This is a genomic window from Yoonia sp. MH D7, assembly GCF_054439475.1.
The window spans coordinates 115,343-230,685 of the sequence record NZ_JBTJCF010000001.1 but is presented as its reverse complement, the minus strand read 5'-3'; the positions used below and the strand labels follow the sequence as shown (position 1 = coordinate 230,685).

At 54.7% G+C, this 115,343-nt stretch carries 98 protein-coding genes, 1 tRNA gene, 12 pseudogenes and 1 riboswitch (2 of these 112 running past the window's edge); of the genes and pseudogenes, 54 read left to right on the top strand and 57 right to left on the bottom strand.

All coding sequences use genetic code 11. The annotated features are described in order from the left end of the window. Together ACXLHR_RS01085 and ACXLHR_RS01080 are read left to right on the top strand one after the other, a co-directional pair. Positions 1-416 carry the end of a tetratricopeptide repeat protein gene (locus ACXLHR_RS01085; protein WP_458789700.1) on the top strand. It extends 1,273 nt beyond the left edge of the window, so 416 of the gene's 1,689 nt are visible here — the last part of the coding sequence; the start codon falls outside the window, past its left edge; it ends in the stop codon at positions 414-416. Beyond that, positions 413-1,270, top strand: a complete 858-nt coding sequence (locus ACXLHR_RS01080; protein WP_458789699.1) for a 4-(cytidine 5'-diphospho)-2-C-methyl-D-erythritol kinase — start codon at positions 413-415, stop codon at positions 1,268-1,270. The genes ACXLHR_RS01085 and ACXLHR_RS01080 overlap by 4 nt, the downstream gene beginning before the upstream one ends. Here the strand turns inward: ACXLHR_RS01080 and ACXLHR_RS01075 are convergent. Next, a complete protein-coding gene (locus ACXLHR_RS01075) occupies positions 1,267-2,265 on the bottom strand; it encodes a polyprenyl synthetase family protein (RefSeq protein ID WP_458789698.1) in 999 nt (332 codons plus the stop codon). The two genes, ACXLHR_RS01080 and ACXLHR_RS01075, sit on opposite strands and share 4 nt — an antisense overlap. A gap of 56 nt (positions 2,266-2,321) precedes the next feature. Between ACXLHR_RS01075 and ACXLHR_RS01070 the strand changes: the two genes are divergently transcribed. The 3 genes from ACXLHR_RS01070 to ACXLHR_RS01060 all read left to right on the top strand — a co-directional run bounded on the left by ACXLHR_RS01070 (position 2,322) and on the right by ACXLHR_RS01060 (position 3,554). After that, entirely contained in the window at positions 2,322-2,537 is a 216-nt protein-coding gene (locus ACXLHR_RS01070; RefSeq protein ID WP_458789697.1) for a putative signal transducing protein, read from the top strand. Then, the gene (locus tag ACXLHR_RS01065) at positions 2,538-3,269 is read left to right on the top strand and encodes a tRNA1(Val) (adenine(37)-N6)-methyltransferase (RefSeq protein ID WP_458789696.1); all 732 of its coding nucleotides are present in this window, start codon (positions 2,538-2,540) and stop codon (positions 3,267-3,269) included. Between the two features lie 120 nt (positions 3,270-3,389). Then, complete coding sequence (locus ACXLHR_RS01060; protein ID WP_458789695.1) at positions 3,390-3,554, top strand: YdcH family protein; 165 nt, start codon at positions 3,390-3,392, stop codon at positions 3,552-3,554. Between the two features lie 67 nt (positions 3,555-3,621). Here ACXLHR_RS01060 and phbB read toward each other — a convergent pair whose 3' ends face one another. The 3 genes from phbB to ACXLHR_RS01045 form a co-directional block, all read right to left on the bottom strand. Then, positions 3,622-4,347 carry an acetoacetyl-CoA reductase gene (gene phbB / locus ACXLHR_RS01055; RefSeq protein WP_458789694.1) on the bottom strand — a complete coding sequence of 242 codons (726 nt, stop codon included), beginning with the start codon at positions 4,345-4,347 and terminating at the stop codon, positions 3,622-3,624. An 87-nt stretch (positions 4,348-4,434) separates the two neighbouring features. Beyond that, a complete protein-coding gene (locus tag ACXLHR_RS01050) occupies positions 4,435-5,610 on the bottom strand; it encodes an acetyl-CoA C-acetyltransferase (RefSeq protein ID WP_458789693.1) in 1,176 nt (391 codons plus the stop codon). Positions 5,611-5,746: 136 nt separating this feature from the next. After that, entirely contained in the window at positions 5,747-6,556 is an 810-nt protein-coding gene (locus tag ACXLHR_RS01045; RefSeq protein ID WP_458789692.1) for an EAL domain-containing protein, read from the bottom strand. 114 nt (positions 6,557-6,670) lie between these two features. Here ACXLHR_RS01045 and ACXLHR_RS01040 point away from each other — a divergent pair. Next, positions 6,671-7,255 (top strand): annotated as a pseudogene (locus ACXLHR_RS01040) (DNA-3-methyladenine glycosylase I). Here the strand turns inward: ACXLHR_RS01040 and ACXLHR_RS01035 are convergent. The 12 genes from ACXLHR_RS01035 to ACXLHR_RS00980 all read right to left on the bottom strand — a co-directional run bounded on the left by ACXLHR_RS01035 (position 7,241) and on the right by ACXLHR_RS00980 (position 18,096). After that, entirely contained in the window at positions 7,241-7,678 is a 438-nt protein-coding gene (locus ACXLHR_RS01035) for a molybdenum cofactor biosynthesis protein MoaE (RefSeq protein ID WP_458789691.1), read from the bottom strand. The pseudogene ACXLHR_RS01040 and the gene ACXLHR_RS01035 sit on opposite strands and share 15 nt — an antisense overlap. Then, a complete protein-coding gene (gene moaD / locus ACXLHR_RS01030; RefSeq protein ID WP_458789690.1) occupies positions 7,678-7,923 on the bottom strand; it encodes a molybdopterin converting factor subunit 1 in 246 nt (81 codons plus the stop codon). Before moaD ends, ACXLHR_RS01035 begins: the two co-directional genes overlap by 1 nt. After that, on the bottom strand, positions 7,920-8,534 hold the full coding sequence (pgsA, locus tag ACXLHR_RS01025) for a CDP-diacylglycerol--glycerol-3-phosphate 3-phosphatidyltransferase (protein ID WP_458789689.1): 615 nt from the start codon (positions 8,532-8,534) through the stop codon (positions 7,920-7,922). The genes moaD and pgsA overlap by 4 nt, the downstream gene beginning before the upstream one ends. A 75-nt stretch (positions 8,535-8,609) precedes the next feature. Then, on the bottom strand, positions 8,610-10,481 hold the full coding sequence (gene uvrC, locus ACXLHR_RS01020) for an excinuclease ABC subunit UvrC (RefSeq protein WP_458789688.1): 1,872 nt from the start codon (positions 10,479-10,481) through the stop codon (positions 8,610-8,612). Positions 10,482-10,763: 282 nt separating this feature from the next. Then, entirely contained in the window at positions 10,764-11,540 is a 777-nt protein-coding gene (locus ACXLHR_RS01015; RefSeq protein ID WP_458789687.1) for an SDR family oxidoreductase, read from the bottom strand. Beyond that, positions 11,540-12,478 carry a calcium/sodium antiporter gene (locus ACXLHR_RS01010; RefSeq protein ID WP_458789686.1) on the bottom strand — a complete coding sequence of 313 codons (939 nt, stop codon included), beginning with the start codon at positions 12,476-12,478 and terminating at the stop codon, positions 11,540-11,542. The genes ACXLHR_RS01015 and ACXLHR_RS01010 overlap by 1 nt, the downstream gene beginning before the upstream one ends. 168 nt (positions 12,479-12,646) lie before the next feature. After that, a complete protein-coding gene (locus ACXLHR_RS01005; RefSeq protein WP_458789685.1) occupies positions 12,647-13,441 on the bottom strand; it encodes a S49 family peptidase in 795 nt (264 codons plus the stop codon). A gap of 39 nt (positions 13,442-13,480) precedes the next feature. Further along, a complete protein-coding gene (locus ACXLHR_RS01000; RefSeq protein WP_458789684.1) occupies positions 13,481-14,242 on the bottom strand; it encodes an ABC transporter permease in 762 nt (253 codons plus the stop codon). Next, the gene (locus ACXLHR_RS00995) at positions 14,239-15,165 is read right to left on the bottom strand and encodes an ABC transporter ATP-binding protein (RefSeq protein WP_458789683.1); all 927 of its coding nucleotides are present in this window, start codon (positions 15,163-15,165) and stop codon (positions 14,239-14,241) included. The genes ACXLHR_RS01000 and ACXLHR_RS00995 overlap by 4 nt, the downstream gene beginning before the upstream one ends. 73 nt (positions 15,166-15,238) lie before the next feature. Continuing rightward, a complete protein-coding gene (locus ACXLHR_RS00990; protein WP_458789682.1) occupies positions 15,239-16,210 on the bottom strand; it encodes a type I glyceraldehyde-3-phosphate dehydrogenase in 972 nt (323 codons plus the stop codon). Between the two features lie 124 nt (positions 16,211-16,334). Continuing rightward, positions 16,335-17,483 carry a lytic murein transglycosylase gene (locus ACXLHR_RS00985; protein ID WP_458789681.1) on the bottom strand — a complete coding sequence of 383 codons (1,149 nt, stop codon included), beginning with the start codon at positions 17,481-17,483 and terminating at the stop codon, positions 16,335-16,337. Positions 17,484-17,736: 253 nt separating this feature from the next. Continuing rightward, a complete protein-coding gene (locus ACXLHR_RS00980; RefSeq protein ID WP_458789680.1) occupies positions 17,737-18,096 on the bottom strand; it encodes a DUF7282 domain-containing protein in 360 nt (119 codons plus the stop codon). A gap of 364 nt (positions 18,097-18,460) precedes the next feature. On the opposite strand from ACXLHR_RS00980, the gene ACXLHR_RS00975 reads away from it, so the two are divergent. Together ACXLHR_RS00975 and ACXLHR_RS00970 are read left to right on the top strand one after the other, a co-directional pair. After that, the gene (locus ACXLHR_RS00975; RefSeq protein ID WP_458789679.1) at positions 18,461-19,036 is read left to right on the top strand and encodes a TRAP transporter small permease subunit; all 576 of its coding nucleotides are present in this window, start codon (positions 18,461-18,463) and stop codon (positions 19,034-19,036) included. Continuing rightward, positions 19,036-20,427 (top strand): TRAP transporter large permease, encoded by a 1,392-nt coding sequence (locus ACXLHR_RS00970; RefSeq protein ID WP_458789678.1) that lies wholly within the window; start codon positions 19,036-19,038, stop codon positions 20,425-20,427. The genes ACXLHR_RS00975 and ACXLHR_RS00970 overlap by 1 nt, the downstream gene beginning before the upstream one ends. A 53-nt stretch (positions 20,428-20,480) precedes the next feature. On the opposite strand, the gene ACXLHR_RS00965 is transcribed toward ACXLHR_RS00970, so the two are convergent. Both ACXLHR_RS00965 and ACXLHR_RS00960 read right to left on the bottom strand, forming a co-directional pair. Next, on the bottom strand, positions 20,481-21,575 hold the full coding sequence (locus ACXLHR_RS00965; protein WP_458789677.1) for a TRAP transporter substrate-binding protein: 1,095 nt from the start codon (positions 21,573-21,575) through the stop codon (positions 20,481-20,483). 470 nt (positions 21,576-22,045) lie between these two features. Beyond that, a complete protein-coding gene (locus ACXLHR_RS00960; RefSeq protein ID WP_458789676.1) occupies positions 22,046-22,849 on the bottom strand; it encodes an autotransporter family protein in 804 nt (267 codons plus the stop codon). On the opposite strand from ACXLHR_RS00960, the gene ACXLHR_RS00955 reads away from it, so the two are divergent. After that, on the top strand, positions 22,842-23,738 hold the full coding sequence (locus ACXLHR_RS00955; RefSeq protein WP_458789675.1) for a putative phage abortive infection protein: 897 nt from the start codon (positions 22,842-22,844) through the stop codon (positions 23,736-23,738). The genes ACXLHR_RS00960 and ACXLHR_RS00955 overlap by 8 nt on opposite strands. A gap of 282 nt (positions 23,739-24,020) precedes the next feature. Continuing rightward, positions 24,021-24,644, top strand: a complete 624-nt coding sequence (locus ACXLHR_RS00950; protein ID WP_458789674.1) for a hypothetical protein — start codon at positions 24,021-24,023, stop codon at positions 24,642-24,644. Positions 24,645-24,814: 170 nt separating this feature from the next. Here the strand turns inward: ACXLHR_RS00950 and ACXLHR_RS00945 are convergent, their stop codons facing one another. The 4 genes from ACXLHR_RS00945 to ACXLHR_RS00930 form a co-directional block, all read right to left on the bottom strand. Further along, positions 24,815-25,078 (bottom strand): hypothetical protein, encoded by a 264-nt coding sequence (locus tag ACXLHR_RS00945; protein ID WP_458789673.1) that lies wholly within the window; start codon positions 25,076-25,078, stop codon positions 24,815-24,817. A 204-nt stretch (positions 25,079-25,282) separates the two neighbouring features. Next, positions 25,283-25,708 (bottom strand): hypothetical protein, encoded by a 426-nt coding sequence (locus ACXLHR_RS00940; RefSeq protein WP_458789672.1) that lies wholly within the window; start codon positions 25,706-25,708, stop codon positions 25,283-25,285. A 208-nt stretch (positions 25,709-25,916) separates the two neighbouring features. Further along, a complete protein-coding gene (locus tag ACXLHR_RS00935) occupies positions 25,917-27,140 on the bottom strand; it encodes a plasmid recombination protein (protein WP_458789671.1) in 1,224 nt (407 codons plus the stop codon). A gap of 656 nt (positions 27,141-27,796) precedes the next feature. Continuing rightward, positions 27,797-28,926, bottom strand: a protein-coding gene (locus ACXLHR_RS00930; protein ID WP_458789670.1) for an IS3 family transposase whose coding sequence is annotated in 2 segments (ribosomal slippage) — positions 27,797-28,680 and positions 28,680-28,926 — 1,131 coding nt in all. Because the reading frame shifts where the segments join, the coding sequence is not laid out codon by codon here. Positions 28,927-28,995: 69 nt separating this feature from the next. Here ACXLHR_RS00930 and ACXLHR_RS00925 point away from each other — a divergent pair. Both ACXLHR_RS00925 and ACXLHR_RS00920 read left to right on the top strand, forming a co-directional pair. Next, positions 28,996-29,787 (top strand): helix-turn-helix domain-containing protein, encoded by a 792-nt coding sequence (locus ACXLHR_RS00925; RefSeq protein ID WP_458789669.1) that lies wholly within the window; start codon positions 28,996-28,998, stop codon positions 29,785-29,787. Positions 29,788-30,159: 372 nt separating this feature from the next. Then, positions 30,160-30,990 (top strand): GNAT family N-acetyltransferase, encoded by an 831-nt coding sequence (locus ACXLHR_RS00920; RefSeq protein ID WP_458789668.1) that lies wholly within the window; start codon positions 30,160-30,162, stop codon positions 30,988-30,990. 46 nt (positions 30,991-31,036) lie between these two features. Here the strand turns inward: ACXLHR_RS00920 and ACXLHR_RS00915 are convergent. Continuing rightward, positions 31,037-32,169 (bottom strand): IS3 family transposase gene (locus ACXLHR_RS00915; RefSeq protein ID WP_458789667.1). Its coding sequence is split into 2 segments (ribosomal slippage): positions 31,037-31,890 and positions 31,890-32,169, totalling 1,134 coding nucleotides; the frame shifts between segments, so codons are not numbered across the junction. Between the two features lie 20 nt (positions 32,170-32,189). On the opposite strand from ACXLHR_RS00915, the gene ACXLHR_RS00910 reads away from it, so the two are divergent. From ACXLHR_RS00910 to ACXLHR_RS00860, 11 genes and pseudogenes are all read left to right on the top strand, one after another. After that, positions 32,190-32,555 carry a hypothetical protein gene (locus ACXLHR_RS00910; RefSeq protein WP_458789666.1) on the top strand — a complete coding sequence of 122 codons (366 nt, stop codon included), beginning with the start codon at positions 32,190-32,192 and terminating at the stop codon, positions 32,553-32,555. A gap of 53 nt (positions 32,556-32,608) precedes the next feature. Then, positions 32,609-33,109: pseudogene (locus ACXLHR_RS00905) on the top strand (AAA family ATPase); the annotation flags it as partial. 265 nt (positions 33,110-33,374) lie between these two features. Further along, positions 33,375-33,941, top strand: coding sequence for a type II toxin-antitoxin system PemK/MazF family toxin (locus tag ACXLHR_RS00900; protein ID WP_458789665.1), 567 nt, complete (start codon positions 33,375-33,377; stop codon positions 33,939-33,941). Next, positions 33,938-34,381, top strand: coding sequence for a hypothetical protein (locus ACXLHR_RS00895; RefSeq protein ID WP_458789664.1), 444 nt, complete (start codon positions 33,938-33,940; stop codon positions 34,379-34,381). Before ACXLHR_RS00900 ends, ACXLHR_RS00895 begins: the two co-directional genes overlap by 4 nt. Before the next feature lie 341 nt (positions 34,382-34,722). Next, entirely contained in the window at positions 34,723-35,955 is a 1,233-nt protein-coding gene (locus ACXLHR_RS00890) for a tyrosine-type recombinase/integrase (RefSeq protein WP_458789663.1), read from the top strand. Next, positions 35,952-36,536 carry a hypothetical protein gene (locus tag ACXLHR_RS00885; RefSeq protein ID WP_458789662.1) on the top strand — a complete coding sequence of 195 codons (585 nt, stop codon included), beginning with the start codon at positions 35,952-35,954 and terminating at the stop codon, positions 36,534-36,536. Before ACXLHR_RS00890 ends, ACXLHR_RS00885 begins: the two co-directional genes overlap by 4 nt. An 84-nt stretch (positions 36,537-36,620) precedes the next feature. Then, positions 36,621-36,815 (top strand): helix-turn-helix transcriptional regulator, encoded by a 195-nt coding sequence (locus ACXLHR_RS00880; protein WP_458789661.1) that lies wholly within the window; start codon positions 36,621-36,623, stop codon positions 36,813-36,815. Between the two features lie 308 nt (positions 36,816-37,123). After that, on the top strand, positions 37,124-40,333 hold the full coding sequence (locus tag ACXLHR_RS00875; RefSeq protein ID WP_458789660.1) for a plasmid replication protein, CyRepA1 family: 3,210 nt from the start codon (positions 37,124-37,126) through the stop codon (positions 40,331-40,333). 473 nt (positions 40,334-40,806) lie between these two features. Continuing rightward, entirely contained in the window at positions 40,807-42,363 is a 1,557-nt protein-coding gene (locus ACXLHR_RS00870) for a type I restriction-modification system subunit M (protein ID WP_458789659.1), read from the top strand. Beyond that, positions 42,360-43,577 carry a restriction endonuclease subunit S gene (locus ACXLHR_RS00865; RefSeq protein ID WP_458789658.1) on the top strand — a complete coding sequence of 406 codons (1,218 nt, stop codon included), beginning with the start codon at positions 42,360-42,362 and terminating at the stop codon, positions 43,575-43,577. The genes ACXLHR_RS00870 and ACXLHR_RS00865 overlap by 4 nt, the downstream gene beginning before the upstream one ends. Before the next feature lie 12 nt (positions 43,578-43,589). After that, on the top strand, positions 43,590-46,466 hold the full coding sequence (locus ACXLHR_RS00860) for a type I restriction endonuclease subunit R (RefSeq protein WP_458789657.1): 2,877 nt from the start codon (positions 43,590-43,592) through the stop codon (positions 46,464-46,466). Positions 46,467-46,618: 152 nt separating this feature from the next. Here ACXLHR_RS00860 and ACXLHR_RS00855 read toward each other — a convergent pair. The 4 genes and pseudogenes from ACXLHR_RS00855 to ACXLHR_RS00840 all read right to left on the bottom strand — a co-directional run bounded on the left by ACXLHR_RS00855 (position 46,619) and on the right by ACXLHR_RS00840 (position 49,522). Continuing rightward, positions 46,619-46,708, bottom strand: a tRNA-Ser gene (locus ACXLHR_RS00855). Positions 46,709-46,913: 205 nt separating this feature from the next. Beyond that, positions 46,914-47,234, bottom strand: a complete 321-nt coding sequence (locus ACXLHR_RS00850; protein WP_458792438.1) for an AAA family ATPase — start codon at positions 47,232-47,234, stop codon at positions 46,914-46,916. Then, complete coding sequence (locus ACXLHR_RS00845) at positions 47,231-47,554, bottom strand: hypothetical protein (RefSeq protein WP_458789656.1); 324 nt, start codon at positions 47,552-47,554, stop codon at positions 47,231-47,233. The genes ACXLHR_RS00850 and ACXLHR_RS00845 overlap by 4 nt, the downstream gene beginning before the upstream one ends. Before the next feature lie 67 nt (positions 47,555-47,621). Further along, a pseudogene (locus tag ACXLHR_RS00840) lies at positions 47,622-49,522 on the bottom strand (heavy metal translocating P-type ATPase). 1,073 nt (positions 49,523-50,595) lie between these two features. Here ACXLHR_RS00840 and ACXLHR_RS00835 point away from each other — a divergent pair. Genes ACXLHR_RS00835 through ACXLHR_RS00815 form a run of 5 tightly spaced genes read left to right on the top strand, consistent with a single transcriptional unit; the run spans position 50,596 to position 54,737 of the window. After that, positions 50,596-51,597 carry a glycosyltransferase family 2 protein gene (locus ACXLHR_RS00835; protein WP_458789655.1) on the top strand — a complete coding sequence of 334 codons (1,002 nt, stop codon included), beginning with the start codon at positions 50,596-50,598 and terminating at the stop codon, positions 51,595-51,597. Beyond that, positions 51,594-53,114 carry a hypothetical protein gene (locus ACXLHR_RS00830; protein WP_458789654.1) on the top strand — a complete coding sequence of 507 codons (1,521 nt, stop codon included), beginning with the start codon at positions 51,594-51,596 and terminating at the stop codon, positions 53,112-53,114. Before ACXLHR_RS00835 ends, ACXLHR_RS00830 begins: the two co-directional genes overlap by 4 nt. 9 nt (positions 53,115-53,123) lie before the next feature. After that, entirely contained in the window at positions 53,124-53,858 is a 735-nt protein-coding gene (locus tag ACXLHR_RS00825) for an O-methyltransferase (RefSeq protein WP_458789653.1), read from the top strand. Further along, positions 53,851-54,609 carry a hypothetical protein gene (locus tag ACXLHR_RS00820; RefSeq protein ID WP_458789652.1) on the top strand — a complete coding sequence of 253 codons (759 nt, stop codon included), beginning with the start codon at positions 53,851-53,853 and terminating at the stop codon, positions 54,607-54,609. The genes ACXLHR_RS00825 and ACXLHR_RS00820 overlap by 8 nt, the downstream gene beginning before the upstream one ends. Next, on the top strand, positions 54,591-54,737 hold the full coding sequence (locus ACXLHR_RS00815) for a hypothetical protein (protein WP_458789651.1): 147 nt from the start codon (positions 54,591-54,593) through the stop codon (positions 54,735-54,737). The genes ACXLHR_RS00820 and ACXLHR_RS00815 overlap by 19 nt, the downstream gene beginning before the upstream one ends. 388 nt (positions 54,738-55,125) lie before the next feature. Here ACXLHR_RS00815 and ACXLHR_RS00810 read toward each other — a convergent pair whose 3' ends face one another. The 5 genes from ACXLHR_RS00810 to ACXLHR_RS00790 form a co-directional block, all read right to left on the bottom strand. After that, positions 55,126-55,359: a hypothetical protein gene (locus tag ACXLHR_RS00810; RefSeq protein WP_458789650.1), complete on the bottom strand. Its 234-nt coding sequence runs from the start codon at positions 55,357-55,359 to the stop codon at positions 55,126-55,128. 470 nt (positions 55,360-55,829) lie between these two features. Then, positions 55,830-56,966: a YHYH protein gene (locus ACXLHR_RS00805; protein ID WP_458789649.1), complete on the bottom strand. Its 1,137-nt coding sequence runs from the start codon at positions 56,964-56,966 to the stop codon at positions 55,830-55,832. A gap of 52 nt (positions 56,967-57,018) precedes the next feature. Next, positions 57,019-57,537: a hypothetical protein gene (locus ACXLHR_RS00800; protein ID WP_458789648.1), complete on the bottom strand. Its 519-nt coding sequence runs from the start codon at positions 57,535-57,537 to the stop codon at positions 57,019-57,021. Positions 57,538-57,548: 11 nt separating this feature from the next. Next, positions 57,549-58,553, bottom strand: coding sequence for a YHYH protein (locus ACXLHR_RS00795; protein ID WP_458789647.1), 1,005 nt, complete (start codon positions 58,551-58,553; stop codon positions 57,549-57,551). Between the two features lie 81 nt (positions 58,554-58,634). Beyond that, entirely contained in the window at positions 58,635-59,069 is a 435-nt protein-coding gene (locus ACXLHR_RS00790) for a MarR family winged helix-turn-helix transcriptional regulator (protein ID WP_458789646.1), read from the bottom strand. Between the two features lie 446 nt (positions 59,070-59,515). On the opposite strand from ACXLHR_RS00790, the pseudogene ACXLHR_RS00785 reads away from it, so the two are divergent. Beyond that, positions 59,516-59,692, top strand: a pseudogene (locus ACXLHR_RS00785) (IS3 family transposase); the annotation flags it as partial. Positions 59,693-60,086: 394 nt separating this feature from the next. On the opposite strand, the pseudogene ACXLHR_RS00780 reads toward ACXLHR_RS00785, so the two are convergent. Further along, positions 60,087-60,230: pseudogene (locus ACXLHR_RS00780) on the bottom strand (IS110 family transposase); the annotation flags it as partial. Positions 60,231-60,517: 287 nt separating this feature from the next. On the opposite strand from ACXLHR_RS00780, the pseudogene ACXLHR_RS00775 reads away from it, so the two are divergent. Both ACXLHR_RS00775 and ACXLHR_RS00770 read left to right on the top strand, forming a co-directional pair. Continuing rightward, positions 60,518-60,780, top strand: a pseudogene (locus ACXLHR_RS00775) (integrase core domain-containing protein); the annotation flags it as partial. A 24-nt stretch (positions 60,781-60,804) separates the two neighbouring features. Further along, positions 60,805-61,335 carry a peroxiredoxin-like family protein gene (locus ACXLHR_RS00770; RefSeq protein WP_458789645.1) on the top strand — a complete coding sequence of 177 codons (531 nt, stop codon included), beginning with the start codon at positions 60,805-60,807 and terminating at the stop codon, positions 61,333-61,335. 281 nt (positions 61,336-61,616) lie between these two features. Here the strand turns inward: ACXLHR_RS00770 and ACXLHR_RS00765 are convergent, their stop codons facing one another. Together ACXLHR_RS00765 and ACXLHR_RS00760 are read right to left on the bottom strand one after the other, a co-directional pair. Continuing rightward, positions 61,617-62,555 carry an IS110 family RNA-guided transposase gene (locus ACXLHR_RS00765; protein ID WP_458789636.1) on the bottom strand — a complete coding sequence of 313 codons (939 nt, stop codon included), beginning with the start codon at positions 62,553-62,555 and terminating at the stop codon, positions 61,617-61,619. 79 nt (positions 62,556-62,634) lie between these two features. Beyond that, positions 62,635-62,760 carry a hypothetical protein gene (locus tag ACXLHR_RS00760; RefSeq protein ID WP_458789644.1) on the bottom strand — a complete coding sequence of 42 codons (126 nt, stop codon included), beginning with the start codon at positions 62,758-62,760 and terminating at the stop codon, positions 62,635-62,637. Positions 62,761-63,055: 295 nt separating this feature from the next. Between ACXLHR_RS00760 and ACXLHR_RS00755 the strand changes: the two genes are divergently transcribed. The 5 genes from ACXLHR_RS00755 to ACXLHR_RS00735 all read left to right on the top strand — a co-directional run bounded on the left by ACXLHR_RS00755 (position 63,056) and on the right by ACXLHR_RS00735 (position 69,386). Beyond that, positions 63,056-63,223, top strand: coding sequence for a hypothetical protein (locus ACXLHR_RS00755; protein WP_458789643.1), 168 nt, complete (start codon positions 63,056-63,058; stop codon positions 63,221-63,223). 207 nt (positions 63,224-63,430) lie between these two features. Beyond that, entirely contained in the window at positions 63,431-64,030 is a 600-nt protein-coding gene (locus tag ACXLHR_RS00750; RefSeq protein ID WP_458789642.1) for an SOS response-associated peptidase family protein, read from the top strand. Next, positions 64,020-64,604, top strand: a complete 585-nt coding sequence (locus ACXLHR_RS00745; RefSeq protein WP_458789641.1) for an ImuA family protein — start codon at positions 64,020-64,022, stop codon at positions 64,602-64,604. The genes ACXLHR_RS00750 and ACXLHR_RS00745 overlap by 11 nt, the downstream gene beginning before the upstream one ends. After that, a complete protein-coding gene (locus ACXLHR_RS00740; protein ID WP_458789640.1) occupies positions 64,531-66,060 on the top strand; it encodes a Y-family DNA polymerase in 1,530 nt (509 codons plus the stop codon). Before ACXLHR_RS00745 ends, ACXLHR_RS00740 begins: the two co-directional genes overlap by 74 nt. Further along, positions 66,057-69,386, top strand: a complete 3,330-nt coding sequence (locus ACXLHR_RS00735; protein ID WP_458789639.1) for an error-prone DNA polymerase — start codon at positions 66,057-66,059, stop codon at positions 69,384-69,386. Before ACXLHR_RS00740 ends, ACXLHR_RS00735 begins: the two co-directional genes overlap by 4 nt. Before the next feature lie 187 nt (positions 69,387-69,573). Here the strand turns inward: ACXLHR_RS00735 and ACXLHR_RS00730 are convergent. The 3 genes and pseudogenes from ACXLHR_RS00730 to ACXLHR_RS00720 form a co-directional block, all read right to left on the bottom strand. Continuing rightward, positions 69,574-70,044: pseudogene (locus ACXLHR_RS00730) on the bottom strand (DDE-type integrase/transposase/recombinase); the annotation flags it as partial. Positions 70,045-70,493: 449 nt separating this feature from the next. Further along, on the bottom strand, positions 70,494-71,021 hold the full coding sequence (locus ACXLHR_RS00725) for an invasion associated locus B family protein (protein WP_458789638.1): 528 nt from the start codon (positions 71,019-71,021) through the stop codon (positions 70,494-70,496). 61 nt (positions 71,022-71,082) lie between these two features. Then, positions 71,083-82,695: a beta strand repeat-containing protein gene (locus ACXLHR_RS00720; RefSeq protein ID WP_458789637.1), complete on the bottom strand. Its 11,613-nt coding sequence runs from the start codon at positions 82,693-82,695 to the stop codon at positions 71,083-71,085. A 141-nt stretch (positions 82,696-82,836) separates the two neighbouring features. On the opposite strand from ACXLHR_RS00720, the pseudogene ACXLHR_RS00715 reads away from it, so the two are divergent. Both ACXLHR_RS00715 and ACXLHR_RS00710 read left to right on the top strand, forming a co-directional pair. Continuing rightward, positions 82,837-83,846, top strand: a pseudogene (locus ACXLHR_RS00715) (IS3 family transposase); the annotation flags it as partial. A gap of 203 nt (positions 83,847-84,049) precedes the next feature. Then, positions 84,050-84,988, top strand: coding sequence for an IS110 family RNA-guided transposase (locus ACXLHR_RS00710; RefSeq protein ID WP_458789636.1), 939 nt, complete (start codon positions 84,050-84,052; stop codon positions 84,986-84,988). Positions 84,989-85,135: 147 nt separating this feature from the next. Here ACXLHR_RS00710 and ACXLHR_RS00705 read toward each other — a convergent pair. The 7 genes and pseudogenes from ACXLHR_RS00705 to ACXLHR_RS00675 form a co-directional block, all read right to left on the bottom strand. Further along, positions 85,136-85,320 (bottom strand): annotated as a pseudogene (locus ACXLHR_RS00705) (IS3 family transposase); the annotation flags it as partial. A gap of 16 nt (positions 85,321-85,336) precedes the next feature. Continuing rightward, on the bottom strand, positions 85,337-86,389 hold the full coding sequence (locus ACXLHR_RS00700; RefSeq protein ID WP_458789635.1) for an IS110 family RNA-guided transposase: 1,053 nt from the start codon (positions 86,387-86,389) through the stop codon (positions 85,337-85,339). A 194-nt stretch (positions 86,390-86,583) separates the two neighbouring features. Continuing rightward, positions 86,584-86,943, bottom strand: a pseudogene (locus tag ACXLHR_RS00695) (IS3 family transposase); the annotation flags it as partial. A gap of 170 nt (positions 86,944-87,113) precedes the next feature. Further along, positions 87,114-87,383: pseudogene (locus tag ACXLHR_RS00690) on the bottom strand (DUF6152 family protein); the annotation flags it as partial. Between the two features lie 396 nt (positions 87,384-87,779). Beyond that, complete coding sequence (locus tag ACXLHR_RS00685) at positions 87,780-88,781, bottom strand: patatin-like phospholipase family protein (protein ID WP_458789634.1); 1,002 nt, start codon at positions 88,779-88,781, stop codon at positions 87,780-87,782. 181 nt (positions 88,782-88,962) lie between these two features. Continuing rightward, positions 88,963-89,274 (bottom strand): hypothetical protein, encoded by a 312-nt coding sequence (locus ACXLHR_RS00680; RefSeq protein ID WP_458789633.1) that lies wholly within the window; start codon positions 89,272-89,274, stop codon positions 88,963-88,965. A 476-nt stretch (positions 89,275-89,750) separates the two neighbouring features. Further along, positions 89,751-89,945 (bottom strand): glyoxalase superfamily protein, encoded by a 195-nt coding sequence (locus ACXLHR_RS00675; protein WP_458792437.1) that lies wholly within the window; start codon positions 89,943-89,945, stop codon positions 89,751-89,753. 527 nt (positions 89,946-90,472) lie between these two features. Next, positions 90,473-90,570: riboswitch (TPP riboswitch) on the top strand. Between the two features lie 65 nt (positions 90,571-90,635). Here ACXLHR_RS00675 and thiD point away from each other — a divergent pair. The 10 genes from thiD to ACXLHR_RS00625 are packed head-to-tail and all read left to right on the top strand — an operon-like array spanning position 90,636 to position 98,057. Beyond that, positions 90,636-91,439 (top strand): bifunctional hydroxymethylpyrimidine kinase/phosphomethylpyrimidine kinase, encoded by an 804-nt coding sequence (thiD, locus tag ACXLHR_RS00670; protein ID WP_458789632.1) that lies wholly within the window; start codon positions 90,636-90,638, stop codon positions 91,437-91,439. Next, on the top strand, positions 91,432-92,412 hold the full coding sequence (locus ACXLHR_RS00665; protein WP_458789631.1) for an FAD-dependent oxidoreductase: 981 nt from the start codon (positions 91,432-91,434) through the stop codon (positions 92,410-92,412). Before thiD ends, ACXLHR_RS00665 begins: the two co-directional genes overlap by 8 nt. Continuing rightward, the gene (gene thiS, locus ACXLHR_RS00660; protein ID WP_458789630.1) at positions 92,402-92,599 is read left to right on the top strand and encodes a sulfur carrier protein ThiS; all 198 of its coding nucleotides are present in this window, start codon (positions 92,402-92,404) and stop codon (positions 92,597-92,599) included. Before ACXLHR_RS00665 ends, thiS begins: the two co-directional genes overlap by 11 nt. 3 nt (positions 92,600-92,602) lie before the next feature. Continuing rightward, positions 92,603-93,364: a thiazole synthase gene (locus ACXLHR_RS00655; protein WP_458789629.1), complete on the top strand. Its 762-nt coding sequence runs from the start codon at positions 92,603-92,605 to the stop codon at positions 93,362-93,364. Next, positions 93,361-93,957, top strand: a complete 597-nt coding sequence (locus ACXLHR_RS00650; RefSeq protein ID WP_458789628.1) for a thiamine phosphate synthase — start codon at positions 93,361-93,363, stop codon at positions 93,955-93,957. The genes ACXLHR_RS00655 and ACXLHR_RS00650 overlap by 4 nt, the downstream gene beginning before the upstream one ends. Continuing rightward, positions 93,954-94,916 (top strand): ThiF family adenylyltransferase, encoded by a 963-nt coding sequence (locus tag ACXLHR_RS00645; protein ID WP_458789627.1) that lies wholly within the window; start codon positions 93,954-93,956, stop codon positions 94,914-94,916. The genes ACXLHR_RS00650 and ACXLHR_RS00645 overlap by 4 nt, the downstream gene beginning before the upstream one ends. A gap of 24 nt (positions 94,917-94,940) precedes the next feature. Continuing rightward, complete coding sequence (locus ACXLHR_RS00640) at positions 94,941-95,888, top strand: ABC transporter substrate-binding protein (RefSeq protein WP_458789626.1); 948 nt, start codon at positions 94,941-94,943, stop codon at positions 95,886-95,888. Further along, positions 95,885-96,568, top strand: a complete 684-nt coding sequence (locus ACXLHR_RS00635) for a TenA family protein (protein ID WP_458789625.1) — start codon at positions 95,885-95,887, stop codon at positions 96,566-96,568. The genes ACXLHR_RS00640 and ACXLHR_RS00635 overlap by 4 nt, the downstream gene beginning before the upstream one ends. Continuing rightward, on the top strand, positions 96,565-97,302 hold the full coding sequence (locus ACXLHR_RS00630; RefSeq protein ID WP_458789624.1) for an ABC transporter ATP-binding protein: 738 nt from the start codon (positions 96,565-96,567) through the stop codon (positions 97,300-97,302). The genes ACXLHR_RS00635 and ACXLHR_RS00630 overlap by 4 nt, the downstream gene beginning before the upstream one ends. Then, positions 97,302-98,057 (top strand): ABC transporter permease, encoded by a 756-nt coding sequence (locus tag ACXLHR_RS00625; RefSeq protein ID WP_458789623.1) that lies wholly within the window; start codon positions 97,302-97,304, stop codon positions 98,055-98,057. The genes ACXLHR_RS00630 and ACXLHR_RS00625 overlap by 1 nt, the downstream gene beginning before the upstream one ends. A 436-nt stretch (positions 98,058-98,493) precedes the next feature. Here the strand turns inward: ACXLHR_RS00625 and ACXLHR_RS00620 are convergent. The 9 genes and pseudogenes from ACXLHR_RS00620 to ACXLHR_RS00580 form a co-directional block, all read right to left on the bottom strand. Continuing rightward, positions 98,494-99,540: pseudogene (locus ACXLHR_RS00620) on the bottom strand (IS110 family RNA-guided transposase). Positions 99,541-99,746: 206 nt separating this feature from the next. After that, on the bottom strand, positions 99,747-99,998 hold the full coding sequence (locus ACXLHR_RS00615; protein ID WP_458789622.1) for a DUF202 domain-containing protein: 252 nt from the start codon (positions 99,996-99,998) through the stop codon (positions 99,747-99,749). Next, positions 99,995-102,595 (bottom strand): bifunctional lysylphosphatidylglycerol flippase/synthetase MprF, encoded by a 2,601-nt coding sequence (gene mprF, locus ACXLHR_RS00610; protein ID WP_458789621.1) that lies wholly within the window; start codon positions 102,593-102,595, stop codon positions 99,995-99,997. Before mprF ends, ACXLHR_RS00615 begins: the two co-directional genes overlap by 4 nt. Then, a complete protein-coding gene (locus ACXLHR_RS00605) occupies positions 102,582-103,154 on the bottom strand; it encodes a DUF1003 domain-containing protein (protein ID WP_458789620.1) in 573 nt (190 codons plus the stop codon). The genes mprF and ACXLHR_RS00605 overlap by 14 nt, the downstream gene beginning before the upstream one ends. A 366-nt stretch (positions 103,155-103,520) precedes the next feature. Continuing rightward, a complete protein-coding gene (locus ACXLHR_RS00600) occupies positions 103,521-104,666 on the bottom strand; it encodes an alpha-hydroxy-acid oxidizing protein (RefSeq protein ID WP_458789619.1) in 1,146 nt (381 codons plus the stop codon). A 172-nt stretch (positions 104,667-104,838) separates the two neighbouring features. Beyond that, positions 104,839-105,810, bottom strand: coding sequence for a TRAP transporter substrate-binding protein DctP (dctP, locus tag ACXLHR_RS00595; RefSeq protein WP_458789618.1), 972 nt, complete (start codon positions 105,808-105,810; stop codon positions 104,839-104,841). Between the two features lie 29 nt (positions 105,811-105,839). Further along, entirely contained in the window at positions 105,840-107,153 is a 1,314-nt protein-coding gene (locus ACXLHR_RS00590; RefSeq protein ID WP_458789617.1) for a TRAP transporter large permease, read from the bottom strand. After that, on the bottom strand, positions 107,150-107,620 hold the full coding sequence (locus ACXLHR_RS00585; RefSeq protein WP_458789616.1) for a TRAP transporter small permease: 471 nt from the start codon (positions 107,618-107,620) through the stop codon (positions 107,150-107,152). Before ACXLHR_RS00585 ends, ACXLHR_RS00590 begins: the two co-directional genes overlap by 4 nt. Before the next feature lie 193 nt (positions 107,621-107,813). Then, complete coding sequence (locus tag ACXLHR_RS00580) at positions 107,814-108,242, bottom strand: acyl-CoA thioesterase (RefSeq protein ID WP_458789615.1); 429 nt, start codon at positions 108,240-108,242, stop codon at positions 107,814-107,816. Positions 108,243-108,575: 333 nt separating this feature from the next. On the opposite strand from ACXLHR_RS00580, the gene ACXLHR_RS00575 reads away from it, so the two are divergent. From ACXLHR_RS00575 to ACXLHR_RS00550, 6 genes are all read left to right on the top strand, one after another. Next, on the top strand, positions 108,576-110,861 hold the full coding sequence (locus ACXLHR_RS00575) for a bifunctional salicylyl-CoA 5-hydroxylase/oxidoreductase (protein WP_458789614.1): 2,286 nt from the start codon (positions 108,576-108,578) through the stop codon (positions 110,859-110,861). Beyond that, on the top strand, positions 110,858-111,601 hold the full coding sequence (locus ACXLHR_RS00570) for an SDR family NAD(P)-dependent oxidoreductase (protein WP_458789613.1): 744 nt from the start codon (positions 110,858-110,860) through the stop codon (positions 111,599-111,601). The genes ACXLHR_RS00575 and ACXLHR_RS00570 overlap by 4 nt, the downstream gene beginning before the upstream one ends. After that, the gene (locus ACXLHR_RS00565) at positions 111,598-112,026 is read left to right on the top strand and encodes an acyl-CoA thioesterase (RefSeq protein WP_458789612.1); all 429 of its coding nucleotides are present in this window, start codon (positions 111,598-111,600) and stop codon (positions 112,024-112,026) included. The genes ACXLHR_RS00570 and ACXLHR_RS00565 overlap by 4 nt, the downstream gene beginning before the upstream one ends. Before the next feature lie 15 nt (positions 112,027-112,041). Continuing rightward, positions 112,042-112,455 carry a RidA family protein gene (locus ACXLHR_RS00560; protein ID WP_458789611.1) on the top strand — a complete coding sequence of 138 codons (414 nt, stop codon included), beginning with the start codon at positions 112,042-112,044 and terminating at the stop codon, positions 112,453-112,455. Next, positions 112,448-112,831, top strand: a complete 384-nt coding sequence (locus ACXLHR_RS00555; RefSeq protein WP_458789610.1) for an acyl-CoA thioesterase — start codon at positions 112,448-112,450, stop codon at positions 112,829-112,831. Before ACXLHR_RS00560 ends, ACXLHR_RS00555 begins: the two co-directional genes overlap by 8 nt. Before the next feature lie 83 nt (positions 112,832-112,914). After that, on the top strand, positions 112,915-113,379 hold the full coding sequence (locus ACXLHR_RS00550; protein ID WP_458789609.1) for a MarR family winged helix-turn-helix transcriptional regulator: 465 nt from the start codon (positions 112,915-112,917) through the stop codon (positions 113,377-113,379). Between the two features lie 43 nt (positions 113,380-113,422). Here ACXLHR_RS00550 and ACXLHR_RS00545 read toward each other — a convergent pair whose 3' ends face one another. The 3 genes from ACXLHR_RS00545 to ACXLHR_RS00535 form a co-directional block, all read right to left on the bottom strand. Then, positions 113,423-114,232 (bottom strand): SDR family NAD(P)-dependent oxidoreductase, encoded by an 810-nt coding sequence (locus tag ACXLHR_RS00545; protein ID WP_458789608.1) that lies wholly within the window; start codon positions 114,230-114,232, stop codon positions 113,423-113,425. Beyond that, positions 114,229-115,071 carry a fumarylacetoacetate hydrolase family protein gene (locus ACXLHR_RS00540; RefSeq protein WP_458789607.1) on the bottom strand — a complete coding sequence of 281 codons (843 nt, stop codon included), beginning with the start codon at positions 115,069-115,071 and terminating at the stop codon, positions 114,229-114,231. Before ACXLHR_RS00540 ends, ACXLHR_RS00545 begins: the two co-directional genes overlap by 4 nt. Positions 115,072-115,134: 63 nt before the next feature. Beyond that, positions 115,135-115,343, bottom strand: partial view of a cupin domain-containing protein gene (locus ACXLHR_RS00535; RefSeq protein ID WP_458789606.1) — the final stretch only. Its footprint extends 217 nt past the window's final position; only the last 209 of its 426 coding nucleotides appear in the window; its start codon lies beyond the right edge, outside the window; the stop codon is at positions 115,135-115,137.

Here is a 115,343-nt window from a genome sequence, read left to right as displayed (position 1 = left end):
TAAATCCGGACCAGCCGCAGGTTTTGAATTATCTTGGCTACTCGATGGTCGAACGCGGTATCAATATCGAAGAATCCCTCAGAATGATTGAAAAGGCCGTCGCCACAGAGCCCGCGAATGGTGCGATCGTCGACAGTCTGGGCTGGGTATTATTCATACGCGGCGCATATCAGGACGCCGTGGGTCACCTCGAAGACGCGGCCTCTCTGATCCCGGTAGATCCTGTGATTAACGACCACTTGGGCGATGGCTATTGGGCTGTTGGCCGCTTTACCGAAGCGATGTTCCAGTGGAAACGCGCCTTGTCATTTGACCCGACGCCCGACGACGCCGCACGTATCCGCCGCAAAATAGAGATCGGTCTTGATGCGGTCCGCGCCGAAGACGGCCTACCAGCATTGGCGGACGTCAAGTGACCATGTTGAAAGGCTGCGCGCCCGCCAAAGTGAACCTGACGTTACATGTCACCGGGCAACGCGCGGATGGCTACCATTTGCTGGATAGCCTTGTGGGTTTTGCAGGAATCTATGACGAAATCACCGCCACAACGGCGAGTGATTTACAGCTCCGCGTGAGCGGCCCGTTTAGTGACGGTGTGCCGACCGATGGCACCAATCTGATACTGCGGGCCGCGCGTGTTTTGCAGGCGGCGCGCGGGGTCAAACTTGGCGCGCACCTGACGCTGGAAAAACACCTGCCCCATGCTGCGGGCATCGGCAGCGGATCATCTGACGCCGCGATCACGCTGGCGCTTTTGGCGCAGCTGTGGGAGGTTGCTCCGCTGCCGGAAAACCACCCAGAGGTCTTGGCACTGGGCGCGGATGTACCGGTGTGTCTGGCCGCGCCGCACCCTGTTCACATGACCGGCATCGGTGACAAATTGGCCAGCTGCGCGGCACTGCCCGACTGCGCGCTAGTGCTGGTTAATCCGCGCGTGACTGTGCCCACAGCCACCGTATTCGACGCGTTGGAAATCAAAGATAACCCCGCGATGGGTGCCTTGCATGGCGGACTGAAATTCAAAGATTTTGTTAAATGGCTAGGCGCACAGCGCAATGATCTGACAGCTCCCGCCCGCGTCATTGCCCCAGAGATCGGCGCGGCCCTGTCAAAGCTGTCCCGCATGCCAAAAGTGGCTTACGTCGGCATGTCGGGATCGGGTGCCACCTGCTTTGGCCTGACGCGTAACATGGCGGACGCCCGCGACGTTGCGCGCGTCATTCAGGTCGCGGAATTGAACTGGTGGGTCGCGCCTGCGCCACTGCTTTAGGTGATGCGCGCGACGACATAATCCGCGAGATCAATCAGCATAGTTTTCAGCGCGTGATCTGGCAACGGGGCCAGCGATGCCTTGGCTTTTTCAGCCCATTCAATCGCCGTGTCGCGGGTCGTATCCATCGTGCCGTGACGGGCCAAAATCGCCAGTGCTTGCTGCAAATCGCCTTCGCTCTGGCGGCCTTTTGCGATGGTGCGGTCCCAAAACTGACGTTCATCTGCGTCACCTGCGCGAATGGCACGGATCACGGGCAAGGTCAGTTTGCGTTCACGAAAATCATCGCCAATATTTTTGCCCGTTGCATCGGATCCTGCATAGTCCAGCAGATCGTCCACAATTTGGAACGAAATCCCCAGCGCGTCGCCATAGTCGAACAGCGCCTTCACCAGAGCTTCATCTGCGTTCGCGATCACGCCGCCAACTTCCATCGCGGCCGAAAAAAGCGCCGCAGTCTTTCCGCGGACAACCTTGAAATAGATATCTTCGGTCGTTGCCAGATCAGCGGCAGCAGTCAGTTGCAGCACCTCGCCCTCGGCAATTGTCGCAGAGGCGTTTGCAAGAATATCCAGCACCCGCAAAGACCCGGTTTCGACCATCAACTGGAACGACCGTGCAAATAGATAATCGCCGACCAGAACGCTGCTGGTATTGTCCCAAAGCAGGTTCGCCGTGGGTCGCCCGCGCCGCTTGTCGCTTGCGTCGACCACATCATCATGCAGCAATGTCGCCGTGTGAATGAACTCGACAGTCGCCGCCAAATGCACATGATACGGACCCTCGTAGCCGCACATTCGCGCAGCCGCGAGCGTCAGCATCGGGCGCAGTCGTTTACCACCTGCCTCGACAAGGTGGGCAGTGACCTCAGGGATGCGCGGCGCGTGTTCAGACGCCATGCGGGCGCGGATCATGTCATTCACCGCGCTCATGTCGTCCGCCAATGCGGCGGCTAGGCGTTCATGCGGTTTGGTCGTGGCTGTATCAAGGCTCATCTTACGATCCGTCAACTGGAATAGACAAAGGCGCGCAAGCACCTTACGTCAGGGATATGAAAGAGCTTTTACGCACAAACGACCCTACTGTCATCGCTTACGCTACCGCCCTTCTGGACGGCGAGGGTATAGCTTGCTTTCTGTTCGACGTAAACATGAGCGTCCTTGAAGGATCAATCGGCATAATGCCGCGCCGCCTAATGGTGATAGACCGTGATTTGTTCGTGGCAGAGGCAATTATGCGCGATAACGAGATTGATTTGGGCCGTTAAATGGAGATCACATCTGATCTTTTTTTAGGTGGCAAAGTCACAGCCAAGCAACCTGCCAAAGGCTACCGCGCGGGTGTTGACGCGGTTTTGCTGGCGGCGAGCGTGCCTGCAAAGACGGGCGAAAGCGTGCTTGAACTTGGTTGCGGCGTCGGCGTGGCATCACTGTGTCTGGCTGCACGGGTGTCTGAACTGCGTATTACCGGCGTCGAGGTCCAGCAGGGTTATGCAGATTTAGCGCGCGAAAACGGTGTAAATGTGGTCTGTGCCGACCTGAGAGCCTTGCCTGCCGATCTGCGCAATACGCAATTTACTCATGTGATGATGAACCCGCCCTATTTTGAGCGGGACAAAGGCTCGTCCGCACCCGATGCGGGGCGCGATATTGCGATGGGAGGCGACACGCCATTGGCAGACTGGATCGATGTCGCGGCAAAAAGATTGGCCCCTAAGGGGTATTTTACGATGATTCTGCGCATGGCGCGTTTGCCAGAGGTTCTGTCGGCTTTGCACGGACGGCTTGGCTCTGTGGTTTTGCAGCCAATTTCTGCGCGCATGGACACGGCGCCGCACCTGTTTTTGTTGCAGGCCCGCCATTCGGGAAAAGCGCCGTTCCGAATGCGCCCCAACCTGATCATGCATGACGGCACCATGCATGATATCGACCGCGAGAATTATACGGTGCAACTGCGTGAAATTTTACGCGATGGAGCCGGTTTTTGCCTGACTGGTTAACCTTCTGGCAAGGTTTCGCCGTAAGACTGGAATTATAACAGATATTCTGCCCTGCGGCGTGACAGATTGGAACAGATGTGATGCAATGGTCGGGTACTAACTTAAATCAGGAGGACGATCATGAGTGTAAGTTCACATATTGCCGAACTTAAAAAGAAGCACCAACACCTCTCAGATTCGGTTGAGGCGCTACAGCGTAGCCCATCATCGACCGACGCCGAAATTGCGGCGCTGAAAAAGAAAAAGCTGATGATCAAGGAAGAGATCGGTAAGCTCAGCGTGTAACGCGTCACAGAATTGACGACAAAAAAGGGCCAACAATCGTGGCCCTTTTTTCATGTCTAAACACGGGTTAGCTCATGTATTGGCCACCGTTCGCGGAAATGGTCGAGCCTGTGATAAACCCTGCATTATCGGACGCAAGAAAGACAACGGTGCGAGCAATTTCGGAGGCTTCGCCAAGGCGGCCCACGGGAATCTGTGGCAAAATCACTTCGTTCATCACTTTTTCAGGAATTGTGCTCATCATTTCAGTGTTGATATAGCCCGGCGCCACCACGTTTACGGTAATGCCTGCGCGCGCACCTTCTTGGGCCAATGACTTGGTAAAGCCGATATCGCCCGCTTTTGCAGCGGCATAGTTCGTCTGAGCGAACTGGCCTTTCTGGCCGTTGATTGACGAAATGGTGATGATACGCCCAAATTTGCGCGCGCGCATACCCGGCCAAACAGGATGCGTCATGTTGAACACACCAGTCAGGTTGGTGCTGATCACTTCGTTCCACTGCTGCGGCGTCATTTTATGGAATGGCGCATCGCGTGTGATGCCCGCGTTGTTAACCAGAACTTCGACCGGGCCAAGTTCGGCTTCGATTTGCGCGATACCAGCGGCGCAGGCTTCATAATTACCAACGTCCCACTTATAGGTCTTGATTCCGGTTTCAGCCGAAAATGCCGCAGCTTTTTCGTCATTGCCAGCATAGGTAGCGGCAACTGTGTAACCTGCGTCTTTTAGGGCTGTCGAAATAGCGGCACCGATCCCACGGGAACCGCCCGTCACAAGAGCAACACGGGACATAGATCTCTCCTTCATAAAATTTATAGTTGTAATCATGTTGTAATATTACGGACTGGCGCGCAACAATATTGCGCGCCGAAATCTATTTTATGGACGCTCGACGCAAAGAGCCACGCCCATGCCGCCGCCGATGCAAAGTGTTGCAAGACCTTTTTTTGCGCCGCGACGCTTCATTTCGAACAGCAACGTATTCAACACGCGGCAACCAGACGCGCCAATCGGGTGACCAATCGCAATCGCGCCGCCGTTGACGTTCACGATTTCCGGGTCCCAACCCATTTCTTTGTTCACCGCACAGGCCTGCGCTGCGAATGCTTCGTTGGCTTCGACCAGGTCGAGATCGCCCACGGACCAGCCTGCTTTTTCCAGTGCTTTGCGCGACGCGGAAATCGGGCCAACACCCATGATCGACGGGTCAAGACCAGCGGTGGCATAAGACGCGATGCGGGCCAATGGTTCGATGCCGCGCTTTTCAGCTTCATCAGCAGACATCAGCAATGTTGCCGCTGCGCCATCGTTCAGGCCGGATGCGTTTGCCGCTGTGACGGTGCCGTCTTTGGTGAATGCAGGGCGCATTTTCGCCATCGCATCAAGGGTTGCGCCGTGGCGGATATATTCGTCCTGATCGACCGTGATGTCGCCCTTGCGGCCTTTCACGATGAACGGCACGATTTCGTCGATAAAGCGACCGGCCTTTTGTGCGGCTTCGGCTTTGTTCTGAGACGCGACGGCGAATGCATCTTGCATATCGCGTGTGATCCCGAACTTCTCTGCGACGTTTTCGGCAGTTTGGCCCATGTGGTAGTTGTTGAATGCATCCCACAAGCCGTCACGAATCATCGTGTCGATGAAATTCATGTCGCCCATTTTCTGACCTGCACGCAGGTTGGCCGCATGTGCGGAGAGCGACATGTTTTCCTGGCCGCCAGCCGCCACGATGGACGCATCGCCAAGTTGGATATGTTGCGCACCCAAGGCCACAGCGCGTAAACCAGATCCGCAGACCTGATTGATGCCCCAAGCCGAAGATTCAACTGGCAAGCCTGCATTGATATGCGCTTGGCGTGCCGGGTTTTGCCCCTGCGCTGCCGTCAGAACCTGACCAAGAATCGTTTCGCTGACTTCGGATTTGTCGATGCCTGCACGTGCCACGACCTCGGCAAGCACAGCCGCGCCCATCTCGTGGGCTTTGGTATTCGCAAAAGCGCCGCCGAAGCTGCCAACAGCAGTTCGTGCAGCGGAAGCAATCACAACATTCGTCATAGGGAGTAGTCCTCTCAGAGATTAATCAAAGGACAAACCGGAGCGGCGCAATGCCCGTGTCGGCGCGCAGGCCCCGCCCTGCCACTACATCCATTGTATGACCTGAAACGGTATATGCAACGCTGTTTTGGAAACTCTATTTGAGGTCAAACCTCGGCACGCCGAAATGATACCCCTGTAGGCAGTCCGCGCCCATCTTGGTCAGATAAGCCGCTTCTTGTGCCGTTTCGACCCCGTCAGCAATCACAAGCATTTCGAATTGATGCGCGACAGTCAGCAGCGCCTTGGTCAAAACCTGATTGTCGGGATCCCGTTCGATCCCACGAATGAACCCTTTGTCGATTTTCACCAGATCAAAGTAGAAATCCTTGAGGTATTTGAATGCGGTCAGCCCTGCCCCAAAGCCGTCGAGTGCGAAGCTGATCCCGCGCGGCTGCACTTCTTCCATGAACCGCGTGACCACTTCGTGCAGGAACATTGCGGAAGTTTCGCTGATTTCAAAGATCAGGCGTTCGCCGACCAAGCCGTCACCCCCCAACCCATTTTCCAAAATGCGCCGCCAATGCCCGTCGCCAATTGACCGCGCCGATACGTTGATTGAAAGCCTTAGGTAGGGGTTGAGGCGCAGCAGTTTCACCGCCAGATCAAGCGTTACACAGTCGATTTGCCGTCCCAGATCGGTTTCTTCAATAACCGGCATAAAATGCGCCGCAGGGATCACCCGCCCGGCATCATCAAGCACCCGCACCAATCCTTCGTAAAAAGCGATCCGGCTTTTGGGGCCTGCGGTCACAATGGGCTGAAACGCAAGCCGCGCCCGTCCTGCGGCGAGGGCTTCACGCACGAGTGTCAGAACATCCGCGTCCCTGCTTGCCATTGCGTAGTGAAATGGGTCAAGCAGCGCGGTGTCGTCGCTGGCGTCCTTTGGTATGGCGGATGGTGGCATGATATTATCCTATTTCTGAATGCCACATTGCGCTTTTGGCTGATAACAGAGGGTTAAGGTCTAGCAATCAAATCAAATGCGATTGAAATTCTGAACATCAAAAAGGACAAGCAGATGGAGCAACGATGTAGTTGGGCGGGCAGCGAGCAGATTTATATCGACTACCACGACACTGAATGGGGGGTGCCTGAATATGACAGTCGTGCGCTTTGGGAAAAACTGGTGCTGGACGGGTTTCAGGCTGGTCTGAGTTGGATCACAATATTGAAAAAGCGTGATAATTTTCGTGTGGCCTTTGCGGGGTTTGATCCTGATGTGATTGCAACTTAGGGTGAAGCCGAGATTGCTGTGTTGTTGCAGAACGAGGGCATTATACGTCATCGCGGCAAAATCACGGCGACGATTACCAATGCACAGGCGTGGCAACGTATAGAGGCACAGGGAGGTTTTAGTAAATTCTTATGGAATTACGTCGACGGCACCCCGCTGCGCACAGCAATTTCTGATCGCAGTCAGATGCCGACGTTCTCGCCGTTATCGACCCAGATATCCAAGGATTTAAAAAAGGCGGGGTTCAAATTTTGTGGCCCGACGATTGTTTACGCGTTTATGGAGGCGACCGGTTTGATCAACAATCACACGACGCTGTGCCCGCGCCATGATGATGTTGCCGCGATGGCCCGTTTACCAGCGCTTTAGCGCGGTTTCGTCGTCGTCTTTTGCAGCGACCCATGTTGCTCCGTCTGCGGTGGTTTCCTTTTTCCAAAACGGCGCGCGTGACTTCAGGTAGTCCATTAGGAAATCGGCGGCTGCAAAGGCATCGGCGCGGTGTGCGGATTTTGTGGCGACCATCATGATTGGCGCGCCAACGGGCAAGGCGCCATAGCGGTGAATGACCAATACATCCGCGAGCACCCAGCGTGTTTTGGCCTGCTCAACGATGCCAGCAATCGCCCGTTCGGTCATGCCGGGGTAATGTTCGATTTCCATTTGGTGCAGCGTGCCGTCCGTGTCGCGCACCAGACCTGTGAAGCTGACCACTGCGCCGACGCTTGCCCCTTGGGAAAACGCGTTAAGTTCCGCACCTGCGTCAAAGCTGGCCTCTTGCACGCGGACGGTCATCAGCCGCCCGTCATCGGCGGGAAGAATGCCACTTCGCGCACGTCTTTGAGGGGGGCATCAAAATCGGAGAGGGTTTGGTCGAGGGCTACGCGCAGTGCACTAATGTCGGCGAAGGCGGCAGCGTAGCGGTCTTCGCGAGCGCGCAGTTCTGCGACCAGTTCGGCCACTGTGGCGGCCTTGGTGTCCACCACTTCGCTAGGCAGCCCGATCCGTTCGCGAACCCATGCAAAATACATCACGTTCATTTGGAGTCACGCAGGTAAGGCAGAGATTTAATGAAATAATCCGCGCCGCTTAGCACTGTTAGCAACATCGCAACCCATAAAAACCCGATGCCCAGCGCCCAGCTAACGTTGGCGCCAAATACGAGAAAGCTGAAACCCTCACCGGCAGGGTGATCGATCTGGTAGTGTTCGAACGCACCCTTTGCAAACAACACCGCAATCGCGACCATCTGCATGGTGGTTTTCCATTTTGCCAGTTGCGTAACCTTCAACAGCCCCGCGGTATCCCCCAAAAATTCGCGCAGGCCAGAAACAAAAACCTCACGGAAAATAATCAGGACGGCTGGCATCAAAATCCACGGGTTCATGCCCGAAAATCCTGTGATGACCACAAGCGCAATCACGACCATCGCCTTGTCGGCAATCGGATCCATCATCGCGCCAAACTTGCTTTCCTGTTTCCACGCACGCGCAAGATACCCGTCGACAAAATCGGTAACCGCTGCCGAGACAAACAGCACCAGCGCAAACCAGTCCGCCCACGGCCTGTCAAAATACAAAAACATGACCGCCACACAAGGCGCGGCAAGCAGACGTAAGAGCGTCAGGATATTAGGAATATTCCAAGTCATAAGCCCACCATATGCGCTCTGTTCTCAAGTGAAAAGCCGCAGTTTCTTTCAAGCTTAAATATGTCTGCCGCTGGCTCAACCATTCTCATGAAAGTAGTCGTATATTTTCTGCGCCATATTCGCCGAGACACCCTCCGCCGCTTTGAGATCTGCGAGGTTTGCGCGTGCGACGGCCTTGGCCGATCCGAAATGCGCAAGCAAAGCGCGTTTACGTGCGGCACCCACGCCCGGCACATCATCAAGCGGCGTCGCCCCGATCGCCTTTGAGCGTTTCGCGCGGTGCGTGCCAATCGCAAAGCGGTGAACCTCGTCGCGCATTCGTTGGATGAAGTAGAGCACAGGATCATTGTGGCGCAGTGCAAATACCGGCTTGCCGGTGCGGTAAAACACTTCGTTGCCGGCATCCCGGTCCACACCTTTGGCGACGCCGATCATTGGCACATCGCCCACGCCCAGCGCCTCCATAATCTCGCGTACAGAACTGACCTGCCCTGCCCCGCCATCGATGAGCAAGAGGTCGGGCCACATGCCCGATGTGCGCTCGGGGTCTTCTTTGATCAGCCGCTTGAACCTGCGGGTCATGACCTCTTTCATCATGCCAAAATCATCGCCCGCAGTGATGTCGTCGCCTTTAATGTTGAATTTGCGATATTGATTTTTTTCAAACCCTTCCGCCCCGGCCACGACCATTGCGCCCACGGCAAACGCGCCTTGGATATGCGAGTTGTCATAGACCTCGATGCGTTTCGGTACTTTCGGCAGATCGAACGCCTCTGTCAGCCCTTTCAGCAACCGCGCCTGACTTGCAGTTTCTGACATTTTCCGCGCGAGGCTTTCGCGGGCATTACGCAATGCGCCCTGCACCAGTTCCGCCTTTTCGCCACGCTGCGGGATAATAACGTCGACCTTGCGCCCCGCTTTTTCAGATAGGGCAGCTGTCATCAGGTCGTCGTTGTCCAACCCATGGCTCAGGATCACCGCACGCGGCGGTTCGCGGTTGGTATAAAACTGCCCGACAAAGGCCTCCATCACTTCGGAGGCGTCCTCGTCCCCGCTAATACGCGGATAATAGTCGTGATTGCCCCAGTTCTGGTTGGCGCGGATAAAGAACACCTGCACACAGGCCTGTCCACCGTCGATATGCAGCCCGATGATGTCAGCCTCTTCGGTCGACTGAGGGTTGATGCCCTGCGCCGTTTGCACTTGGGTCAGCGCCTTGATCCGGTCGCGCAATGCTGCTGCGCGTTCGAATTCCATCGCCTCGGACGCCGCCCCCATCTGCACGGCCAGTGCCTGCTGAATGCCTTTGCTTTTTCCCTGCAAGAACAATTCGGCGTCACGCACCGTCGCGGCATAATCCGCTGGCGAAATAATCCCGACGCACGGACCAGAGCAACGCTTGATCTGGTATTGCAGACAGGGCCGTGTGCGGGTTTCAAAGTCCGAATTGGTGCAATTGCGCAAAAGGAAAATCCGCTGCAATTGCGCAAGGGTCCGGTTCACCGCGCCAGCACTGGCAAACGGGCCGTAATAATCACCCTTTTCAGTCTTAGCGCCCCGATGTTTCTTGATCTGCGGGTAGGCATGATCTTTAGCCACCAGAATATTCGGGAACGATTTGTCATCGCGCAGCAGCACATTATAGCGCGGCTTAAGCTGCTTGATCAGGTTCTGTTCCAACAACAGCGCTTCGGTCTCGGTGCGGGTTGTCAGGAACATCATCGAGGAGGTTTCCGAGATCATCCGCGCGATACGTCCCGAATGCGCAGGACTGGGGCGGGAATAGTTGCTGACCCGCGCCCGCAGGTTCCGCGCCTTGCCGACATAAAGCACACGACTTTCGTCATCAAGCATCCGGTAGACCCCCGGCGATCCGTCGATCGTGCGCAGATAGGCCTCGATACGGGCATATCCCTTCAGTTTGGTCTCATCTATCGGGTCTGGCATCTGGGGCTCGCTGATTCTGGTCTCGCTGCAATGGTAACGCGCTGGCGACAAGAGGAAAGGCATCCACGGTTTCTGTGGATAAGTCGGTGGGCAATTCTATCAGGTCTCGTAATTTCCCTTGTTTATAGCGTCGTTCGCCTAAATGCCTAAAAAAAGGGCATTAAGTTAATGTATTGTTTTTATTGTATAATTTTATTTAAAACTCGCAACTGACTGATATCATTAAGCTTTTGTAAACATCTTTTGACAAAATCGTGAACAGGTGCACAACTTTCCGTAGGATCACTCGACCCCTAGCACGTCAGGTGTTTGCCAACACAGGTGTTGCCCGCCGTCGACCGCGATCATTTGTCCCGTGACGGCAGGAGAATCCAGGAAAAAACCCAAGGCTGCGACAATGTCAGACGGATTTGCGCCACGCCCCAAAACCGTCGCCGCTCGCTGGTTTTCAAAGTGCATCTTGCTTTGGCGATGTCCCTGTAGCGTCGGACCCGGACCGATACCATTCACCCGCACATGGGGTGCCAGCGCTTGGGCTGCGGTCTGCGTAAACGCCCAAAGTCCCATTTTGGCAATCGTATAGGTCATGAATTCGGGTGTTAGTTTATGTACCCGCTGATCGAGCATGTTGATAACCAATGAAGACGCGACCGGTTCGCCGTTATCATCAGTTCCAGCCTGCGGCGCTTGCTCGGCCAGCATTTGGGTCAGCACAAAGGGCGCGCGCAGGTTTGACCCCAAATGCCTGTCCCAGCTTTCACGGGTCGCCGATTTGATCGTGTCGTATTCAAAAATTGAGGCGTTGTTCACAAGGCAAGTGATTGCCCCCCCGAGTGCAGTTGCCGCAGCGGGCATCAGCGCCAGTGTCGCGTCCTCGTCCAGCAAATCGGCCTGCAATGCCACAGCGTTGCGCCCCATTGCCCGCAACTGTGACACCGTATCTGCGGCACCCGCAGCCGAACCCGCGTAATGCACCGCCACATCATAGCCGCGTGTACCCAGATATAGCGCCATCGCTTGACCCAGCCGCGCCCCTGCACCCGTTACAAGCGCGCGCATTAAACCAGCACCACCACCAGATAGGTGACGTAAAGCAGGCTTAGCACGATGCCCCACATCCGGTTGATATCGACCTTCATGAACACGAACGGAATCAAGAGCGCCGAAGCCCCCGCCATAATCCACAGATCAAAGCGCAGGAATTGCGGATCTACCGGAATATCGCCAACAATGCTGGCGATCCCCATGATCCCTAGCAGGTTAAACATATTTGACCCGATCACATTGCCTAAGGCCACATCAGCCTGACGGCGCAGGGCTGCCATAACTGTGGTCGCCAGTTCAGGCAGCGAGGTGCCAATCGCCACTAACGTCAAGCCGATGACGGTTTCTGAAATGCCAAAAGTGCGGGCGATGTTCGTTGCGCCGTCAATAAGAAGGCTTGCGCCCAAAGGCAGGCCGATCAGGCCCAGCACCAGAAAGAGCGTAATCTTCGGCCAGCCAAGGCTGGGGTCAGCCCCTTCGACTTCTTCCTCTTCAGCGTTCGCCTTGCGATGGCTATTGGCCGCGCGTGCCGCATAAAACAACATAGCAGCCAATGCCACGAGAAGGATCACACCGCTTACCCATGTCAGCGGCCCGTAAAAACACAGCCCGATGAATAGCACCGTTGCACCCAGCATTTGCAAATAACTGCTGCGGGTGTCGCATTCACTGGTATGCATCGTCGCCATCAGCGCGGGGATACCCAGCACCAGCAAAATATTGGCAGTATTCGATCCAACCACATTGCCCAGCGCCAGACCCGGCACATTGTCCCAGATCGCCTGTACCGAAATCAACAGTTCAGGCGCAGACGTGCCAAAGGCCACAATCGTCAGCGATACAATCAATGCAGGCACACCAAGGCGCAGCGACAGGTTCACCGCCCCCTTGACCAGACTGTCCCCCGCCAGCAGCAAAATCACCAGACCAACGGCGGTATAGAGCCAATCCATCAACGCTTTCCTTTCGAGCAGGCACAGGGGCCTTTGCCTATGCGGTATCTGCCGCAAGATTTACATTTAGCCGCCGCAAGCCGCGCTTGCCCGGGAAATTTCCATTTCCCGAACATCGCCAACACGGCCATGACAACGAGAAATAATGTGACAACTTTGAAAATCACGTTAAAGTCCAAATCGCGCAAATGCGGCACGATCTTCAATCGACCCAACAGCCTGATCCAGCACCCGTGCGCCAAACCGTGACAGCAATCCGCGCTTTTGACCGTAGCGTTTGAACTGCACGTTGTCGCCAAAGCGGGCCTTCATCACAGGCGTGAGGTGGCCGATGCCATCTGCAAGCCCCTGCTCGACGCCCTTGTGACCAATATAGACCTCGCCGGTGAAAAGGTCGGGATGATCCGCCAGTTTTGCACCGCGTCGCGATTTCACATAGGCAATGAACGTGCCGTGCAAATCCTCTAGCCAGCCCTTCAGCCGTTTTACATCGGCGGGGTTTTCCGCTTTGAAAGGATCCAGCATCGCCTTGGATTTACCCGCCGTATGCACCCGCCGCTCGACCCCGTATTGGGCAATCAGATCGTGCAAGCCAAAGCCCGCGCTGATCACGCCGATGGAACCGGTCATCGAACATTCATCGACATAAATCTCGTCAGCAGCACAAGCCAGCCAATAGCCACCCGATGCGGCCACATCCTCGACGAAGGCGAAAACAGGAATTTTCTTTTCGTCGGCCAAACGCCGTATATGCGAGGCGATCAATGACGATTGCACAGGGCTACCGCCGGGACAGTTAATTTCCAATGCAACAGCGGCTGGCTTGCCTTTGGAAAATGCTTTTTCAATCACTGGACCAAGACCGGTGCTATCCAGCCCGCGTCCGCCATTGTTGATCTGTCCTTGCAACCGGATCACCGCCACAAAGGGTTCGCTTTTCACAAAAGGAATGTATTTTTTCATATTGTCACATCTATGTTCGCGACACGCAGGCCGCAAGGGTCACTGACGGATCCGCCAGCCCGTGCGGAAAATCCACCAGATCGCCATCACACAGGCACCGGTAAACAGCGCAATCGCAAAAAGCGAGATGCCCACAGGCACGTCAGCCGTATCAAGAAACGCCCAGCGAAATCCCGAGATCAGGTAAACCACAGGGTTGAACATCGTGATCGATTGCCAGACGGGCGGTAACATGGTGATTGAATAAAAACTGCCGCCCAGAAACACCAACGGCGTAATAATCAGCAAAGGGATCAGTTGCAGTTGTTCGAAATTGCCGGCCCAGATGCCGATAATGAACCCTAACAGCGAGAAACTAATACAGGTCAGTATCAGAAACCCCACCATCCAGAACGGGTGTGCAATGCTGATATCCACAAAGAAAAATGAGGTGATCAGGATAATAACCCCGATAAATAACGCCTTTGTCGCCGCCGCGCCGACATAGCCAAGGGTAATTTCGAGAAAATTCACAGGTGCGGAAAGTAATTCGTAAATCGTGCCCGTAAACTTTGGAAAATAGATTCCGAATGATGCATTGGACGTGGCCTGTGTCATCACAGAAAGCATGATCAGCCCCGGCACAATAAACGCACCATAACTGACCCCCTCGATAGACTCGATACGACTGCCGATAGCCGTGCCAAACACCACAAAGTAAAGCGAGGTGGACAAGACTGGCGAAACGATAGACTGCGCCACCGTGCGGAAAAAACGCGCCATCTCAAATTGGTAGATCGAGGCAACTGCAGTAAAGTTCATGATTTTTCCTCCACGAGGCCAACGAAAACATCCTCAAGACTGCTTTGGCGGGTTTGCATGTCCGTCATTTTCAAACCTGCCTTTTGCAGATCACCTAGCAGCGTGGTAATCCCCGTGCGCGCACCTCTGGTATCATAGGTGTAAATCAGGCTTTGAGCGTTTTCACCGATTTCCAAACCGTAGGATGCAAGCGCGGCAGGCACTTCGGTCAGCGGCACGTCTAGCGCGACAATCAGTTGCTTTTGCCCCATCTGCGCCATCAATTCGGCCTTGCCTTGGATCAGCAGAATTTCACCCTTGAAAATCACCCCGATGCGGTCGGCAATCGCTTCAGCTTCTTCTATATAATGCGTCGTCAGGATAATCGTCACACCCGCAGATTTCAGGTTGGCCACGACATTCCACATGTCCTTGCGCAACTCCACATCAACCCCAGCGGTCGGCTCGTCCAGAAACAAGACGCGCGGTTCGTGCGACAGCGCCTTGGCAATAAGAACCCGCCGTTTCATGCCACCAGATAGCGTCATTATTTTGCTGTCTTTCTTGTCGAACAGCGACAGGTCTTTCAAAATCTGCTCGATATACGCGTCATTGCGTGGCTTGCCAAATAGCCCCCGCGAGAACCGCACAGTATTCATCACAGTCTCGAAAGGCTCTAGATTGATCTCTTGCGGCACGAGCCCGATGAGATTGCGGGCCCCGCGAAAATCAGTCTGCGTGTCAAAACCGCCCACGGTGATCGTGCCGGATGTCGGCAAAGTGATCCCGCAGATCGTCGAAATCAACGTGGTTTTCCCGGCACCATTTGGCCCCAAAAGCGCAAGAATTTCGCCCTCTTCGATGTCCAGATTCACCCCCTTGAGCGCCTCGAACCCCGAATTGAACGTCTTGCGCAATCCGCGCACCGAGACGATTGCCGTCATAATATTCCCTTTTTGTTAGGACAAATCCTAATTCGCCGCTGCCTGATGTGAAAGGCCAGAGTTCACAGCACCGCTAGCCCATGCGTACCGCCATATCGAGCATACGGCACGAAAACCCCCATTCGTTGTCATACCAACCGAATACGCGCAGCAGCCCTTGGGCGGTCACGCGGGTTTCGGGTAATGACACGATCAGGCTTTCAGGTCGGGCGCGCAGGTCGGACGAAACCAGCGGTTTTGTTGTATGACCGATAATTTTGCTTGGTTGCGAGAGCAGGGCAAGAACTAGATCGCGGGTCACGGGATGATCCAGCGTCATAGTCAGATCAACCGCTGAAACAGAGGCCACAGGTACACGTACCGCCGCACCTTCGATCCGGCCCGCGATATCAGGTAGGACTTGATCAAGCAGCTGCATTGCACTTGTTGTGGTCGGCACCATCGACAAGGCGGCCGCGCGGCTACGCATCATATCGCCGCGCGGCGCGTCAATCGTCGGCTGGCTGCCGGTATAGCAATGGATCGTGGTCATCCAGCCGGTGCGTACCCCCCATGTATCGTCAAGCAATTTAACCAGCGGTGCCAATGCATTCGTCGTGCAAGACGCATTCGAGACGATTTTCTGATCGTCGAGCAGGTCATCATTTGCGCCGATCACCACCGTCACATCTGCCGCATCCGACGGGCCCGAAATCAGCACGCGCCTCGCGCCGCCCCGCAAGCCACGCTCTGCAACCTCGCGTGTATTCGCCTTGCCCGTGCATTCGAGCACCAGATCGATCGCTGTCAGATCCAGCGTGCCAAGATCAGTGATCTGCGTAAACGGAATGCGCTTGCCGTTCAGCACAAGAGTTTTGCCGTCCAGCGACACCTCGCCGCCAAAATGCCCAAAGATACTATCGTATTCAAACAAATGCGCGCAAAGGTCAGGCTCGGCGATATCATTGATGCCGACAATGTCCAAATCTGGCCAGCCCCCCTGTGCCCAAGCGCGCAACACCGTTCGGCCAATCCGTCCAAATCCGTTGATCAAAATGCGTGTCATGGGTGTTCCGATCTATTTGGTCACGATCCTATGCGCCACGGTGGGCATTGCGCGGATCAAGTCAGTAGTCACGCCAAAATGCAAGCAAGACAGGATCGCCTCGCCCCGCGTGCAATTTCGCCGATTATCCCAGCCTACGTAGCAATTCCAACGACGGCTCGCCTGTCACTGCCAGCCCGCTGCGCTGCTGGTAGGCCGAAATCGCGGCAGTGGATTTGCTGCCCAACACCCCGTCCGCGCCGCCCGTGTCAAAGCCCGCCGCGGTCAATCGCTGCTGCAATTGCTTGCGCTGGTCAGCCGTCATCCCGTAGCGGTCTGGCGGGAAACTGCCCTTAAATGGCCCGCCGCCCGCGATACGGTCCGCAAGATGCCCGACACCAATCGCGTAGCTGTCGGAATTGTTATAGCGCTTGATCGCATTAAAGTTTGCGCCAACAACAAACATAGGCCCCCCCGCTTGCGGTTGAAGCCGCCGGTTGCCGTCCGCCGCGCCGCGCGATCCTTCTTCACCGCCCCATGCCTGCCCGCGCTGCCAGCCCGACCGCGACAAATAGGCCGCAGTGCTCGCCAGAGAGTCGGTGGGATCGTCACTCCAGATATCGCGTCGTCCGTCACCGGTGAAATCAACAGCATAACCAAGATAGGACGTCGGAATAAACTGTGTATGTCCCATCGCGCCTGCCCAGCTGCCCGTCATACGGTCGGCCGTGATATCGCCGCTTTGCAAAATCTTGAGCGCGGCAATCAGCTGGCTTTCGAAAAATGCGCCACGGCGACCCTCGTAGGCCAGGGTAGAAAGCGCCGAAACCACAGGCACATTGCCGCGCCGTTCGCCAAACATGCTCTCCAAGCCCCAAACTGCTGTCACGACCTCGCCCTCGACCCCGTAAGTCGCCTCGATCCGTCCCAATACATCGCGGTAGCGCGCAAAATTGGCCCGCCCCTTCGCAATGCGTTCGTCGGAGGCTGCAATCGCAAGATATTCTTCCAGAGTGCGCGAAAACTCGGTCTGGTTCCGGTCCCGTTCGATCACATCAGGCAAGAACCCCGCGCGTGCAAACGCTTGCGAAATTGTGCCTTGCGAAATGCCACTGCTGGCTGCACGGCCTCTAAATCCGGCTACCCATGCATCCCATCCTGCACTTGGCACAGCTTGCATCACCGGCGCGGACGCGGGCGCCGCCCCAGAAAATCCGCTGCGCGACCTGCCGCTACATGCCGAAATGAGGATCGCCAAAGCTCCGAAAGAAAACGCGCGACGTGTTGGCTGCATGATATCAGTCCATATGTTAAGGATTTTGTCTGCTTCTACCGGATTTCAGCAGGCGCGCACAGAGCAAAAGGCCCGGTTCTTTTGCACGTTCACGACAATTTTCACTCTTCGCTTACATATTGCGGCGACCTTTTGTGATCCGTGGCTCGTTACAATGGCAGCCCCACCCAGTCAAATCTTGAGACAAAAAAGGGCAGTCTAAATAAGGCTGCCCTTCCGTAAAACGGGTTGATTGGTTTCCCGCGCAAACTGTTTAGCGGTTATCGTCCATTCGGACGTCAAGCTCGATCCAGCCTGCTGCCATTGTTGGATCGGTCATTGGACCTGAATAGATCACAGCGGCCATATCAACGGCTGTGTTGTTGTTGAGCGCAACAATAACGTCAGTATTCGCGCCTTCATTCAACTCACTGGTGCCGAGAACTTCACCAAATTCACCGCCAGTGTAATCATAGATTACGACAACGCCCGCCTCGTCAGCGCGGACCAACTTCAACGTGATTGAACCGCTCTCATCAACAAGCGTTTGGTAGCCAAAACTAGCCGCAGATACGCCGGTCGCGCCAAACGCCAAAAGAGCTGCAACTGCTGTGGTTTTCATAATATTGGTCATATTAAATCCTTCTTTTCTTTCATCGGGTGGCCTGAATTCATTTCCTAGCCCCTCTACATCAAGACAACAGAGCAGGCCGGATTTGGTTCCGTTATTCATCAGTTGGTTGTTGCAGCAGCCAAAACGAACGCTGGTCGCGGTGCGCAGATCAACTGGACACGACAGCTCACCAAATTCCGCCACCCCATGTTGGTTCCCCTCACACCCGATGCTGATAGCAGGACAACCACGCGCGCTTTTACAGACACTATCGCGACGTAAAAGCACATTTCTCACCGATTTTTCAGATCTAGCCGCGCCTGCGTTGTTGCGTGGATGTTCATTTCATGGCAAGCAAACCCATAAACGACAGGGGGATACTCATATGCGGGCACTTGCACTAGGCGTTCGGGCAATCTGCGGATTGAACGCGTTTGTTGGCCATCTATTCTCATGGTTATCGCTGGGCATTGTCATCGTCTGTTTCACGGTGGTGGTGCAGCGATATCTCTTCGCGGTGTCTTATGTGTGGATGCAAGACCTTTATATCTGGTTAAACGGTGCGATGTTTACGGCCGTGGCCGGTTTTGCGTTAAAGCGAAACGACCATGTGCGCGTTGATATCTTTTACCGCCCTGCAACGCCGCGTACCAAAGCGATAGTCGATCTAATTGGTGCCACGTTTTTCCTGCTGCCGTTTTGCGCCGTGGTCTATGCCTATTCCATGCCATTTGTCGTACGCGCATGGAGCTACTCGGAAGCGTCCGCCAATGTCGGCGGTATGCCTGGCCTCTATATCCTGAAAACCTTCATTATCGTGTTTGCAGCCCTGTTGGCGCTGCAAGGCCTCGCGATCATTATGACCTCTATTCTGGTGCTAGCCGGGAGGTCCGATCTGGTGCCTGCCACGCAGCGGTATGGAGCATCCACAAACCTGCCTGACAGCGAAGGGGTCGCCTGATGGAGACTATTCTCATCGGAGAAATTCTGGCCGGCCTGATGTTCTTTGGCATTATCGGCTTTTTACTACTCGGCTTTCCGGTCGCGTTCACACTGGCGGGTGTCTCGTTGATGTTCGGCGCTGTTGGCATGGGTTTCGGTGTGTTCGATCCCTCGAACTTTGGCGCGCTGCCAAACCGCTATATCGGTTTTATGACCAGCGAGGTGTTGGTCGCTGTGCCGTTATTCATCTTTATGGGCGTGATGCTGGAACGATCTAACATCGCGGAACAGTTGCTTTTGACGATGGCAAAGTTGTTTGGCAATTTGCGTGGCGGCTTGGGCATGTCGGTGATTATCGTCGGCGCGATGCTTGCTGCGTCAACGGGCGTTGTAGGGGCGACCGTTGTAACGATGGGCCTGATCTCGCTGCCTGCGATGCTCCGCGCGGGCTATGATCCCAAGCTCGCAACCGGCGTTATCTGCGCCAGCGGCACATTAGGGCAAATCATTCCGCCGTCCACTGTGTTGATCTTTATGGGCGACATGCTGTCGGGTATCAATTCGCAGGTCCAGATGGAAAAAGGCAACTTTGCGCCCACCGCAGTATCAGTTGGCGACCTCTTTGCAGGCGCGTTACTGCCCGGTTTCCTGCTGGTCGGATTGTATCTTTCCTACACGATATTCAAAGCGATTACTGACCCCGCAAGCTGCCCAGCCACACCCGTGCCACCCGAAGAAAAGAAAGATCTTCTGCGCGAAGTTGTGGTCTCTCTTGTCCCGCCAATGCTGCTTATCCTTTCGGTGTTAGGTTCGATCCTTGGCGGCATCGCCACCCCGACCGAGGCCGCGTCGGTAGGAGCCGTGGGCGCAATGTTGCTTGCCGCACTGCGCTGGCGGCTGTCGTTCTCGATCCTGCGACAAACCACAGTGGCCACAGCGACAATCACCTCGATGGTTTTTGTGATCCTGCTAGGCGCATCCGTGTTTTCAGTCGTCTTCCGTCTGATGGGTGGCGACAATCTGGTGCACGAATTCTTGTCCAACTTGCCAGGCGGCACATTAATGGCCGTCGCAGTGGTCATGCTAATTATGTTTGTGCTGGGATTTATCCTCGATACATTCGAGATCATCTTTATCGTGATCCCGATCACGGCACCTGTGCTGCTGATGCTCGACGTTGATCCGGTATGGTTGGGAGTGATTGTGGGCGTGAACCTGCAAACCTCGTTCCTGACACCGCCGTTTGGCTTTGCGCTGTTTTATCTGCGTGGCGTGGCACCTGATGACCTGCCGACCTCCGCGATTTACAAAGGGATTATCCCGTTTGTGGGCTTACAGATCGTGGCGATTGCGATCCTGTTTACGTTCCCTGGTATCGTGACATGGCTGCCGCGATTGATCGCAGGCTAATAAAAAAAGGCCCGGTAAATCTACCGGGCCTTTTTATAAAGTAGTGAAAGATCTTAATACTTGAGATACTTTTCACGCGCCATAACATAGCGTGCGTCGATCTTCTCGGTGCGTTCACGCACCAGACCCAGAGCCTCGACAAAGCTCTCGGCAGTCTTTTTGACCAGTGCGTCTTCGCTGTCCAGCAACTCTTGCACAACTTCAACAGATGCGTTTGCACCCGCTTCCAGAATGTCATCGGGGAAATCGCGCACAATTACGCCGTGGTCATTGACCAGCGTGCGCAAGGCGCGCGGATCGTTGGCGACAAAGTCGGAAGAAACCTGATCGTATTCGGCCTGACAAACATCACGGATGATCGCCTGCAGATCCTCTGGCAGCTCTTGATACTTTTTCTTGTCGACCACCAGCTCTGTCGCCAGACCTGATTCAACAAACGACGGCATGTAGTAGTTTTTGGCAACCTGATGGAAACCAAGCGCCAGATCATTGTAAGGGCCAACAAATTCGGCAGCGTCCAACGTGCCGGATTGCAAGGCTTGGAAAATCTCGCCCGCAGCCATGTTCGTCACAGTTGCGCCAAGTTTCTCCCAAACGCGACCGCCCAGACCCGGTGTCCGGAAACGCACGCCTTTGATGTCCTCAAGACTTGTCAGTTCGTCACGGAACCAACCTCCGGTCTGGGTGCCAGTGTTCCCCGACAAAAAGGCCTGAACGCCAAACTGGTCATACACTTCATCCCAGATTTCCTGACCGCCCAAATAGCGGACCCAAGCCGTCAATTCCGGCGTAGTCATGCCGTAAGGCACACCGGTAAAGAACGACAATGCTGGCGATTTGTTCTGCCAATAATACGCAGCGCCGTGGCTCATCTCGGCGGTGCCATCGATAACAGCATCCAGCGACTGAAGCGGAGGCACTAGCTCGCCTGCGGAATAAACCTGAACCGTCAGGCGCCCGCCGGACGCGGCGGTAACACGGTCGGCAAGCCGCTGTGCGCCGACACCAAGGCCGGGAAAGTTCTTAGGCCAAGTCGTAACCATACGCCAAGTAATGTTACCCTGCGCAATCGCTGGCGCCGCAAGTCCGGCAGTTGTTGCGCCGACACCGACAATGCCCGCGCGTTTGATAAATGAACGTCTATCCATGGATCCCCCCAAATCTGAAAATACCTACCCTCAGGTCTGCGCCTGTATCTGGCAGGGCGGTCAATAAGACCGGTTTGATCAGCTAATAATCTCTGCGACAGAATGTCCAGACCAGTTTTGGGCGAAATTCAGCTCTGTCGCCACTTTCGTCCTCGCTTTCCGGCCCGCCGCCCTTCGTTTTTTTGGACGATACCATCCTCGCGAGTGCTAAATCTCATCACGTTCGGGTTTTGCGCATCGAAGACGCTAATCAAGTAACGGTTCGCTACATAACTCGCGCGCGAATTGAGGGTAATCGGGATAAAAAAGCGAGAATCTCATCGGCCAACTCTTGCGAAACGTCGTGATACGCAATGCAGCCCGCGGGCATACAGGTAGTCTTGCGTGGTAGCATAGCCATTCCTAACAGCGGCGGGAGTGCGTAAACAATTGCCAGCACCGGAGATACGCCCTGTGGTGGCGGTCTCTTTTCAGAAATCTATTCTGACGCCGAGACTTGCTTGTACACGGCGGCTGTCACCTAAGTTCTCAACACCCGTGGCATATGAAACTTCTCCGTAAGCTGGGTAGGCCTCGCTCCATGTATACTGTCCGCCAAGACCGACCTTGGCGCTCCAATCGTCACCCTCACTTGATTGCTTCACGCCAGAGACATCAATCTGTATGCCGCCATCAAATTCGCGATAGAGATTGAAAATACCATAAAGCAGTTGTTGGCTATCAGCTGTAGTGACCTCATGCTCTGCAGCAATCCCTAAGCGCAATTGCAGGCTTTCGCCATCGTCCAGACTGACACGTTCACCATAGGGTCCGGTGAAGTCATCAAAATTAACCGATGAGTAGGTCAGCTGGGCTTGCGGGATCAGCGTCGTGTTCTGACCTACCGGGAAGCCTTGCCCTAACTCCACAGAAGCAGCATAACCTGTGCCGTCATTGCCATTGGTTAAGCCGCCAAGTGTGGCGGAGGAAAGATCGCTGTCAAACTTGGTGACGTTCAACTGGCCATCGATATACAGACCACTGTTTGCATACCAAGTGGCGGATACACCCGCCCCATAACCCTTGGTATCAATGGACCCATCGCCAAATCGGGAAGTAATGTCGCTGTTTGCGGTGCCGTAATGAAGGGTTACCCCTCCGATCAAATAGCCGCTGGCACCCTCATGTAACATGAAGTCGGCGCCGCCCTGTAGTTTCCAGATCGAGATGTCAGACTGGGTTCCGGTTGTGGTCACTTCGGGTTCAAACCGCGCATCAATACCCTCAATGCGCACCCAGAAAGGTGAGCTCGGATCGATATTAACCTTCTCAATATTTGTTAGCGACGCAGATACGAAATTTGGAGTCTTTGGGGATTTCGTCGGGGGCACACTTAATCCCATTTTGAGCTTTCTTGCCTTTACTGGTGTCTTGATTACCATCGCCCTGCAAAGGCGGGAATTATCCTACTCACGAGCCGAACTTAAAAGGTCCGCAGATGCATTGGAGGCCCAAATCAAGGCCACCGACCAGCAAAAATTTGAGAACTCGTTCTTTAACATGCTGAGCGCACTTGACCGAATAGTCGAGGGGGTAGATCTTTATAATAATAAAACAAAAGCGACGCAAACTGGTCGAGATTGTTTTAAGACTTTTTACACGCGACTAACAAAAATCTACAGGAAAAATCGTGCCGAATATCCGCAAGGTATCGAAACCGAACTTGTTGCTAATGCATTTCAAAAATTTTGGCGGGATCACCAGCTTGAATTGTCGGCCTACTTCAGATTTCTGTACAACATAATCCGGTATATTGATGAGAGTGCTCAAAGTGAGGCGCACCACATTCGACTGCTCCGCTCTCAGCTTAGCGATCAGGAACTCTTGGTGATATTTTATAATTGCCTTACCCCGGCGGGATCGAAAATGAAGCCATTTACTGAGAAATATGCACTCTTTGATAACCTGCCTACCCTCCGACTTTTGAATGGAAACCACATAGAATTATTTTCGATTGAGGCATTTGGCGGCAACGAAATGCATCACGGCAAAAATACCGGAATGACCAAGATTTCGGGGCAGCGGGTCATACTCCCCGACCGAAATTTGGTAAACGATATGGAAAAGGAGCAGAAACCTAAAACACGTAGACCCAGAAAGCGCAGGCCCGAGAAACCTCAATAGGATCCAGGGTGGGTCATACTGCCTTCACTACGCGGCTCTGCTGCGGATCCGTATGGACCCTGAACCGTCCGAGCATCTGTTTCTAATAGGTTATGGTTTTGACCGTTTTTCTGCGAATACCGCCGTGTAAACGTCAAGGGTTACCCTCAATTCTTTGCACTTGATCCCAAGTAGCATTTGCGAACTACTTATTAAACGCTTCGCTGCGGTTCTTATGAGATCGTTTCATTTTCGAGATCCGAGGCGGTGCATTTTTGTAAATCAACATCAAGGAAAATAGCTTTGGGATTTGAGGATTCTATGCGCGCCGCAGCAAAAGTCGCCGATAAGGCAACGGCTCGCGCAATAAAGAAATATAGCGAGGGACTTGTAACAGATGAGGATGACCTCACGGGAGTTCTGATCGGGAGACTGGATGCCGCTTTTGACGGACAAGTCGGGGCGTTAACCTGGTCAAGCTCCATCGTTAGACATCGGAGAGGTGTTGCGGCCCAAGAGAAAAGAATAGGTGCTGACATGATTATACATGTGTCACTTATGACGCCGCTACAGAATTACTCTAAAGCCGTACTTGTGCAGGCCAAGAGACATGAGCCGGCGGGTCAGATGACGCGAAACGACCAAGCCGAGCTACAAAAACAGTGTGGAAAAATGCTGGAAATATCGCCTGCTTCTTTTGTGTTTAATTACGCTCAAAGGGGCATGAGATGTGGTTCCGCGAGCAAGATAAAAGGATCTTCAAATAGAGACCTCTACGATGCCTGCAATTGGACGTCCTACAGGTTCTTTCTGGAGCTATTCCGGAGTCCGATTGGAGATCCTAAACTTACCAGCGCGTATGTGTCAGACCTTCCTGTTCCGTTAATTTTAGAGCTTTCTGCCGAAGGTGATATTCACTCAGAATGAGCCTCAAAAATAGGCGTTCAGTTTTTGATTAGATGTCTGTATTGTTGAGCGCCCCAGGTTTTGCTTTAGATTTGAGTGGCGGTTTCAAAGCGCGAGATGTCATTGTTTACTGCGAAGCACATAGCCGCTTTGCCCTCGCAGCAGACTTTCCCACCATCCGCTAAAACGCGTCACGCCGCCCTGATGGGGGCGGCGTGGTTTGCGATTTGGGCAGCTTGGAAGAGGAGGTCTTGTTTCTCTTCGAGCGCTTCGAGTTCTGTGTTGAAGCGTTTCAACAGGGGGAGCATCCATTCTTCGCCGTTGGTGATCTGTTGAGCGATCTGTTGTCTGGCGCGTTTAACTCTGTCGATCTGGCGTTCTACGCCTGAGTTTGGAGTTGGGTGGATGTGGGCAATTTTTGTATCCGCTGCCCGCGCGGTGTGTCTGGTGGACATAGCACTCCATACCCCACCACCGCAGATTTGCGGCTGGTTTCGGGGGCGGGGGAATGGATGGCTACATGTCGGACTCCGGTGTTGGTGATTACGAGTTGGGCATTCAGGGTGCACGTTATAATGCCTTCATTTGGAAACAGTCTGTTTATTGGTGTGAACTTTGGAAGGTGGCCCCGCGTGATCCTTGCACACGGGGCGGCACGCTCATTCCCCTGTGCGGTCCTTGCCGGCCGCTGCTGTTACGGCTTCGGCGGCAACTCGTTCCGCTTCGGCTTCCGCTTTCCAGCTCTCAAGCTGGGCTTCAATGCGCTCGGCAACACCTTCAGGCGCAAGTGCATGCTTAAGGATTTTCTTACGGTCGGTGACCGTTGCAAAGCAACCAAACTGAAAGAAAAAATCTTCGACGAGGTCAGGGTTCACATCGTTCATACGCCCTGCCCACTCGTCGAGCGTTTTGCCAACAGCTTGACAGGCCTCGCGTTGCACTTTGTCGTCCTTGCGCGCATCTTTATCGGCGCTGTTTGCAATAGAGACGAATGCCGTTTCCATACGACGCTTGTCTTTTATGGACATCACAAAGTTGGTTTTCTTGGCTGTGCGGGTCGATTTCTTTGGCAGTTCAATAGTCATATCTGGGGCTCCAGTTTAAGTGTTTACATTTAACCGGAGCCTTGGGTTTTCCTCCCGCCGCTTCCGATTACCCTTAATATTGGAACGCATTTTTCTGCTCGATAATTCTCAAGCCATGTTTTTTGAACAAAATTACAACCCACTGAAATGTAATATAAATTCACTACTTTTGATAGTTTCTTGGTGACGGATCCATACTGCAACCCAATCATTCCGGCCCACTTTGCTGCTGTCCCGATTTGCTTCCTCTGCCCTTAGCTGACGGATCCAGTGCCATAATGCTGGCGGACAATTTGCGGCGCACGTTCGCAATCTTCCCGCGAAGGTCTTTTGGCAGCAGCCGTGCGATTTCCAGAATGGTGTCGTCGGCTTTCTTGATCTCGGAAACCTCAGCCGCAACCCGCGCCTCCGCGGCTTGTTTCGCTTTTATGGCCGCTCTCAGCGCCAGCCTCTTTGCGACGGCTTGGAATGCCTTTCGGGCTTTCACAAACCCGAACCTGGTCCTGCCGGCGGGTGTGATTGGTGATCTGGTCGTTTTCGATGACGTGATCGACTTACCATCCTCGTCGATATCGCCAACGGAGACGGCTTCAGCGTAAGCGATCACATCTTCGGCGATATCTTCACGCTCAACCACCTCACGGCGGCGCGTTTCGAGATTGGCCGCCTCTTTCGCCAATCGCAGCTCTTCCTTCGCGCGCCATTCTGCCGGCCGCACATGACGCCGCTTTTCAGGTGGGGCTTTGCCATTGTTCAGGGCATCACGGATCGCTTGTTTGCGGGCTTCACCGCGCACAAGACCGATTTCACTGAACCATTCGCCAACACTGTCTTGTGCCGCCTCGTAGTCCTTGATCAGCGGATGAATAGAGGGCTGGAGCACATCGCACGCCACCCCGTATTTGTGCTCGATCGCACGTGGCATAATCACCGCATGGATGTGATACGTCTGCTCATCTGTATCCGCGCGGGCGTGGATGACGTCATCGCCGAAGTTCTCTTTGAGCCACGCGACAGCGTGCTCCTCAAACTGCTCTTCGCGGGCTGTGTTGAACAGCTCATCGTTGCCTTGGGTTTCTTCAAACCAGTCCTTATTGGCCGTCAGCAAGACTTCTCGCAACGGGCCATGCCGGGACGCGCGCCAAGGATCACGCGGCCCTTCAATACGGCGTCTTTTCAGATCCTTGCGGCGGTTGCGGCGGTCCAGTTCGGTGAGCTCTGCAGCAAAGGTTTCAATCTTGATCAGCTTGATTTCGGCCAGGGCTTCCTCCGCCCAAGTTTCTGTTCCGATCAGACATCGCGGCTTTGGCTTGTCGCGATCAATGTGCCCCAGATCCCCATACTTGCGATAGCGGTGAGCCTCGTATCCACTGATATCGCTCGGATGCATTCCTGCTAAGCGCAGCACGATGGGGTGTTGTTTCGACGTCATTCTTTGATCTCCAGGCTATGAGATCAGAACATCGGTCGATGGTTCGAGCGTCGTGAGGAATCCGGAGCAGAAAGATGAGCGAGGGTGGAGGAAGATTACTCACTAAACAGCCCGCACTCCGGCGCCTACGGCACCTCTGTTCGGCCTGCCATTCGCCAGGGGCACGCCCCTGGACCCCGCCCGCCTGCGGCGACCTTGGGAGACGTCCAACTCTCCCAAACCCGCACGGGGCTTTCAGCCCGAGAAAGGGAGGTGTCGCCCACCCCTTTCATCCCCACTCGCAGGGTCGTCGTTCGCCACTCCCCCTGCACCCCCTGGCAGCCTGTCCGTCTGGGACCAAAGAGGGGACTTCCCTCTCTGGACACTCCAAGCCAAGGACCACTCGCCGTCTGTCCCTGCACCCTCTCAGGCGTCTCCGACGGAAGATTAGGCAATCTTTTCGTAATCGCTCTCGCGGCATATGTTCGACGATTACGATGCTGCGCGTGGACGCGAACCCGTTTAACAAACGTCGCCTTAGGCACGACTTCGGCTCACACAAAAACGCATGATCTGGTTCAACATTCCTTGCATGGAATATTACATTGATATAAGACCTAAAGAAAAGAGAAAGAGGTCTGGTCTTGTCGCGTTTACGTTCCGGTCTCTCAGTTCATTTAGGCAGCCTTTCGTTCGAAGGCCAAGGGGCTTTTACCTCCTAACGACGAGTGCCGGCGTCGTGGATTGTAGAACCCATTGATATACTGAAATATCGCCCCTTCGGCTTGACGTCTGGTTTCCCAACGGTTGCGCCAGATCAGCTCAGCCTTGAGGGATTTGAAGAACGTTTCAACCATGGAATTGTCGTAACAATTGCCTTTTCCGCTCATCGATACTTCGAAGCCACGTTTGTTCAGGCGCTTCTGATAGTCGCCTGAACAATATTGCGACCCGCGATCCGTATGATGAATGCAGCCCTTAGGCGGCTGTCGCAGCGCGACAGCCATATCCAATGCCCGGATTGCCAGGTCCCTCTTCATACGATTGCTGACCGCCCAACCGATGACGCGTCGGGAGTATAGGTCGAGAATGACCGCCAGATACAGCCAGCCTTCACTGGTCCAGATATATGAAATGTCGCCTGCCCATTTCTGGTTTGGAGCATCAGCAGAAAAATCCTGATCCAACAGATTGGGGGCGATGTTAAAGGTGTGATTGCTGTCGGTTGTAGCCTTGAATTTACGAGTTTTGACAATCTTTATGCTGTTGTCTCGCATCAAGCGCCCCACACGCCGGTGGCCTACCGCCAGCCCCAGTTCCTGTAACTCTTCAGTCATCCGGGGGCGGCCGTAGCTTTGCAGGCTGAGACGGTGTTGGGCACGAATATGAGCTAAGATCACCATATCATCACGCTGTCGCTGACACATTGGGCGGACCCGCCACGCACGATACCCACGTGATGTGACCTGCATAACCCAGCACAGAAACTCAACCGGCCATTCTTCTCTCCAGGCGTCAATGAAGGCAAACCTCACCGACTTTGGCCTGCAAAGAAGATCGCCGCTTTTTTTAACACTTCCCTCTCCTCTCGCAGCACGCGGACTTCCTTGCGAAGGCGTTCGTTCTCCCGCTCCACATCTTCATGAGGACCCGACATCAAATCATCATGCTGGTGTTTCTGAACCCATTTGTTCAGGGTCGAAAGCCCAACACCCAAATCAGATGAAACCTGAGGGCGTGTTAAGCCGCTGGTCGTGGCGATGCGTACCGCATCACGTCGAAACTCGTCTGTGTATCTCGTTGCCATTTCTTGTCTCCTTCATAGCAAACATTGCTCGAAAGAGACCGGAACTAAACCGGGACAAGACCAGTCAAGATGGGCAAACTCACAGGAACAATCGTCGAAGCACGGGCCCTTCCAGAGGCCAATGGCACAGCCATGGTCGGCCCAGAGCTGCGCAGGCTGCGACTACTCGCCGGTCTAACCCAAGAGCAATTTGCAGCACGCATGGATGTACAGCAAGCCGCTATATCGAAAATCGAAAAGGGTGGAGAAGTATACCTTAGCACGGTGCAGCGTTATGTCGAAGCGCTGGGTGCATCACTACGTCTGAACGCGCACTTCCCGACAGATGCACCGCTGTCTCTTCGGCTTTGTGAAGCCTTCGATATGGAGCAAGGGCACGATGACCAGCTTGTCCTCCCGTTGCTGGGAGATGAGCCGTTCAAGCCGCAACGTGATGTCGTCCTGTCGATCAAGCCAATGTATTCGGAAAAAATCCTCGCGGGTCATAAGACGGTAGAGCTGCGACGCCGTTTCCCAGTATCTGCGCCAAGTGGTGCACTGGCATATATCTACTCGACATCTCCGGTTAAAGCGATGGTCGGAACGGCCTCGATCCGAGATGTTCTTAAACTCCCCGTGGAGCAGATTTGGGCTGAGTTCGAGAGTACGGCCTTCATTGAACGCGCCCATTTCGATAAGTATTTTGATGGTCTCGATCATGGGTTCGCGCTGGTGTTTGATGACGTGAAATCCTTCTCGCGGCCTTTGCCGTTGAGCGAACTCCGCGAAAAATTTGGTTTTGAGCCGCCTCAATCCTTTCTTTACGCCAAACGTAACTTGAGAAAGGCCCTTCAAGATGAACCAGCAATCGTATCTCATTGATACGAACATCCTGATTGGGCTGGAAGATAACCACACAGTCGAAGCGTCTTATTCTAAATTCCACGCTCTCGCGTCGGCTCACAAGGTCGACATTTATGTGCATGAAGCCTCCAAGGATGACAACGCAAGAGACAAGGACGTCGGGCAATCTCACTCAGCAAGATTGCAAAGTACCGTGTTATTAAAAAACAGCGCGGGCTATCTGAGGCTGACTTAGATGCGGACTTCGGCCCGCTCAAAAAACCTAATGATGTCGTAGACGCGACGCTTCTCCATGCATTAAAGGCCGGAGCCACCGATTTTCTCGTCACCCAAGACAAAGGGCTTCACAAGCGTGCGCAGAAGCATTCACCCGACCTCGCTCGACGGGTATTGTTTATCGGTGATGCGACCGAACTGCTGATCCAGACCTATGAACCGAAAGAAGTTCCCATCCGCCATGTGGTGGAGGCCAAGGCTAATGAAATCAATAATAAGGACCAGTTTTTTGACAGCTTGCGGGATGGATATCCCGAGTTTGACGAATGGTGGCGAACGAAATGCGTCAAGCAACATCGCTCATGTTGGGTCGTATATGACGACGGCCATCTCGCTGGCTTGATCGTCCGCAAGGACGAGTCTGCACATGATACCGATGCGATCACACCAGCAAAGAAAATTCTCAAAATTTGCACCTTTAAGGTCGCACCTGAAAGCCGAGGCGTAAAGCTTGGCGAGTTGCTGCTAAAGCAGGTCCTATGGTATGCTCAAACCAACGGATACGACTTGACCTATCTGACTACCTATGAGGATCAAGTCTCGCTGATGGATCTTCTGGAATACTATGGTTTTCAGAGCGCTGGTGAAAACGCTAACGGTGAATACATCTATGAACGACGGTTTTCAACTGAGGCACTGGTCCCGGCGGAAGATAAAACACCGTTTGATTTGGCTCGCGAGAACTATCCGCGGTTCGTGCTTGACGCAGAAACCCTTGGGTTTGGCATTCCGATCAAAGAAACATATCATGACACCCTATATCCCGATCTCTGGCAACCACGGCAGCGCGATCTCTTCGCCGGAACCTCACGTGCCGAGACAATTACGCGCCCGGGGAATACGATCCGCAAGGTCTATCTATGTCGAGCAAAATCGAAGCTTGGCCCTCCAGGATCGATTCTATTTTTCTACAAGGGAGTTGCCAAAGACCAGAGGTGGTCCTAGATTTTAGACCAGTTTACATCCTTGTTAAGGTGGATCTGGGTTTTATTTAGGCTGCTAATCTCATTGGTTCTGTTTTGCTGACATAGGCCTCATCTGGGGTCAATATGCCGTGAGTTGAATGCGGGCGCTCAGAGTTGTAATACGTCAGCCATTTGCCGATCCCAGCCCGCATTTCCGAGCCTGTCTCAAAGGCATTCAAATAGACGCATTCATACTTCAACGATCGCCAGAGCCTTTCGATCATGCGATTGTCGCGCCATGCGCCTTTTCCGTCCATGCTGATCTTGATGTCTGCGTCGACCAGCACGTCGATCCAAGCGCCGCTGGTAAATTGGCTGCCCTGATCGGTGTTGAAGATTTCCGGCGTGCCGTGCTTGGCGAGCGCCTCTTTCAAAGCCTCGACGCAAAAGTCTGCATCCATACTGTTGGACAGCCGCCACGAAAGCACTTTGCGGCTGTGCCAATCCATGATCGCCACGAGATACAGGAAGCCGCGTCGCATCGGTATGTAGGTAATATCTGCGCACCAAACCTGATTTGGGCGGTCAATTGCCGCATTCCTCAGCAAGTAAGGCCAGATCTTGTGATGCGGATGCTTTTTACTTGTGTTGGGCTCCTGATAGATCGGAACCAGACGCATAAGCCGCATCAAGCGCCGGATCCGGTGGCGGCCACATTGGTGATTGTTGCGCTTCATGTACCGGGCCATCTGACGCGATCCATACCAAGGCGTTTCCAGGAACTGTTTGTCGATGATTTCCATGAACCGCAGGTTCTCAGCGCTCTCGCCGACGGGCTGGTAGTAAAGCCGCGAACGCGACAACTGCAATAGTTCGCACTGTTTACGCATGCTTAACTTATGATCTCGGCTCACCATTTTTTGCCTCGCATCCCGAGCAACTGCTGCGAGGCATCCGCCAAAAAATCTCGCTCCACAACAAGCTGACCTATCTTGGAATGCAGCTTGTCGACGTCAACGGCACTTACCCCATCGGGCGCTGAACCTTTGCGCGTAAATGCCGTCGCCATATTCTCTATCGCCGCCCGTTTCCAAGTCCCTATCTGGGTCGGATGAACGCCATATTTTTTGGACAGTTCCGCCATCGACATCTCCTCGCGGATTGCTTCAAGCGCAACCTTGGCTTTGAAATCGGGCGAATGGTTCTTTCGTTTTGTCATTTGGGATCACTTCTTTCGTCATGCGATCCACCTTAACAACTGGTCCGAAAATCCGCGACCACCTCTACCCGCCCTCACAAGCGATCACTGCACTTGGTATTCTCGACGGCATGACACTGGCACGATCCACGAAGGAACTTATGCAGATGACTGGTGGTCGCTCTGTCTATAGTGAAGAACAGCTGGATGCTTGGAAGGCGACACCGGACAAACCCGTCAAGGTAATCAATTATCTGTTGGTCGCATACATCGACCCGCCGGTGTCAAAGGATGAGCTGGAAACCATGGGCATCATAAACGGGCATCCACAACAATCCGTCTACAAGCTAAGCCTTGATCTGATGGCTGAGCTCGTTAAGCGGTCGAACTTGGAGTTTGACGTATGATCCAGAAGGTTATTGCATTAACTGGGCTGTCCGGGGTCTGAAAAACGACTTTTCTTCGGCATTTAGCCGACCAGATCCCGTTCCAACATCTCGCCGGAGGAAGTCTTATTGCCGCTGCACGCGATGCACGCCCCTTCGAGAGAGACGGGATGCGCTATGCCGATCTCGATGAAAACCAACGGCTATTGATTGATGGTTTTGCGATGGCTCGCGATCCGTCTGTGCCGCTTGTCATAATGGACGGTCACGTTGTAATTGATACAGGTGCCAGACTACAGGAACTACCTACCGACGTTTTTCGAGCACTCGGCATCGAAAAAATGGTCCACCTTGAAGCCGAACCTTCACTTATAAGCACCAACCGTTCCAACGACACCTCAAGACGTCGACCGGCTTGTGATCAAGAAACATTGTCTCGGCATCAGCTTGCTTCACGTGCACATGCCAATTCCATTGCGGTAGCACTGAACGCCGAATTTCACATCGTCACACATAATGACATCAAGTATTTGGCCTTAGAGCTCCTGAAAAGCGTGACCACATTTACACCGTAGTAACTGCGGTGATCCATGTAGATGCTAGATAGCGGCCCTTTCGATATCCCACAGTAAAATTGCCGTGAACAGAATGCCCGCATTTCGTCCACCATAGACCGCTCTTCCCATAATAATGCCTTGAGTTGTCCGCCTTTCTTAGGCCGTTCTTTCATTTTTCACCTCCAGTTTTGCTGCGCGGTCTTTGTGACGCGCAGCAAAACTGGAGGCCCTTTAGGTTTCCAAAGCTGGTGTTGATTTTCAATCGCATCACAGGAGACCCCAGATGTATCACTCCCCCCAATCCTTTGTGCCGGTATTTGACTGGCAAGACCTTATCGAGCGTGGCGATGTCGTGCTGTTTCGCTTTCCGGTCAACGACGACGCTGATGCCCCAGCCGAGCCGCCAAAGCGGCGCCCCTGCCTGGTGCTCGACGTCTTCGATCTTAATGGCATCACGTTCGTCGAACTCGCTTACGGCACATCAGCACCAACAAAGGCCAACCGCGGCTATGAGGTCCGGATAAACCAGACGCCCTCGTGCCATGCCGCAGGCCTTGATCGCCCCTCACGCTTTGTCTGTGCACGCCGCATCATCGTTAGCGTGAACCATTCGGGTTTCGACGGCGGCGGCGATCGCGGCACACTCATCGGCCGCCTTGATCCACCGCTGATCGAACGCATGAATGATGTGCGCGCGCGCATCCAGGCCGAGGCAGATATCCACGCCGAGGCCCTGCGGGAGCAAAGAGAAGAACGAGAGCGCTGGCAGCGCGAAGAGCACGGTTTCCTTTTGCGGAACCGCGCATCTCGCGCAGCCACCCCACCAAAACTCAAAGGAGGTCTTTCATGACCCAACTTCTTCCCATCACCTACGACAACATTGACGCCCTCGCAGCATCAGCCTTTGCAAAGTCCCGTGACTGCCTCACGGCAATCCAGCTGGACATCTTGCACAACATCAATCCAATGGAACGCGTCGGGTTTCAGCGGCTTGTCGATGCGATCGAGAACCGTAAAATCTTCACCCAGGCAATGGTGGACGAACTCGATGTGCAAATCGACGTCCTGTCGCGCCATATCGAAGCCGGCACGACAGTGCTCTCACACGTGGACTACGACGAATGCAATGTGTCAGCTCCCGCCTGCTGGAATGAAGCACGCCAAACCCAACGAGCGCAGGACTGCGCGAGGGCGTTTTTCATCTTACTGGATTTGCATGAGACGCTGATGGCTGTGCACGACCTGATGCACGCGGAGACGGCTCCATCAGAGCTGCGCCAAACGCTCTGATCCCCGAGACACGCGGGATATAGACACCCCGCGTCAGGCGCGCTGACGAACCTTCTGCTGCTACAGATGTCAGCGCGCCGCCTTCAAACACCCTCCACAAGAGGAAATGTGTAGCAAGATGTGTAGCAAAAAAGGGGGGCTCACCTTGACTTTTCGGTCTATCGTATTGATTTTATGATAAAAAATTCCGCACGGACAGAGCCGTAATGGCGGAGACGAAGTCCGCCATACCATGTTCCAGTGAGTTCCAATAAGTACTTAAAATCAATTAGTTAAAGAACTTATAGGTCTTGATTGTTCCAGTACTATCCCCCATATTCCAGTTAATAATGGGGGACGGGATGGCGGACGAAAATTCAAACGATCGAACCAACAAGTCAGGCAAGCACCCCGACAAAGCGTTATCAGCTGCATTTGTCCGCACCGTGACTAAAGCTGGTAAATATACCGACGGCCAAGGCCTGTTCTTGAAGGTGGACCCATCCGGTGCGCGGCGTTGGGTCCAACGCATCGCCATTCGTGGTAAACGGACGGAAATGGGCATCGGGCCCGCATCACTGGTTGGACTTGCCGAGGCGCGGGAAATCGCATTGGCAAACCGCAAGTTGGCACGGCAAGGCGGCGACCCATTGAAAGCAAAGCGCGAGGCAGAGGCTATTCTGACTTTTGAAGACGCTGCCCGAAGGGTTCACGAAATCCACAAGCCGACGTGGCGCAACCAAAAACACGCGGCTCAATTCATCTCTACGTTAGAAACCTATGCCTTCCCGCGTCTGGGCAACCAACGCGTCACAGATATCGACACATCGGACGTTCTAGCCGTGTTGCAACCTATTTGGCTGGAGAAGCCAGAAACGGCGAAGCGGGTCAGACAGCGGATTGGCACCGTATTGAAATGGGCCATCGCCAAGGGGTGGAGGCAGGACAATCCAACCGATGCAATCAGCCAAGCTCTACCCAAACAAGCTAAGGGAGTGAACCACAGGAAGGCTCTGCCCTACGACGAAGTAGCAGGTTGTCTGGAGACGGTCAGGGCATCGGGTGCAGCCATGGCAACTAAGCTGGCGTTGGAGTTGGTTGTACTTACCGCGTGCCGCTCTGGTGAGGTACGCTTAGCGGAGTGGTCTGAAATCAACTTGGACAAGGCCGTGTGGACCATCCCCGCCCAGCGCATGAAAGCTGGTAAGGAACATCTGATTCCGCTGTCTGGCCGCGCTGTTGAGATATTAAACGCAGCCAAGACGCTGGGGAATGGGAAGGACCTTGTGTTCCCAAGCCCAACCACGGGCAAGGCGCTTTCGGATATGACCCTTTCTAAGCTGGTTAAAGAATTAGGTTTTGATGCCGATGTCCATGGATTCCGCACATCATTTAAGATGTGGTGTCAGGAACGGACAAACACACCACGCGAGGTATCCGAGGCAGCGTTGGCGCATACAATTCAGAATAAGGCAGAGGCGGCTTATGCGCGCTCAGACTTTTTTGAGAAACGGCGAAAGTTGATGACAAGCTGGTCGGTGCACTTAGCCACTTCAAAAGGGTCGAAAATTGTATCTATCGGAAAGCTTCAATGAACGAACGGATTTCACGCGCACAGGCTTTAACGCAAACGACTGCGCATCTTAGAGATGAGTATCGAATCGCCAAGAAATCTGACGTTACCATGGGAAGCCTATCAGTCGCGTTTCCCCAAGGTTTTATACCGTATTTCGATGATGACGGTGATTTGATATCGATATCAATATCTCCAGAAAATCCACAACATGTATGCGACCTTCTGAAAGAGGTCGAAACCTCAACGGTTGCCTATAACGCGTTAATTGCGTGGTCTGCGGCACAGCTATTAGTCACGAGATCGATACCAAATCGAGACGTCGAAAAGTTTTTAATCTCACACCTTATAGGGGTAAAAAAAGTCCCCACCAAACTAGGGAGGCGTAGCAAAAAAGCTGCAAAAAATTACCAGCATGCGGTTCTTCGTCTTGCAGTCGCTGAACTCGAAAGTGAAGGCTTCAAGCCAACCCGAAACGATGACACGAACCATAAAAATAGCGCCTGTGACATTGTAGCGGAAGCAATGGCAGCTCTTCGCTTCACACCCCAATCTTTTCGAGAAATCAAACGGATTATAGGAAGCGGTCCACGGGTCGGGTAAACTATCTGGATTAACCGACCTGCTCTTAACTAAGAGATTATTCATAAGTCCTGACAGTACCCTAATGAACTGAATGGACGCAAAATGATCGACAACCACCTACGCCGTTCCGCCGTTGAAGCCGCAACTGGCCTCAGCCGCTCAACAATTTATGACATGATGGACCGTGGCGAATTTCCCCGCCCGATCCGCATTGGCCGCCGCGCCGTTGCATGGCCCGAAACCGCTGTGAATGCGTGGCTTGCCAAACGGCCGTTAGCGGCGCCGCCTGCCAAGTAAGGCAGCCCCGACAATAATCAAATAATTGCAGAAGCGCTTGGGTTTGCCCCGCAAGCCCACAGTCGCTTTGTGCCCAAATTATAGAGAGTTCATTGAATGGGCCTCAACCTCACCAGTTGCGGGGAACAATCCTGCACGTCCACAATTTCACGCCGTATTGCATCGTGAACCGCGACAGCATCAAAGCCGCCGTTAAAGAGGAACTGCTGTCGCGAGCAGAAACCCTTTTCCGAGAGTTCATCGGTGAACCCGCCAAAGCAAATTCGCAAGATTGGCGAGCAAAAGGGCGATCAAGCTTTTCAATGGCAATGGGTGGACCGAATCGCGGGCTTTGGAAAGACTACAGCAGTGGTGAAGGCGGCGACCTTTTTGACTTGATCGCGATTAAATTGTGCGGGCTGGCCAACGCCGCCGTAAACTTCCCCAAGACATTAGACGCTGCAGCGGGTTGGGTCGGCATATCAAAGGATCAACCGATTGATCTAAGCGAGCTGCAAGCCCAGCATAAAACTCGTGCAAGGCAAGCGGCCAAAGCAGAGGCAGTACAAGTCGCCCACCGAGTTAGTCTGATCACAGACCTGCAGGCGAAGGCACAACCAATCAAAGGCAGCCCAGTTGCCGTCTATCTGGCAAGCCGTGGCATTGTGAGCCTACCCGATACGGCCCTAGCCTACCTCCCAGCAATGTCTTATCCTACCATTCGGGGAATTTTGCATCCTCACCGTGCCGCTTTGTGTGTCTGGGGCATAGACGAAAACGGAAAGGTCAGTGGCGGGCAGCGCGTCCTGATCATGCCGGATGGCAGTAAAGCCCCAGAAAATACCCACAAGGCGTCTTTCGGAGCCATACAGGGCAATCCTGCCCGTTTCACGGCTCGAGCGTTAGGTGGCCCTCTTTGCGTAGCTGAGGGTCCAGAAAGCGCCCTGTCCATCTGGCAGGCTACAGGCTTTGAGACATGGGCGGTATTCGGCGTTTCCGGTTTCAAAGGTGCGCCGTTACCGCCTGATCGCAAGGTGATCCTTTGCCCAGACCAAGACGCTCCAGACAGCCCTGCAGGGCGGCAATTCGCGGCAGCCGTAAAACACCACATGGCGGAAGGCCGTGATATTTGGATCGCGCCCGCACCAGAGCCAGAGGGCAGCAAGCGCGATCTAAACGACACTTTGCAACGCGCAGGCAACGCCGCCGTGTCTAATGCCATCGCCTCCGCCCTTGAAGCAAGACCTCAGCGCGAGCAGCCGACCATTTACAATGTCAAACTGCCCAAAGCCGCAAAATTGCCAGACCGACGGAAAGAAACACTGTTGGTTGCAATGCGCGAGACCACCCAAGATAACGCGTTAGCCGTGGCCGTGGCCGTAGCGCAAACGATGCAATTCCGGGCACCCGTTGAACATACCTCCCGAAGCATCGCAGCCATTATTAAGGACCATATGGGCGACAGGCTGTCGGAGGCCGAAATTAGCGCCATAGAAGGCCGCGTAGCATGGATGCAAGGCCAGCGCCGTCAAGCCATACTAGCCCGCACCACGATCGACGAGAACACCGCAAAGCGTCACGAAATGGTGACGATCACGGGCTTAGACCAAATTGACTTGCCCGCGCTAAAAGGGGTTGTTTTGATCAAGGCTCCTATTGGTGCAGGCAAAACGCAACGCGTAGGCCGCCCGTTCATCACAGCCTCAAAAACAGCGGGTGGCGGGGTTATGGCAATAGCGCACCGCACCACCTTGATCGACGAACTAGCGCACCGCTTAGTCCTTCCCCACTATCAAAACAAATCAATCCAAGACGAAATCGAAGAGGTCGGCGGGGTGGCAGTCTGCCTTCCATCGATAACTCGCCACGATATTCAGCGGCTGATGCCCGCCCCACGCTTTGTCTTTATTGATGAAGTCGCGCAAGTTTTGCAGTTTTTAGCAGAGGAAAAGTTATGTCGATCAGGTGGTGGCACAAACTACGAAGTTTACGGGCGACTGCAAGAAATTGTGAGACTGGCCGAAACTGTTGTGGTCACTGATGCCGGTTTAGATATGCGGACAATCCTCTTCTTAGAACAATGTCGACCAAACGAAAGATTTAAGGTCATTGAAATGAAAGCGACGCCAAGTGGTAAAAAGGCCGTTGTGTATGCAAAGGGCGCTGTAGTTTTAACCGAAATATCGATTGAATTGGTAGCAGGTGGCAAAGTGTGGCTTGCTTGTGAGGGGGCAAAGAAGGCCGCCGCCTTGGCCGCGTCATATGCGAAGCGCGGGTATAAGGTGATTTGCATAAGCGCAGAGACAAAATTTAATACAGAGCAACGGGCTTTTTTGCAAAACGCAGATGCCCAATCGCGCCTCTATGACATTGTGATTGCGTCCCCCGCCATTTCATCGGGCCTAAGTATTGAACACAAGGGCGACCCTCATTTCACGCTGGGGGCATATATTGGCGCTGGCACAGTGACGCGACCAGAGGATGCAAAACAGCAGCTTGGCCGTGTCCGCTATCTGACCCGTTTTGCAATCGGTTTAGAGCTATTAAACTTCACAGGCGGGCAGACCGTCAAAGCAACTCGCAAGGGGTCAGAAAGGGCCGCCGAGATCGAGGGCTTGGACGTATCGTGGACGGGCTTTGACGATTATGTTGCACAGATTAAAGTCGATGCAGCAAACGCCCGCGCTGATTTTGGCGCTGGCCTATGGTTTCTTCTAGAAGCGGATGGGTGGACCCTAGAACGCCCACCGATCATAGATAGCAGGGCTGCACGCGAAGAAATGCGCAATATCACAGCAGAACACAAAGCCGCCCGCATTGCCGATATTCTAAACGCCGCCCCGATGGACAGCCACCAAGCTATGTTAATCGAAGGCATGGCGCGAAATACCGAACAAGAAACGCGATGGCTTGCCCACACTATGAGGCTTCAGTTAGGCAAGCTGGACCTGACAGAACAAGACGTGACGTTTTGGGATGGTGGACGGGGGAGTGAAAAGCTTGCTCATTATGTTGATCTGATGCAGTGCGAAACTGAATCATTTTTTGAGAGTGGATTTTTGACACAGCGCCCCTTTAGGATCGCCCGCCGCCGCCTTTACGCCACTCTCTTTGAGGGCATTGACCTGATACAGCCAATTACCTCGGACATAGCTGAAATGATCATAAACAGAATCATGAAGCAGCCAGAGGCCTATGCCGCTGTGGAAATCGTCGGGCCTAAATATAGGGCGAGTTTTCGGGGGAATAACGATGTTTCTAATCACGTAAAGCGTCCTCAGAAGCCAAGCCAAGAACTAAAAGACATTTTTCAAAGGTGTGGGTTGGCGGTCAGCTTGCAGCGCAAGCGGACTGTCCCTTTAGGGGCTGTCTTATTAGATAAGAAGGGCGCTAAAGGGACAGAAAGCCTGCGTGGAAATGTAGTGACGGTTACGCCTGACAGTTACGCCTATATGGCTGAAACGCTGGCAAGACGTGGCACCTTTGATCTGGACGCCGAACTAGCACGTGCTGAGAGGCAAAGCGCTTCAGGCAATTGAAGTAATTAATGTCACGCTTGGGGTGGTTAAGCCGCGTCACGTTTGACCAACCGTTTTCCGTCATCAGGAAAGCCAACGGCTCCAAAAGATAACTACGTTAAGGCTGATGAAATTCAATTACTGGGCTGCAGATAGAGGCCTGTGCCCGCTTGGTGGACTTCCCCCCTCATTGGTGCTGGACTTAAAACCACGAGCGACCCAACATTAGCACCGGCGGCATCACACCAGCTATGAAGCCGAATGAAGTAGAGTGTGATTTGAGGCGGAACACTTTTATAAATGTAGGATTACCGTCCTTTTAGCCGCACAGCAGCAATGCACGGTCGATCTCGGCCAGAGATGGTCGTGGATGGCACAAAGGCCTCAACATCGACCTTATGTGCCCCTGTTATGGGCGTAGTGGTTGTGCTTAAGCCTTTCCCATCTTCTTCAAATCCGTCATCAATCATTTGCGCAACTCATGGATGACAAATATGACCGAAGAACAAAAAAAGAAGCTGGAACAAAAGCTCTGGGATATTGCCAACACGTTGCGCGGCAAAATGAATGCGGATGAGTTTCGTGACTACATCCTTGGCTTCATCTTTTATAAATACCTGTCCGAACGGCTCAATCTCTATGCGAACTCGGTTCTGGCGTCCGATGGCATCGACTTTGCGCAGATTGACGAGAATACCAATAACGGTAAAGCCTACCTTGCTGCGGTGTCAGAGGCGGCGATTGATGAGCTGGGGTTTTTCCTAAAACCCTCCGAGCTATTCCGCGCCGTGGCCAAACGTGGCAGCAAGGCGGGGAACTTCATTATCGAAGACCTCGCGCGTATCCTCAACAATATCGAACGCTCCACGATGGGCACGGAATCCGAGGATGATTTCGACGATCTGTTCTCGGACATGGACCTGACGTCGAACAAGCTGGGCCGCACTGAAGAGGCCAAGAATACGCTGATTGCAAAGGTACTTACCCACCTCGACGAGATCGATTTTGAGCTAGAGAATGCCGACAGCGATGTGCTGGGTGATGCTTATGAATACCTGATCGGGCAGTTTGCCTCGGGCGCGGGTAAGAAGGCGGGCGAGTTTTATACGCCGCAAGAGGTTTCCACGATCCTTGCCAAGATCGTCACCACGGGCAAAACGCGGATCAAATCGGTTTATGATCCGACATGTGGGTCGGGTTCCCTACTCTTGCGCGTCGCAAAAGAGGTCGAGGTGGGTGACTTCAACGGCCAAGAGATGAACCGCACCACCTATAACCTTGCGCGGATGAACATGATTTTGCACGGGGTGCATTACCGCAATTTTGATCTGAAACAAGAAGACACGTTAGAGCATCCGCAGCACGCCGAGAAACGGTTCGAGGCGGTGGTTGCTAACCCGCCCTTCTCTGCCAAATGGTCCGCCAATCCGCTGCTGCTGAATGACGACCGCTATGCGCAATACGGGCGGATGGCCCCAGCGTCCAAGGCGGATTTTGCGTTTGTGCAACATATGCTGCACCAGTTGGATGACAACGGCACGATGGCCGTAATCCTGCCGCATGGGGTGCTGTTTCGTGGGGCCGCCGAGGGGCATATCCGCGAATATATCATCAAGGAACGCAACTGGCTGGACGCGGTGATCGGGCTGCCTGCGAATATCTTTTACGGCACCTCGATCCCGACCTGTATCCTTGTGTTCAAGAAATGCCGCGAACACCCCGAGGATATTTTGTTCATCGACGCCTCCACCTGTTTCGAGAAGGCCAAGAACCAGAACTATCTGCGCCCAGAGGACATCGACAAAATCGTGGGCATGTATCAACGGCGCGGGGTGGAGAAAAAGTTCAGCCACCGCGCGGCGCTGACGGAAGTGGCCGAGAACGACTATAACCTCAACATCCCCCGCTATGTGGACACCTTTGAGGCCGAAAAACCGATTGATCTGGGGGCTGTGGCGGCAGAGTTGAAAGCGGTCACGGCAAGCATGAGCGACCTCGACACAAAAATCGCAGCCTTCTGCGCTGAGCTGGGCATCGAGGCCCCGCTATGAACGTGCCAGCGCTGCGGTTTCCTGAGTTTGAAGGGGAGTGGGGCGAAGTTGAGTTTGGGGACGTTGTGTCATTTTCCAGTGGCGGCACTCCCTCAAAGGCAGTTGATGCTTACTGGGGCGGTGAAATTCCTTGGATCAGTGCCGCCTCAATGCATAGCGACATTATCACAACTTCCGAGCGGACTGTTTCAGAATTAGGCGCGCAGAACGGAACACGTTTAGCCCCCGAAAATACAGTCCTTATGCTTGTAAGGGGGAGCATGCTTTACAATCGTATCCCTGCTGGGATCTGCAAAAATACTGTGACCTACAATCAAGATGTGAAAGCACTAACACCAAAAGGCGGGGAAACGCCTCATTTTTTGATGGCATACATTCGCGCTAAAGAATCCAAGCTGTTAGCGATGGTTACGGGCACGGGTATTGGCGCGGGTAAGTTGGATACAGATGAACTAAAGGCAATGGCGTTTGATCGGCCCTCCCTCCCCGAACAAAAGAAAATCGCGGATTTTCTGGGGGTGGTGGATGCAAAGCTGGGGGCGTTGGGGCGGGTGCGGACGGGGTTGCAGGACTATAAGCGCGGGTTGATGCAAGCCCTCTTTGCCCAAACCCTGCGCTTCACCAAACCCGACGGCTCCGCCTTTCCCGATTGGGAAGAAAAGCGGTTGGGGGCTGTTTTGCATGAGCATAAGCTCAAAAGCGCCCGCACCGAACAAGTCTTTTCGGTGTCGGTTCATAAGGGGCTAATCAATCAAATCGAACACTTAGGGCGCAGTTTCTCCGCTGCGGATACAGGGCATTACAATCGCGTCAAACCGAATGATATCGTTTATACAAAAAGCCCGACAGGCGACTTTCCACTCGGTATTATTAAGCAGGCGCATATCGCCGAGGATGTTATCGTGTCACCACTTTACGGGGTATTTACTCCTGAAACGCCTTCGCTTGGTTACTTACTTCATGTCCACTTCGAAACTCCCATTTCTGTCTCGAACTATCTCAGCCCCATTGTTCAAAAGGGCGCAAAGAACACAATCAACGTAACCAATAGCGGCTTCTTATCGAACAAGCTGATCTTACCAGTTTCGCGCGACGAACAACGCCTAATTGCGAACGCTCTGCAAGCGATGGACGCGAAGATTGCCGCTGTGTCGGATCAGATCACCAAAATGGAGGCCTTTAAAAAGGGCCTTCTCCAACAGATGTTTGTGTAAAGGGGCCACGTTATGGGCGCGTATCAATCCGAGGCGGAGTTAGAGGCGGGGCTGGTCAAGCGGCTGACAAACGGGCTTGGCTATGCCCCCGTTAGCCTGCCCGATATGGCGGCGATGCATGCCAACCTGCGCAAACAGATTGGTATCCAGAACGGTGTGGCCCTGACGGACGCCGAGTTTGCCCGTGTCCTCAACCACCTCGACAAAGGCAACGTGTTCGAGCGCGCCAAGATCTTGCGTGGCCGTATGCAACTCACCCGCGACGACGGCACGCCGTTTTACCTGCGCTTTCTGAACACCGATGAATGGTGTCAGAACCAATATCAGGTCACCACCCAAGTGACCGTCACAGGCCACCACAAAACCCGCTTTGATGTGACCTTGCTGGTCAACGGATTGCCGCTGGTGCAGATCGAGGTGAAACGGCGCGGCATCGAGTTGAAAGAGGCGTTTAACCAGATCAACCGCTATCAGAGGCACAGCTATTGGGCCGAGAGTGGCTTGTTCAACTACGTGCAGTTGTTTGTGATCAGTAACGGCGTGAACACCAAATACTACGCCAACAATCGCAATCATGATTTCAAACAGACGTTCTTTTGGGCCAAGGAAGATAATAGCCTGATTACCCAACTGGATGCCTTTGCCGATGTGTTTTTGGAAAAATGCCACGTCAGCAAGATGATCAGCAAATACATCGTGCTGCACGAGAGCGACAAGATCTTGATGGTCCTGCGCCCCTATCAATACTACGCCGTCGAGGCGATTGACGCGCGGGTCAAGGCAGGTCGCAAGAACGGCTATATCTGGCACACGACGGGGTCGGGCAAGACCCTGACCAGCTTTAAGGCCGCGCAAGTGCTGATCGATAATCTCAAGGTGGATAAGGTCGTGTTTGTGGTGGACCGCGCCGATCTGGATTATCAGACGACCAAGGAGTTCAACCACTTCTCTGACGGCTCTGTGGACGGCACGACCAACACCCACGCGCTTGTCGGGCAGTTGGGCGGCGATACAAAGCTGATCGTCACCACGATCCAGAAGCTGAACACCGCGATTTCGCGCGACCGCTACGAGGGCAGTCTGGAGGCCGTGAAAGACAGTCGCGTCGTTTTCATTTTCGACGAATGCCACCGCTCGCAATTTGGTGACACGCACAAACGCATCGTCAGTTTTTTCAGTAAAGCGCAGATGTTCGGGTTTACTGGCACACCGATCTTTGCCGATAACGCCGTGGGCAAACGCACGACCAAAGACCTGTTTGATCAATGCCTGCATAAATATGTCATCACCGATGCGATTGCCGATGAAAACGTGCTGAGGTTCTCGGTCGAGTATTGGGGCAAGCTGAAGCGCAAAGACGGCAGTCTGATCGACGAGGACGTGCCTGCGATCAACGTGCGCGAGTTCTTTGACAGCCCCGAGCGTATCGAGGGCGTTGTCGATTGGATCATCCAGAACCACGACAACAAGACCCATAAAAAGCAATTCAGTGCCATGTTGTGCGTCAGCTCCGTCGATGCGCTGATCACCTATTACGAGACGTTTCGGCGCAAAAAAGAGGCTGGCGAACACCACCTACGCGTCGCCACGATCTTCACCTATGGCCCCAACGAGGCTGATCCTGACGCGGATGGTCTGATTGGCGATCCCGACCTGAATATGGCCGATGTTGCCGTCGATGTGCATAAACGTGACCGCCTCGAATCCTTCGTGGCCGACTACAACGCGATGTATCAAACCAAGGAGACCGTGAAGGATAGCACGGGATTTTACACCTACTATAACCATCTCAATCAACGCCTAAAGAACCGCGACAAGAAAGAAGCGCTCGACAAGGATCGGCTCGATATTTTGCTGGTGGTCAATATGTTCCTGACGGGCTTCGATGCGAAAAAGTTGAACACGCTCTATGTGGACAAGAACCTGAAATATCACGGATTGATCCAAGCGTTCTCACGGACCAACCGGATTTTGGGGCAACTCAAATCACAAGGTAACATCGTCTGTTTCCGCAATCTGAAACCAAACACTGATCAGGCGATTACACTTTTCTCCAACAAAGAAGCCATTGAGACCATCCTGATGGCCCCTTACGGCGACTACCATGAGCGGTTCAACGCGGCGGTTGAAGCATTGCACGCAATCGCACCCGATCCAGACAGCGTGAACGACCTAAAGTCGGAAGAGGATCAGCTGGCCTTTGTCCAAGCTTTCCGCGACCTGATCCGCCTGCGAAACGTGTTGACCAGCTTCACCGAATACGACCCAAGCGAACTGGATATTGATGCACAGACCTTTGAGGACTACAAAAGCAAATACCTCGACATCCACGACAAGGTGAAGTCCGACAAACCTGACGATGCCGTATCTATCATTGATGAGGTCGACTTCGAGTTAGAGCTGATCCAGCGCGACGAGATTAATGTGGCCTACATACTAGCGCTTCTTGCAGATGCGCTCGCAGACCAAGACAGCGAAGACCCCAAAATCAGGGATGCGTCCAAGGCCAAGAAAAAGATGGCCTATGACCTGCTGGGGTCCGAGCGGCACCTGCGCAGTAAACGTGACCTCATCGAGAAGTTCATCGACCAGCACATGCCAATGATTCCAACAGGCCAGCCTGTCAGTGAGGCGTTTAACGGATTTTGGGACGCTGAAAAATCAAAAGCCATCACCGAGATTTGCGTAACCGAAAAACTCGACCCCGCAGCGTTCAAAGCGATGATTGAGCAATATCACTTCTCAGGGAAAAAGCCTCTGCAAGGTGATATTGTGAAAGCTATGCCCGCCCCGCCAAAAATCCTTGAGCGCAAATCTATCGTCGAACGTATCGCGGCAAAACTAATGAAACTTGTTGCCACCTTTGATGAGGGGATTGGGTCTCTATAAGTTCAACGTTGGCAGAGTGGTCAAATTTTGTTGGCTAATGGCACGGTTCAAAATCACAAGGTCATCAAATTGAGAATGGGGGACAAAATGAGGGACGAATTAAGTCACAATCACCCTAAGTTATTGTTAATTAATGATAAAATAGAGGATTGTGGCGGAGACGAAGGGATTCGAACCCTCGAACGAGTTACCCCGTTACTCCCTTAGCAGGGGAGCGCCTTCGACCACTCGGCCACATCTCCACCGACGCGTATAGCCAAGTAAACATAAGGGTTACAAGGCTAAAATTCCCATTTTTCAAATTTCCTACATGGGAGGAAAATCCCTCAAAATGGCACTGTGAGGCACTGAATGGCACCCAGTTTGGGAAACATTTGGTCAATTTCCCTCACAGCGAAAGCGCCTTTAAAACGTTTTGCGTGTCCAGAACCGCTACTATCTGCAACCCTATAGATCTTCTGCTCTCAACGAGTTTTTCTGAACAGCCAAGCGCGCACCTGAGAGCGCGTGATCACTATGTGTTTCAACCAAAACCTGAATGCCGGCGTTCGCAAACCGAGCCAACATCTCGCCCATTCGAGATTGAGCGCGTGGATGAAGGTGCACCTCAGGGCTGTCGATGACTACTACTTGGCCTTTATGCGCAGATAAAAGAGCCACTACCAATGGGAACGCATAGCTGAGCCCGTATCCGATATTTGCGGGCCTGGACCAAGCACTGCTCCGGCGGAGGCGGAACTCAAGCCGAGAATAGCTGGTTCCACTTATAGCCGCAGCGTTTGCAAATGCACCGGGAAATAAGTGGCCAAGCCACGCATCACTTGCGCGCGAAATGTCACGATCTCGTCACTTGGGAAACGCTTTTCTTCTTCAACTGGGTTGTCAGCGTTTCTCACGTACAGCCAAGGGGCATATTGCCCTTCACTTCCTACATCTGCACTTACAGGGTCTGCATCGTCAGGTGAAGGAAACACATCTTGGCGACCATGTCTGGTTGCGCCATGGATGTCCTCACCTTCACTTCTGCTTTCAACACCGCAAGTGTGGCACAATGCGATGCCGTCTGGGGAAAGTGGTATCCACCCCATCTCCACTCCAAAACATTTTTTTGAACATTAAACATCAAATGCGTTGCTGAGAGCGCCTGCTGAAATTTTAAGAGGCGACCGCTTTGACATTCGCAGAAACTCTCGTGTCGCTGTTCCGACGCGGCCTGCGGAGCAACCGCAGGCCATTAAGCACAACAAGGACCGTACCCCCTTCATGGCCGATCACTGCCACAGGCAAAGGGAGATCGAAGAACAGTCCGCCCAAGACAAGTACGCCCATAGCACCCATAGCAAAGATCAGGTTCTGACGGATGATTTTGGCGGTCCGCCGCGCCAGTCTATGTGCCTCCGCAAGCTGCCCCATATCTTCTGACAAGAGCGCAACATCGGCGGCCTGAAGCGCGACCTCCGACCCCGCCGCGCCCATGGCAATTCCCACGTCAGCGCGAGCGCTGCTGCGTCATTAACGCCGTCTCCGACGAAAGCGACCCTGCCCTCGGCAGCCAGCGCGCCGATCATACGAAGCTTGTCCTCGGGGAGCATGTCGGAGTGGATCTCGCCGGGCTGGAAGCCGAGTTCGCCGCCTATGCGCAAAGCCACCGGCCGTCTATCGCCCGTCATCATGATGATCTTTTTGACGCCGCTCTCACGAAGCGCCGCAAGTGCCGGTCTGGAACTCGGGCGGGTCTGATCCGCGAGGCTGACGGCACCGAGAAGCCGGGCATCCTGGCCAAAATAGATGACCGTCTGTGTGTCCTCGGCCAGCATCGTCAGGGACGCATGTTCGATCCCGGCTCCCATTCGCGCCGCCATGCGCGGATTGCCGGCCCACAACGTTACACCTGCCCTGTCGCCGGTGATACCCTCGCTCGGCAGCGCGACGACATTCTCCACCTGCGCCGGAGTGATCCCGCGATCGGCCGTTTCCTGCCGGATCGCCGCGCCGCTGTGGTGTTCCGACTGGGCCTCGAGCCCAGCCAGAAGGGACAGGAATTTCTCCTCATTGCCATCAAGCGCAACGACCTTGGTGACCGATGCCTTGCCTGTGGTCAGCGTGCCGGTCTTATCGAAAGCAAAGGTATCGACCGCGGCGAGCGTTTCGAGCGCAGCCCCTCCCTTGAACAGCACGCCCCCCCGTGCCGCCGCCGAGAGTGCGGACAGAATTGCGGCGGGAACCGAAATCACGATGGCGCAGGGGCTTGCCGCAACCAGCAGAACAGCCGCGCGATAGAGCGCCTTGTGCCAGTCATTCTCAAGCCAGATGAAGATGGCAAAGGCAAGGATGGCGCCGAGTAGAACCGCAATCGTATACCGCTGTCCAAACCATTCGCTGAAACGTTCGGACGGCGCCTTTTCCGCCTGCGCTTCGGTCACCAGAGCGATCATTTGCGCGACAGTGCTTTCCTCGACCGTTTTCGTAACCGCGACTTCCAGCACTCCGTCAAGGTTGACCGTTGCCTCGAACACCTTTTCGCCCTGCTGCTTGCTGACGGGCATGGATTCACCCGTGATATTTGCCTCGTCCAGCGCACCACGGCCAGTGGTGATCACCCCGTCGGTAGGTACGCGCGCGCCAGGCCGCAGAACGAAGATGTCATCGACCTTCAGATCGGCGGCGGAAATTTCCGTGACTGTGCCATCGGGTGCCTTTCGCAGCGCGGTCTCGGGGCGCAGCGACATCAGGGCCTCAACAGCTCGGCGCGCGCGTCCAAGTGCGCGATCTTCCAGGGTTGTCGAAACGCTGAACAGCGTCAACAGCACCGCACCTTCAAAGGGTGCACCGACGGCGGCGGCGGCAATGGCCGCGACAACCATCAGCAGATCGATATCCAGAATATGGTCTTCCCACAGAGCTACAAGCGCCCGCCACGCTGCGGGCACCCCCCCGGCCAGATATACGAGCAGCAGACTGGCCATGGAAGTGCGTTGGGCTGCGATGTCCTCCAGTGGCCACAGAGCGAGAGCCGCCAGTAGCATCCCGAGGATCGTCAGGCCCGTCAACAACATCGCACGATCTACGGCGAACAGCTTTTTCACAATATCCACCCGAATGCTGGAACAGAAATGTATAAGTCAGATATCATGATTGGTCCTCCGGTTGCCAGTAAACGCTGTCATACGGGTTGTGCAGCCACAAAGACAATTAATTCGCGAGGATGCGTAGTGGCGCATATGCTAAGGATTTCCCAGACGTGGCTCCCGCAGGCCCATGACGTAAACGGGCGATCAGACAATTAGGCTGCTATTAGCAATTCAATACCCTACTTACCGAACTACCATTCAACATCGGTAGACGCGGCGTTCCTGAAGAACTGCGGCTTTCTGTTTATGTGCCCGCGGTCTTGAAGCGATCGGTACGGGTCGTTTCCATGCAGTTCATCTCCCCTCTGCTCAGGCGAGTGCCGCCGGCTCTTCGAGAAGTCGCCCGTAGTTGGCGGCCCTAACCGGCCGTTGCCTCATTGAACCGCATGCTGCTGTGCGGACTTTTCAGACCTTTGCCGCAAGTGTCCTAATGTTCGCTTTTGTGACTCGCTCCAAAAATGGTCGTTTTTGGCGTACTTGTGCAGACGTTAAATTGCGCTAATTTTAGTATTGATTTCAACGTGGTGCCAAAGCGTTACAATGTATTTTCTCTTTTATTACGTTTATTCTCATTTTAAAAATCAATGTAGAACTCAACTATGGGGTGAAATGCCCCGCTTAATACGGGAATAGATTACATGAGAAATTCGACCATTTTTGCCTTAGCTGGACTCAGCACCTTAATCATCGCTCAAAACCTCAAGCAGAGTAGCATTTAGATGCGTTCGACAAACGGTGAAGACGGTGTTCATGCGCCCCCCAAATACGGTGAGCATGTTATCCGGCAACTTCATGATACAGGCTGGTTATCCAAGCTGACGACGGTCTAAGGCCAACGACATCCAGACATTTGATATGCAAGCCGGTTCTACCGACCGCTGTGGGCCGCACAGATATCGTAAAAATGATACTGCAAAGCGCCTTTACATTTATTCCCTTTCTAGGAAGGGGCGAGTTCGTGTTAAAGATAGATTGTATGTTTTTAGAAAGCCCTGTTAATGAAATTAGTCGTACAGATCCCGTGCCTGAACGAAGAAGAAAATCTTGCGCAGGTTCTGGAACGTATCCCCAGGGAAATTCCCGGAATCACTGTGATCGAAACACAGATCATCGATGACGGTTCAAGCGACCGGACAGTCGAGATCGCCAAACAGATGAACGTGACCCATGTCCTCCGCAATCACACCAATCGCGGGCTTGCCTATAGTTTTCAAGTGGGGATTGAAAACGCGCTTCGTAACGGTGCCGATATTATTGTGAACACCGATGGCGATCATCAATATGACAGTGCCAGCATCACCGATCTGGTCAAGCCAATCGTTGAAAACAAAGCCGATATCGTGCTTGGTGATCGGCAACCGGCCCAAAATACCAAGTTTTCACCACTTAAACGCCTGTTGCAAAAAACAGGCAGCGCGGTGGTCAGCAATCTGGCACAAGTGGATATTTCCGACGCGGTATCGGGTTTTCGGGCCTATTCGCGTAACGCGGCGTTAAGCATCAATGTGATGACCCGTTTCAGCTATACGACCGAAACCCTGATCCACGCCGGCCAACAAGGGTTCAAAATCACATCTGTTGTGATCAAGACCAATCCGACCAGCCGGCCCTCGCGTTTGTTCGGGTCGATGTGGTCATTTGTCGGGAAACAGGCGGCGACTATTTTGCGTAGCTATGTGATGTACCGCCCGCTGAACGCATTCATGAGCCTGGGCGCGGTGATGATCGTGATCGGGTTATTGCCTGTCTTGCGGTTTCTTTATTTTTTCATGGCAGGCAATGGCGATGGCAATATCCAGTCGCTTGTTTTGGGTGGTGTGTTTCTTTTGGCGGGGTATATCACGGTTATTCTGGCGCTTTTGAGTGATACAATCGCGACAAACCGACAACTGCTTGAAAGGATATTGCGGCGCGTGCGCGACATCGAGATGGCGCAGGCAGAGACGACCAATGCACCGCTGGAAAACCGCTCTGTAAAAGCGCAAAGCAGACAGTCATGACACAAGATAAAACGGTTCTTTGCGCATGTCTTTGCGCGTTGATCGGCGTGTCGGTCTATGCTTTGTTGGCCTTTGGGATCATTATGCCGCAGCCTTATCCCTATTTTGGCACGGATATCTATAACGCCTATTTTTACCGTTTGCTTGAAGGTCGCTTTGATCTGCCTTTGCGTATGCTGACGCTTGAAGGGCATTATAGCGCAGATGGCACGGGTATTTTATATCACGGGATATCGCCGCTTTTGACACGTGCGGCGCTGCATCCGTTTGTCGTGCTTAATCAATTTCCAACGGCGCAATTTTCCATCTGGCTTTGGGCGGCCATTGGCACGGGGCTTTATCATCTCGCGCTTTTTCAGGTGATCCGCAAATATATCGGCGGGATATCCTTGGCATGGGTTGTCATGACAGGGTTGGCGATCTGGATTTGTAGCCCCGGTTTCCTGCTAAGCACCAATCCGGTGCTTTATCATGAACCAATCAGTATTTCGTATGCCGCGATGGCTGTCGCTTTTTATCTTATGTTACGCTGTGCGCTGTTTGGGATGCCGTGGCGCTATGTCATAATTCCGGCGGCGTTTATGGCGGGGATATTATTGCATGCACGCCCACATCTGGCAGTCGGTCTTTATGTCGGAATTTCGGCGATGATTGCCATGGCCCTTTGGCAAGACACAAAACGTATGCTTGTTCCCGCAATTGTCAGTCTTGTCATTCTTGGGTTTGCGGGAACGCTTTTTTTGCAACTTAATACAGCGCGTTTTGGATCTGCAACTGCTGCACACGGCCAGATTGAAGGCCCCGACGCGCAAAGCCAGGTCCAATACGGCCCTGTATTTTTCGGAAGCGATTATGCGATCAGTGGACGCGGTGTTGTCTTTGCCGAGCATGGCCGGTTTCATCCGTGGCGTATTTTACCCAACGCATTGATTTACATATTCGATGCGCCTGTCGCCATCGTGCAAAGTGCAACCCTGCACCGAAAGGCAACCGAAGACATCTCTGGTTACGGCTTTGTCGAAACACCGCGTTTCGGGATGCTGATACTTTGGACGGCATGGATCACACTTATGGTGGTTGGGCTAAGCATGGGACGACCGCGTCTATCGGGTGGCTATCGCGCCATACCTCTTTTGCTGACGACAGGTATCGCTGCGGGTTTAATGCTGAGTTATCCAACGGTTACCCTGCGGTACAGATTTGACGTCTGGCCCTTGGTTATGGCGTTGTGTTTGCTAAGCCTTCCAGGTCTGATTCGCCGGTTTGGTCCGGAAATTCTGCAAAATGCCCGTGTTTTATCGTTAAGTGTGATTGTCCTTCTTTGCGGTGTTTTTTTATCGGCCCGCGTCGCTGTTCCGCTAAAGCTGAGCTATCAAAAAGCACCGGGGCATACATATGAAGCATGGGATGTCGATATGTGTCTTACCCGGCTTGCAAGACATGCATTTTCGCCCGAGAGACTGGCGCAACTATGTGTTGACCCCCAAAGCGTTTTTGAACAGCGCAGCAAAGATTGAAGCGTAGATATGATAAAGGCGACAGCAAAACGGTCTTATGTGAAAACGGTGCACGGTTTGGGTGCCGTCGCACAACGCATCGGTGTTCTTGGCTGGTTGGACCGTCGGCAGGACCGGCGTGGATTTCATTGGGTGCGCGCGCTTTTTGCCATTTATGATGTGGACCAAATGATCGCACTGGATGTGCCGTGGTGGACGTACCGTGCGATTGATGCGGTCGATCAGTTTCTACAGTCACACCCGCAGGCGGCGGTGTTTGAATTTGGCAGCGGCGCCAGCACCGTCTGGCTGGCCCGTCGTGCCGGACCTGTTCACAGCGTCGAACATGACAAAGACTGGTTTGATCTTATGCAAAGCCGGATTGCACCGTATGATAATATTCAGCTGACACATGTGCCCCCCGATACCGGACAAAGCAAAGACCCGCTATATCATTCCCAAAAAGAAGATTATGCGGACCGCAGTTTTGAACAGTACGTCAAAACGATTGCCCAAACGGGCCGGACATATGATCTTATTATTATCGACGGTCGTGCCCGCCCCGCGTGTCTGCATGTCGCACAAAGCTGTTTGGCCAAGGGTGGCATGATTGTTTTTGATAATACCAAACGTCAACGGTATGACACCGCTATCCGCAAAAGCGATCTTCATGCGACCCATCTTTCGGGTATGACGCCGTCGTTGCCCTATCCAGACAAGACAACTCTTTTGCGGCAAACACCCACCGACGGTCGCAATGCCTGACAGGGTTGCAATACCGAAACTGGCCGCACGGCGGATCGGGCAACTGATCACCGTAGCGGCGCTTTTGTTTTTGACATTGGCGCTATACCGGCAATGGTCCAACATTATCGACTGGCAACCAACCGTCGGTCAGGTTGCGTTATTTGCCATGCTGACGCTGGGTTACAGTGCCGCCTTGATGCTTTTGGCATATAACTGGGTCACAATCGTGCAAACATTGATGCCGCAATCACCGCCACGGGCCGTGATTTTTCTGTCCTATACCAAAACGCAAATCGCCAAATACGTCCCGGGAAATATTGTACATCTTGTCAGCCGTCACATGCATCTTAAGCATCTGGGGCTGGATCACCGGCCCCTTGCCACTGCATCTTTGCTGGAACTTGTCAGCTTACCGTTTGCGGCAGTTATCGCCATCTGTCTTGCTGGGTCTTTTATCGATGATACAAGCATGGGCTATCGGGTATTTGGGACATCGGGGTCGTTGCCACCATTATTCTTTTTTGTGGCTGTGGGCCTGTCCGCTTTGGTTATCTGGCGTACCCAAAGATCCTGGCATTTGCCCGCCACAATTGTCTTGTTTCGGGCGGTGGGATTTATGGTGTGTCAGGGGGGTATATTTGCGGTTGTGCTGTATGCCGTGTCAGGCAGCTTTATCGCCGTTGCGATCCCTGCGGCAATTTTAGCTTGGTTAATCGGTTTTCTGACCCCCGGCGCCCCGGGGGGATTGCGGTGCGCGAGGCGCTGTTGATCAATCTGCTTGCGCATGTGGCGTCGGGCGACGCGATTTTGATCGCGGCATTGATTTTACGGATCATCACCACGGCTGGTGATCTTGTTCTTTATGTTTTTGGCAACTTGGTTACTGATAGACGTTGACGTCTGGTCGTTTGGTTTTGCCCGGGCCGCGCAACTTTCAAAAGACAAATCTTATTGTAAACAAGTGACTTTTGCGTAACACAGAAGGCATTGTACGTTTGTCCGGACCAAAAACCTAAAATACAAAGTAGAGCCGAAAATTGAGCACTCTTCATACAGTTAAAAAATATCAAACATCGAAGCCAAGCTAAAGCAGTCACTGTATTTTCCTGAACATTATCCTTTTGTTTTTGTCAGCAATGCAAAAGTTGCTTGTTCCTCGATCAAGAAATCCATCTGGATGTCATCAAGCCCGGATACCTATTCCGACGGCGTAAACCTCCATGATCGCATTAAGGGTCCGTTTGAAAACAATATTTTCGCAGCGGCAAAACAGTGACCGAGGAGCTTAACGTACTATTCTGCCCTCTACCGGAGCGGACCCCATGAAGACTGTAACCGCCGTCAGTAAAACGAAAACCAAAAATGCATCGTATTGGGGGTAAAGTACAATTCCTATCAGCCCCAATATCGCATGCCCAATCAGCCACACTGACTTAAAAGGCGAGAAAACAATTTCTCCATTAACCGCTGAAGTGTTTGGTGTGGCTACAATCCGCTCTATGGAAATCAGGTCAGTCATGATCTGAAGTTTCGTCGAAACGATCATTTTTGGCAACGATTTGATTGGGAGAATTCAGGAACACCAAAAACACTCGTTTTTGGAACACGCTCAAATTTTCTTACTTGGGCAACAATCCCCTCAAAAATGGCACTCAACGTTGTAGGTTTCTCGTTCACCTGAAGGTTCTGGATTTCTAAGAAACGAATTTTGTCTCGACGAGAGCGATCTTGGGGCCTTGTTAATATGGAAGTCATTCATAAAGCGCATATTCTCGGACAGATTGGCATAAGCTAAATACGGCCGTTAGTGCACCGTAGGGCATCCTTCACTCTGGGCTCGAAAGAGTCTTTCACCGCACTTTGCACCGTTGACTACAATGCGAACGAAATTGCCCTTCGTTGCGATTGTGCCAATGACCGCTTTACTAGCATGGGCTGTCTACCGGTACCGTCAGGTTTCGGTAGACTGCGGGGCTATGCTTTTAGCGGTTAACGACCCAGTGCGGGCATAGCGTTTTGTAGAGCATCGATAGTGATGCCGAGGGTGGTTGCGACCTTACTTAGATCTGCATTTCGACCACCGGCGTCTTCGAGGGTTTGACGTAGAAGGCCTGCATCCACACCCAAGGTTTCGGCAATCGCGTCAAAGTCAGGCGCACCGCCGCCAGGCCCCCCTTGACCATTCGTTGAGCCAATACCACCGGCTGCGTTGGTCGAGAAATTGTCTATCGCAACAACACCCACCAAACAGGCTGGAAAATTGGGAAAGCTTGCGCCTGAATGGTAGTGGTAGACAGGTTCTCCGCCGTCCTCTGTGAGGCCAATGTGGCCACCGCATTCATCCAAATTATCAGGAACAGACCCATCGTAGTTCAACGTTCCGAACATCGCGAACCCATCAAATGCGTAGCCGAATTGGGCAGTTTGATCCTGCTCGACGTTCACACATTCAGCGTCAACACCTTCGGTCTCGAAAACCCCATTCACATCCGTGGCTGTCGCGTGCCAGTGGTACCATCCGCCGGGGTCGACATGGCCGCCACAGACATCAAGTGCTGGCATATGCCCTGTGTCTAAAACTGACGGAGCATCGCCAAAGATCGGAACGCCATCCAGCCCAATCCCAACTTTAGACACCGTACCAAGGCTGGTTGGTTCATCTGCCATCACGGGTTTCGCTGGGATGAGGACAGTCATTTCCACCGCGGGATCAACCGATCCTGAGATGCATTCGTTTGCTTCGGTTGGTCCCTCGACACGAATGTCGAAGGAATAGACCTCACCTGCTTTATTGAAAAAAGTATACCCTTGCTCGTCCAACATCCGTAGGAAATCGCCGTCGATCCGATACAATCCAGCGTCGACACCATCCCAGTGCCAAATGCCGCCAACATCATCCAATGTCGCTGGGCAAAATGGGCCAATCTCAAGATTGTCAGGCAGGTATTTCACAACGTAGTTTGCGCATTTCGCTGCATCGCCATTCTCCAGCGTACATTCCACGATCGCTGAGGGGGAAGCGAGTGCCGCGTCTTGAACTGAATTTTCGTCGGCATGGGCGCTGAGTATGGTCGGCATAACCAGAGACGCGGCCAGCCCTAACGCGGGTAGTAGATTTTGTTTCAAGTGCACGTGATGTCCTTTCACGGATGTTATCTTTGGTGTTCGGTTAAGGTGATTATTCTGGCCTTACGACCTTCACAGTCGATGAAATGGGTTCGCCATTGGTCGCCCATTCGCTGTGATCGTTGGCATTCAAGGTGACACGCACCTTATTTTCACCGGGCTGGAATATTGTGGATGGCAGGTGAAACCAGTTCCCGTAAACACGCGAGATTTTCACGCCGTTGACATAGATATGCGCGTGGCCTTCGTTGTCATGAACCTCGCGGTTAATTGCTGCGGGTGTGAACGTAAAGTTGCGAGGCATGATCTGCACATTGTAACCATCCATCGTGTCGGGAAACACAAGGTGGGTCACGCCGGGCATCGGTGCATCGAGGGTGACGTTTCGTGGCGGATGCTGATGCGCAGCACCCGCAGCCAACATGTCCATATCTGACATGTCGGCCATGGCTGCATTGCCCATATCCATCCCCGTCATAGCGGAATGGTCAATTGCGTTTGTCGTTTGTAAAGCGACGGTCAGGACCACGCCAATGGCCCCGCCGATTACGACATATGCAAACTTTTCCATGCGCGACGCCCTTATTGTCCGGGTGCAGGCAATGCGGCGCGGACATCATCGACACTGATACCAAGCGCTTCGGCTGCTGCGTCAAAGTTTGGTGGATTTGATGTGCCAAGCGCATCCATCAAGTCAGCCTCAGAAATGCCAAGGGTCTCGGCCGCTGCAGCAAAGTCAGGGCCACCCATACCAGACGTAACTTCGATTTCGCCGTGGTAGCAATCGATCATGTAAGGCGCTTCATCTGCGGTGAGATGGTAGTGATAGATTCCATCCGGAAATTCCGGTGTCGGACCAAACTGGCCGCCGCATTCGTCCAGCTCGTCGTTCGTCACGACGATCCCGCCGACGTCAAAATTGCTATACACAGGAAATCCATCTGCCAGCACACCGATCATAATCGAATGCTCACCTGCCTGCGCCGTTGCTTCGGCGATGCAAACAGGAATACCATGGTAGTGGTACGAGGTTCCATCGACGAGCGTATGCCCATTGCAGTTATCAAGAAAGGCAACGTGATCATGAACAACCTGATCATCTATCGCGGTGACGGTGCGGGCCATATCTTCGTAATCGTTAAATATTTGCGCTCCGCTTAGGGCAATGCCAATACGACCCAGTGACGTGTCCGTCACCTCATCCGAATAGATCGGCAGCGTGGTGATCGTCGTGTCGATATCCGATACCGTAAAATAGTCCGCTGAATTCTCGACATTGAAGAACTCGGCTGGCTTATCTGCGAACGGTTGGTCTGTCGGGTCTGATGGGATCAGGTATTGCTCTGCGAAACCGTGGCTGGGGACGCCATCGGACTCAAACCGGAATGTGTTCGCGTCCTCGTCGATAGTTATGGTGACGTTATCTGACCAATTCGCCGCCGCAACTGCCGATGCTGTGTTCGTGAGAGCCGTCCCAGCCTCTTGCGCGTTTGCGCTTGTTGGGGTCAGAAACGACGCGCTATTCAGGGCAAGAACTGCGACTAACGCGCAGGTTGCTGCCGTTCCATATAATACTTTGTTGCTCATTGCTTTTGACCTTTCAGGTGAATCGTTGAATTCATGGGGTTCGCCATCCAATTGTTCCAGTGGAGGGGGGGGCGTCGGGATTTAACCAGGTACATTCCCACCCAAACCATCGCGCAGTTCTCGGGTCAGCTTGGCGAGTGTTGCGGCGTTCTCGGCGCCGATCGTGTCTGCAATTATGGCATCGACCTCGCGCCATGCCTTGTGAATGTCGTGCAATTTACTACGCCCGCGATCAGTGAGACGCAGCAAATTACTGCGGGCCTCAGATGGATCAATTTCACGGTTGATGAACCCGGCATCAATTAGCCGTGCTGTCATCGTACTCATACTGGCTGGAGTCAGGTTGAACGCGCGTGCAACGCCGATCTGCGATGCGGGTTCCATACGCGAAAGCGCATCAAGGATGCGCGCCTGACGTGGGCGCACGTCTATCAAGGCCAGTCGGCGACGTAGCTCATTCTCCACCAGATCGGCGGAATGAAGCAGAAGGTGAAGTTGAAATTTATCAGTTACCATACGAACAGTTCGTATATTAATAATATTACTCACGCAACGCCGTTTTGCGGGCCTAGTGACCATTGGCCGAATTCGACCCAACGTTTGCGTTCAGTTTGACCCGCTCAATAAACGGTAATTTTCGGAAGGTGTCGAAGGCGCAGCAAGCGACATATCCCATCGGAATCGTTCCCTATATGCCTTTCTTTCGTAATAAATACTTTACGAAATCAAGTTACGTAAAACACCTACCAAACAGGACCCAGATAGAGAGAAAATCCGAGCATGACGAACATCTTTTCACGGGCCAACATGCCACATGCGAGCAACGCTACTGCGCCACTAACCAAAGAAGATGAAAGCTGCACGAACTCCAAAAAGAGCACCGCGAGGTCGAATAAAACGCACACTATTTGGGAATAAAATTTAATGGTCTTATCGCGGTTTGGGGTGGTGCAGTGCGGATGGTGGAAACGTTCCTCAAGTCCATTAAGGCTGAGCTGATTTGGCGGCACCGTTGGGAAACGCGCCGTCAGGTCGAAGGCGCGATATTCCACTACACTGACGACCTTTATAACCCACGCCGTCGCCACTCACCACTCGAAGACAAAAGCCCCTTGGCTTTCGCGCGAAAGGCCGCATAAAATGAGTTGGTAGACCAGAACGTAAGCGGGACAAGAGTAATGTTCGCGTCGACAACGTCCTATGCGCGGAATACTTGGCTGATTTGGCATCAGGTCATTGTCGTGTCGAGGCGTCTCGACACGTTCAAAGCATGACTTAGTTCAGCTTTTTGGTCAACGACAGTCTCTTCCATAACAAATAAAGAGTACGCTTTTGCGGCTCTCACCGTTTTTAAGACGAGATCATCGGGTCGCTAACACAGAAGGCCTGAGCATTATCTACGAGGTCAGTTGCCTGCCTCCACGGCCCTTACAGAGAAAGGTCCTTCTGCGATCGATCACCCCTCAAAGAAGGGGCGATAGGGTTCGCCCTGTTTAATGACCCCATGAACAGTACGGGCCATCTTGGCGGCGATTGATAATCAGGCAGATCTTTGAGAAGCGCCACGGCACGATCCTCAATCTGATTGCGTTGCGCGATGAGATTGCGACCTTCACCGAGAACCAAACGGAACATGCCGATTGCGTCAGAATCGGGGGCAACAGGCAGCCCCACAGATGCTTTGGCGATGTCGATGGCCACTAAAACTGGTGCATCTTGTGCAATAACAATCTCGGTTATAGTCGGTCTCCTTTGCAGTGTGGTTTGTTGCAAAAACCACTGTAGGGACCTGAGGCGAGGCTATGACTACCTGCTGCGCTATTTCGGGGCTGCGCAGGCGGTCACAGCCTTTCAACCAGCATCATTCCGAAGGTGTTATGGCGCGGAAATTATCGCCAAGAAGACGCGTGCTTGAATAGGGGCCCCCTCTCGGCAGAATTGCCCTGCAATTCGCCTGCCGACCAACAGATGAACTGCTCAATGCCGAGGTGTTCTACACTTTACCCGAGGCCCGGATCCTGATCGAGCGCTGGAGACAAAAGACAACACAGTCAGGCCGCACAGCGCTTTGCGCTACCGCCCGCCCGCGTCAGAAGGCGTGGGTGCCGATAAATCAGTGACTGACCATGCATTAACATTCAAACTGGACCACACGATGGGGGTACTCCAGGAGCCGAACTCAGCCGAAAATGGAACTAAGCAGCGTGGTGGGACGTTGTGTAAGTGATATAAAATAGAAAGAGAATTTGATATGCCAAATACACTCACACCTGACGCCACATTCCCAGACCTTACTATAAACACCCTCAGCAATACAAAAGTTAAGATCGGCCAACCAAATCCTGACCGCGGCGATTGGCAACTGGTCATCGTCTATCGCGGGAAACATTGCCCCATTTGCAAGTCATATCTGACTGAGTTGAACGGGATGTTAGACGATTTCGCTGCGATTAACGTCGACATTCTTGCTATCTCTGCGGATCCGAAGGAGAAGGCAAAAGCTTCCGCCAGTGAAATCGGTTACAATGGCACGATTGGTTATGACCTTAGCTTAGAGCAGATGGCCAAGCTTGGAGTTTACATCTCTGACCCACGCAGTCCGGAAGAAACTGACCGCCCTTTTGCCGAGCCCGCAACATTCGTTGTGCGCGGCGACGGCAAGCTCCAGATTATAGACCTTTCCAATGCCCCTTTCTCACGCCCCGCTTTGAAAGGTCTGCTTGATGGCCTGACGTTCATTCGTAAAAAGGATTATCCGATCCGCGGCACTCACGCCATTTAAGCCTGACCCTCAGAGATATGCTGCCACTCTACGAAGCTGGCAGCATATTTCTGCACCTTATCTGCATGTGGAGTTGTCGCGTGACTCAGTACAACTAAAAGCCACACTGTAAATTGTTGCAGCTAGATGTCCCGCACGCGCAATCCGGAAGCAGTCCCCTCCATTTTAATGGGGTTCAGCTGCAAAATTCAGGCGACTGTTTGCAGCTATATAGCGGGTGGGGATGCCGTCAATTTCCGTGTTGGTCACATGTGGCTGTGAGTCCAGAGTATCCGTCTTGATCAAGCGGTTTTTGGTGTCCATTTGCGATTAGCTTTGACAAGTGCATTTGCGATTTCGATTAGCTTCCGCATTATAGCGACAATTGCGACCTTGGCGGGTTTTCCCACGTCTCGTAGGTGTTCGTATTTTGCTTTGAGGTCTGGGTTCCAGCGCATGGCGACTAATGCGGGCATGTAAAGGGCATCGCGCAAGGGCTTGCGCCCGCTTCCGATGGACGCTTTGCCCTGCCATAATCCAGACTGGCGTGTGATGGGGGCGAGACCAGCCAGGCTGGCCACTTGTTTGCGATCTAGCGTGCCGAGTTCGGGCATCAGGGTCAATATTGCGGCAGCAGAAACAGCGCCGACACCGGGCATGGAACGCAAAATATCATGCGTACGTGCGGTGCTCTCCCGCGCCTGGATCAGCGCTGCTATCTCGGCGTCCAACTCAACGATCTGGCGTTCCACTAGCGTGAGACGCGCTTTGGTTTGGCGTTTCAGGAGAGATAACCCCTGAATTTGAGCACGGTTGCGCAATCTGGTGCGATCCTTGACCAACCCAGCCCGCGCAACATGCAAGTCTTTGAGGTCAATTGCTTCTTTCGGGAGAGGCACTTGTGGTTCAAGATTAAATGCCGCGCCCATAAGCGCCAACATTCGAGCATCGACTGCATCAGTCTTAGCTCTCGTACCATGGGCCTGCGCAAAACGGCGCGCCTGCAAAGGATTTACCTTGACCAATGGTAACACCTTCCCAAGTGTCGCTTCAAAGGCTTTGTGATACGATCCTGTCGGCTCGTAAACGACCCTCGCTACACGGGTCGCCTTGCCCAACCATCTGATAAGAGCACGGAAGCCTGTGATTGAATTATCGAAGCGTTTAGCCATGTCGTCTTCCAATCGAAACACGTCCAGATGGGATTTAGAAATGTCCACGCCAATGTTATGATCTGTCATATTCTCCATATCCTATGCTTGTCATACGTGACTTGTTGCACGCGTATCCGTTCAGGCCTTTGGGGAAGACGGCGGTTGATCAAACTCTGGAGCGGTCCATCATGACCCAGCCATTTACGATCCAACCGCCGCCACTGCCTGTCACAAATGACGTGGCGGGCAGTGGCCCCATTATAAAGCAGGAGCCAAGTTCATTATAAGACAAGCCGTTCGTTCGCTTGGTTCTGCACCGCTGCGATGGTTTCAAATATGTATTGGCTCACCCATTCGCTGCGAACGGTGCAGGTATATCTCTCGGTGTAAGCATCCTGCCCTGCTTCTCAGCATATTCCGTCAACTTTCCGCTGATAAATTCCACGTCATAACACCTTCGGAATGATGCTGGTTGAGAGGCTATGATCGCCTGCGCAGCCCTGAAATAGCGCAGCAAGGAGTCATAGCCTCGCCTCAGGTCCCTACAGTGGTTTTTGCAATAAACCATACTGCAAAGGAGACCGACTATGATCGAGATTCTAATTGCACAAGATGCACCAGTTTTAGTGGCCTTTGCTCAATCTGCTGCGGGCTCTCCTTTTGGTACTGTCGGCGCTAATATTTTCATCCGTGGTTGGCATTCTTCTTGGCCTTTTCGCATCTATTTTGCCGACGTTCCAGAATTCGTCCATTGAAGTCCTCGGAAACCGCTTGAGAATCTTATGAAGGTCGCTCAGAGAATCAAAACTTACCCATCCAAAAACGCTCCAGATCAGAAAATGTTAACCCCTCACATTGCACCACATATCTTTATTCTGCTGCCTTCATCGCAAACGGAGCCATTTATTTTCAAAGCATGTTCCCGTAAAGTTCTAGATTAACCCATGATTCCGGATATACCCATGTGCAATTTTTATTCCCATACCAAAAGCCAAGATGCGATGCGGCATGTGTTTGATGATTTGCTGATCGGGGATGAGACGTTTGAAGATCTAACAGGCATTTACCCCGATGATACGGCGCCGGTCATTCGGCACGGGCCAAAAGACAGCTGGCAAATGGCCATTGCGCGTTGGGGAATGCCCACGTCCGCGACGTTTCTCGAAGGCAAGCGCTCAGACCCTGGCGTGACCATTATCCACAACACCGCTTCGCCCAATTGGCGGCGCTGGCTAGGGGGAGAGAATTGCTGCCTTGTCCCCTTCTTCAGCTTTTCCGAGATTGACACCCGCGCAGGCAGCCCGCGCAATCACCCCATCTGGTTTGTCCTTGGGCCGGACTGCCCCTTGGCCTTCTTTTCAGGCCTTCACACCGAATGGACCTCTGTGTGCAAACTGAAGGAGGGAGAAGTAACGGCTGATCTATTTGGCTTCCTCACCTGCGCCCTCAATGCCGATGTGGCCCCGCCCCCCCCCACAGCAGAGGCCCTACATTTGCAACGCCCCCTGCCCGATGGCATCTTGCGTATCGTCGCAGAGGGGGGACGGGCAGATGCACTTTGAAACCTCTTCGGGTGACAGCTTCTCCCTTTTAAAATGCCGCGTGCATGAGGCTGAGAGTCGTGGTCGACGTGCCTTTGCGGGATTTCAAGCCGCCCGTCATCCCGGCCCTCTGGTCTGGATACTGCCCACCCATTCGCCTGAAACGCCAATGCTGCGTGGCCTGCCGCAGGGCGTGGGCGAACGGCTGCACCTGCTGCGCCCAACAAGTGAGGCCGACCTGCTGTGGTGCATTGAAGAAACCTTGCGCGCGACCCCAGTTGGTTTGGTGATTGCCGAGCCGTCGCAACCTTTGTCGTTGACCGCCGGCAGGCGCTTTCAACTGGCCGCTGAGGCGGGCGGCACCACGGGCCTGATGCTGATCCAAACCGATGCGGGCAGCAATGCCACCGAGAGCCGTTGGAAATGTGAACCGCAAGCTAGTGATGCAGACTCGACTCTGCATCACTGGACTCTTAAAAAGAACAAAAGAGGAACTTTAGGGAATTGGGTGTTAAACTGGAATGGCGCGACGACTGCTTTCCATATGGTTTCCGAGGCTGGCGAGCGACACCAGCCTGCGGGACAGGCCCGTTGAGGGGCCTTTTGCCCTGACCCTGCGGTCGGGTAATTCCGATCACCTGCATTGCGTTAACCCTGCTGCCATTGCCCAAGGCCTTGCGCGTGGTATGTCCCTTGCCGATGCCCGCGCGATTTGCCTCGATCTTGCCACCCGCCCCGCCGATCTGGCGCGGGAAGTCGCCGCACTGGCCAGCCTGCGCCGCTGGGCCAGCCGTTATGCACCGATGGTGGCAAGCGATGGGCCGGACGGATTGATGGCCGATATTTCCGGCGTGCCGCATCTATTTGGCGGTGAGACCGATCTGCGCGATGATTTGCAGGCGCGGCTGGAACGCGCCGGTTTGGCCGCCACCAGCGCCATTGCCGGCACACGCGGCGCGGCCCATGCGCTCGCCCGTCACGGTGGTGGGATTATCCCTGACGGGCAGTTGCAACAGGGGCTTGGCCGCCTGCCGATCACCGCGCTGCGCATTGATCATGACACGGCGGCAGGGTTGGCACGTGTTGGCCTGACCCGCATTCGTGACCTCCTCCCCCTGCCCCGCGCGCCCCTTGCCCGCCGGTTTGGCCAAGGCTTGGTGATGCGGCTGGATCAGGCTTTGGGGCAACATGCCGAGCCCGTTGCCGCCGAAGCTGACGTCCCGCATTTCGGCGTGCGGATGACCTTACCCGACCCGATCGGCCTGCAATCAGACGTGATGGCGGGGTTGGAACGCTTGCTGGACCGGCTTTGCGCCAAGCTGGCCGCAACCCGCATGGGTGCGCGGCGTGTGCGGCTGGAACTCCGCCGTGTGGATAAAGGCGTGGTGTTGGTGGACATCGGCCTTGCCCGCCCGATGCGCGACCCCGCCCGCATTGCTGCGCTGTTTGCCAAGGGTGTGGATGATATCGACGCAGGTTTTGGCATCGACGCCCTGCGGCTGACCGCCCCTCTAGTCGAGCCTCTGGCTCCCGAACAAATAGGGGACACTGGCGTCCGGCAAGAGGATGTGATGGCCGATCTTCTCTCATCGCTGGGCAATCGCATCGGGTTTGACCGAGTGTTGCGGCTGATGCCTGCCGACAGTCTGATCCCCGAGCGCAGCCAAATCCTTGCCGCGGCAGCCTATAGTGCCCCCGCTCCTGCTCCGAAACGCCACGGCCCCAGCCGCCCGATCACCCTGTTTGCGCCCGAACCCGTCACCGCCGCCTCGGGCCACCCGCCCAACCATTTCCGCTGGCGGCGGATGCGGTTTAACACCCTGCGCGCGATGGGGCCGGAACGCATTACGCCGGAGTGGTGGTTTGATGACCCCGCATGGCGGTCGGGCCTGCGCGATTACTGGCGCGTAGAAACCCAAGAAGGCCCGCGCCTATGGCTGTTTGTGACACCGCAAGCGCATAGCCCCGATTGGCCCAGTTCCGCAGGGGGAGGGGACTGGCCCGCCCCGGCAAGGGGCAAAAACTGGTATGTGCAGGGGGAATTCGTATGACCGCCCAACAGCGCTATGCCGAACTTGGCACCACCTCCAATTTCACGTTTCTGCAAGGGGCCTCGCACCCCGAGGAACTGATCATCCGCGCGGCCGAGCTTGGCCTGACCTCTATCGCTATCACCGACCGCAATTCGGTCGCGGGTGTGGTACGGGCGTTTTCGGCGTTGAAAGAGCTGGCCCGCCTGCGCGATGAAGCGGGGCAAAGTGACGAGGCACAAGGCGGCCCTGCCATCCGGTCACGCTGCGTCACCGATCATTCCAGCCGCCAAACCATAATCAGCACCCCTGACAACAGCCAAATCAACCCCAATGCCCCGCTACCAAAACTGATCGCGGGCGCGCGGTTGGTGCTGACCGACTCTGCTGTGGAATGGTTGGCCCTGCCGACCGATATCGCCGCGTGGTCACGCCTGACACGGCTTCTCTCGCTTGGTAAACGCCGCGCACCTAAAGGCGAATGCCACCTGACCCGTGCCGATCTGGGCGTGTGGGGCGCAGGCATGATCCTGATCGCTCTGCCGCCCGACCCGATGGAGGCCGCCTGCCCCCGCAGTGACCTGCTGGCTGTGGCCCGCGCCTTTCCCGGCCAGTGTTTTCTGGGCGCGGCGCCGCGCTATGACGGACGCGACCAAACCCGCCTCGACCAACTGGCGATGATGGCGCAAAACACAAACCTGCCGATGGTCGCGGTTGGTGATGCGTTGATGCACCGCGCCGCCCGCCGTCCTTTGGCCGATGTGCTGACCTGCCTGCGGCTGGGTTGCACAATCGACGCTATCGGCGCGAACCGCCTTGCAAACGGCGAACGCCGCCTGAAGACAGGGGCCGAGATGGCCCGCCTGTTTCACCGCCACCCTGCCGCAATCCGCCGCACGGTCGAGATTGCCGACCGCTGCGCCTTTCAATTGAATGAGCTGAGCTACCAATACCCCGACGAAGCTAAGGACGGCGAGCCCGCACAAGATCGGCTTGAACGCCTAACCCGCGCGGGTCTGAACTGGCGCTATCCCGCTGGCCCACCGCCCAAAATCATCCACCGCGTGGAAACGGAACTGACCCTGATCCGCGAGGTGAAATACGCCCCCTATTTCCTAACCGTGCATGACATCGTGCAATTCGCGCGCTCCAAAGGCATCCTGTGCCAAGGCCGTGGCTCGGCCGCCAATTCAGTGGTCTGCTACCTTTTAGGCATCACCGAGGTACCGCCCGAAAGCATCACCCTGATCTTTGAGCGCTTCATTTCCAAAGAACGCGACGAGCCGCCGGATATCGATGTGGATTTCGAACATGAGCGCCGTGAAGAGGTGATCCAATGGATTTACGCCCGCTATGGCCGCGAACGTGCGGGGCTGACCGCAACCGTCATCCACTTTCGCAGCCGCGCGGCCATCCGCGAGGTGGGCAAGGTCATGGGCCTGTCTCAAGACGTGGTCGCGCGGCTTTCGGGCCAAATCTGGGGCTGGTCTGCCGCCGCCCCCGACGCTGATCGCATGCGCGACGCCGGCCTGAACCCTTCAGATAGCCGCGTCATGCTAGCTACGAAACTGATTGGTGAGATCATCGGTTTCCCACGCCACCTGTCGCAGCATGTTGGCGGCTTTGTCATTACGCATGGACGGCTGGACGAGCTGTGCCCGATTGAGAACGCATCGATGGACGACCGCACCATCATCGAATGGGACAAGGATGATATTGACGCGCTGGGGCTCCTCAAGGTCGACATTCTCGCGCTCGGTATGCTCACCTGTATCCGCAAGGCGTTCAGCCTTTTGGCCCAACACCGCGGCCAAACGCTGACGCTGGCGAATGTGCCGCCCGAAAATCCGCCGGTTTACGATATGCTCTGCCGTGCCGATGCCATCGGGGTGTTTCAGGTCGAAAGCCGCGCGCAGTTGAATTTTCTACCCCGCATGCGCCCGCGCAAATTTTATGATCTCGTCTGTGAGGTCGCCATCGTCCGCCCCGGCCCGATCCAAGGCGGTATGGTACATCCTTTCATCAACCGCCGTATGGGCCGCGAACCGGTTGAAGACCTTGGCCCCGCGATGATGGAGGTGCTAGGCCGCACCTATGGCGTGCCGCTGTTTCAGGAACAGGCGATGCAAATCGCCGTGGTCGCCGCAGGGTTTACCCCTTCTGAGGCCGACCGCTTGCGCCGCAGCCTCGCCACTTTCAAACGCATGGGCACCATTGGCGGTTTTCGCGACCGCTTCATCTCGGGCATGTTGGCACGGGGGTATGATGCGGATTTCGCGACCCGCTGTTTTGCACAGATTGAGGGATTTGGCTCTTATGGTTTCCCCGAAAGCCACGCCGCCAGTTTTGCGCGGCTCGTTTATATTTCCGCATGGTTGAAATGCCATCATCAGGCCGTGTTCACCTGTGCATTGCTGAACAGCCAGCCCATGGGGTTTTACGCCCCTGCCCAGTTGGTGCGCGATGCCCGTGATCGCGGGGTCGAGGTGCGCCCCATCTCCGTCAATCATTCCAATTGGGATTGCACGCTGGAGCCCCGCTCCGATGGCACCCTCGCCCTGCGGCTGGGGTTTCGTCAAATCAAGGGTATGCGCGAGCATGACGCCCATTGGATTGTCGCGGCACGTGGCAATGGTTACCCCGACGTCGAAAGCCTATGGCGCCGCGCGGGCGTGAAGCCCGACACATTGGAACGGCTGGCCGAAGCCGATGCTTTTGCCGTTCTCAACCTCACCCGTCGCGATGCACTTTGGGCTGCCAAGTCACTCAAGGCGCCTGCGCCCCTGCCGTTGTTTGGCACAGATGGCGAGGGCGGGATTGAACCGCAGGTCGCTCTGCCGCAAATGACGCTAGGCCAAGAAGTCGTCGAAGATTACGTCGCACTGCGTCTGTCCCTGCGTGCCCACCCGATGGAATTGCTGCGCCCCCACCTGCCGGACTCCATCCCGCACAACCGCCTTGGTCATACCCAAACTCGCGCCACTGTCACTGGCCTTGTCATCACCCGCCAACGCCCCGGCACCGCATCTGGCGTGATTTTTCTGACATTGGAGGATGAAAGCGGCACCGCCAATATCATCGTCTGGAAAAAGGTTTATCAAGCCTTCCGAAAAGCCGTCATCGCAGGTCGCCTAATCCGCGTCACCGGCCGCATCCAACGCGACGGCCCCACCACCCACCTGATCGCCGAGCGGGTTGAAGATATGTCGCATCTACTGACCTCCCTCAGCCACCCAACCGATGCACCCGCCGATGATAGGTCGCGGGCAAACATAAACTATAAGACAAATGCAAATCACTCACGAGAACAGGTGAAAAGATTATTCCCCAGTCGCGATTTCCATTGAAAACCTCCCTAGGATAAAATTCAGCTTGAATAGGCCCACCGACGAACACTAGCGCCCTGGTCTTGTCCCGCTTACGTTCCGGTGTCTCGCCTCATTTAGGCAGCCTCTCATTCGAAGCCCAAGGGGCTTTTGCCACCCAGCTATGAATGACGCCGTCTTGGTTTATAGAACCCATGAATATCTCTCCTTCTGTGTGGTGAATGCAGCCCTTGGGAGGTTGTCGCACGGCCATGGTGATGTCCGACGCCCGGACCGCCAGATCTCGCTTCATACGATTACTGACAGCACCGCCGATGACGCGTCGAGAATAGAGATCCAAGATCACCGCCAGATAAAGCCAACCCTCGCGGGTCCAGATGTGCGAGATATCAACCGCCTGTTACCCAGCAATGGTTTGCCTGCAAACCATGAGAAGGCATTTTTGATTTGAACCATCGACAGAAAAGTTCTGATCCAGCAAGTCGCGCGCGATGTTGAACGCATGGTTACTGTCCGTGGTCACCTTGTGTTTCTGGGTCCTGACGGTCTTGATGCAGTTCATGCGCATCAGGCGGCCAATCCGGCCGTACCCAACACTCAGCCCCATCTCTTGCAATTTTTCGGTCATACGTGGTCGACCATATCTAGGCAGGCTCAGCCGATGTTGTTCTCGGATATGGGGCGGGGAAATTCCACCGACCACTCTTCTTTCCAGGCAACAATGAAGGCGAACCTCGTCGGTTTTGCCCTGAAGAAATAGTGGCTTTTTTTCAACACTCGCTCTTTTTATCGACGTCTTCGTGAAGGCCCTACATCAGGTCATCATGCTGATGCTTTTGGACCCACTTGTTCAGCGTCAAAAGCCCCCCAAATCAGAGGCCGCTTGTGATCGTGTCAATCCATTAGTCGTTGCCATGCGCACTGCATCACTTTGAGCCTCGTCTACGTATCTCGTTGCTATCTTCAATATCCTTCATAGCAAACATTGCTCGAAAGAGACTGGAACTAAGCTGGGACAAGATCAGTTGCCCGAAGGCAAAACTATGTGCCGCCCGAGATAATCGCGTCTACCGGGCGTCGGCCCGGCGCGCGATTATCCATTGCGCCGAGCCGCAAGTCGCGCTGTATCTAAGGGACAAGCGACCAAGAATCGCTAAATCCGCGCAACTCAAACGAGATCCGAATAGATTCTTTGGCTTGGCTTTCAACGGTCAGCACTAGTTCTGCGCCGTCTTTCATCGCAGTAATTTGGCCTGCTTCCAGTGGCGTGATCGCATAGCAGCCCTGCGCATCGCAAGATTGGAACGGAATATTCATCAACTCGGTTTCATCCACCGCCAAAGTCAGACCTTCGGGCAGATTAAGCCCGATCGGCAACGTAAACACCCCTGACGCCGCATCGTTACCGACCGAGCGCAACAACGATACTGTCGCAAGACGCTGATTTTGTGGTCCAGTGACAATGCTTTGAGAGGTTTCGCATTGCAAAACGGCAACGTCCATTTGATTGGAACAGCTTAGCAACCAAGGTGCGCGCGGTTCTGCAGGGGTTGCTGTCAGCGTTTCCGAAATTTCCTCGGTCGTGTTCGCCTCTGCCGTTGCGCTTTCTTGCGCAGATAAGGGCCCTGCTAGGGTGATCAAAGTCGCTAGTGCCATAGGCAAACCTGTGGCGCGCATTCTTAGTTTTAAATCCAAAATCGTTTTCCTTTAGTGCTCGTTAGAAGTTGATACCAAGTTTAACACCAAGCGTAGAAGACCGTGAACGGTCGCCTTTTTGGCGTTCGTATGTCACATCCGCAAATGTGTTGTTGCGCGTGTTCGTAAAGGTCGCACCAACAGTTAGGCGTGTCGATCTGGAATCAACGTCCGCATAGTTGCGGAACGATCCATCATTGGCACTCGTGCCGGGCAAACGGGCGTCGACGTACAGATTATCCGTATCGCCAAAGATAGCCTCGCCGCGCAGAAAGCCGCGCATTTTGACGCCTTGTCCAAGATCCGTATCCGCACCCATTTCCAGCGAAGCGGTTACGGTTGTAGCCCACTGTGTGGTGTCTTGCAAACTGACGCCGAAGCGGTTTCCAATTTCCTGCGCGGACCATGACCGTAGGCGCGTCGCGTCAACATCAATACCCGGACGGATATAGAACTGTTCTCCTGCGAAGACATGACGATACCCCGCCCCAAACCGTAGGTTGGTGTGCGAAACGATCTGGGTCGTGGTTGCAATGCTTGTGGCGTCCAGTTGCGTACCATCAGGCAAAGCGCCCTCGATGTTAATCAGGCGGTTGGCATTATAAGTGCTGCGACCTGTAGATAGGCTACCGCTAAATTCCCAAGGACCGCGCGATGTTTGAAGAGCAACACCGAACTGATTGCGGCTGCCATTGGCCGAGAACGTAGTTCCGTTGTTTACCGTAATCGTCTCGTGGCTACCGCCGAAGGTGACGAACGTCTGACCATCCAGCGGGAAGCGGAAACCACCGTTCAAACCGTCATCAAAAGACGAGAAGTTCAGCGCATTATCAGTTGCATCACGGGTATATTTCGTGCCCGAGACTTGCAGCCAATGACACCGTGTATCCTCAAGTGTGGATAGCGCGGTCGTTGGACGATCGCAAGTTTGCAGTGCTTGCGCAAAACCTAGAGCACCGCGTTGTGCGCTAATCTGGTTAGACGCATAATCGCCGGTGGTCAGTTGGCTCATCAACTGAATCACTTCTTCTTCAGTTTCGAAGTTCGCCATGACCGCAAACAAGTCACCCAATTTTGCGGAGCCTTCGCCGTTCAAAACATCGTTGATATATAGCCCCACATTGGTTTGGTTTAGGTTCATGTTTGCCGTTGAAAAGTTAACGTCAGCGACCAGATCAATGCTGCTGCCGTCACCTGAGCTGCCATTCAACCCAATACTGTAATCAATAAGTGCTGTGTCGATCACGTAGGCGCCAGCGTCGAATCCAAGACCATCCACATCGACGATCACGAGAGGTAATGCCCGCTCCAACTTGTGCAGCACTGGACGGATCGTGCCGTTGACGATGGCGTCGCCAGTGACATCAATAAGATCGCTGCCAACCCCAGCTTGGCCGTCCTGCCTAAATGACGCGTCAACGATGTAATCAGCAGTCGCACCCAGCGTCAGGTTACCATTCACTTTCGTGGTCTGGTAAACCAATGGAGCAACGCCAAATGCGCCCGCGCTCACGTCATATGTCAGCGATGGTATCGCATCTGTTGCAGGGTTTACGGTCATGCTGACCTCGCCACCCAGCACTAAGAACCCGTCCACATTCATCTCGCCAGACGCACCCAGATCAACAGTATCCTGCGCATAGAATGTCGCACCAGGATCAATCGTAAGTTTATTTTGACCCGCACCTAGATCGACATTACCTAAGGCCTGCCCTTGCAAATTGACTGTTTCGTCACCCGCTCCGGTGCGCAAAATCTGGTTATTTGCGGCCATCAAGAAGCTATCGGTCGATAGATTGACGTTATTGGCATTGCCACCGTCGATCATGATCGCTGCGCTGTCGTCACTTGGACCACTGCCGCCCATGATCACGCCGTCAAGCACAATTTCGATATCGCCCGCGCCGTCTTTTCCCTCGGACTGTGCCAACACCGCAATGCCGCCGACACCTGTGGCAAGGATATTGCCCTGAACCGCCAGATTGATAGAACCGCTAGCGCCGGCGCCGCCTGCCGAGCCAAAGAACATGGCATCAACTGCACCGCCGCCGCCGCCAAGGCTTTGCGCCAGAACACCGACAGACCCGTCACCGGATACCAAAATATTACCAGCACTGATAAGCGCGATTGCCGTGGCGGTGGACCCGCCACCACCTGCAATCGATTGGCTCAGGATGGCTTGGCTGTTCACGCCGTTCAAGATGATGTCGCCCGTGCTGTTGACGGTAACCGTGCCAACATTCCCGTTGGCGCCGTCACGCGCGCCCAGTGCCGTCGAAAACACCAGATCCGCAATTGTTGCCGCAGATGACGTCAAAGTCAGGCCTGCGTTGCCGCCGCCGCCACTAACAGACTGCGCGAAAATGCCGTACCCGTTGGCACTATTGACTACAATCGTACCAGTATGGTTGACCAAGACGTCACCACTATCGTTGCCGTTACCGGCGCTGCCACCAAGAGCCATTTGCGTCAATGTCTGTGCGCCGGAAGGCGCGGTTGCCGCCGATGATGACAGGTCAACAACCATGCCGCCGTTGCCGCCGCCGACGCCGATTGACTGCGCAAAGATACCGTACGCGCTGTCACCGTTGACAGAAATCGTGCCCGAATTTTCCACGGTCACAGCGCCGCCAACACCACCGTTGCCAGCCGAGCCACCAAGACTGATCGCCAATGAAGGCGCACTGGTGCTTCCCTGCGCTAGCGCCAGATCGCCGCGCGTCACGCTGCCACCGATTCCGCCGCCACCGCCAACTGATTGCGCGATGATGCCGTGAGCGTTGTCACCAAATGTGGTAACCGTGCCCGCGTTTGCGACAGTCACAGCGCCGCCGCTTCCGCCTTCGCCGCCAGAGCCGCCCAAGCCAATGTTAAAGCCTTCGGTCGATGATCCACCGCTTTTGCCAGTGTCCGCCACAACGTTTTTCGTTGATCCACCAGTGCCACCACCGCCGCCAATCGATTGCGCCAGAATACCGTAGCCATCGATGCCCAAGGTTGCGATCGCCCCGTTTACGCCATTCGTTACCGCGACGTCAGCGCCTTTGGCTCCCTCGCCACCCTTGCCTCCGATCAGAATGCTATTGTTTGCCGCTTCTGCGGCCGCCTTGCCCAGAATGATATTCGACACATTCTGCGCATCACCGCCACCGCCACCAATGCTTTGCGCAAAGATGCCTACGGCCCGCTCGTCCAAGATGGTAATACTATTGTCGTTTGCCACCGTGACCGCGCCAGACACAGCACCCGTCCCGCCATCACCGCCAATCGATAGCGTGTTCTGGCTAGCGATTTCCGCGCGCAGGTTCATCACACCCGTGGTCACAAGGCCGCCCATGCCGCCGCCCCCGCCAACAGATTGCGCAAAGACACCGTGCGACGCGACGCCGTCGGTCAAAATGGTACCCGTCGTCGTCACACTCACCGTGCCCGACGCCATACCAACACCACCGTCGCCACCAAGGCTCAGGTTATAAGATTCACCAATATCTTTTGTGCTTTTCAAGCCCGTCACAGCGCTAAACGCAGTTGGGCCACCCTTCACAAGACCGCCAGTGCCGCCCGAGCCACCGATGGACTGCGCCATGATCCCGATAGCACCATCGCCAAGGGTCTGAATTAGCGCATCCGAGGTTACAGTCACAGCGTCGCCGGTGCCACCAGTGCCGCCAGATCCACCCAGACTGATTGCTACGGCCATGCCTTCACCTGTTGAACTGGAAACACCACCACCTGTGCCACCGCCGCCACCGACGGACTGTGCAAAGATGCCGTGCGCTGCCGTACCGTCGGTCGTCACTTGCCCGCTAGCGTCAACACCGACTGTGCCAGCTTTGCCGCCGACACCGCCCTCAAGACCCATGGACATTTGATAGCTGTTGCCAGGCTCGTCACCTTCACCTGGCGTCGATAGGCTAATCGATGTGCTAGAAGAGTTACCACCGCCGTTGCCGATGGATTGTGCAAATATACCGTGCGACCCATCACCTAGCGTGGTCACGGTCCCGTCAGAGCTCGCAAATACATTACCGCCCGTGCCACCACTGCCACCCGTCCGGCCGATATTGACTGAGATATTCCCGTTTTCAGCTTTATTTGAGACCGAGTCGTAGCCAACGTTACCACCACCACCACCGATCGACTGCGCGAAAATACCGTAAGACACGTCGCCTAGTGTTGTCACGACGCCAGTGTTGCGCACATCGACGCCAGCACCGTTTCCGCCATCACCTGTTCCGCCGCCAATGCCCACAGCAAACCCGCGCACTTTGGACGCAGCCCCTTTGTTAAACATCTGCCCGACATTCAGCGCGGCATTACCACCACCGCCACCGATGGATTGCCCCATGATGCCGTGACTTGCGCCACCCTGCGTCAAAATCAGGCCGAAATGGTCAACGTCAACGTCTCCTGCATTGCCAGCACTACCCGCGCTACCACCCACGGCAATCACGCCAGAATAGGTCGTTTTTTGCGTTGATGCGGGCACGGCTTCGGGAGCGCTTGATTTCCCCTCCAACTCGTCAAGGACGGCGTTGTAATTAGGAATGACCGACGCATCTACGCCAGTATGCGCTGGCACTTTGCGGTCAGGATCACCTGCATTTCCACTATCGCTTTCTTGTCCGGTCGTCTTGCTAAAGCCCAGAACCGCATTAATGCCAGCGTCACCGCCACCACCACCGATACTTGACGCTTCGATGCCGTGTCCGCCTGTGCCATTTGTGACGATCATTGCATCAGCCGACAAAGTACTGCCGCGCTGGACCGTCACGGTACCAGCATGGCCGCCACCAGACCCGAACCCACCAATGCCCATCGCAATAGGTTGGCTATTTTGCGTCGCAACTGCCGAGATATTCATCCCGCCTGTTCCGCCACCGCCGCCAATCGACTGCGCGAAAATACCGCGCGCATGATAGCCTGTGGTCGATATATTGCCGTCCGCAACAACAAGCACATTGCCTGCATCCGCGCCCGCACCACCATGACCACCAAGACCGCCAACAACACTAAAATCAGTTGCACCGCGATCTTGTTCGGACTTCGCGTAATTCACCTGACCGGTCACGTTCATCCCGCCATTACCGCCACCGCCAGCGATTGATTGCGCGAAAATACCGTGCTTCCAATTGCCTTCGACTGTGATGGTCCCGGTGTGATCCGCAGACACGTCGCCCGACACGTTACCCGCACCGCCAAAGCCACCAACACCAAACGTCACCGATGGAATTTTCTCGTCTTTGGATAGCGCAATACCACCCGACACATTCAGGCCGCCATTACCGCCACCGCCGCCGATGGACTGCGCCAGCAGACCCGCAGACCCTTCAGTCTCGTTGGAGTCTTCCTTGAACAAGCCCACATCGATGAACAACCGGCGCAAACCCTTGCTTTCGATCTGAGATACAATTGTTTCAACAACATCTGCGCCAACAATATCCGTCAGCCCGCTGATGAAATCTTCATCTGAAGGCTCGGCCAGATCGGTCGGGTTCGTGGTTACAATTATATCTGCAACCGAAACAACGTTAACGTCACCGCCCGTGCCCGCATTGCCACCAAAACCACCGACCCCAACAATAAGCGACGTATCAGACACGATACCCGCAGAGACGTTCAACCCGCCATTGCCGCCACCGCCGCCAACAGATTGTGCCAGCAAACCAGATTTACCAGTGCCGTGTGCCACAATCTCGCTACCTGCCGCGACATTCACCGCGACATTGCCTGCATTGCCACCCGTGCCACCAAAGCCGCCGACGCCAACTAACAGCCCGTAGGATTTGCTGCGATCCGTTTGACCCGCACCTGGCTTGCTAGAAATTGCAAGACCAGCAGACACGTTTGTCCCGCCGTTGCCACCGCCGCCGCCGATGGACTGCGCCACAAGACCGTTGGCACCCGACGTTAAATCAGGCACAAAACTACCGTCTGGAAGTTCGGTCAACGGCACAGCCGTCAGCAAACCATCATATGAAACGGACACGTCCCCTGCATCACCGCCGCCGCCGCCGAAGCCGCCAACACCAGCAGAAATCGACAGAATAGTATCGCTACCCGAAGGTTTCGTCAGCGCCAAAGAGCCCGAAATATTTGTGCCGCCAACACCGCCGCCGCCGCCAAGAGACTGCGCAAAAATGCCGTCCGCACCATTGCCACGCGTGGTGATCGTACTGATCGCATCAAGCGTCACATCACCCGCATCACCGCCGCCGCCGCCAAAGCCGCCGAGGCCCAAACTGATCGCCGCACCAGATTTTCCAGACAAGCTTACGCTTGCGCTGACGTTCAAACCACCAGCACCGCCGCCGCCGCCAACCGATTGCGCAAGCACCCCGATAGAGTCTGCCCCAACCGTATCGATTACCGACTGTTCACCGCTCGCAAGCATCGAAGACCGCAGCGTACTGACGACAACCTTGCCGTTTCCGCCACTGCCGCCAAAACCGCCAAGCCCAAGCCCGATCGCACCGCCATTGTTCTGCGTCAGGTTCACGGCTGCCGAAACATTCGTCCCGCCTGCCCCGCCGCCGCCGCCAATGCTTTGCGTCAAAATCGCCGTGCTTCTTGCGCCCAATGTAGTCACACCACCGATAACATTCGATTGTGTCAAATCACCCGCATTCTGGCCACCGCCACCAAACCCGCCAACACCGATGCCAATCGCACCGCCCGTGTCGCGGCTAATATTCAGTGCTGCCGAAATGTTCGTGCCGCCCGACCCACCGCCGCCGCCAAGCGACTGGGTAAAGATACCGGTTGAATCGTTGCCGCGCGTCAGGAACTGACCTGTCGCCGCTTGCCTTACGCTGCCCGCTTGGCCGCCACCGCCGCCAAAGCCACCAACGCCGACGCCAATTGCACCACCTTTGTCTTTTGCCACGGAAATCGCACCCGATACGTTTGTCGCACCGTTACCACCGCCGCCACCAAGCGACTGCGCGATCAGCGCAGCGGCGTTGTTGCCTGTCGTCTGCGCATTGCCGGTGAAATCGCTATTGACCTCATCAGCCATACCGCCGCCGCCGCCAAAACCACCAACTCCCACAGATATCGCGCCGCCTGTTTTACCCGTGATGTTCACAGCCCCCGCGATGTTCAAACCGCCGTTGCCGCCGCCGCCGCCAAGCGACTGAACCGTCAGACCAGCGGCATTGTTGCCCAGCGTTGTGATGTCGCCCACGACGATACTTGTCGCAGTTTCACCGTCACCACCGGATCCACCGGCGCCACCAAGTCCCACAGCAATCGCGCCGCCAGCATCAGCAGACAGATTCACCGCCGCACTGACATTCACACCGCCAGAGCCGCTGCCACCTAGGCCAACAGCAGCACTGCCGCCGAACTTGCCAGAGGCCGTGATACTTGCCGAGATGTTCAAGCCGCCGTTGCCGCCGCCGCCGCCAAGCGACTGCACGATCACACCGCTAGAATCCGTGCCTGTTGTATCGACGTCACCCGTCAATGTGGACCGCACATTACCCGCGTAACCACCAACGCCCGCAGAGCCGCCAAGACCAACAGCAGCACCGCCGCCACCTTTGCCAGCCACCGTGATATTGGCAGACACATTCAGGCCGCCATTACCGCCACCGCCACCAACAGACTGCACCAGCAATCCTGTCGACGTATCGCCCGCGGTCATAATATTGCTCTGCGCCACGTTGGTCACATCGTCCGCATTACCACCACCAGCGCCAGTGCCGCCCAAACCAACAGCGGCTGAAATTGCACCCTTGCCACCACCAGCCAAGGTCGCCGTGACGTTGAAGCCACCGTTGCCGCCACCGCCGCCGATAGACTGCGCAATCGCACCGGAAGAATTATTGCCGCGCGTCTCAATGTCATCGGTCATGATCAGGTTAACGATCCCACCATCGCCGCCACCGGCACCCGAGCCACCAAGTCCAACACCAAGCGCTCCAGCACCCGTGCCGCCACCAGCCAACGTGGCCGTGACGTTGAATCCGCCGTTACCGCCGCCGCCGCCAACAGACTGCGCAAGCACAGCAGTGGACTGATCTTGCAGCGTCAAAACAGTTGCATTCACAGCCGCATCAACACGCGCACCATTGCCGCCACCAGCACCTTGACCGCCTAAACCGACTCCAACACCCACAGCACCCTTGCCGCCAGCAGCCAACGTGGCCGTGACATTGAAGCCGCCATTCCCGCCGCCGCCGCCAATGGACTGGGCTACAAAACCAGACGACGCAATGCCATCGGTGAAAATACGACCGTTCGAAGTTGCGTCAACGTCTCCCGCTTGACCGCCGCCAGCACCATTGCCGCCAAGGCCTACACCAATCGCACCCGCACCAGTCCCCGCAGCGCCCAGGTTGGCCGTCACGTTAAACCCGCCAGCACCGCCGCCGCCGCCAATGGACTGCGCAACAACACCCGACGCACTATGCCCTTGCGTCATAACCGTTTCATCACTGCGCAATGTGACTTTTGCCGCATTCGCCGCAACGCCGCCATTACCACCCAGCCCAACACCGACAGCCACAGCTCCCGTGCCAGCACCCGAAAGCGACGCTGTGACGTTAAAGCCACCGCTGCCGCCAGATCCGCCAATCGACTGCGCCAAAATACCAGTTGCCGCGTCACCACGTGTAGTCACAGTGCCCGTCACAATCGCATCAACAGTGTTGCCGTTGCCCGCGCCACCGCCTTGGCCGCCTAGACCAACGCCGATTGCCGCCGCACCGGTGCCCGCACCTGCCGCATTGGCGGTCACATTGAACCCGCCGTTACCGCCGCCGCCGCCAATCGATTGGGTCACAACCCCTGCCGACTGCGCGCCGCTAGTCGACACATCGCCGTTGATGTTTGCATTGACCACGCCACCAGCACCGCCCGCGCCGCCACGACCACCAAGACCAACACCAATTGTGCCTGCCGCAGCACCAGCACCCGCAACCGTTGCACTAACACTAAAGCCGCCATTCCCGCCGCCGCCGCCAATCGACTGCACCAAGACACCGCCTGAGCGATCGCCCAGCGTCGTCACATCGCCATTCACTTCTGCGCGGCTAATCAACCCCCCGCTGCCACCTGATCCGCCCGATCCGCCAAGACCGACATTCACGCCACCAGCAGCCCCGCCAGCACCCGAAATCCCTGCTGAAACAGAGAAACCGCCCGTGCCACCGCCACCACCGATGGATTGGATAACAACACCGCCCGAATCTGTCGAGGTAGCGTCAGTACCCGTTAGCACGTCCGCACCAATCACAGCCGACACCGTGCCGCCAACACCGCCACCGCCGGCTTTCCCACCAAGCCCTACCGTCACCGTTGCCGCCGCACCTGCGGCAAAATTTGCACCTGCCGCAATCGCGTAACCACCGTTACCGCCGCCGCCGCCGATTGACTGGACCACAACGCCCTGCGATCCACGTTCCGCCGTGCGGATTAAATCACCGTTTGTAACCAATGTGACCGACCCGCCTGCGCTTGCCGCACCACCATTGCCGCCAACACCCACGTTAATCCCCGCAGACGCACCACCACTGAACCCGATAGAAGCAGAAATCGCGCCGCCACCGTTCCCGCCACCGCCACCAATCGACTGTACAACCATCGCATCAGAAAACGTGCCAAAGGTCTCGACATCCGCAGTGTTGGTCGCATTCACCGTGCCACCAGCACCACCGCTAGCGCCCTCACCACCCACACCGACTGTGACACTGCCAGATGCGCCAATGCTTAAAGCCGCCGCAGCCGTGACAGACAAACCGCCATTGCCGCCCCCGCCACCAATCGATTGCATGACCATGCCGTTGGACCGTGTCCCGCGCGTGATAATCTTACCGTCGTAACCGCTATTTGTGACCGTGCCACCCGCACCTCCCGCACCGCCGTCGCCCCCCAAGCCGACCGAAATACCGCCTGCTACGGGACCCGCCGCTGCCGCAACAGAGATCGCAAACCCGCCGTTGCCGCCGCCGCCGCCAACCGATTGCAACAAGACTCCTGTAGAATCTGCACCGCGTGTCTCGACATCCGCAGAACCGGACCCGTTCAAAGTCACTACACCACCGTCGCCAGCCACACCTGCATTACCGCCAATGCTGACAGCCAAAGCACCGCCAAAACCTAGAGCAACCGAAGTCGCACCACCGCCATTACCGCCGCCGCCGCCAATCGACTGCGCCAAGACACCAAACGACCGGTCACCTTCGGTAAATATCCGCGACTGCGTGCCGACATCGGTGTCCGACAGCGTCAAATCAACAACGCCGCCCGCGCCGCCCGCGCCACCATCGCCGCCAATGCCAACAGCCGCAAAAATGCCAACCGACGTGGCCGATCCGCCGTTACCACCACCACCACCAATGGATTGCGCCATCAGTGCGGTTGAATCCGCTTGCCGTGTCGTAATTTGTCCGTCGTTGCGCACGGTTACATTTCCGCCAGCGCCACCGACAGAACCGCTACCGCCAACGGACACCATTCCCCCCGTCGACCCGCCATTGCCGCCACCGCCGCCAATCGACTGCGCCACAATCCCGCGTGCGCCAAAATTCCTTGTCGTGATGGTCCCACTGTTTGTTGCTGAAACCGTATCGCCGTCGCCGCCCGCATCGCCGCTACCGCCAATCGCCACCAAGCCGCCACTGCCACCGCCAGCACCCCCAGATCCCGCAATTGATTGCACCATGATCCCGTCTGACCCGACGCCAAACGTGTTGATGGTTCCAGAATTGGTCGCTGTTGCCGTGCCAGCCTCGCCTCCACCCGCACCAGTGCCACCCAAGGCAAAAATACCTCCGCCAAAGCCGCCAGAACCGCCGCCGCCGCCAATCGACTGTACAAAAATCCCGCGTGAAAAATTGGCATTGGTCCGAATAGCGCCACTGTTAGACCCGCTTGCATTGCGGCCCGATCCGCCCGCATTACCTACGTCCGCAAAGGCAACAATACCGCCTGCAGTGCCCGCATCGCCACCACCGCCGCCAATCGACTGGGCCAAAATACCATGAGAGCCAACGCCGTTGGTCACGATGTCCCCATTGTTCGTCACCGATACAACACCGCCCTTGCCGCCGACACCACCGCTGCCGCCATTGCCGACGATGCCAAAGCTAGACCCACCCGTGCCGCCATTGCCGACGATGCCAAAGCTAGACCCACCCGTGCCGCCATTCGCACCAACGCTTAAGCCGTAAATACCATGCGCACCGATACCATTGGTCGCAATACTGGTTGTGCCACTTGTAAAGACTGTGACCGCGCCGCCGTCAGAGCCCGGACCACCGTTGCCAGACCCCGCGCCAAACGACAGATATCCCGTACCCGCGTTGCCTCCCGATCCAGAGCGGCTTAGCGCATAAATTCCGTGCTTTGCGTCGCCCGTCGTTGTGACGTTCCCGCTAAATGACAGGTCCACCACGCCACCTGCGCCGCCATTGCCGCCGTTCGCACCGCCCGCACCAACATAGCCGTTACCACCGTTGCCACCATTGCCGCCAATATTGGCAACTTCAACACCGATGTTTGTCGTGTTATAATTCCCTTGAACTACGGCAACGTTTGGCGCTGTCGGTTTAGTCTGCCCACCACCGCCGGCATGCGCCGACACAAACAGCGCACCAGCGCGCCCGTTGCTGCCACCTTTACCGGTCACGACATAGCGATAGCCCGTGCTTGACGAATTTGCGATCGATGGAGGAGTCTCAACTGGATCCGCCGGTGCTGGGTAATCCTCCCCAAAACTAAGGGGATGCGGAAGTAGAATTTTCTCGGCAAGATATCTGAGGAGATTTTGATGAAGATGACGAGATATAGCGAACCCCAAATCCTTGCGATCCTGCGCCAAGCCGAAGGCGGTGTGCCTGTCTCTGAGCTGTGCCGCGAGCACGGCATGAGCAACGCGTCATTCTACAAATGGAGGTCGAAGTATGGCGGGATGGACGCATCGATGATTAGCCAGATGAAGGCCCTTGAAGACGAGAACCGGCGTCTCAAGAAGATGTATGCCGAGATGAGCATGCAAGCTGAGTTACTGAAGGAAGCCCTTGGAAAAAAGTGATCCGGCCAGCCCTGCGTCGGGGTCTGGCCGAGAAAGCTGTGGCGCGACACGGTGTCAGCATTGCGCTGGCCTGCCGCACCTTTGGCGTGAGTGAGACCTGCTATCGTTACAGCCCGCTCTTGAGCGACGGGAACGAAGAGATCGCCGATCTGCTGGTTGGGCTGACGACCGCCCGGAAGACGTGGGGGTTTGGGCTATGTTTCCTGCATCTACGCAATGTGCAGGGCCATCCGTGGAACCACAAACGCGTTTACCGCATCTACTGCGAACTGGAACTGAACTTGCGGATCAAACCTCGGAAACGGTTAAAGCGGGACAAACCCGATGCGCTGGCAGTGCCGGACGCACCAAACGTGACCTGGTCGATGGACTTCATGGCGGATCGCCTCGGGGATGGCCGGGCGTTTCGGCTTTTGAACGTGCTGGATGATTTTAACCGCGAGGGTTTGGGCATCGAGGTTGATTTTTCTTTGCCAGCCGAACGGGTTATTCGCAGCCTCAACCGGATCATCGAATGGCGCGGCAAACCAGAAACTATTCGGGTTGATAATGGCCCAGAATATATCAGTGGCAAGCTGTTAGAATGGGCTGAAAAACAAGGTATTAGCATCCAGCATATCCAACCCGGAAAGCCGCAGCAGAACGCTTACATCGAGCGCTACAATCGCACGGTCAGGCATGAATGGTTGGACCAACACATCATTGAAAACATCGAGGAGGCGCAAGACTTCGCCACACAATGGCTTGTCTTATAATGAACTTGGCTCCTGCTTTATAATGGGGCCACTGCCCGCCACGTCATTTGTGACAGGCAGTGGCGGCGGTTGGATCGTAAATGGCTGGGTCATGATGGACCGCTCCAGAGTTTGATCAACCGCCGTCTTCCCCAAAGGCCTGAACGGATACGCGTGCAACAAGTCACGTATGACAAGCATAGGATATGGAGAATATGACAGATCATAACATTGGCGTGGACATTTCTAAATCCCATCTGGACGTGTTTCGATTGGAAGACGACATGGCTAAACGCTTCGATAATTCAATCACAGGCTTCCGTGCTCTTATCAGATGGTTGGGCAAGGCGACCCGTGTAGCGAGGGTCGTTTACGAGCCGACAGGATCGTATCACAAAGCCTTTGAAGCGACACTTGGGAAGGTGTTACCATTGGTCAAGGTAAATCCTTTGCAGGCGCGCCGTTTTGCGCAGGCCCATGGTACGAGAGCTAAGACTGATGCAGTCGATGCTCGAATGTTGGCGCTTATGGGCGCGGCATTTAATCTTGAACCACAAGTGCCTCTCCCGAAAGAAGCAATTGACCTCAAAGACTTGCATGTTGCGCGGGCTGGGTTGGTCAAGGATCGCACCAGATTGCGCAACCGTGCTCAAATTCAGGGGTTATCTCTCCTGAAACGCCAAACCAAAGCGCGTCTCACGCTAGTGGAACGCCAGATCGTTGAGTTGGACGCCGAGATAGCAGCGCTGATCCAGGCGCGGGAGAGCACCGCACGTACGCATGATATTTTGCGTTCCATGCCCGGTGTCGGCGCTGTTTCTGCTGCCGCAATATTGACCCTGATGCCCGAACTCGGCACGCTAGATCGCAAACAAGTGGCCAGCCTGGCTGGTCTCGCCCCCATCACACGCCAGTCTGGATTATGGCAGGGCAAAGCGTCCATCGGAAGCGGGCGCAAGCCCTTGCGCGATGCCCTTTACATGCCCGCATTAGTCGCCATGCGCTGGAACCCAGACCTCAAAGCAAAATACGAACACCTACGAGACGTGGGAAAACCCGCCAAGGTCGCAATTGTCGCTATAATGCGGAAGCTAATCGAAATCGCAAATGCACTTGTCAAAGCTAATCGCAAATGGACACCAAAAACCGCTTGATCAAGACGGATACTCTCGACTTACAACAATGACCGCCCGAATATGGGCATCGGCGGCATCACACCCGCACAGAAACTAAAAATGGCCGCGTAAGTTCTACAGCCGCACCCCGTTAAAAATGGGGGGATTACCACCCCAAGTGCTCGTTTAAGCCACCTTGCGTTCGAAGGCGACCGGGCTTTTCCAACCCAATGCTGAGTGGCGGCGTCGCGGATTGTAGAAGCCATTGATGTATTCGAAGATGGCATCTCAGCCTTTCTGCGGGTTTCCCATGTATCGCGCCAGATCAATTCCGCTTTGATGGTTTTGAAGAACGTCTCAACAGCCGCATTGAAGCTCCTATATTCGTCAAGTTGCGATTTGATCTGTTTTCGATACACAGAGCTGGCTGTAGATTTCGCGGACGATGTAGCGTTTCAGGCATCGAATTATCTCGCTTTTGCTCTTCCCGTCTTTCGTGCGTTTCTTGACATATGCAAGTGTCGGTTGGTGGCTTCGCATTCTAACGATAGCAACACGATAGAGTGCTGCGTTGGCCTGTCGATTGCCGCCTCTGTTTAACCGGAAGCGGTGTGTTTTGCCGCTGGAAGCTGGGATTGGGCAAACACCGCAGAGCTTTGCCAATGCTGCTTCCGAACGGATGCGCGTTGGGTCGCCGCCAACGAGGATTAGCATCTCTGCGATTGTCAGTGTTGCTATCCCATGAGATACCATCAGGTCTGGTGTGCGTTCGGTGACAAGGCGTTCCAGTTCCTTGTCGTGGGCAATAATTTCTTCATGCAGCCACAGCCACCGGCGCGCCAATGCCCGCATGGCGGCTTTTGCTGAGGCCAATGGCGTGTCGATATCGCCAGGCCGAAAGGCCGCAATATGCCGGATCAACGCGACTTTCCCTCGAATTGGATCCAGTGTTTCCCGAAGATCAGCAGGTGCATTAATGATCAACGTCTTCAGCGTTACCATCGCCTGTGAGCGTGATTTAACGCCAGTATCGCGTGCAATCTTCAAATGTCTGATCATTTCGGATGACCCTGTTTGTGTCTTGGGTCGCGCTGTTGCCTGCCCAGAAAGAACGGATCGTGCAGCGCCCTCTGCGTCCAAACTGTCTGTTTTACCTTGCGTGTATCGCAGCTGTCGGTTTGGTCGTGTGACCTCAATGACATTGTGGCCTTGAGCCAACAAAGACCGGGATAGGCCCGCACCATACGAACCAGTCCCTTCGATTCCGAATGCTAGAACGCCCCCAAAAGACTGTGACCAGCGTTCCAGCTCCAAATACCCTTTGGGATTGGTGGGTATAGATAATGCGGCCAAACGGGTGCCTTGCGTATCGATTGCGACGGCAACATGTGTTGCTTTGTGTGTGTCGATGCCAATAATGATTGGATGTGTAGTCTTCATGATGCCCTCATTGCTAAGAATGCCCAGGCACCGATCCGAGGGGACAGGACTGTGATGGTACGCTGACCGTCAGGCTCCTATAAAGTCACATCTCGCCCGTTGCCGGGGCGACTTGACGGTCGACACGTCAACGCAATGACACGCAGTCAATCGTAGCATGGGTCAGGCCATCAAGCCGCAATACCATACTCACAGTCATAGCAATTTCCCTTTCCACTCATGGACACTTTGAAGCCGTGCTGTCTCAGGATTTTTTGATAGTCGTGCGAACAGTATTGCGACCCGCGATCCGTGTGATGGATGCAGCCCTTTGGCGGCGCTCGGAAGGCGATGGCCATGTTCAATGCCCGGATCGCCAGGTCCCGCTTCATCCTGTTGCTCACCGCCCAACCGATCACGCGCCTTGAATGCAGGTCCAGTATTACAGCGAGATACAGCCATCCTTCGCGCGTCCGGATATACGTGATGTCACCGGCCCATTTCTGGTTTGGTTGATCAGCCGTGAAGTTACGATCCAGCAGGTTTGGCGCAATGTTGAACTTATGATTGCTGTCCCCCTCTCGGCAGATTGCTTTGCAATCGCCTGCCGGGCAGTACGCTCTGTTTGGCGGTGCTCTAGCTCAATCACACCGCTATCGTCAAAGGTGCTGTGGCGCGAAGCCACAACGCCATTTTCAAATGTGATCTCGCTCATATAGCAAGTGGTCGGATCTGTGCGATCAGGTGAACCAGTAATCGAAATTTTATTGCCGATTTCAAACATATCGGTGGTCCATCCGTTACGCTTGAGCAAAGAACCTGATTGCAATTCGCACCGCAGGTTCAGGACCTCGCCGTTGGCATCCGTTGAATCGAAATACACGTAGGCGTGCGGATTCACGAGGCGGACACGCGTAATTTCACCTGAAAGCTCAATTGTTGTGCTGGTGTCAAACTGCCCGCCGCTACCGTGGTGTGCAAATGCAGGCAACGGCGATGCCAAAAGCGCCGACATGATGGCGGCGTTGCGTAAATATGTCATTTTTATTGACCCTTTGGTGTGTTTTTGAATGGTTCATTGGGCAACCATCGAACTTGATTGGGAGTGATCCGTGGCGTTAATGCACGTTTAGAAGCTCACCGACGCTTTTCGACAATCGGGGTCATGCAGTGTCTTTTCCTGTCGATAAGGTGTTGGTGCTAGGCGAGCGACCACCAAGGCCGGCACCTAACTCATATACGTGCCAATACATCGGTTTCCGTCGCACTGATCCGTTCGACGATTAGCACTACCGTATCGCGCCAAGCAGCCTGGATGTCCGGCACGGACCGTGTCCGCTATGTATAAGATGTAGAGTATTGCCGCCTGCCTTATGCGAGAAGTACTCCACTTATCTGGCCGCGCGTCGCCTTAACCACCCCACAATAAACCGGACAAAGCGCGCTCTTGGCCATGCGCATACATCGCGGCCATATAGGTGGCTGAAAACCGGTCACTTGGCTCGTAAATGATGCCACTGTCGGTACTCACGCTGGTGACTGAAAAACCAAGTCCATGGCTTTGCGCAAGAAGGCGTGCGATATTAACCGACGAGGCCGCGTTAGAGCGGACCATCGCCGTCATCGCCTGCTGTGAAATCCCCAGCACCGTGTCCGAACTCTCTTGCGGTGCGGGATCGAGGGTATTGTTCACGATCACATAGGCATGCCCGTCGCGCGCCGCATCCGAGTTGACCGTAAAGGCGGCTGGGGGTGTTGCCAGAAACTGCATTTGCACGCCGCCATCAACATGTGTTTCTGTAGTGGTTCCTTCCCCCGCTGCGAAGCTGATTTTGACAGGTGGGAACAGCCCAGGCAGGGCACCTGACGCACGGATCACGGCGCGGAACAGATCGTATTGTCTGGCCTGTGCAATGGCCCCCATGTTCCAAACGACAGCCTCCGAGTTTCCTAAGTTCGCTGTGACCACAAAGAGCCTGCCACCAGCAGCATGCTTTTGGCCAACCCTATCCAAAAACCTGTTAGGGGCATAAAATGCGATCAGATCTGCAAGGGGTTCGGTATCGTAAACGCTATCGCCTGTGACGGCCGAAAACCAACGCACCTTCATAAGGTCGCTGGCGTCATTGTCGAGAAACATATGCTGTAACGCATCATCGCCTTCCGCTCCGGCAAAGGCCATTGGCGCAATTAGCGCACCTGTCGAGACCCCGGTTACAATGTCGAAATCAGGCCGTTTTCCCGTTTTGGACCAACCTGAAAGAGCGCCAGCGCCGAAGGCTCCGTCTTCGCCGCCACCAGATAGCGCCAGTATTTGAGGCTTTTCTGTAAGGCGCGATAGGTTCAGGTGTTGCGCCCAAGTCACCACATCGGCATCGGCAAAGAAGCGAAAGCCGACGAGGGGATCCGCCACGGGAGGCGACGATACTGTGGCAACGACGTCGGTTGGTTGACTCGCGCAGGCTGGAAGTACAGAGGCGGCAGTCAAGCCAAGTAGCATGCGCCTTCTGGTGAGGCTTGGGATGGTGTGCGTGTTCGACTGCATGAGTTGGGTCGCCTTTAATTCGTGGCCTGTGCGTGTTTGATCACGTCGCTTAGTTTGATGGTCGTGCTTGCGCAGGCGCAAAATTTTCCAGCGTCTGACCAACAAAGTCCTGCGTGATCGCTGGATTTTCCGTTCGCAGACAAAATGTGATTGCTGCCACATCTGGCCGTTCCGGGCGCGCACCCTGGGTGGGCTCTGGCATACAGGACTTCAGCGCTGCCTCGGAGACGCCAAGTGCGGCGGCAATGTCTACGACGGGAAGGCCTGGAGGTGGACCGCTTTGCGCGATTGCCGCCATTGGGAGGACGAGAGCAGTAAATGTGAATCCGAGGATCAGGTTTTTAGAAAAAGTCGTGTTCATATTTGCCTCATGTTCTTTCTGCCCCTAAATGCTGGGGTCGAGTATTATACAGAGAGGGTCTGGATTTCCGTCGAAGTGATTTGGAAAAACACGTGCTTGGCCGCAAATGGGTTGGATCGCCGGCGGCGAGTGTTAGTGCTGTATGGCACGAGGGTTCGCTGGAACATGCGTACGACTCATGTGTGGTAGAAAGCAGAGGGCCACCCGATACAGGTATTTTCACAATTAACCCGGCACCTGATACAATCAGCTCGACCCTATCCAGTGAGCATTGGACCAGTCGCAGCTGCCATGTTAAATTCGATGTCGTTGCGGGTATCGAAGGTTAAATTTTTAATAGTGGACTGACACACCCTAGTCGCGGAATTTCAAGTGAGGTCACAAAATATTGCTGATTTCAACCTGTAGTAGTTTCAAAACCCTCAAACAACCTAAAGTGCGTTGTCATCGGATTTTTCAAACAATAGGGATTAAGGTCACACGCCAGAGATGTTTATGATCAAGTGGGGCATTCCGTCTGACATTTCGCGTGACGGCAAACTGCCAAGCTCCACAACGCACCTGACATGGCTGCGCATGTTGGAGACGCTTTCGAATCGCACTTTATCGTCAGGTTTGTTCAACTTTAGTGAAACCTGCGTGTTTTGACTGGCTTTCGGAAAGGCTACGATTCACTCCGCGAAAGCCTGCCCCAGATATTACCCTCGTACCTGATCGCTCTGATGGAAAGACTGCAGCTCGGCCCATCTTAGCTTGGCTTGCCGCGTATTCTATTCTCGCGCTGCGTTCTAGTGAGCCACGTTTCGTTTATAAAGCGTGGCAACGTCGCACGTCTGCTTTTCTAAAGGTAAATCTAAGTTTTGCACTTGAGGCGAAAGTCCGCAATCCGCCCTCATCTACGCTGATCAGCAACTACAGTTTCATGTTGGGCTCCCATTTCACTTTTCATGGGTTCCGCAGTGCGTTCAAAACGTTGCACCACCGTAGCGCCGTTTTTTCTGGAACGCAAAAAACCACCCGAGAGGACCTGTTAACCTGTTGATTGTATTTATAGGTTGTCGGCTGCAAGCGAACGCAACCGCCGTGACCTACCTGATCTGCATTGTCTCATTTAGGTTAACCACAGCAGTAATCCATCGCAACTCACAGTTACTCCCGCCACCCGATTTGACATAGTTTAGATTCGCAGCTAGCTCTTAGTCATCCGTTGGGGTGCCATTATGGCTGAGAGGCGAAAGCTGACCCATCGAACCTGATCCGGGTCATTCCGGCGTAGGGAACGGAGAAAAAGCTGTGAACCCTTACAGCCGTATACCCTCCGTTTTTCTATGCTTTGGCCCTTTTTTTGAATGGGGCTATCTATGGTTTTTCAAGCGTTGACGATTGCAGGATCCGACAGTGGCGGTGGCGCGGGGATTCAGGCTGATCTCAAAACATTCAGCGCATTGGGCGTTTATGGTGCTAGCGTCATAACCGCGATCACCGCGCAGAACACCCGTGCGGTGATGGCGGTGGAGATACTCACCCCTGCAATGGTCCGCGCCCAGATGGATGCTGTCTTTGACGATCTGACGATCAACGCGATCAAAGTTGGCATGTTGGGCAGCGCCGAAACGATAAACGCGGTCGCAAACGGTTTGGTGCGCTGCGCGGTCCCGGTGGTGCTCGATCCGGTGATGGTGGCTAAATCGGGCGACGTGTTGTTGGCGGATGCTGCAGTTGTGGCACTGCGCACACGGATGTTGCCACTGGCAGACCTTGTGACCCCCAACTTACCAGAAGCTGCACAGTTGCTAGACGCACCGGAGGCCGCGAGTGAGGCCGAGATGCTTGAGCAAGGCCGCGCCCTGCTGGCATTAGGGCCGCGTGCCGTTTTGATGAAAGGTGGACACGCGTCTGGCACTGAATGCGTTGATCTATTGATCACCGCGCAAGATGTGCTGCGACTGTCTGCGCCGCGCCATCCGACGCACAACACCCACGGCACCGGATGTACGCTGTCAGCAGCCATTGCGGCAAAGTTGGCCCGCGGCATGCTGTTGCCCGAGGCAGTGCAGGCCGCTCATGCCTATCTGCAGAACGCTATAGCAGCCGCAGACCAGCTGAACATCGGTAGCGGCAACGGCCCCGTCCACCATTTCCACGCGGTGTGGCGCGATGAGTGATGTCACGATTATTGGCGCAGGCGTTGCAGGTCTTTGGGCCGCGCATTCCTGTCTAAAGCGTGGCCTACGCCCGCGTGTCATCGATCGCACCGGCTTGCCGGGGCCGCATGGGTGTTCGTGGTGGGCGGGCGGTATGCTGGCTGCGGAGTGCGAAGGCGCGACTTCGGAGCTGCCCGTGATCACATATGGACGCAAGGCAGCAGCCCTGTGGCAGGAAGTCACCCGCGTCACCGCCCAAGGCACATTGGTGCTGACACCTGCGCGTGACCACGCCGAACTGGACCGTTTTGCCGCGCGCACCCACGGGCACATCACCTGCGACAGCGAGGCAATTTCCGCGCTTGAGCCTGACCTTGAAGGGCTCCACCGGCGCGGTCTGTTCTTTGAGCAAGAGGCGCATCTGGACCCGCGACAGGCGTTGTCAGACCTGACACACATGCTCACCACATCAGGCGTAAGTGTCGAAACTGGCACAGTCACGCCCGACGATCTGGAAGGGCCCGTGATCGACTGTCGTGGTTTAGCTGCACAGGGTGATCTGCCCGGCCTGCGCGGGGTGCGCGGTGAAATGATCATTCTGCGCTCGGACGAGATCACCTTGTCGCGGCCCATCCGCCTGCTGCATCCACGCCATCCGCTTTATGTCGTGCCCCGCAAGGGGGGCTTGTTCATGCTGGGCGCAACACAAATCGAAAGTGCAGCGCGCGGCCCCGTGACCGTCCGCTCGGCTTTGGAACTGCTGTCAGTCGCCTATGCGCTCGACCCGCGCTTTGCCGAGGCCGAGATCGTCGAAACAGGAGCGGACCTGCGCCCCGCCTTTCCCGATCATGTGCCGCGCATCATTCGGCGAGGGCGTATTTTGCATCTTAACGGACTGTTCCGACACGGATTTCTGATGGCTCCCGCATTGGCAGAACAGGCGGCAGAGTTTCTTTTAACAGGCAATATGGGGGATTTGATCCATGAAGATTGAGGTAAACGGCGACCAGCACGAAGTGACTGCTACGCATCTGGATACCGCGTTGGTCGAATTGGGCTGGGGCGACGCGCGGGTGGCGACCGCCCTTAACGGCACTTTTATTCCCTCAGCTGCGCGCGATGGCACACCGCTTTCATCTGGCGACCAGCTTGAGGTTTTGACCGCAATGCAGGGGGGGTGAACCATGCGTGATTTCTATGGCGTGGCACTGACAACCCCCATGATGTTGGGCTCTGCGCGCTATCCCTCGCCCACCGTGATGGAAGCGGCGTTCCGCAGCAGCGGCGCGTCGGTTGCAACGGTATCGCTACGGCGCCAGCGCGGCGCAGGGCAAGCGTTCTGGGATATGGTGCGCGGACTTGGCGTACACCTCTTACCCAACACCGCCGGATGTCATTCCGCTCGCGAGGCGATCACCACGGCACAAATGGCGCGGGAGTATTTCCAGACCGACTGGATTAAACTTGAGGTGATCGGCCATGCCGACACTTTGCAACCTGATCCGTTCGGATTGTTGGAGGCGGCAGAGGCATTATGCGCCGACGGTTTCAAGGTGTTCCCCTACACCACCGAAGACCAAGTTCTGGCGGCCAAATTGATTGATGCGGGCTGCCGTGTGCTGATGCCCTGGGGCGCGCCTATCGGATCGGGGATGGGCCTGAACAACATCCACGGCTTGCGCACGCTGCGCGCAGCATTTCCCGATATCCCGATGGTAATTGACGCAGGACTTGGCCTTCCTAGTCACGCCGCTCAGGCGATGGAATTGGGGTTTGACGCTATCCTGCTCAACACTGCGGTTGCAGAGGCCAACGACCCCGCCGAAATGGCCCGCGCCTTTGCATTGGCGGCGCAGGCGGGTGCCTTGGCGGCTGTATCAGGTCCGATGGGTCAACGTGACATGGCGGTCCCCTCCACCCCTTTGATTGGAAAGGCATGGCTATGAACTTACCCCGCTTTTACCCTGTATTTGACAGTGCGGACTGGGTCGGCAGAGCCGTCAAGTTGGGCGTGCGACTGGTGCAACTGCGTATCAAGGAGCAGCCAGAGCCGGAGCTACGTCAAGAAATCACCGCTGCGCTAGCCCTGTGCCGCCGCTATGGCGCGACGCTGGTGGTCAATGATCATTGGCAACTCGCGATGGAGCTGGGGGCCGACTGGTTGCATCTGGGGCAAGAGGATCTGGATAGCGCTGATTTGACAGCTATACGCCGCGCTGGTCTGAAATTGGGAATTTCGACGCATGACCGCGCAGAGCTGGACCGCGCACTGGCACTAAACCCTAACTATATCGCCCTAGGGCCAGTCTATCCGACCATCCTAAAGAAAATGAAATGGACCGAGCAAGGTCTTCACCGATTGACCGAATGGAAAGCCGTAATCGGGGATATTCCACTATGCGCCATCGGCGGCATGTCAGTCGAACGCGCGCCCGGAGCCTTTGACGCGGGGGCCGACACGGTGGCCGCCGTGACGGATATCACGCTGAACCCTGATCCTGACGCCCGCCTCCGCGCATGGCTTGAGGTAACGCAATGAACCGCTATGCCCGTCAGATTGTATTGCCTGACGTGGGTCCCGAAGGACAGGATTGCTTTCGCGGTGCCCATGTTCTGGTGCTCGGAGCCGGCGGGCTCGGCGTGCCGGTGCTGCAATATCTTGTGGGGGCCGGTGTGGGCACAATCACGGTGATTGACGGCGACACCGTGGGCGAGAGCAATCTGCACCGTCAGCCGCTGTACCGGATGCAGGACATCGGCCAACCCAAGGCGCAAGCCGCCGCCGCAACGCTGGCAGCCCTGAACCCCGATGTCTCCCTGCGCCCGCTTGTGGACTGGTTGACGCCCGCGAATGCGCCGGACTTTGTGGCGGCGGCTGATGTGGTTCTTGATTGCGCCGATACCTTTGCGGCAAGCTTCACCTTATCTGACACGGCTTTTGCCACTGCCAAACCCCTGATCTCGGCCTCGGCCTTGGGAATGACTGGTTATGTGGGCGGATTTTGCGCCACGGCTCCATCCTTGCGGGCGGTGTTTCCTGACCTGCCCCGCAGCGCCGCAACCTGTGAAACCGCAGGTGTCTTGGGGCCAGTGGTTGCCATGATTGGGGCCATGCAGGCGCAAATGGCTTTGGCCGTTCTGCTTGATCTGTCGCCCACACCGCTGGGCCAAATGATGATACTGGACGCAGCACGCTGGCGCATGTCGGGTTTTCGCTTTGACACAGCAACCGAGCCTGAGCATCCCGCGCCCTTCATCGCAGAAGGTCAGATCACACCAGATGATCTTGTGATTGACCTTCGAACCGAAGCCGCCGCCCCGTTCCGCGCATCCGCCCTGCATCTGTCGTCCGATGCTTTCGCGGAATACGCACTACCAACGTCCGAGACACGGATCGTACTGGCCTGCCGCACCGGATTACGAGCGCATCATGCCAGCACGGCCTTACGCAATCGCTGGGCGGGGCAGATTGCCTTGCTGGCGATCACTGATCTTTAACCTGAACCCCATCTGGAGCCATTCGTGAAACATCTTCTCATTCCCATCGCCCTTGCCTTCTTGGCAACACCTGCAATTGCCCAAGACCGTCTGACCGTCATGCTGGACTGGTTCATCAACCCCGATCACGGGCCGATCATTCTGGCCCAAGAGTTGGGCTATTTCGAAGACGCCGGTCTGGAGGTAGAGCTTGTCACCCCAGCTGACCCCAATGACCCTCCGCGTATGGTGGCGGCAGGTCGCGTCGATCTGGCGGTAAGCTATCAAGCCGAACTGCACCTGAATCGCCGCGAAGGGCTTGATCTGGTGCGCGTTGGCACCTTGATTGAAACCCCGTTGACCTGTCTTGTCGTGCGCGCGGATGGTCCTGTGAAATCTATCGCCGATCTGGCGGGGCGCAAGGTCGGCTTTGCCGTAGCAGGTGTTCAAGAGATGCTGCTCAAGGCAATGCTGACCAACAGTAATGTCCCCCTGAAAGACGTGGAACAAATCAATATCGGCTGGTCCATTTCGCCTGCCCTGATGTCTGGTCAGGTGGATGGCGTCATCGGTGCATTCCGGAATTTCGAATTGAACCAGATGGATATCGAAGGAATTGCAGGGCGCTGTTTCTATCCCGAAGCCGAAGGCGTCCCATCCTATGACGAATTGATCTATGTGGCCCACGCGCAGGATCTGAACCGTGACAAGATCTCACGTTTTCTGTTGGCCACCGAACGCGCAGCCACCGACATCCTGAATGACCCACAAGCGACAGGCGAGGTGTTTTTTGCCTCTGACGCCGAGTTGCGTAACGAACTCAACACGCGTGCATGGGGCGATACATGGCCGCGTTTTGCCACCCGCCCTGCAGCAGTCGACCAAGGACGCTATGACCGCTTCGAGGCGTTCCTGATCGCGCAAGGCGCTGTAGACACGGCCATCCCTGCCGCCGATCTGGTGGTTGATGTCACCGCCGAGGTGACACCGTGAGCGCCCCCGACTATGGCCACGCCTTTGCGCTATGGCGCACAGGTGCAGCACGCGATTGGGATAACTATACGCGCCACGCCTTTGTCGAAGCCTTGGCCGACGGATCGCTTCCGCAAGAAAGTTATCTGCACTATCTACGACAGGACTATGTATTTCTGATCCACTTTGCCCGCGCGTGGGCGCTGGCGACGGCAAAGGCAGAAACGTTGGATGAAATGGCTGCGGCCAGTGCCACTGTACATGCCTTGGTGCATGTGGAAATGCCGCTGCATGTAGAAACATGTGCAGCGCAAGGCATTGACCGCGACGCCCTTGAGGCCACCGCCGAAGAGCCAGGAAATCTGGCCTATACGCGCTATGTCCTTGAGGCGGGATATTCCGGCGATCTGTTGGATCTTCTGGCGGCGCTTGCGCCTTGCGTGTTGGGGTACGGCGAAATCGGCCTTCGGTTGTCAGGCAATACCGGCCCGTACGCGCCTTGGTGTGATATGTACGCGGGGCATGAATTCCAAGGGCTGTGCAAAAGTGTCGGCGCGCTTTTGGACAGTGCGCTCTTGCGTCGGCTGGGGCCGGATTGGCACCAATTGCCACGCGCCAAAACGCTGCAATCGCGTTTTACCACAGCTACACAGCTGGAAATCGGGTTCTGGGACATGGCGCAAAGCCCGCCCAGCGCATGACCGCACCTGCTATCCACATTCGCGGGGCGCTGCATGTGGCGCAGAACCTGCTGATCGACAGGTTCGACATCACCCTGATCGCCGGAGGGTGGAGCGCCCTATTAGGCCCTTCCGGCGTCGGAAAGACTTCGCTTCTCCGATTGATTGCAGGACTGCCCTGCGCGGCCCATCTGGACGGGTATATTAAGGCAGGCGACGGCGCGCCAATCGGCCCCCGCGTGGCAATGATGGCGCAGGATGATCAGCTGCTCCCATGGGCGAGCACGCTGGATAACATCATGATCTGCGCGCGTCTGAGAGGTGAAGGCGTACAACAGGATCGCGCCGCGGGGCTGCTGGCAGATGTGGGACTTGCCGGTTTTGAACGCCGCAAACCTGCACAAATGTCTGCCGGGCAACGTCAACGCGTGGCGCTTGCCCGCACACTATATGAGAATCGCGCCATCGTTCTGCTCGACGAGCCGTTTTCGGCGCTGGATGTAATGACCCGCTACGCAGCGCAAGATTTAGCGACTGAATTACTTGCAGAGCGCACCGTTTTTTTGATCACCCATGACCCGTCTGAGGCGGTGCGGCTGGCAGATGCTGCGTGGATTGTCACGCAAACCGGTATTTCGCCCTGCACGCTTCCGCCCACAGCACCACCGCGCGCGCCCGACGCTGCCTGCACGCTTTCGGCACAAGCGGCACTCCTACAGCGTATGCGTCAGATTACTGTAAAGGGTGTCGCGTGATGCTGAACGCTACACGTCCCCTATTGCGCGGCCTTTTTGTCCTGCTAGTGTTTCTGTCAATCTGGCAGGCGGCAGTCAGCCTAAGCGGTGTGCCACGATTTATACTGCCCGGTCCAATCTTGGTGGCCCAAGCGCTGTGGGATAACGCAGGGCTCTTATGGCGAAACACCCTATGGTCGGCGGGAAATTTGGGCTTAGGACTCGCCACCGGCATAATTCTGGGTATCGAAACCGCACTGCTATTGGCCTTGTCACAGCGCGCACGGTGGTTATTGCGCCCGATGTTGGTAGTGGCCCAAGCGGTGCCAGTCTTTGCGCTTGCCCCGGTGATTACCCTGTGGCTCGGGTATGGTATGCCGTCCAAAGTCGTAACAATCGCCCTTGTTACCTATTTTCCCATCGCATCTGCACTTTTTGACAGGTTGATGGCGCTGCCTGCGGGACTAAGCGATCTGTCACACCTGTCAGGTGCAAACCGTTGGCGCGAGATGCGGTTTTTGCGCCTGCCCCACGCAATCCCGGGCCTTCTATCGGGGCTCAGGTTGGCGGTAGTCTACGGCCCACTGGCCGTGCTGATCGGTGAATGGGTCGGATCATCCCAAGGCTTGGGGCATCTCATGCTCATGTCGAACGGCCGCGGTCAAACCGCACTGATGTTTGCCGCCCTTCTTATGCTTGCCTGCCTTTCACTGTGTCTCTGGGCCGCTGTCGAGGCACTTTCCCGCTGTACGGCAAGGCTACTATTAGTTGCCTGAACGGAATTCATCATCCACGCTATTAACAAAGCAGAAAGCTACTCGCGCTGTCTAAACATTGGCGTTCGTTGCGGGAGCTCGACTTGGACACTATTTCACAGGTTTGACCGAAGTTCGAATTGGAACGGTGGCGCAGCTGCACATTTCGAGCAATGGTAGGAACGGCCCAGTGGTGGTTCCCGCAGCGAAGGTCGTGTGTGGATGGCTCTTGCATAGCAAGACATATTTGATCCGATTTGTGCATTAGTCAGAAGCAGTCATGTGTCCGGCCTGTTTGCGCGGTTTTGACCGCTGGCCCTGATGGGTTCCGCAAACCAAGTCCCTTACAGCTTAGCGGGCAATTGCGCCCGGGACATTCGACGGGGTGTCTTGGTTTTGGCGGCAGACTTATGCACCATCATCTCGCGGGTCTTGCTAACTCGTTGTTCTTCCTCCTTTAGACCGTGTGCGGTGTATATGGTTCGTTGCGGGTCAGAACGGCCCAGACGATCCGAGCGGTCTTGTTGGCCATGGCGACAGTCGCCAAGCGTGCGGGTTTTCGCTCCAGCAGCGATATCAGCCACTTACTTGCGCGCTCCGGGTGCGATTTGGTCTGTCGGACAAGCGATGTCATGCCAACGACCAACAATGATCGTAAATATTGATCGCCCATTTTAGTAATACGCCCGAGCTTCTCTTTGCCGCCGCTGGATTTGTTCGCGGGCGTCAGTCCCAGCGTCACGCCAAAGGCGTGCTTTCAGCACGACGCTGCAAACTCGCGGCCATTGCTGAACTGATGGCCATCACCAATGCTGGCGATGATTGCCGAGGCGGTCACAGCGCCAACACCGGGAATAGTGCGCAACAAACGGACCCGCGCATCTTCTTTGGCGACCAACTTGAGCCGGTTTTCATACCATCGGATCCGCGTGTGAAGCGCCATGAGATGTTCGCAAAGGTTATGGATCACCTCATTGGCGATCTCGGGCAAGTCCAGTACTTCACCCATCAAAATATCCTCAGCAAACCCAATGACCCGCGCGAGGCCCCTCGCGATGTAAACCCCGAACTCAGCGACCATGCCACGCAAGCCATTGATCAGCTGTGTGCGTTGGCGCATGAGCAGACTCCGTGCGCGATGGAGCGACAACAAAGCTTGTTGTTTAACGGTTTTTATCGCAACAAACCTCATCGTAGGACGCGTTACCGCTTCACAAATGGCTTCGGCATCAATGGCGTCAGACTTTCCGCGTTTGACATATGGTTTGACATAAATCGGTGGGATCAGCCGGACATCATGGCCCAACGCTGTTAGCTCGCGCCCCCAATGATGCGCACTGCTACAAGCCTCCATACCAATCAGGCAGGGTGCAAGCTTGGAGAGAAACGGTAACAACTGTGCCCGTCTCAAAGGCCTGTTGAAGGCGACCTCTTCGTCTTTAGTGATCCCGTGAACTTGAAAAATGTTCTTGGCCAAATCTAGGCCGATTGTGGTAACTTCCATGGGGTGGCTCCTCTCTATGCAGATTTCGACACTTGCAGTATAGCGCATTACGACGCCGGTTGGAGCAAGAGCCATCCACCCCATCAGGTTAGAGCGGCGAGCCTAAACCAACCGCTTATCGTGCCAGACAGTATCCCGATCAATCAAGCGACTTAACTGATATGACTGGTAAAAATGACCAGCATACCAGACAAGGTAACAAGCCATCAGCAACCGTCGGATCGTCGCCAAATACCTCTTGCGCCTTGATCCAAGCCCGCACCTTGCTCAAACGAATGTAGGTAATGATGATCACGATCCCACCGCTGAGCAAAGGCGCCGCTTCTGACCAACCCGATACCTGCGTATGATCCAATGCGTGTCGCACCGATGCCAAACTCAACCACGGCAATTGCGGTACGAACCCAAGCGAGAAAAGTGCGCTCATTTGAAGAGTGATCCGCGTCGTTGGCGATCATGTCTCTTCTCCACCCTTTTTCATGCCCTTCACCCCGCGTGACACCAAAAGGCTTGTTTCATACAGGACGCGCGCCGCATCTAGACGACCTGAACTTGCCAAATATTGTGGTGACCATACGGGGCCAAATTTCTGCTTGAAACTGCGCAGGCCCTCGAAGTGGTAAAACTGGTTTCCGTGCTCGTAAAGGAAGCTGCCAACGCGGTGCCACGCGGGCGCCAGTTTGCGGTTCTCGAAGCCCGAGAGCGGCGCCGAACCGAGCGAAAACCAAGAGAACCCCTGATCTTGGCCCCAAAGCATCATCTCGGCAAAAAGGGCATCCATCGCCATGGCGGGGCCTGTCGGGTCATAGCGCATCAGGTCGAGAGTTAACTCTGATTTATCACCCGCCTGCATGAGGTTGGCGAAAGCGGTGATCTTTCCCGTCTTGATATTACGCAAAACGGCATGGTCAAAGTTCTTGATATAGTCAGGGTGGAACCAGCCCAAAGAGAATCCTTTTTCGTCGCTGTTTTTGTGCGCCAGCCATGCATCTGACACAGCATGCAGGTTCTCGATTTCGGGGCCCAGATCGGCAGCTTTGATCACCTCAAATACATAGCCATCGCGCCCGATACGTGCCTTTGCTTGCCGCCAATATTTGCGGCGCGCCCCGTCGAGGGTAAAATCACGCAGATCAACGCGGGCAACCTCCCCGATTTTCAACACCTGTAAACCCAGATCCAGATAGGTTGGCAAAAACCGTTCTGACACAGCATAGAATGCGCATCGCCGCCCCATAAGATCGGCCAGTTCACGCAACTGCCAAATTGCAGAAACGCATGCCGCCTTCTCGCCTACAGGGTCCCCTTTGGACACCAGTGTATTGCCAGTATCGGCATAAGAAATATAGGCGCGCTCATCTACGGTCACGATAAATCGTTTGTCACCGCTCAGAGACGTCCCCGCCGTTGCATTTGTAGCCTCTGCAGTTAAACGACGCACGACATCAGGGATAGGTTCGCACCGAAGCCGTGTTGTTTGCTTGGTCAGCAGTGAGTTCAGCATCAGAGCCGCCAATACCACCGCTACGGAAAATGTTGCGCGTAAGAAGCGCGAGGCGTCACCCTTCCACGCGAATTGCCACCACAAAGCATCCGAGTATTGGACGTTGGAGTATGCGAATAGACCAATCCAGCTAATGGCCCCCACAAGCAGCGAAACGCTCAGCAGCCATTTCCAATTCAATCGTAGCCCACCGACGACTTCAGCGCGGTAAAACGCAGCCCGAAATACCCAAAGAACCAGTGCAGAACTCGCCATTGCGACGGCTTCTTCCCAATCGAACCCTTTGAGCATCGAGAAAAGAAGACCCAAACTAAGTAGCACCATTGCCACAAGCCAAGCGCGAGCCATCCGACGATACAACCCACGAGAAACAACCAACAGGAGCACGCCATTGACGCTTCCCAACAGGTGGGACGTTTCAACCAATTGAAGGGGGAGAATTCCTTGCAAGAAGCCGAGGCGGCTTGGATCGGATGGCAGGTTCCCAGAGGCCAACAAGACCGCACCAGACAGCATCGCAAGACTGGCGGCGGCGAGCGGAACAATCGGCTGAATAGCAGAGAATACCACGCGTGATGTGGCGCTCGCTTGTTGCCGGTTCGCCAAGACCCAAGCGACAGCAAGCCCGACGACAGCAATAACAAACGGCAAGATGGAATAGATGACGCGATACATCACGAGTGCTGCCAAGACGTCAGCGCGTCCCGCCGCCCCGGTTCCTGCAATGATCGTGGCCTCAAACACACCGAGCCCACCAGGAGATTTGCTTAAGATTCCCAAGGCCAAAGCTGCGACGAAAATGATAAAAAACAAAACGAAATTTTGTGAAAGGTCCGAGGGCATCAAGACATATAGCGTCACTGCTGTTGCGACCAAATCAACGATAGAAATAGCCGCGATTTTTGCCCCGACGCTCACTATCGGTAAAGGCATGTTCATAGCGCCAAAAACGATCGTACGGGGCGCTTTTTCTGTCCAGATGAAATATCCGCAGATCGCGGCTAAAGCCGCAATACCAATGGCCACCTCAAGGGATTTGGGCATCGACATCACTTCGGACAAGCCAATCGGATGCGCAATCATCAAAATGCTCACGATCATCAAAACGCCCACGAACAAAGCGATCCAAGAGGTCGAGATCAACCGCGTAACCGCGCCGATATCTACGCCAAATGCGGAATAGACGCGATACTTTAAGGCACCACCCGTCAGCCACGACAAGCCAAGCATGTTAGACACTGCCATGCTACTGGCCCCTGTCATCATAGTGACCCCAAGCGGCCGCCGAACCTCGGACACCTGCCGCAAGATAAAGACATCATAAAGTGAGAGGGAAAGGTAACTAAGGCAAGTCGCCCCAAACGAGAGGCCAAGAACATAAAGCGGATATGATCCAGCTTCCCTTTTTACCGCTGCCAAATTGATATCAGCCGACATGCGATGCATCACATAAAGCGCCAAGACCGAGATGAAAACAGGGATTGCGATGCGCCACGCAGGATGCGTCAGGATGCGTCGCATATGGTGGGCTTCAGCGCTAGTAGTTTGCACGGGCGGTGTCCTCTAACAGGTCGATTTGGATTTGCTGAAGTTCCGCCAACTTGTTCCACTGGTGTACCATTTGGTGATCGGTCTTTTCGTGCAATTGCCTAATTTCCAGCTCTGCCTTAAGATTGATCCGGTAATCGTTCTCTGACCTCAGGCGATCTTTTGTCTCCTGCCGGCGCTGGCTCATCATAATGACAGGTGCTTGCACAGCCGCCAAACTCGAAAGGGCAAGGTTCGGCAGGATGAACGGATAAGGGTCAATTACTTTAAACAGCAGACCCGTGATGTTCAAAGCGATCCAGAAGAACAGACTCCCACCGAACGTCGCGACCCTGTCGGCCGCGCGCTCTCCGAAGGTTGCGTTTTCGACAATATTTTCGGAGAGTGATTGCGTGATCACGTCGCCCTTCGCCAAGCTTTCGATCACTTCGCGGTCAAGCTCCGATAACTCGCCCCGCTCGACTTCCATTATACTTTCGACATAGCGCGCACGCATCTCGCGCAGGTCGGACTGGCAAATCGATGCGCATGGTCCCCAATTTGGTAAATAATTTGAAATCATTCGGTTCAAACTTGGACGAATAACTTCATAGGGGCGCAAGTCGCTCGCATGAAAAGGTTTTCCGCAAATCGCACATGTCTTATTGGGAGTTTTTTCGACCATGGGCTACTCTAGTCCTTTCGCTGTATGGGCAACAAGACCATGTTTTGAATGCGCGGAAGCTGCGTCAAAACATCAGCCCCGCAACGCCGAACAAGATGAAAAGCGCCCGTGCGGCAAGCTGTTCGATGGCAAGCGTTTGCAAAGGCCGCTCAAATGACAAAGGCCGTGGACAGATAAGCGGCTTGAATCATGTGGACCAAACGCTAGTAAATGACGTGTTGAAATAATCGCCTAAGCCCGTGCGGGGAAAGGGGAGCAACAACACTAAACAGTTTTGTGAGACAAAGCCGCGTCGGTCAGAAGGTCGGGCGTTAAGGCGGATAGGTTTTGCGCACCAGTTAGCGCGAGCGTCCGGTCCATTTCGTCCGTAAAGATATCAATCAGATGCTCAACTCCCGGCTGTCCACGCGCAGCTACGGCGTATAGGATCGCGCGCCCAATTCCGACCATCGCCGCACCCTGACATAGGCATTTGATCGCGTCAGCACCCCGCCGGACACCACTATCGATCAGAACCGGCATATCAACCGCCTCGCAAATGTCGCCCAAGACATCGACTGGTGCAGCACAACTGTCGATTTGCCGCCCGCCGTGGTTCGACAAAATTACTGCGTCAATCCCCAGTGCTGCGCAGCGTTGGACATCCTCTATGCGCATGAGGCCTTTTACGATAAGACGTCTTGGCCACATATCACGCAAGGCAATCAGCGCATCCCAATCGAAACTGGCGTCCATCTTCCGCTGCAAGAGTGCGGCTTGTTGCTCCGGCGTAGGCGTCTCTAAGGTCTCAAAGTTTGCAAGCTTAGGAATGCCATTTCTCAAAAGATCAAAAGACCACAGTGGATGGAGTGCCCCATCGATCAACGTCCGGAGATTATAGGATGGCGGCACACCAAAGCGTGACCTCATGTCACGCTCCCGGTAGCCATTGACAGGTACGTCCACTGTTAGGATTAGCGCGGAATAATCTGCATCAAGTGCGCGACGGCACATAACTTTGGCGGTTTCGCGGTCCATCACATAGAGTTGGAACCACTTTTCGCCATCTCCCGCCCTTGCGATTTCTTCAATTGACATATTGGACGCTGTGGAAAGCGCGAAAGGAATACTCTTGGCCGCTGCTGCCCGCGCCAACATTGCATCTGCCCCAGGCCGCAGAATACCATTTAACCCAGTGGGCGAAAGATAGAGTGGCATAGCATGGCTTTGACCGAACAATGTTGCCTGAAGGCTGCGTTGACTCACATCGACAAGTCGCCGTGGTAAGAACTGTAATCGGTCAAAGGATGTCTGGTTGCGGACCGGTCCACGCTCGTCTTCGGCACCGCCTTCCAGAAAGTCGAAAACCATGCGCGGCAACCGTCGTTGTGCGAGTTTGCGATAATCATGAGTGCTAACCGGATTTTGCATGACGTTTTCTCACTTAAGCTTATTGAAGCGCTGCCACGCCTGTCCTTCACGCAACCCGATCCGGTTGCTAACACTTGCGTGCGGCCGTGAATTCCGCATTGCCAAGACTGATTTCGACAGTAGTGGACGATTGCGTGAAAGGTAGTGCGACCGGAGCCACACCACCAGTTGCTTACTTTACCAGAAGTTCGCGAAGTCTTTCGCCAGCGTCTGGGCTAGCTGCCATGACAGGTTTCCAGCCCTCTTCGTTGGACATCTTGACGAACGCGTCCAGCTGCTCGCCTTCTAACTGGATAGTCGCGATGCCATACTCGGCCTGATGTGCAAATTCTGCATCGGCAAGCGCGGTGTAACGATCCGCCTCGCCTTCGAATGCGACCATCTGCTCGGTTAGGAAGTCTTGCTGCTCTTGGGACAGTTCATTCCAGCTAGCATCGCTGAAATAGACCCCTGTTTCGACCTGGTTGAAGCCGGGTTCGATCCGTGCAGCAGTTTTTTCCTGCCAGCCAAGGTCAAATACACCCAGCGACGGCCAAGCGTATCCGTCAATTGTGCCGCGCTCCAGTGCAGTGAAGACTTCGCCTGGGGCAGTTTGTACCGGCGTGATCCCGAGTGCAGAAAAGAATGACTGGTAAACCGGTACAGAACGGATTTTCAATGCCTCAAAATCGACTCCATCGGGTTGCTCCGACAAATAGATGTAATACTGGATATTCTGTGTGAGGCGCCCCAACCAGTGAATTTTGGCTTTATCCCGGTGCAGCTGATCAAGCAGATCGTACCCGCCGTTTTCACGTAGCTCTTGCATCGACATATTTGTCAATGTCATGGCCAGCCCCTCGGGAACGAGGTTCGCGTGAAACACAGCTGTTGTGTTGGCAAGATCAATGATCCCACCGCGGAGCGCGTTACCCACTTCGAAAGGTGGCATTGCTTCCGGTCCACCGATGACTTCGATCTGCACGATACCTTTGCCGTTCTCGTTCACACGGTCTATGAAGTTTTCAAAAGGTTCATAGAAAACGGTGCCGAGCTGGAATGCTGATACCGCTCGAAGGACTACTTCCTCCGCTTGGGCCGTTCCGCAGATACCTGATATTGCCATCGTTGTGGCAAGTACAAATGTTTTTGTCTTGAAAGTCATTGTTTGTCTCCGTTGGTTTGCTGTGGTGGTCAATTGAGCAGAGAGGGCAAGAACATCGTTAATGCAGGCACGAGAAACATTAATGCCAACACAGCCAATTCGATCAAAATGAAAGGCACTGCCGCTTTGTAGATTTGCAAAAGCGGCGTTTGTCGGCTGGAACCTTGCATGACCATCAGCAGCAACCCAAAGGGCGGCGTTAAAAGGCCTAGTTCGATAGCAACCAACATCATCAACCCCAACCAGACAAGATCAATCCCAGCAGATTGGGCGATTGGCATAAAGAATGGTAAGGTTATCATCATGATAGAAATCTGGTCGATCAGGCATCCCATGACCAAGATAATGCCCAACATTGTGAGAACTAGGACCATTGGTGTGGGATCGACATCGCGGATGACTTGCATAAAGCCCGACGTGGCACCTGAGAAGGACAAAATCTGTGAGAACGTCATCGACGCGACGATGATGAAAAGGATTGAAATTGAAACCTTGGCTGTTTCCATCAACGATTTTACGAGATTTCTTAAGTTGAGCTTGCGGTAGGCTATCGTCGCAATCAGTGCCGCAACGGATCCAAGTGCAGCCGCTTCGGTTGGCGTGGCAATACCCGACAGCATGCCACCGATCACAGCGAAAAAGATCCCGGATAATGGCACGACGTCCCTGAGGAACGGGACATAGCGCTCCCGCTTGCTGAGAACCACTGTCTTGTCCTCGCGCGGGGCACTGGACGGTGATAAGATTGCCGTCAGGATAACGAATACTAGAAACGATACCGCCATAAGCAAACCGGGAAGGAGGCCACCAATCAGCAGTTGTGATATTGATATGCCTGACAATGATCCCAACATGACGGCGAGAGCCGAAGGTGGGATTAGGACGGCAATTCCACCAACTGCCATGGCAGGTCCGAAGGTCAGCGTGGGTGAATAGCCACGGCGCAACATGTCTTGCGATAGCGTTCCGCCCAACATGGCTGTATTGGCGATGGAAGATCCCGAAAGCGCAGCAAACGTGGTTCCGCCCACGACGGTCACACAGGCCAACCGGGCGGGTAGGCGCACCAGCAACTTTTCTACAGCGTCAATCGCTTTGTATGCTAGGCCCGTGTGAAACAACAGTTCACCCATCAAAACGAATAGTGGAATGGGCGCCAATGCGAAAGAATTGACAGAACCGGATGCGTTGCGCACCAGTTGCACAAGCCCGGCTTCACCCCCGAGGAATATCCAGGCACCGATAAGGTTGGCGCCAAGAAAGGCGAATGCCACTGGTAATCCGATTGCGAATTGTATCGCGAGCAGGCAGATCATCATCAAAAGGATTTGCGACCAGATCATTGGTCTTCTCCCGAAGTGAAGCGCATCAGAAATTCAAGACTGCATAACGCAAAACACCAGATTACAGGGACCATCATCCACCATTCGGGGAAGACGAGGTTCTTGAAAACGATTGAACCGGAGCTAAAGCTATCGCGAGCGGCAGAAACTGCCAGCCATGTAATGATGACGGAAATAACCAGACCCAACGCATAAGAAGCACGCAATAAAAGGTTGGCAATGGACGCAGGCACCACACGCAACAGGATATCAACATTGACATGCCCTGCCTGACGCAGCACCCACGGCGCGCCACCAAAGGTTGAAATGGTCAATAGATATTCAGTTAGCTCATTAAGCCAAGGCCATTTGGCCAAACCCAAGTTCCGTATAAGAATGTCTGCCGTAACGATTAGCGCAAGCAGACCAAAACCCGTCCCAGCTATGGCTCCAGAAATTGAAAAAAGTGTATTTAACTTTGGATTCAAAGTAATTTTTCCCTATCCTATATGAACTACCCTCAATAAAGTACTTTAGGTTTCAATTAGTCAAGGATTAAAATTTGGAAATCTACATAGCTCTTGCGATACGCTTAACTTGCAAGTAGGGGTCTCGCCGGTTTCGCAATGCGCCCCCCCCGCGCGCGCGGGGGTGAAATCGGGCGAGTTTTAAACGTTTGGCCTAGGCCGGTGCATCATTCAATTCAGGATGTAAATATCTCTCAAGACCCACACGGCAGTCATCAGGCCATGGGTGGGATTTGTGATCCTTGGTCGAGGTCATGACAATGAGTTGCTCAATGGTCCAAATGACATAATCGTCAACGGTCACCACGGTATAGAGCTCTACCGACGAACGGCCGATGCGTTTTACATGCACTGCAAACTTCAAGGTATCGCCGTAGACCGCTGGTTTTTTGAAAACGATATTCATTTTCACGCTCGGGAGACCAAGGTGCCGTTCAAACATCAACTCTTTCCACGGAACCCCAAAAGAGGCAAACATGGCCTCATTTACATCCACCAGATAGGACAAATAGGCGGGGTGATAGGCAATTCCGGTCAGGTCGCAATCGCCAAAACGCATCGGTTTTGAAATTTCAAATGGCATGTTTTATCCTTCAGCTACTGCGGTATTTTTCGCGGCGACACATGGGTCAATATAGTTTATGCTTAAAGTTCGTGTGATCGTCAAGCCTACCCTGTCATGCCGCACTCCTCTACTGCGATCTTCAGGTGCACCGATCAGTGTTTAAACCATAGATAATTATCTACTATCTAGCTCAAACAGAATGCCATAAACTCGGAATCTATTCTTTATGCACAAAGTTCGTTGACAGACGCGCCATTGGAATTTAACTTTATATCTAAAGCAAATTGTCTAGTTCAAGCCAAGCCTTCGATAATAGGGCGGCAAAGGCTCCACCCGTATAAGGATACCAAGATGAAGACAGCGATTCTCGGAGGCGGCCCAGCAGGCCTATACTTTGCAATTTCAATGATGTTGCGCGACAGCAGCCACGACATTACCGTTTTCGAACGCAACAAAGCGGATGATACATTTGGCTGGGGCGTCGTCCTTTCCGACGAGACCATGTCCAACTTCGAAGTAAACGATCCCGTCTCTGAGAAAATGATCCGTGACAGTTTTGCGTATTGGGATGACGTGAAAGTCGTACGCGGTGACGAAAGCATGACGTCAAGCGGGCACGGCTTTTGCGGCATTGGGCGCAAAAAACTGCTTCTCTTACTGCAAGAACGCGCACGCCAATTGGGCGTAAAGCTTGAGTTCGAGACGAATATTACGCCCGAAAGTATAAAGGAAATCAAAGAAGACTTTGATATTGTTGTGGCGTCGGATGGCCTAAATTCAATGATGCGCGGAATTTATGAAGATAAGTTCCAGCCGGAAATTGATATGCGCCGCAATCACTTTGTCTGGCTTGGCACACATCAAAAATTCGACGATGCTTTTACCTTCATTTTCGAAGAAACCGAGCATGGCTGGATTTGGGCGCACGCCTATCAGTTCGACGATGACACCGCGACGTTCATCGTGGAATGTGGGCCGGAAACCTATAAATCTTTTGGTTTTGACACCCTTGATCAACACGACAGCATTGCCCTTTGCGAGAAGATTTTCGCCAAGCATTTAGGCGGTCACTCACTGATGACCAATGCCAATCACATTCGTGGCTCCGCATGGATTCAATTCCCGCGCGTCACTTGTGAAAATTGGTATTTCGATAATGTTGTGCTCTTGGGCGATGCTTCGGCGACCGCGCATTTCTCAATTGGATCCGGCACTAAACTTGGCATGGAAAGCGCGATCATGCTTGCGGACGAACTTAGCTCTGACAAGCCCCTCTCTGAAGCGCTGCAAACCTATCAAGATGAACGCAAACTACAGGTGTTGCGCGTCACCTCGGCCGCACGCAATTCAACCGAATGGTTCGAAGACGTGGAGCGCTATCTCGGGCTGGATATGATGCAGCTTAACTATGGTATGCTCACACGGTCCCAGCGTATCAGCCACGAAAACCTACGGATGCGCGACCCGAAATGGCTTGCCTCTGCGGAAGCGTGGTTTCAGGCGCAAGCTGGCAGTGACTCCACGCGCAGCCCCATGTTCGCACCGTTTAAACTGGGCAATATGGGGCTTGAGAACCGCGTCGTCGTTTCTCCGATGGCGCAGTATAAAGCCAAGGATGGGATGCCGACTGACTGGCATTTCGTACACTATGCTGAACGCGCCAAAGGCGGCGCAGGCCTTGTATTTACCGAGATGCTCTGTGTGAGTAAGCAAGGGCGCATCACGCCTGGTTGCCCTTGCATTTCTGACGAACAAGTCCCTGCGTGGAAGCGCTTGGTCGACTTTGCACATACGGAAACCAAAGCGAAAATATGTGCGCAGATTGGTCACGCGGGGCGCAAAGGCTCTACACGTTTGGCGTGGGACGGGATTGATATGCCCCTGCCCGAAGGTGAAAACTGGGAACTTTTGTCGGCTTCGGCAATCCCGTTGATGGAGGGGAATGTTGTCCCCAAAGAGATGGACCGCGATGACATGGACATGGTCAAAGCCCAGTTTGTTGACGCGGTCAAAGCCGCCGATGCTGCTGGATTTGACATGATCGAAATGCACGGCGCGCACGGTTATTTACTGGCGTCCTACATCTCGCCCATTACCAACAAGCGCAGCGATGAATACGGCGGAAACCTTGAGAACCGCATGCGCTACCCTCTCGAAATTTTCCATGCCATGCGCGAAACTTGGCCTGCGGAAAAACCGATGACTGTCCGCATTTCGGCGCATGACTGGATGGGGGACGACGGCGTCAACCCAGAGGATTCCGTTGCCATTGCGCAGATGTTCAAAGACGCGGGCGCCTCGGCGATGAACATATCCTCTGGACAGACGGACAAAGCCGAGAAGCCGATTTATGGCCGCATGTTTCAAGTGCCGTTCTCGGATCGAGTGCGCAACGAAGTTGGCATTCCAACCTTGGTTGCGGGCAACATTTACGAACCTGATCACGTCAACTCAACCTTGATGGCGGGCCGTGCGGATCTGGTTCTGTTGGCGCGTCCGCATTTGACGGATCCCTATTGGACGCTGCACGCAGCTGTCGAACTTGGCGACACCGAGCAAGAATGGCCCGCGCCCTATGAAGGCGGCCGTCGCCAAGCGAATTCTTTGGCGGAGCGTGCGAAAGCGATGACATCATGAGCGTAGCCGGAAAAACAGCCTTCGTTACCGGCGGTGGTTCAGGCGTTGGCGCTGTCATTGCGCTAACGCTGGCCGAGGCTGGTGCAATGGTCACGATCTGTGGGCGTCGGCTTGAGCCCTTGCAAGCGGTCGCTGCGAAACACAGCAATATAACGGCGGTTGTTTGTGACATCACAGATGAATCCGCGATTTCCAGCGTTATGGCAAATACCGCGCCAGATATCGTAATTGCAAATGCGGGGGCATCCGAAAGTGCGCCGTTTGCGCGCACTGAACTCGCCGCTTTTGAACGCATGATGTCCGTCAATTTGACAGGAACTTTTTTAACCCTGCGCGAAGCCACGAAAGCCCTGAAAGACAAACCTTGGGGGCGTATGATCGCGATTGCTTCGACCGCTGGGATCAAGGGCTATCCCTATGTCGCGCCATATGCGGCCGCGAAACATGGCGTGATTGGCATGGTGAAATCTGTCGCCCTTGAACTGGCACGCAAGGGCATCACTGTGAATGCGATTTGCCCGGGTTTTCTAGATACCGAAATGACCGAACGCTCCATCGCGAATATTGTAGAGAAAACGGGTCGCTCTCCCGAAGAGGCCCGCGCCTCGTTGGAAGCGACCAACCCGATGAACAAGCTTGTGCCACCCGAAGATGTTGCGAAAATCGTTCTGTGGCTCTGCGGCGATGGCTCGGACATGGTCACTGGGCAAAGCATTTCCGTCTCTGGAGGCGAGACATGAATAAGGTTTTCACCCTCAAACGACAGGTCGAATTCAATCACTGTGATCCAGCAGGTATCGTGTTCTATCCGCGCTATTTCGAGATGGTATCTGCCTTGGTCGAGCGCTTTTTCGGCGATGCGGTTGGGACCAGTTGGGCGCAAATGCTTCAGACAGGCGACGGCATGGGCACCCCAACAGGCAGCATCGACATGCGGTTTCGCGCCCCTTCCAAGCTTGGTGATTGGCTGGAATTTTCGCTGATTGTGACGCGCATTGGCACCTCTTCTGCGTCCTTTGATTTGAAGTGTTCCAGCGACGGTGAAACCCGTTTTGAAGGATCTACGACCGTTGTCTACGTCGACACGTCAACCACCAAATCCACACCGTGGCCTGCTCTATTGCGGACAGAAATGTCCGCCTACCTCATTTCGCCTACGACTTAATTAGAAAGTTTCAATATGACTACCATTACACCACACGTATTTCTCCAACCCGACGGCTGGGCGCCTGCAAAAGGCTATTCCAATGGCGTATTGGCCGAGGGCCGGATGGTTTTCACAGGCGGGCTTGTTGGTTGGAATGGGCAGCAAGAATGGGAGCACACCGATATGGCGGGGCAGTTCCGCCAGACACTCGAAAACATCATTGCGGTGCTCGCAGAGGCTAATGCTGGCCCAGAACACTTGGTTCGCTTGACGTGGTATATCACTGACAAACAAGAATATAATGAAAATATGCGTGCCTTTGGTGCAGCTTACCGTGATGTCATTGGGCGTCATTTCCCTGCGATGGCCGTTGTTCAAGTGGCTGGATTAATGGAAGATGAAGCGCGCATCGAGATCGAAGCGACGGCGGTTGTTCCACATGAATGACGTCGTGCAACGCCCCACAACGCCGGCGACATTGATCACGGTAGCGCCCTATAATGAGGCGACGCCAAGTGGCGCGATTTTTGGTGGCTGGATTATGTCGCAACTGGATCACACTGCGGGTCTGGCGGGGCGCAAAATTAGCAACGGCAATGCAGTGATCGCCAGCATCAAAGAGCTGAATTTTCATGCCGCTTTGGCCGCTGGAGAAGAGTTCGCCGTTTACGCCGAACTCACACGCCGCGGAAACAGCTCCTTTAATCTCGCAATATCAGGGTGGGCCGAACCAGAAACGGCATGTAGGCGCATCATGACGGCCGATGTGTTGTTGGTGGCCGTTGACGCCGAGGGAAAATCGCGAAAACTTCCTGACGCTTGAACCTTGAACCTTTCGCTTTACCCAAGGGTGCTTCCGCTGATATAGAAGAGTGTCTGTTAACTACAGGCATTTAGGGGCCAACTATGACCACAGATAACCAACACGAGATCGATGACGAAGCACTCGCACGTCAGCGTCTGCGGCTTTGGCTTCAGATGCTTAAGGCCGTGCGCCATGTCGAGGGCACCTTGCGCGATAAATTGCGCTCTGGATACGATACAACCCTACCCCGCTTTGATGTCTTGGCTGCGCTTTACGCCAATCCAGAAGGCATGAAAATGAGCGAGTTATCGCAACATTTGGTGGTCTCAAATGGTAACGTAACGGGCGTTGTTGAGCGCCTTGTTAACGAAGGTCTGACCGTGCGCGAAAATATGGCGAGTGATCGCCGCGCCTTTTTGGTAAAAATTACTGAAAAGGGCAGCAAACTGTTGGATGTAATGACCGCCGACCACCTCAACTGGATCGACGAGATGTTCGCCAACGTTCCAGAAACAGACGCAGCACGTGGCATTTCCATCATGCTCGACGTGCGTAACAAGCACTAGAGACGTCGCCGCCCCCCATAAGGCCGGCGACTTTTTTGAACTTCTAAAGAATGCCAGTTTCTTTCGCGACGCGACGATAGCCAGCACCTGCTGTAAAACCACCATCAATCACAAAATCTTCGCCCGTGATAAAGGCCGATCCCTCGGAAGCCAAGAAAAGCACTAGCTGCGCGACTTCATCCGCCTCGCCCGAACGCTGCATCGGCGTCATGTCGATCATCGGCGCAAGGTGGGGTGAGCCGCGGTTAAGGTCGGTGACAATCAACCCAGGACAGATCGCATTCACCCGAACACCCTCTTGCGCATACTCCATTGCCGCAGAGCGTGTAAGACCGCGCAACGCCCATTTGGACGAGGTATAGGCCGCATCATAATGGCCGGAAAATGCGCTGTTGGAGGAAATGTTAACAATACTTCCGCCACCCGTTTCCGCCATCATCGGCGCGCAAAGCTTGGTGCCGATGAAAGCACCCGTTGCGTTTACGTCGAGCACTTTGCGCCATTCCTCGACCGACATGTCGCGAATGATTTTGCGGCTGATGATCCCTGCGTTGTTGACAAGAATATCAAGGCGACCCGTCCACGAAAGAATAACACTTAGCGCTTTCGCCCATGCAGTTTCAGACGTCACATCTAGCGTTTGAAAGCGCACATCTTTGCCGGAATCGGAAAGGCGCTTTGCCAAGGCAATGCCGTCGTCCTCAAGGACATCGCAGATCAAAACGCTGGCCCCTGCATGCGCAAGCAGTTCCGCCTCGATCGCGCCTTGTCCCCGTGCCCCCCCCGTAACAATCGCGGTTTTACCGTTCAGGTCCGTAAGTGCCGATTTCACTTTGTCAAAATCTAAACTCATGCTTGTACCATCCGTTGACGTTGCTCCCCAAGGCCCGCAGCGCCCAGAGTGATTACATCTCCTGCCTTTAAAAAGATCGGCGGCTTCATTCCCAAACCCACACCCGGAGGTGTGCCTGTGGCGATAATGTCGCCCGCTTCCAAGGTCATGAATTGCGAGATGTAATGGACAAGATGAGCCACACCAAAGATCATTGTTTTGGTGTTACCCGTTTGGCGGCGCTGGCCATTCACATCCAACCAAAGATCAACGTTTTGAATATCTACAAACTCGTCTTTCGTCACCATCCAAGGTCCAACAGGCCCAAAGGTATCATGGCTTTTGCCCTTAATCCATTGACCGCCTCGCTCGGATTGAAAACGACGCTCGGACACATCATTGACCAGTGCATAACCGGCAACATAATCCAGCGCATCGGTCTCATCGACGTATTTGGCACGACGACCGATCACAATGCCCAATTCGACTTCCCAGTCCGTACGATCAGAACCGCGTGGAATTTCGACGTCATCATTGGGACCGCAAAGCGAAGTCGTTGCCTTTGCAAACAGGACGGGTTCTGCGGGGGGCTCTTTGCCGGTTTCGCGGGCGTGATCTGCATAATTCAGGCCGACACAAATAAATTTTCCAGGCCGTGCGATTGCGGAACCGATCCGTGACGAGCCCTGCACGACAGGCAGGCTCGCGAGATCGAGGCCTGCGATCTTGGCCAACCCTTCAGGGGACAATGCGTCGCCATTAATATCCGAAATAACATTCGCCAGATCGCGCATTTTACCTTCAGAATCAAGAATTGCGGGGCGTTCGGCGCCAATAGGCCCATAGCGGAGAAGCTTCATGAAAGTTCCTTTTGTATGGCACCCTCACCTTGCCACACGGCAAAATAAAGGCGCAGTCTTCAATTATGGACGACGGTAGCCTTCGAGGGCTTCATCGGGCACATCGGGAAGGTTGACGACAAGGTTGTCAGGCGTCCGACATGTGAGCCAGACCAGCTCTTCTGTGGTGCTCATATTGACTTCGACATGCGGCATGTAGGGCGGAACAAATACAAAGTCGCCTTCATGCAAGTCTGTGTATTCTTTATAGCCCTCACCAAAATAGATGCGGC

Coding starts and splice junctions, on each gene's coding strand:
- ACXLHR_RS01075 (WP_458789698.1), bottom strand. CDS start 2,265: ATGAGCCTTGATACAGCCACGACCAAACCGCATGAACGCCTAGCCGCC.
- ACXLHR_RS01070 (WP_458789697.1), top strand. CDS start 2,322: ATGAAAGAGCTTTTACGCACAAACGACCCTACTGTCATCGCTTACGCT.
- ACXLHR_RS01065 (WP_458789696.1), top strand. CDS start 2,538: ATGGAGATCACATCTGATCTTTTTTTAGGTGGCAAAGTCACAGCCAAG.
- ACXLHR_RS01060 (WP_458789695.1), top strand. CDS start 3,390: ATGAGTGTAAGTTCACATATTGCCGAACTTAAAAAGAAGCACCAACAC.
- phbB (WP_458789694.1), bottom strand. CDS start 4,347: ATGTCCCGTGTTGCTCTTGTGACGGGCGGTTCCCGTGGGATCGGTGCC.
- ACXLHR_RS01050 (WP_458789693.1), bottom strand. CDS start 5,610: ATGACGAATGTTGTGATTGCTTCCGCTGCACGAACTGCTGTTGGCAGC.
- ACXLHR_RS01045 (WP_458789692.1), bottom strand. CDS start 6,556: ATGCCACCATCCGCCATACCAAAGGACGCCAGCGACGACACCGCGCTG.
- ACXLHR_RS01035 (WP_458789691.1), bottom strand. CDS start 7,678: ATGACCGTCCGCGTGCAAGAGGCCAGCTTTGACGCAGGTGCGGAACTT.
- moaD (WP_458789690.1), bottom strand. CDS start 7,923: ATGAACGTGATGTATTTTGCATGGGTTCGCGAACGGATCGGGCTGCCT.
- pgsA (WP_458789689.1), bottom strand. CDS start 8,534: ATGACTTGGAATATTCCTAATATCCTGACGCTCTTACGTCTGCTTGCC.
- uvrC (WP_458789688.1), bottom strand. CDS start 10,481: ATGCCAGACCCGATAGATGAGACCAAACTGAAGGGATATGCCCGTATC.
- ACXLHR_RS01015 (WP_458789687.1), bottom strand. CDS start 11,540: ATGCGCGCGCTTGTAACGGGTGCAGGGGCGCGGCTGGGTCAAGCGATG.
- ACXLHR_RS01010 (WP_458789686.1), bottom strand. CDS start 12,478: ATGGATTGGCTCTATACCGCCGTTGGTCTGGTGATTTTGCTGCTGGCG.
- ACXLHR_RS01005 (WP_458789685.1), bottom strand. CDS start 13,441: ATGAAAAAATACATTCCTTTTGTGAAAAGCGAACCCTTTGTGGCGGTG.
- ACXLHR_RS01000 (WP_458789684.1), bottom strand. CDS start 14,242: ATGAACTTTACTGCAGTTGCCTCGATCTACCAATTTGAGATGGCGCGT.
- ACXLHR_RS00995 (WP_458789683.1), bottom strand. CDS start 15,165: ATGACGGCAATCGTCTCGGTGCGCGGATTGCGCAAGACGTTCAATTCG.
- ACXLHR_RS00990 (WP_458789682.1), bottom strand. CDS start 16,210: ATGACACGCATTTTGATCAACGGATTTGGACGGATTGGCCGAACGGTG.
- ACXLHR_RS00985 (WP_458789681.1), bottom strand. CDS start 17,483: ATGCAGCCAACACGTCGCGCGTTTTCTTTCGGAGCTTTGGCGATCCTC.
- ACXLHR_RS00980 (WP_458789680.1), bottom strand. CDS start 18,096: ATGACCAATATTATGAAAACCACAGCAGTTGCAGCTCTTTTGGCGTTT.
- ACXLHR_RS00975 (WP_458789679.1), top strand. CDS start 18,461: ATGCGGGCACTTGCACTAGGCGTTCGGGCAATCTGCGGATTGAACGCG.
- ACXLHR_RS00970 (WP_458789678.1), top strand. CDS start 19,036: ATGGAGACTATTCTCATCGGAGAAATTCTGGCCGGCCTGATGTTCTTT.
- ACXLHR_RS00965 (WP_458789677.1), bottom strand. CDS start 21,575: ATGGATAGACGTTCATTTATCAAACGCGCGGGCATTGTCGGTGTCGGC.
- ACXLHR_RS00955 (WP_458789675.1), top strand. CDS start 22,842: ATGCGCACCCAGAAAGGTGAGCTCGGATCGATATTAACCTTCTCAATA.
- ACXLHR_RS00945 (WP_458789673.1), bottom strand. CDS start 25,078: ATGTCCACCAGACACACCGCGCGGGCAGCGGATACAAAAATTGCCCAC.
- ACXLHR_RS00940 (WP_458789672.1), bottom strand. CDS start 25,708: ATGACTATTGAACTGCCAAAGAAATCGACCCGCACAGCCAAGAAAACC.
- ACXLHR_RS00935 (WP_458789671.1), bottom strand. CDS start 27,140: ATGACGTCGAAACAACACCCCATCGTGCTGCGCTTAGCAGGAATGCAT.
- ACXLHR_RS00925 (WP_458789669.1), top strand. CDS start 28,996: ATGGGCAAACTCACAGGAACAATCGTCGAAGCACGGGCCCTTCCAGAG.
- ACXLHR_RS00910 (WP_458789666.1), top strand. CDS start 32,190: ATGCGATCCACCTTAACAACTGGTCCGAAAATCCGCGACCACCTCTAC.
- ACXLHR_RS00900 (WP_458789665.1), top strand. CDS start 33,375: ATGTATCACTCCCCCCAATCCTTTGTGCCGGTATTTGACTGGCAAGAC.
- ACXLHR_RS00895 (WP_458789664.1), top strand. CDS start 33,938: ATGACCCAACTTCTTCCCATCACCTACGACAACATTGACGCCCTCGCA.
- ACXLHR_RS00890 (WP_458789663.1), top strand. CDS start 34,723: ATGGCGGACGAAAATTCAAACGATCGAACCAACAAGTCAGGCAAGCAC.
- ACXLHR_RS00885 (WP_458789662.1), top strand. CDS start 35,952: ATGAACGAACGGATTTCACGCGCACAGGCTTTAACGCAAACGACTGCG.
- ACXLHR_RS00880 (WP_458789661.1), top strand. CDS start 36,621: ATGATCGACAACCACCTACGCCGTTCCGCCGTTGAAGCCGCAACTGGC.
- ACXLHR_RS00875 (WP_458789660.1), top strand. CDS start 37,124: ATGGGTGGACCGAATCGCGGGCTTTGGAAAGACTACAGCAGTGGTGAA.
- ACXLHR_RS00870 (WP_458789659.1), top strand. CDS start 40,807: ATGACCGAAGAACAAAAAAAGAAGCTGGAACAAAAGCTCTGGGATATT.
- ACXLHR_RS00865 (WP_458789658.1), top strand. CDS start 42,360: ATGAACGTGCCAGCGCTGCGGTTTCCTGAGTTTGAAGGGGAGTGGGGC.
- ACXLHR_RS00860 (WP_458789657.1), top strand. CDS start 43,590: ATGGGCGCGTATCAATCCGAGGCGGAGTTAGAGGCGGGGCTGGTCAAG.
- ACXLHR_RS00845 (WP_458789656.1), bottom strand. CDS start 47,554: ATGGGGTGGATACCACTTTCCCCAGACGGCATCGCATTGTGCCACACT.
- ACXLHR_RS00835 (WP_458789655.1), top strand. CDS start 50,596: ATGAAATTAGTCGTACAGATCCCGTGCCTGAACGAAGAAGAAAATCTT.
- ACXLHR_RS00830 (WP_458789654.1), top strand. CDS start 51,594: ATGACACAAGATAAAACGGTTCTTTGCGCATGTCTTTGCGCGTTGATC.
- ACXLHR_RS00825 (WP_458789653.1), top strand. CDS start 53,124: ATGATAAAGGCGACAGCAAAACGGTCTTATGTGAAAACGGTGCACGGT.
- ACXLHR_RS00820 (WP_458789652.1), top strand. CDS start 53,851: ATGCCTGACAGGGTTGCAATACCGAAACTGGCCGCACGGCGGATCGGG.
- ACXLHR_RS00810 (WP_458789650.1), bottom strand. CDS start 55,359: ATGACTGACCTGATTTCCATAGAGCGGATTGTAGCCACACCAAACACT.
- ACXLHR_RS00800 (WP_458789648.1), bottom strand. CDS start 57,537: ATGGAAAAGTTTGCATATGTCGTAATCGGCGGGGCCATTGGCGTGGTC.
- ACXLHR_RS00795 (WP_458789647.1), bottom strand. CDS start 58,553: ATGAGCAACAAAGTATTATATGGAACGGCAGCAACCTGCGCGTTAGTC.
- ACXLHR_RS00790 (WP_458789646.1), bottom strand. CDS start 59,069: ATGGTAACTGATAAATTTCAACTTCACCTTCTGCTTCATTCCGCCGAT.
- ACXLHR_RS00770 (WP_458789645.1), top strand. CDS start 60,805: ATGCCAAATACACTCACACCTGACGCCACATTCCCAGACCTTACTATA.
- ACXLHR_RS00765 (WP_458789636.1), bottom strand. CDS start 62,555: ATGACAGATCATAACATTGGCGTGGACATTTCTAAATCCCATCTGGAC.
- ACXLHR_RS00755 (WP_458789643.1), top strand. CDS start 63,056: ATGATCGAGATTCTAATTGCACAAGATGCACCAGTTTTAGTGGCCTTT.
- ACXLHR_RS00750 (WP_458789642.1), top strand. CDS start 63,431: ATGTGCAATTTTTATTCCCATACCAAAAGCCAAGATGCGATGCGGCAT.
- ACXLHR_RS00745 (WP_458789641.1), top strand. CDS start 64,020: ATGCACTTTGAAACCTCTTCGGGTGACAGCTTCTCCCTTTTAAAATGC.
- ACXLHR_RS00740 (WP_458789640.1), top strand. CDS start 64,531: ATGGCGCGACGACTGCTTTCCATATGGTTTCCGAGGCTGGCGAGCGAC.
- ACXLHR_RS00735 (WP_458789639.1), top strand. CDS start 66,057: ATGACCGCCCAACAGCGCTATGCCGAACTTGGCACCACCTCCAATTTC.
- ACXLHR_RS00725 (WP_458789638.1), bottom strand. CDS start 71,021: ATGGCACTAGCGACTTTGATCACCCTAGCAGGGCCCTTATCTGCGCAA.
- ACXLHR_RS00710 (WP_458789636.1), top strand. CDS start 84,050: ATGACAGATCATAACATTGGCGTGGACATTTCTAAATCCCATCTGGAC.
- ACXLHR_RS00700 (WP_458789635.1), bottom strand. CDS start 86,389: ATGAAGACTACACATCCAATCATTATTGGCATCGACACACACAAAGCA.
- ACXLHR_RS00680 (WP_458789633.1), bottom strand. CDS start 89,274: ATGAACACGACTTTTTCTAAAAACCTGATCCTCGGATTCACATTTACT.
- thiD (WP_458789632.1), top strand. CDS start 90,636: ATGGTTTTTCAAGCGTTGACGATTGCAGGATCCGACAGTGGCGGTGGC.
- ACXLHR_RS00665 (WP_458789631.1), top strand. CDS start 91,432: ATGAGTGATGTCACGATTATTGGCGCAGGCGTTGCAGGTCTTTGGGCC.
- thiS (WP_458789630.1), top strand. CDS start 92,402: ATGAAGATTGAGGTAAACGGCGACCAGCACGAAGTGACTGCTACGCAT.
- ACXLHR_RS00655 (WP_458789629.1), top strand. CDS start 92,603: ATGCGTGATTTCTATGGCGTGGCACTGACAACCCCCATGATGTTGGGC.
- ACXLHR_RS00650 (WP_458789628.1), top strand. CDS start 93,361: ATGAACTTACCCCGCTTTTACCCTGTATTTGACAGTGCGGACTGGGTC.
- ACXLHR_RS00645 (WP_458789627.1), top strand. CDS start 93,954: ATGAACCGCTATGCCCGTCAGATTGTATTGCCTGACGTGGGTCCCGAA.
- ACXLHR_RS00630 (WP_458789624.1), top strand. CDS start 96,565: ATGACCGCACCTGCTATCCACATTCGCGGGGCGCTGCATGTGGCGCAG.
- ACXLHR_RS00625 (WP_458789623.1), top strand. CDS start 97,302: ATGCTGAACGCTACACGTCCCCTATTGCGCGGCCTTTTTGTCCTGCTA.
- ACXLHR_RS00615 (WP_458789622.1), bottom strand. CDS start 99,998: ATGATCGCCAACGACGCGGATCACTCTTCAAATGAGCGCACTTTTCTC.
- ACXLHR_RS00605 (WP_458789620.1), bottom strand. CDS start 103,154: ATGATTTCAAATTATTTACCAAATTGGGGACCATGCGCATCGATTTGC.
- ACXLHR_RS00600 (WP_458789619.1), bottom strand. CDS start 104,666: ATGCAAAATCCGGTTAGCACTCATGATTATCGCAAACTCGCACAACGA.
- dctP (WP_458789618.1), bottom strand. CDS start 105,810: ATGACTTTCAAGACAAAAACATTTGTACTTGCCACAACGATGGCAATA.
- ACXLHR_RS00590 (WP_458789617.1), bottom strand. CDS start 107,153: ATGATCTGGTCGCAAATCCTTTTGATGATGATCTGCCTGCTCGCGATA.
- ACXLHR_RS00580 (WP_458789615.1), bottom strand. CDS start 108,242: ATGCCATTTGAAATTTCAAAACCGATGCGTTTTGGCGATTGCGACCTG.
- ACXLHR_RS00575 (WP_458789614.1), top strand. CDS start 108,576: ATGAAGACAGCGATTCTCGGAGGCGGCCCAGCAGGCCTATACTTTGCA.
- ACXLHR_RS00570 (WP_458789613.1), top strand. CDS start 110,858: ATGAGCGTAGCCGGAAAAACAGCCTTCGTTACCGGCGGTGGTTCAGGC.
- ACXLHR_RS00565 (WP_458789612.1), top strand. CDS start 111,598: ATGAATAAGGTTTTCACCCTCAAACGACAGGTCGAATTCAATCACTGT.
- ACXLHR_RS00560 (WP_458789611.1), top strand. CDS start 112,042: ATGACTACCATTACACCACACGTATTTCTCCAACCCGACGGCTGGGCG.
- ACXLHR_RS00555 (WP_458789610.1), top strand. CDS start 112,448: ATGAATGACGTCGTGCAACGCCCCACAACGCCGGCGACATTGATCACG.
- ACXLHR_RS00550 (WP_458789609.1), top strand. CDS start 112,915: ATGACCACAGATAACCAACACGAGATCGATGACGAAGCACTCGCACGT.
- ACXLHR_RS00545 (WP_458789608.1), bottom strand. CDS start 114,232: ATGAGTTTAGATTTTGACAAAGTGAAATCGGCACTTACGGACCTGAAC.
- ACXLHR_RS00540 (WP_458789607.1), bottom strand. CDS start 115,071: ATGAAGCTTCTCCGCTATGGGCCTATTGGCGCCGAACGCCCCGCAATT.